Genomic DNA, 94,304 nt, shown 5'->3' on the forward strand with positions numbered 1-94,304 from the left:
ACCCCGGCCTCCGGGGAGCTCGCCAAGGGACAGAAGGCCACGCTGACCGTGGAGGTGTCCAGCGCCGGGGTGGCGGCGGGCACGTTCCGCACGGGCACGCTGCTGGTGAAGTCGGCCAGCGGGCGGCAGCCGACCATCGAGGTCAAGGTGACCGTCGTGGTGCCCAAGCTCCAGGTCGCCGTGGACGTCGGCGCGACCAAGAAGGCCGTGGACTCCGCCGGCGACGCCTGGACGCCCGACCGCAAGTACACCCAGGGCGGCCACGGCTACGTGGCCACCAAGAGCAAGACGGTGAAGACGTCGAAGAGCGTCTCCGGCACCGCCGACCAGACGCTGTTCCAGACGGCCAGGGAGGGCATGCTGGAGTACCGCTTCGACAACGTGCCGAACGGGACGTACACCGTCGAGCTGGACTTCGCCGACCTGTCGCGCACCCAGATGGGCAAGCGGGTCTTCGACGTGCTGGTCGAGGGCGAGCTCGCGATCCCGGCGCTGGACCTCGCGCTGGAGGCGGGCACGTACACGGCGGTGAGCAGGCAGTACACGGTGAAGGTGACCGACGGTCAGCTCAACGTGCGGTTCGCGACGCGGCAGGGCTCGCCGATCGTCAACGCGCTGCGCATCTCGGAGCGTCCTGACCGGGCGACGCCCTAACGGCACCCCGGCGGCTCCGCCCCGCCCCGCCCCGCCGCGCGCGGCGGGGCGGGGCGGCCGCGACCCGATGCTCCTGGTGACGCCGGTTGACCGGCCGCGGGCGCTCCTGATGACGCCGGGCGCCGGCCGCCGTCCGGCGCTTTCGTTGACGCCGCCCCGGGCTACCCGCCCGGGGCGGCGTATGTTACTGCTTGGTACATGAGACGCGTGCGGATCCGGCGCGACCTTCACGTGCCGATGCCCGACGGCGTGACGCTGCTCGCCGACCACTACGCCCCTCCGCACGGACGGCCGGGCCCCGTGGTGCTCATGCGCTCGCCGTACGGGCGGCGCGGCCTGCTCGGCTGGTACTTCGGGCGCGGCTTCGCCCGGCAGGGCCTGCACGTCGTCATCCAGAGCTGCCGCGGCGGCTTCGGCTCGGGCGGCCTGCTCGACCCGCTCGGCGACGAGCACGAGGACGGCCTGGCCACCGTCGCCTGGCTGCGCGAGCAGCCGTTCTACGGCGGCTCGTTCGCCATGTTCGGCCCCTCCTACCTCGGCTACGCGCAGTGGGCCGTCGCGCCCTTCGCCGGGCCCGAGCTGAAGGCGATGGCCACCCAGATCACCGCCTCCCAGTTCAGGGACGCCGCGTACGTCGGCGGCGCGTTCGCTCTGGAGTCGGCGCTGAGCTGGACCACGCTCACCGACGGCATGTCGCGCAGGTTCGGCGGCGCGTCGATACTGACCGCGCCCCGCCTGACCCGCAGGGCGGTGCTGTCGGGGCGGCCGGTGGCGGAGCTCGACCTGGTCTCGGCGGGCCGTCCGCTGCGCTTCTACCGGGACCTGCTCGCCCACCACGAGAACCCCGCGGTCCCGTACTGGCACAAGCGGGACTTCTCCGCCAAGGTGGGCGAGGTGGACGCGGCGGTGACGATGCTCGGCGGCTGGTACGACGTGTTCCTGCCGTGGCAGCTCAAGGACTACGCGGCGCTGCGGGCGGCGGGGCGGCGGCCGTACCTGACGATCGGGCCCTGGTACCACATCGACGCCCGGCACGGCCGCGCCACCATGGAGGAGGCGTCGGCCTGGTTCCGCGCCCACCTGCTCGGCGACTCCTCGCTGCTGCGGCCCGACCCGGTGCGCATCCACGTGACGGGGGCGGGCGAGTGGCGCGACTACCCCGGCTGGCCGGTGCCCGGCATGCGGGAGGCGCGCTGGCATCTCCAGCACGGCTTCGGCCTCGGGCCCGACGGGCCGCTGGAGGGCGGGCCCGACCGCTTCCGCTACCACCCGGCGTACCCGACGCCGCGCATCGGCGGTCCCGTGCTGCTCGGCGACTCCAGGCCGCGCGACCAGCGGCGGCTGGAGCAGCGGCGCGACGTGCTGGTCTACAGCTCCCCCGCGCTCGACCGGCCGCTGGAGGCGATCGGGCCGGTGCGCGCCGAGCTTTACGTGCGCTCCAGCACGCCGCACGTGGACGTGGTGGTGCGGGTGTGCGACGTGCATCCCGACGGGCGCTCGTACAACGTGTGCGAGGGCGTCAGGCGGCTCGGGCCCCGAGACGGGGACTTCGACGGGAACTTCGACGGGGACTTCGACGGCGACGGCGTACGGCGGGTCGAGGTGGAGCTGTGGCCGATCGGGCACCGGTTCCGGCGCGAGCACCGGATCAGGGTGCACGTGGCGGCCGGGGCGTATCCGACGATCGCCCGCAACCCGGGCACCGGCGAACCGCTCGGTTCCCCCGGCGGAGAAGGCAGGATGGTGCCCGTGGACGTCGAAGTGTTCCATTCGCCCGAGCGGCCCTCGGCCGTGGTGCTGCCGCTGTGCGCGCCTCGCGGTTGATGTCGCTGGTCCTGCTGCTGCAGGCCAGGGGCGGGATGACGGCGGCCGAGCTGGCCGACGAGCTGGAGGTCTCCGAGCGTACGGTGCACCGCGACATGCTGGCGCTGTCGGAGGCGGGCGTGCCCGTCTACGCCGACCGGGGCCGCGGCGGCGGCTACCGGCTGCTCGACGGGTACCGCACCCGGCTGACCGGGCTGGACAGGGCCGAGGCCGAGGCGCTGTTCCTGTCGGGCGTGCCGGCCGCGCTGCGCGAGATGGGCCTGCAGGACGTGGCGGCGGCGGCCCGGCTGAAGGCCGCCGCCGCCCTCGCCCCCGCGCTGCGCGACGCGCCGGCGACCGCCGCCCAGCGCTTCCACCTGGACGCACCCGGCTGGTTCGCGGGCGACGACCCGCCGCCCGCCGCGCTGGCGCCGCTGGCCAGGGCGGTGTGGCGGGACCGGCGGGTCTCGGCGGTCTACAAGGACGTGCTGCGGGTGCTGGAGCCGTACGGGCTGGTGCTCAAGGCGGGGGTCTGGTACCTCGCGGCGCGGCACCGGGGCAGGTTCCTGATCTTCCGGGTGCACCGGTTCGGCGAGATCTCGGTGCTGGAGGAGACGTTCGACCGGGACCAGGACTTCGACCTGGCGGCCTTCTGGGCGGAGCAGGCGGCGGCGTTCGCCAGGTCGCTGCTGCGGGAGGAGATCACGCTGCGGCTGACCGAGCGGGGTGTGCGCATGCTGCGGCACGTGGCCGACCCGGCGGCGGTGCCGGACGCGATGGCCTCGCTGCAGGAGGACGGGACGGTGCGGCTGGCGGTGGAGTCGCTGCCGGTGGCCTTCTCGCAGGTGCTGCGGTTCGGGCCGGAGGCAGAGGTGCTCGCCCCGCCGCGGCTGCGGGCGATGGTGGCCGACGCCGCCGCCCGGATGACCCGCCTCTACGACGGTCCTGACTCTTCACCCTGACCTGACCGCACTTCCTGGGTTAATGGGATGACCGTTCGTCGCGGCCAACCGACCGCTCGGCGACAATGTGCGGCGCTCTCCGCCTCGCCAGAGTTAGGGTTCTGAGCGGCCTGACCGAATGTCCGTCTCAGATATCGAGATATCAACTCGGCATTTAGGCCAAACCGTAACATAGCGTTCATTGGGTTTAATCCCCTCGAAAAGCTAACCTCCCTCCGTTGACTTCAATGTCACGAGCCTGGTCACCGCCAGCGCGCTTGATCAACTCATCGGAGGGCCAGATGACTACCGGGGAACCCGGGCAGCCACGTAGCGATCGCAGTCCATGGAACTGGCTGCTGATCGTGCCCATCGTGCTGCCGTTGCTGACATTCCTGTACAACTACGACGAGCCGCGGCTGTTCGGCTTTCCGTTGTTCTACTGGCTGCAGCTCGCCTTCATCATCGTCGGCGTGGCCACCACCACTCTCGTTTACAGGATGACCAAGTGAGCGCTCACACGACCGAGCTGGTCATCTTCGTTCTGCTGTTCCTCATCGTCAGCGGCATGGGCTTCGTGGCCGCCCGCTGGCGCCGCCCGAACGACCTCGCCAGCCTCAACGAGTGGGGCCTCGGCGGGCGCAGCTTCGGCTCCTGGATCACCTGGTTCCTCGTCGGTGGCGACCTCTACACCGCCTACACCTTCGTCGCGGTGCCCGCGCTGGTCTTCAGCTCCGGCGCGCTCGGCTTCTACGCGCTGCCGTACACGGTGGTCGTCTACCCGCTGGTGTTCCTGGTGCTGGCCCGCATGTGGTCGGTCTCGCACGTGCACGGGTTCGTCACCCCTGCCGACTTCGTGCGCGCCCGCTTCGGCTCGCCCACGCTCGCGCTGGCCGTCGCCATCACCGGCCTGATCGCCACGATGCCGTACATCGCGCTGCAGCTCGTCGGCATCGAGGCCGTGCTGAAGACGATGGGCATCACCGGGCACCTGCCGATCATCATCGCCTTCGCCATCCTGGCCGCCTACACCTACCAGTCCGGCCTGCGGGCGCCCGCGCTGATCGCGTTCGTCAAGGACTCGCTCATCTACATCGTGATCCTGGCCGCGGTCATCTACATCCCCGCGAAGCTCGGCGGCTGGGACTCGATCTTCGACGCGGCCAAGGCCAAGTTCGACGCCACCCCGGCTCCTGGCGACGGCTTCGTCCTGAACGCCAACAACCAGCTCCAGTACGTGACGCTGGCCTTCGGCTCGGCGCTGGCGCTGTTCCTCTACCCGCACAGCCTCACCGGCGTGCTCGCCTCCAAGAACCGCAACGTCATCAAGCGGAACATGTCGGCGCTGCCCGCCTACAGCTTCGTGCTGGGCCTGATCGCGCTGCTCGGCTTCATGGCCATCGCGGCCGGCACCAAGCCGGTCACCACCGACGGCAAGGCCGACGCCAACACGATTGTGCCGCAGCTGTTCGACCAGATGTTCCCCGACTGGTTCGCGGGCGTCGCCTACGCCGCCGTCGGCATCGGCGCGCTCGTGCCGGCCGCCATCATGTCGATCGCGGCGGCGAACCTGTTCACCCGCAACATCTACCGCGAGTACATCAACAAGAACGCCACCGACGCGCAGGAGGCGAACGTCTCCAAGATCGTCTCGCTGCTGGTCAAGATCGGCGCGGTGCTGTGCATCCTGCTGCTCGACCCGCAGTTCTCGATCGACCTGCAGCTCATCGGCGGCGTCATTATCCTGCAGACGCTGCCGTCGGTGGCGCTCGGCCTCTACACCCGCTGGTTCCACAAGGGCGGGCTCATCGCGGGCTGGGCGGCCGGCCTGGCCGCGGGCATGTGGATGCTGTACCTCATCCCCAACCCCGCCAACGGCAAGGCGCACTTCGGCGGCTCGGCGTTCCCGCTGTCGAACTTCGGCTTCGACACCTCGATGACGATCTACGCCGGGTTCCTGGCGCTGATCGTCAACCTGGTGGTGGCGGTGGTGGCCACGGCGATCCTGAAGGCCGCCAAGGTCGCCGACGGCGACGACGCCACCAAGCAGGACGACTACTTCGCCGACGAGGGCGACCCCAAGGTCAAGGACCTCGACCTGACCGGGTCTCACTGACCTCGGCGGACGACCCGTCCGGCGTCTCTTCGCGGCCCGCTCCCCGACCTGGGAGCGGGCCGCTCGCCGTTCTCGGCGCGCCCTTGACCCGCTTCCCGATCTGACGGAGGCGGGCCGCTCGCCGTTCTCCCCGCCTGGCCGGCGGGTGGGCGATCCGCTCGTCTCCGGTCAGTCCGCCGTGAGGTAGGCGGGATCGGCGACCTCCAGCTTGGCGCGTACGGCGGCCTCCAGGGCGGTGAGCAGGCGCTCGTCGTCCGGCAGACGGCCCGCGCGGATGGCGGCGGCCAGCTCGGCCTCGTCCGCGACGCCCAGGCCGGCCAGCCTGGCCGCGTGCTCACGGGCCTGGGCAGGACCCAGCTCGACCTCCCGCTCGACCATGGCCAGCACGTTCACGGCCACCCGCGTGTGGAAACGGACCGGGCCCTCGACGGCCGGGAGCACGTCGCTCTGAAGGAGTTCGCGGACGGCGGCCACGAGCTGCGCCGCGCTGGGAACGTCGTGCGGTTCGGTGCCTGTCACACCGTCCTGCCTGACACGCCCACGCCCCGATCCCAACATCCCGCCGCAGCCCGCCCCTCCCCGGCTCGGACGGACGCAAGCTCCGCCGCAGGGCAGTGGACGCTCACCACAGGTGCCGCTGAAAGAGGCCGGACACCGGCCACGCAGCGGTCTTGAGAGCGGGACCGCTGGTGGGACCGCGCGGAGAGCCCAGCGCCGGTCTGGGAGGTGGGGGCGCCGTCCGAAGAGTTCAGGTGGCGGCCGGCGAGGGGGCCGTGCCGGGTTGGGCGAGGGCGGCGCCGCAGGCACGCGGGAGGGGCGGCGCCGCAGCGCACGGGGTCGGCGATGGGCCGCGACGCAAGCGCGCGGGGGCGGGGTGAGCAGCGACGCAAGCGCGCAGGCTCGGCGCTGGATGGCTGGAGGCGTGCGGAATCGGCGGCGGGCGGCGCTGCAGGCGTGCGCGGAGGGTGGGCGGGGTCGGTGGTCGTGGGGCGCATCGGGAATGTGGGCTTTATCGGGATCCGATCATGTCGGGGTTAGTCTGCGGCCATGCAGACACAGTCCCCCCTCGCCCCGCCCCACCTGCTCACTCCCCGGCTGATCCGGGCCGAGGTCTTCGTCGTGCTGTCGGTGTCGCTCGGGGCCAGCGCGCTGGTGGCGTTCGTACGGCTGATCGGGGCGCTCACCGCGCCGCGCGAGCTGAAGGGGCAGCAGGCCGTGCTCGTCGGGTCGATGGCCCCCGGGCGACCGTGGCTGGACCTGACGTTGCAGCTGGTGCAGATCGCCGTGGCGGTGGCGCCGGTGGGACTGGTGGCATACCTGATGGTGCGCTCGGGCGAGTCGCTGCGCACGATCGGCGCGGACTTCCGCAGGCCGGGCGGCGACCTGCTGCGCGGCGCGGCGCTCGCGGCCGCGATCGGCGGTTCGGGCCTGGCGTTCTACCTCGCGGTGTGGGCGGCAGGGGTGAACCTGACCGTGGTGCCGGGCGCGCTGCCCGAGGTGTGGTGGCAGGTGCCGGTGCTGCTGCTGGCGGCGGCGCAGAACGGGGTGCTCGAGGAGGTCATCGTCGCCGGCTACCTGCTGCACCGGCTGGGCCAGGCCGGGTGGGGGCCATGGAAGGCGGTCGTGGTGTCGTCGCTGCTGCGCGGGTCGTACCACCTGTATCAGGGGTTCGGAGGGTTCGTCGGGAACGTGGTGATGGGACTGGTGTTCGGGCGGCTCTACCAGCGGTGGGGCCGCTCGATGCCGCTGATCGTCGCGCACACGCTGATCGACGCCGTCGCCTTCGTCGGGTACGCCTTCCTGCACGGCAAGGTGAGCTGGCTGCCCTGAGACCGCTGACCAGAATGACGTTCTGTTGTCGGGTCGGTTCATGACCACCTGGTGCCGACGGACACCCCCGGCTACACGATCGTGCGCGAGACGCCCGTGCTGGGGCTCGGCGGGTCGCATTGCGAGGTGCGCTACGAGAACGTCCGCGTGCCCGCTCAGAACCTGCTCGGGCCGCGCGGGCAGGGCTTCGTCATCGCGCAGAAGCGGCTCGGCCCGGGGCGGATCTTCCACTGCATGCGCTGGCTCGGGCAGGCGCAGCGGGCCTTCGACCTGATGTGCCGCAGGCTGCACGAGCGCCGCGCGTTCGGCGAGCCGCCGGCGGCCGAACAGCTCATGCGGCAGCACGTGTTCGGCTCCTACGCCGAGATCCAGTCGGCGCGGCTGCTCACGCCGCACGCCGCCGAGGCGATCGACGCGGGCTCGCAGGCGCGGGTGGAGATCGGCACGATCAAGGTGGTGGGCGCGCGGATGCTGCACAACGTCATCGACCGGGCCATCCAGGTGTACGGCGCGGCGGGGCTCATACCGGACACGCCGCTGGAGCGGATGTACCGGCACGCGCGGGCCGGTCGCATCTACGACGGTCCCGACGAGGTGCACATCGACTCGGTGGGGCGGCGCATTCCGGGCGTGTACGCGGCGGGCGGCACCTGGGGCTGACGCGGGTGATGCGGGTGTGGGGCCGGGGCTTGAGGTGGAGGCTGGGTTGATCCGCGCCTGCGAGGAGGCGGGCGGGCAGCCGGTGGACCGGGAGCCGCTGCGCTGGTGGGAGACGTTCGGGGTGCTGAAGTGGGGCGTCATCTGCGTCATGCTGACGATGCGGCGCCTCCGGGGCGGCGCGCGCTCGGTGGAGCCGGCGGCGATCGGGCGGCGGGTCTGCGAGACCGAGTGGGACCTGCTGCGGCTGCTCCGCGACCGGTGACCAGGTCGTGTACGCGCTCATCCGCCGAGCAGGGGTCTCCTGCGGGCCGGGAGCAGGGCGGAGAGCACGAGGAAGGCGCCGGTGAGCGCGTACAGGCCGGTCATCCCGGCGAGGGTGCCCGGCGGCTCGCCCGGCTCGGCCCACGGGACCGGACCGGACGTCCACGGCAGGCCGCCCGCCCGCGCCCACGGCAGCGTGGCCGCCAGATCGACGGCGGAGCCGAGGTCGAGCGCGAACAGCACACCGGCCGCCGTCAGCGGCACGCCGCAGGCCAGGGCGGCGACCGGCCACACCGTCAGGAGCCTGACCAGGACGGCGACGCCCGCCACGTACGCCAGCGCGGACGGAGCGGGGGCGAAGGCCACGGTGCCGCCGCGCAGCGCCCTCGCGGCGGCGTCGGTGAGGTAGTAGACGGGGATCGCGGCGACCAGGCCCGCGACGGCCGCCAGGAGCTGCCCGCCTCGCTTCACCTGCCACCCCTCCTCGTCCGGTCGTGGAAACCTTAGCCGGGGCGGGGCCTTTCGCGCTGCCTGCCTGCGAAAACAGCCGGCTTCTCATCAACGGCCCGCCCGTCGCGCCCGGCCTCGGCGGGGGTCGTGCGGGGTCGCGGCTCTCCGGCGGCGGATGCGGGGGCGGTGCGCCAGGTGCCCTGCGTGCGCGCACAGGCGCCGGGAGGGGTCCCGGGCCGTGTGCCGCACAATGGGGCTCTCCACGGCTCCGGCCGTCCCGTCCGACCGCCGTTCGCGTGGCCAGAGGAATGTGGCCAGAGGAAAGATCCCCCGATGAACTTGCCGGTGCTGGCCGACTGGCTGACCTTGATCTTCGCGCCGATCGTCATCGTCTGCGCCTTCCTCATCTGGCGGGCGCAGCGGTCCGTCCGGGGCGTCGAGGGCGCGGTTTCCGCTCTGGGGCCGGCTGGCTCAGGTCGCCATGGTGGTCTGCGTCGCGCTTTTGGCGATCGTCAGGATCGCATGGGGTTCCTGAGCGGAGTCCCGGCCGGCTCCCAGGGCGGTGACCCGCTCACCGGGCGAGGCGGAGCAGCAGGTCCTTGACCTCGGTGGCCGCGTACCGCTCCCTGGCCTGCGCGGGGTCGGAGCAGAGCAGGACGGGCGCGTCGGCGGGATCGGCCGGCAGCAGCCCGTGCGAGCCGCGTACGGCGCGCGCGCCCGCGTCCAGCCCGACCACGCTCATGAGGTAGCGCAGCCCCAGCTTCTTGCGCAGCAGCGCGAGACCGGCGCGCCGCTTGGCGGCTCCCGGCGCGGCGGGGTCGAAGAACAGCTCGGCCGGGTCGTAGCCGGGCTTGCGGTGGATCTCGACCAGGCGGGCGAAGTCGGGGGCGCGGGCGTCGTCCAGCCAGTAGTAGTACGTGAACCAGGCGTCCGGCTCGGCGAGCAGCACCAGTTCGCCGGAGCGGGGGTGGGCGAGGTCGTGGGCGGCCTTGCCGTCCTCGTCGAGCACGGTGCCGACGCCGGGCAGGGCGGCGCAGAGCTTGGCCACGGCGGGCACGTCGGCGGGGTCGCGGACGTAGACGTGCGCGATCTGGTGGTCGGCGACGGCGAACGCCCTGGACGTCCACGGGTCGAGGTACTCCATGCCGTCCTGGGTGTGGACGCGCAGCAGCTCTTCGGAGCGCAGCATGCGGTTGACGTGCACGGGGCGGCCGACGCCGGTGATGCCGTACTCCGACAGCGCCACCACGGTCCGGTCGCCTGCGACGTCCAGCAGCGGCGCGAGCTCGGCGTCCAGCTCGGCGGCGGCAGCGGCGGCGCGCGGGTCATCGGGGCCGTAGCGCTGCAGGTCGTAGTCGAGGTGCGGCAGGTAGGCGAGGGTGAGGTCCGGGTCGTACGCGGTCATGATGTGCCGGGTGGCGCGGGCGATCCAGCGGGAGGAGGCGATGCCGGCGCCCGGCCCCCAGTAGCTGAACAGCGGGAACGTGCCCAGCCGGGCGGTCAGCTCGTCGTGCAGTTCCGGCGGGTCGGTGTAGCAGTCGGGTTCCTTGCGGCCGTCGGCGTAGTAGATGGGCCTGGGCGTGACGGTCCAGTCGACGTCGGCGCCCATGGCGTACCACCAGCAGACGTTGGCCACCGTGTAGCCGGGGCGTTCGCGCCGTGCGGCCTGCCACAGCTTCTCCCCTTCGACCAGGGCGTTGTGCTGCCGCCAGAGGAACACCTCGCCGAGGTCGCGGAAGTACCAGCCGTTGCCGACGATGCCGTGTCCCGACGGAGGCAGGCCGGTGAGGAACGTGGACTGCACGCTGCACGTGACGGCGGGCAGCACGGTGCCGAGCCCCGCCTGGAAGCCGCGCTCGCCGATCGCGCGCAGCCGGGGCATGTGGGCGAGCAGCCGCGGGGTCAGCCCCACCACGTCGAGGACCAGCAGCTTGGTCATGCCGTCACTCCCGCCTTCCGCAGCTCGGTACGTGCGAACTCCAGCTCGGCCGCGATGCCCGCGGCCAGCTCCGCGGGGGTGCGCGGGCGCAGCGCGGCGGGCAGCACGCTCCAGGTGTAGGTCTCGACGTCGTAGTGGTCGCACAGCGGCTCGGGCCCGCCGGCCAGCTCGGCGACCGCGTCGCGCAGCACGGGGGCGGTGGTGGCCAGCGGCGCGGCGGGGGCGGCGTGCAGCGGCACGTGGTAGTGGACCCGCCAGGTGCCGGGCAGGCGGCGGTCGAGCGCCTCGTCCAGGTCGTCGGCGCGCTCACCGGTCCTCGTACGCGTCTGGTGGAGGAAGCGCGGCTCGGCGTACTCGCGCAGCGCCTCGGGCTCGGCGGTCTCCAGGGCGGCGGAGAGCTGCACCTTCACGATGGGCAGCCCGGCGGCGGCCAGCGCCTTGAGCGCGGCGGCGGGCTGCTCCCAGGCGCAGGCGAGGTGGGCGAGGTCGAGGCAGACGCCGAGCCGTTCGGTGTCGGCGTGCGCCAGGTGGGCGACGGCCTGCTCGGTGGTCTCCACGACGCAGCCGGGCTCCGGCTCGAACGCGACCCTGATCGTCCGCCCGGTCGCCGCCTCGACCTCCGCCAGCCCGGCGGCCAGCTCGTCCAGGTGGCGGGCGGCGGCATCGGCCATGGCGGCGTCCCAGGGCTCGCGCCAGCCGAGCGGCAGCGTGGAGATCGAGCCGCGCGCGGCGTCGTCCGGCAGCAGCCCCGCCAGGACGCGGGCGAGATCCAGCGTGTACGTCAGCCGCTCCCGCTCGGTCCAGTCCGGCCGGTAGACGGCGTGCTTGACGACCGGGTCGTGGAAGGCCGCGTACGGGAAGCCGTTGAGCGTCACCACCTCCAGGCCGCGCGCGTCCAGCTCCCTGCGCAGCCGCCCGAGCGCGGACGGGTCGGCGGCCAGCGTCCCGGCGACGGGAGCGGCCAGCCACAGGCCGAGGCCGAGCACGTCGGTGCCGAGGCGGTCGCGGACGGGGGCGGCGTACGCGTCGAGCTGGGCCACGATGCCGTCGAGGTCCTCGGCGGGGTGCACGTTGGTGCAGTAGCCAAGGTGCAGCGGCGTGCCCGACGGATGCAGGAGCCGCATCACTCGCCGCCGCGCTTGATCGAGCTGCCCGCGAACGTCGGCTCGTCCGCGCCGGCGACCGCCGACAGGTCGAGCCGCCCCGACTGGCCGTAGAACTCGACGGGGTTGCGCCAGAACACCTTGTCCACGTCGTCCTCGTCGAACCCGGCCTTCAGCATCGCCTCGGCCGTCTCCAGCGTCAGCAGCGGGTCGGAGACGCCCCAGTCGGCGGCCGAGTTGACCAGCATGCGCTCCAGGCCGTACCGGCGCAGGATCTCCACCATGCGCGGCGGCGACATCTTCGTCTCCGGGTAGATCGAGAACGCCGCCCAGCAGCCCGAGCCGTGCACCAGCTCGATCGTCACCTCGTTGAGGTGGTCGATCACGACCCGCTCGGGCGCGATGCCGGATGCCGCGACCACCTCCAGCGTGCGCCTGGTGCCGCGGGCCTTGTCGCGGTGCGGGGTGTGCACGAGCGCGGGCAGCGCGTGCTCGACGGCCAGGGCGAGCTGGCGTTCGAACGCGTCGTCCTCCTCCGGCGTCATCGAGTCGTAGCCGATCTCGCCGACCGCGACCACCCGGTCCTTGTCGAGGTAGCGGGGCAGCAGGTCCAGGACGGGACGGCAGCGCGGGTCGTTGGCCTCCTTGGGGTTGAGCGCGATCGTGGCGTGGTGCACGACCCCGAACTGCGCCGCCCGGTACGGCTCCCAGCCCAGCAGCGAGTCGAAGTAGTCGGTGAACGAGCCGGGGTTGGTGCGCGGCTGGCCGAGCCAGAACGCCGGCTCGACCACGGCGCGCACGCCCGCGGCGGACATCCTGGCGTAGTCGTCGGTGGTGCGCGAGGTCATGTGGATGTGGGGGTCGAAGATGCGCATCAGGTCTCCTCGCTGGTGAGGCGGCTCAGGAGGGCGGCGGCGTCGGCGGGCATGGGACGTCCGGCCGCGGCGCGCTCCTCGGCGAACGCGGCCAGCATCTCCGCCAGCTCGGCGTCCGCCCGTTCGCCGAGGCCGTGCACCGCGTCCAGCGGCACGCCCATGAACACGCACTTCAGCACCGCCTGCCGCCAGGCCGGCGGGTCCAGGTGGCGGGCGTAGGGGCCGAGCGCGGCGGCCAGCAGGCGGGCGTCGTTCGTCCGGATGGCGTCGAGCAGCAGCGGCACCGCCTGCGCGCCTATGGGCAGCAGCGGCAGCGCCTTCAGCACGGCGCGCTTCTCGTCGGCGTCGCCGTACTGGTAGAAGGCCGTGACGTCCCCGGCCACCCGGTCGGGCGGCAGCGCGGCCAGCAGCAGCGCCCTGGCCGCCTCGTCGGCCGTCCAGCCGGGGGCGTCGGGCAGCTCCGCCCGCCCGGCCTTGCGTCCCGCCGACGAGAACGGCCGCACGGCCGACTCCGGGCGTTCCGCGGCCTTCGCCAGCGCCTCCTCCAGCCAGGGCCATCCGGGGGTGCCGGTCAGCGCCTTGCGCAGTGCGTCGATGGTGGTCACGCGCCGCCTCCCTCCGTCGTGGGCACGCGCCCCTCGCCTGCTCCGGTACGTACGAGGCGGCGCGATGCTTCCTCGGCGCGGCGCAGGAAGGCGAGTGAGCGGGCCGCCACGTCCGGGGCGGCGTGCGAGTGCCTGGGCAGCTCGACGGCGACCAGGCCCCGGTAGCCGGAGTCGGACAGCGCCCGCAGCACCGGCGGGAAGTCGATCTCGCCCTCCCCGAACTCCAGGTGCTCGTGCGTCCCGCGCCGCATGTCGTCGATCTGGACGTTCACCACGTGCCCCGCCACGGCCGTCACGCAGTCGGGCACCGGGTCGGGCTCGTTGCAGCGGCAGTGCCCGATGTCGAGCGTCAGGCCGAACCCCTCCGGCTCGCCCAGGGCCTTCCGCAGCCTGCGCCAGCCCGCGATCGTGTCGACCAGCATGCCGGGCTCGGGCTCGAACCCCAGCGGCATCCCGCCGGCGTGCTCCAGCACCTGCGCGCATCCGGCCACCAGCCGTTCCCAGGCCGCTGCGGGCGGTACGCGGGCCGGGCGCACCCCCGACCAGAACGACACCGCCTCCGCCCCCAGGTCGGCTCCCACGGCGACGGCGCGGCGCAGGAAGCCGACCCGCTCGGCGCGGTCGTCGTCGAGCAGGGTGGGCGCGTGCTTGCGGCGCGGGTCGAGCAGGTAGCGGGCGCCGGTCTCGATCACCACGGCCAGGCCCAGCGTGCGGAGCCGGTCTGCGACCTCGGCCACCCTGCGGGCGAGGCCGGGGGCGAACGGGTCGAGGTGGTGGTGGTCGAGGGTGAGCGCGACGCCGCTGTAGCCGAGGCCGGCGATGATGTCCAGCGCGTCGGTCAGGCGGTGATTGGCGAAGCCGTTGGTGCCGTAACCGAACCTGATCATGTGGGCGACACCTTCCTGGCCAGGCGGCGGGCGAGCGGCACCGCCGCGGCGAGCGTGACTCCGGCGAGCGGCCTGCCCGCCCTGGCGGCCAGCGCGCCCTGGAGCGCGGGCAGGCTGACGATCCCGGCCGTCACGGCGTCCCTGACCCTGCTCGCGGAGGGGTCCGAGACGGCTCGCGCTTGGGGGCGGCCGAACTGCGCGGCGTACCAGAGCGCCAGCGCCCCCTGCGCGGGCGCCGCCGGTCCGCCGGCCGTTCGGACCTGTCCGGAGGGAACGGCGGCGGTCGTGGCCAGCGCCAGGGTGGCGGCCAGCGTGGCGGCGGGGCGGGCCGAGGTGGTCCCGGCCGTCTCGCCCCGCGACAGATCGGTCAGCAGGTACGTGTGCGCCGCCACGGTCAGCGCCGCGGGAACCGCCGCACCCGACGAACGGCCCGGTCCGGCTGGTGCGGGGCGCGGGGCGGCGGGCGAGGGTGCCGACGTGGTGCCCAGCAGCACGTTCAGGCCGCGGCAGAGCGCCATCACCAGCGGTCCGGCCCGGGTGTTCTTGGCCACCAGATCGTACGCCCACACCGCCCCCGCCAGCGGCGCGGCGACCGCGAGTGCGCGCCGCCCGCCGGTGAGCCCCGCGACGGCGAGGCCCGCGGCCGTGAGCCCGGCCGCCACCGCCAGCGCCTCCCCCGGCCGCACCCGCCCGGACGGGATCGGCCGCTCCGGCCGCTCGGCCGCATCGAGGTGCCGGTCGGCCCAGTCGTTGGCCGCCATCCCCGCCCAGTACAGGAAGACCGACGAGCAGACCAGCCCGGCCGTCCCGGGCCCCAGCGCCTTCCCCGCGGCGGCTCCGGCGATCACGTCGCCGGGCACCGACAGCGCGGCCGGGGCCCGCACGAGGTCGATCAGGTCCCGAAGTCTCACATCCGCGCTCCTTTCGCCGGCGACCCTGCTCTCGACCGGCTCACCCGCCGAGGTCCCCATGCGGGGTGGAGGTGCCCCGGGCCGCCGCGCACGAGCCGCGGGCGGGTGACCGCGCCCCGATGCGTGGGCGGGACGGACGGCGCGTGGGCGGGCAGGAGGACGGGTTTCGAGAGGACGGACGGACAGGAGGTCACCGAGCGGGCTCCAGGGTGTCGATGAAGGCGCACAGGGCCTGCCACTGCTCGGCGAGCCCGTGCGGGACCTCGCCCAGGGGGTCTTTGAAGAAGAAGGCCAGCTCGGGCAGCGGCCCCACGCGGCCGAGCCGGTGCGCGGCGGCGGTGAGGCGGGCCAGGTCGAGGATGAGCGGCGCGGCGAGCGCGGAGTCGCAGCCGTGCCAGGTGAACTCCATCCGCATCGCGGTCCCGAGGAAGCCTTCGAACGTGACGAGGTCCCACGCGGTCTTGAAGTCGCCCAGGTCCTCCAGGTAGTCGATGCGGGTCTCCCCCTGGGGCGCGTAGCCGAGGGTCTCGGCGAGGACGCGCTGCTTGCTCGCGGCCTTGGCGGCGTTGGCGCCGGGGCGGGCGAGGTTGGCGCCGTCGCCGCCGCCGAGCAGGTTGACGCCCGACCAGGTGCGGACCTTCAGGTTGCGCTGGGCGAACATCGGGGCCAGCACGGACTTCACCAGCGTCTCGCCGGTCTTGCCGTCGTGCCCGCCGTAGGGCAGGGAACGCTCGCGGGCGAGCGCGTCGAGCGCGGGCAGGCGGGCGCCGGTGGAGGGGGTGAAGTCGACGTACGGGCAGCCGGCGTGGAAGGCGGCGTAGGCGGCGAGCGCGCTGGGCGGCAGGACGTTGCCGGGACGGTCGAGCGCGGCGCGCAGCGCGGGCAGCTCGGCGTGGGCGGGATGCGGCGGCGGGGCGGGCTCGGTGGTGGAGACGTTGATGACGACGACGCGTTCGAGGTCGTGGCGGCGGCGGAAGGCGTCGAGGTCGGCGCTGATGGCGGCGGCGGTCTCGGCCTGGCGGGCGGCGGAAGGTAACGGGCGTAAGCGCTGGTCGATGGCCGTCAGCTCCGCCTGCACGGCCGACGCGACGGCCGCCGGCACGACCCCGGCCGCGGCCAGCTCGGCGGCTTTCTTGTCGAGCGGCACCGAGGTGACGTCGTGTCCGCCGAACACCAGGTCGCCGATCCCCGGCCGGACGCGGTCGCGCAGCGCGGGCGACTCGAGGACGCATCCGGTGGGGCCGGTCAGGCCCGACCTGACGGCCAGGGCACCGATCATGCTGGTGACGGCGACCGAACCACGGGCTCCGATCAGCCATGCTCCCGTTCTCATGCGCTCTCCTCCGGCGGGCGGTCGGCTGGGCGTGGAGATGATCGGGCTTTCGTGTTGAGAATGCGCTCGAATGCGCCGTCGATCAAGCAGGAACCGACGCCTGTTCACATTCACCCGCCGATGCTCTCCCTAATATGGCGAGTTGCACTATGAGGGGTCGGCTGGGCTAAAGTGCGAAGCGCACGAGAAGCGGAGGGGAACGATGGCGCGACGTCCCGACCTGGTCGGCCTGACCGTGCTCGCCATGCTGTCGGTACGCCCGGCCCACCCCTACGAGCTGCACCGCTTCATCGTCGACACGCACAAGGACTACGTGACCGGCCTGCCCAGAAGTCTCTACCACGCGGTCGAGAAGCTGGCCGGCCAGGAGCTGATCGTCCCCGTCGAGACGAGCAGGCAGGGCCGCCGTCCCGAACGCACCATCTACGAGATCACCGACGAGGGCCGCCGCGAGCTGGCCACCCGGCTGCGCGCCCTCCTGGAGAGCCCGCAGGGCGAGCGCCGCACGTTCACCGCCGCCGTCTCCCTCATGGGGGTGCTGCCGGTGCCCGACGCGCTGCAGTCGCTGCGCACCAGGGCGGCCTCCCTGGAGGGCGAGCTGGCCGGGCTCAACGCCCACCTCGAGGCGCTGCGCACCTCCGGGCTGCCGGAGGTGCTGACGGTGGAGCTCGACTACGAGCGCACGCTCAGCGAGGCCGAGCTCGGCTGGATCAGGGGGCTCATCGCCCGCCTGGAGTCGGGCGAGCTCACCTGGTCGGGCACCGTCAACCAGGGCCTGCTCGCCGAGGTGCTCGACGAGCAGGAGAGCGAGTCATGAAACGCGGCCGCCGGGGTGCGCCGGCGCTCGCCGAGGCGGCCGCGATCCTGGAGGCGCCGGTCGCCGCGGTCTGGGACGCGCTGGCCGGCGAGCTGCTGCCCGACGGGCGGCGCTCCGGCCGGTTCACCGTCGAGGACGCCCCAGGACACACCTCCACCGTCGAGATCTCCGGGCGCACGATCGCGTTCCAGGGCGGCTGGTGGTACCGGGGCGAGTGGAGCGTCGAGCCGCACCCGCAGGGCGCGCTGCTCGTCCACCGCGTCTTCAACGTGGCGCGGACGGCGCGCTGGGCGGTGCCGCTGGCCAACCGCATGTTCGCCGGGTTCGCGGCGGAGACGCGCCGGGCGTTCGAGGCCAGGCTGGCGGCCGTCGCCGGAAGGCTGGGGTGTGCCACCCGGCCGGTCGAGGCCGCCCCCTAGCCGAGCGCGTGGTCGAGGTTGAAGGCCGCGCTGATGAGCGCGAGATGCGTGATGGCCTGCGGGAAGTTGCCGAGCTGCTCGCCGTTGTGCCCGATCTCCTCGGCGAAGAGCCCGAGGTGGTTGGCGTAGGTGAGCATCTTCTCGAACGCCAGCCTCGCCTCGTCCAGGCGGCCCGCACGGGCCAGCGCCTCGACGTACCAGAAGGAGCAGATCGAGAAGGTGCCCTCGGGCCCCTCCAGCCCGTCCGGGCTGACCTCGGGGTCGTAGCGGTAGACCAGCGAGTCGGAGACCAGCCCCGCGCCGAGCGCGTCGAGCGTGGACAGCCACTTGGGATCGGTCGGCGAGACGAACTTGGCCAGCGGCATCATCAGGATCGAGGCGTCCAGCACGTCCTCGTCGAAGTGCTGCACGAACGCGCCGAGATCGGGCCGCCAGCCGTGCCGCATGATGTCGCGGTAGATGTTGTCGCGGGCGTGCCGCCAGCGGGGCATGTCGGCGGGCAGGCCGCGCTGGGTGGCCATGCGCATCGCGCGCTCGATCGCCACCCAGCACATCAGCCGCGAGTAGACGAAGTTCTTGCGCCCGCCGCGGGTCTCCCAGATGCCCTCGTCCGGCTGGTTCCAGTTGTCGCAGACCCAGTCGACCAGCGTGCACACCTCCTCCCAGCGGTCGCTGGAGATCGGCGCGCCCCACTTGTTGTAGAGGTAGACGGAGTCGATGAGCGCCCCGTAGATGTCGAGCTGGAGCTGGTCGGCGGCGGCGTTGCCGATGCGCACGGGGGCCGAGCCGCGGTGGCCCTCCAGGTGGTGCAGCTCCTGCTCGGGCAGGTCGCAGCGGCCGTCGATGCCGTACATGATCTGCAAGGGGCCGTCGCGGCCGCCGCGGCCGAGCGAGACGTGGTCGGACAGGAAGCTCATGAACGCGTCGGCCTCCTCGGTGAAGCCGAGCCTGAGCAGCGCGTAGACGCAGAACGCGGCGTCGCGGATCCAGACGTAGCGGTAGTCCCAGTTGCGGCCGCCGCCGATGCGCTCCGGCAGGCTGGTGGTGGGCGCGGCGACGATGCCGCCGGTCGGCGCGTACGTGAGCAGCTTGAGCGTCAGCGCCGAGCGGTGCACGACCTCGCGCCAGCGGCCCCGGTAGCGGGAGGCCGACAGCCAGCGCCGCCAGAAGCGCACGGTGGCGGTGAACTCCGCCTCCGCCTCCTCGGTCGGGCAGCCGCGCGGCGCGATGCCGGGCGCCATGTTGTCGAGGGCGAATACGGCGTGCTCGCCCTCGTTCAGCTCGAAGGTCGTCCAGGCGTCGCGCTCGTCGGTCTGCAGCGGCACGCTGGAGGTCAGCGCGAGCGCCAGCGCCGGCGAGGCGAAGGTGACGGTGCCCGCCTCGCGGGTGACGACGTGGGGCTGCCTGGCGTAGTCGAAGCGGGGCGCCACGCGGGCGTGGAACGGGATGCGGCCGCGTACGCAGGAGACACGGCGGATCAGCCGGTGCCGGTCGGCCTCGCTGGGGTCGGTGGCGATGGGCATGAAGTCCTGGATCTCGCCCACCCCGTCGTCGGCGAAGAACCGGGTGATCAGCACGTTGGTGTCGGGGAAGTAGAACTGCTTGGTCGTCGCGGGCACGTCGGCGTGCAGCTCGAAGGAGCCGCCCTTGCCGGCGTCGAGCAGGGCGGCGAAGACGCTGGGGGCGTCGAATCGCGGGCAGCAGTACCAGTCGATCGTGCCGTCGGTGCCGACGAGCGCGACCGTGCACAGGTCGCCGATCAGCCCGTGCTCGCCGATCGGCAGGTATCGGGAGTCACCACCGGGTGCCTGCATGTCACCAACGTACGCCGACGCCCGTTTTGTCGGGTTCTGTGCCGTGTCAGAGCCGCGTCAAAGGCCCCGAGATCTTCGTCAGCGCGCCGGCGGGGTTTGGCGATCTTCTGCTCGGTCAGGTGCCGGACGCCCGCCGATCCTCCCGGCCCTCGGCGGGCACGAAGGACGATGGCATCCGAGTTCGAACTGCGCTGTCCCATCACGGCCGACCTCGGCCTGATCAGGGACCTGGTCCGCCTGCACGGCCGCTGCTGCGGCCTTCCCGAGCGGCGCCTTGACGACCTCGTGCTGGCGACCAATGAGGCCGTCACCAACGTGCTCGACCACGGCGGCGCCTCCGGCGTGCTGACCGCGCGCGGCCTCGCCGACGGGGTCATGGTGCAGGTGCTGGACGTCGCCGGGCTGCTCACCGGCGGCCACCTCGCCGCCGCCGCGCTCGACCGGACCGCCTCGCGCGGCTACGGACTGTGGGTGATCCGGCATCTGTGCGACGCGGTGACGGTGGAGCAGACCGGCGCGGGCTCACTGCTCAGCATGTGGGTCTGCCACGCCCCGGAGCGTCCGGCCGGCGACGGCTCCCGGCGGCAGCGCATAGGGGGCTGATCTTCGCGGGGTCCCGGGTTACGTTCGGAGCATGCGTCAAACAGGCACGGGCCCCGGCCCCATCACCCCTGACGGATCCCCTGTCGAGTTCTACACCCTCGTCGGCGCCGGCTCGGAACCCGACCATGTCGCCGAGGTGACCCCGCACGGCGGCACGGTCCTGGAGCTGGGCTGCGGCGTCGGGCGGGTGACACATCCGCTCATCGAGCGCGGCTTCACGGTGGTCGCCGTGGACGAGTCGCCGGACATGCTGGCGTACGTGCGGGGCGCGCGTACCGTCCTGTCCCGCATCCAGGACCTGCACCTGGACGAGCGCTTCGACACCGTCATGCTGGCCTCGCAGCTCGTCAACACCCCCGACGACGCCGAGCGGCGCGAGCTGCTCGACGCCTGCGTCCGGCACGTCAAGCCGGGCGGGTCGGTGCTCATCCAATGGATGCCGGCCACGTCGCAGGACCGCTGGCAGGTGGGCAGGAGCCGCTCGGAGGGCGACATCACGATCAAGATGGCGTCGTACGAGCCGGTCCGGCCCGGCGTGGCGGCGGTGACGATGGAGTACGGCTACGTCAAGGACGGCACCAGGAAGGTCTGGACGCAGTCCTTCGAGTCGCTGCGGCTGACCGACGACGAGCTCGCCGCGCAGCTCGCGGCGGCCGGGCTGCGCCTGGACCGGTTCCTCACCGAGGACCACACGTGGGCGGTCGCCAGGCCGGCCTGACCCGGGCGGGCGCCTTTACAGTGTAGATCTCAGCATGGCGCCGATCTTCCCCGATTTACTGGAAAATGCTGGGACTGTTGGTAAAGTCGCGCCATGAGTGACCGGCTGGACGATCTCGAACGGCGGATCGACGAGCTGCGTGCGGCCGTGCGCAAGGCGATGCGCGCCAGGGACGGCGCCACCGCGCGCGTGCTGCGGGCCGAGCTGCGCAGCGCCGAGCGCGCCTGGGACGCCCTGGTGTGCGGCACCGAGCCGGTCAAGGAGGAGCCGCCGCGCCTGGTCACCGTGCGCGAGCAGGTGCACCAGGGGCTGCGGCTGCTCGGCGCGCCCGCCCAGCCCCGGCTGATCGTGGCCGTCAGCGACGCGTTCTTCGGCGGCACCATCCGCAGCGGCCAGCTCACCAGCCTGCGCAGGGACGAGGAGCGCTCGTTCCGGTCCTCGCCGTACGGCCGGCCGTACTACCTGTGCGCGGCGCTCACCGACCGCCTCTCCCCCGCCCGCGGCCTGCTCACGCTGAGCACCTGGCCGCTGGAGCGGCGCGTGGTCGGCCCGCTCAGCCCCCGCGTCGACTTCCTGACCTGCGCCATCGCGGTGGCCCGCGAGCACGCGGCGCGGGAGCGGGAGGGGCGTGAGCCGCTGGATGAGCGGGCGAGCCGCTTATTGCTGCGCATGGCCAGGAACATCCCCGGCGCCACGGACGGCACGCTGGGCCCGCCCGACCCCGAGCGGGTGACCCGCGCGGCCCAGGCCGAGCTGCGCGTCCACGTCGATCGCGACACGCGGGACCGCGCTGAGCTGGCCGAACGCGCCGCCGCGCAGCTCGGTGACGCCGCCCGGCTGTTCGGCGCCGCTACGCTGAGCACGATCAAGAAGGAGAACGCCAAGTGAGCGGCTTGAAGCGCGAGGGCGACCACGTGCACCGCCTGGAGGCGCTGCGGGGCACCACGCCGCCGCGGCCGCACGACGCCCGCGCCATCGCGGCCCTGGCCGCCAACCCCGGCTGTGCCCGCCGGGCCCTGCTCGACGGCGCCGGCATCGACAAGGACGCCGCCGCCCGCCACCTCGGCTTCCCCGCCCCGTTCGGGCAGTCGCCGTTCGCGATCACGCGCGGCAACATGTTCGAGGCGCAGGTGAAGGCCGACGGGTGCGCGGAGCTGCTGCGGATGCTGCGCGAGCTGCTCGGGCTGCCCATCGCGGAGGTCGCCTACCACGACGTGGAGAACGTCGGCGCCCACCTGCGCCACGCCCACACCAGGGCGCTGATCGACCGGGCGGCCCGCGACGAGCACGACGCGGGCACGCTGTACGACCATCCGCTGCTCACGCTGGAGATCGCCGGGCACACCGCCTACCTGGAGCCCGACGTGGTGGCCTTCCAGCTCGGCGGGCGCTTCCACATCGTGGAGATCAAGTCGTTCGCGGTGATCGACGGTCAGGCCGACCCGTCGGCGGTCGCGGCGGCCGCCCGGCAGGCCGCGGTCTACGTGCTGGCGCTGCGCACGCTGCTGGAGGAGCTGGGCCACGACCCGCTCAAGGTCTCCCACGACGTGGTGCTGGTCTGCCCGGAGAACTTCGCCAACCGTCCGGTCGCGTCGCTGGTCGACGTACGCAAGCAGCTCGCGGTGCTGCGCCGCCAGCTCACCAGGATGACCACGCTCGACCGGCTGCTCGCCGACCTGCCCGACGACCTCAGCTTCGACCTGCGTCCCGACGAGGACGGCCGGCCCACCAGGCCGGTGGCCGAGCTGGCCGACGCGCTGCGCAGGACGACCGCCCGCTACGCGCCCGACTGCCTGTCCACCTGCGACCTGTGCTTCTTCTGCCGCGACGAGGCCCGCCAGGAGGGCGCGTCCGACCTGCTCGGCCGCCAGGTGCGCGACGAGCTGGGCGGGGTCGCCTCGGTCTCCGAGGCGCTCGGCCTGGCCGACGGCACGCTCGACCCGGCCGAGGGGCAGGAGGAGATCGCCCGCCTGCTCCGCAACGCCGAACGCCTGCGAAGAGAGTGCCTCGCATGAACCCGCGACCGATCCCGCCGCCGGCCCCGCCGCTGCGCCCGGCGCCCCAGGGGGAGGGCCAGGCATGAGCCTGCTGACCTCGCTCGCCCGGCTGCGCGCCCTCGACGAGGGCATCGCCCAGCCCGTCGCGACCGTCAGGCACTGCCACCTGTCCGAGCGGCCCATGGTGTTCATCCCGCTGAAGCTGTCGGGCGAGGCCGCCGCGCCGCTTGCCGCGATGCTCGGCACCGACCGCGACCGGCCGCACCTGCTCGTGGTGACCCAGCCGCGCAACCGCGACCTGCGCTTCGCGTGGGCGGCGCAGGTGGCCGACGTGCTGCTGCCGTACATCGAAGGCTTCCTGCACGACACCGAGACGGTCGAGCGCAGGAACGCCGACCCCTACGAGCGTGCGCTGGACGCCCCGCAGCTCATCGTGCCGAATCTGGGCGGCGTGGCGTTCACCCGGCTGCTCGGCCGCTCGACCCGGTTCCGCCGCCCCGACGGGCCCTACCCGGTGCCGGAGTCGGTGCCGCTGCTCGGGCGGTGGCTGACCTATCTCGGGGAGCGGGCCGCGTACCCGGGGTCGTCGCTGATGCTGGCCGCGACGCAGGAGCTGGGCCGCCACTGGGCCAGCGGGCAGAGCGCGCTGGAGGACGCCAACCTGGCCTCGCTCATCGGCTGGATCACCACCGGGCCCAGCGACGAGGCCGAGGACCCGCTGATCTGGCCGCCCGCGGGGCCCGCCACCGATCCGGGGTTCGACGCCGAGGTGCTCGCCCCGGCGATGGAGAGCGGGTCGCCCGAGCGCATCACCGAGGCGCTGCGCACCCAGCTCGAACCCACCTGGCGGCTGATGTGGCAGGCGATCGACCTGCTGGCCGGGCTGCCCGAGGGCGCGAGCGTGGCGCAGCGGTGGGAGCAGGACCGCGGCTCGTTCAGCGGCATGGCGGAGAGCATCGCCGAGGGCGCGCCGCCGCAGCCCCGCCGCGACGGCGCGGTGGCCGCCGCGGCCCGGCTGGCCCGCATGGAGCGCGCGCAGGCCGCCTACGAGGTGCAGCGCGCCTACGACGACCCGCTGGTCATGGCCGAGTACCGCCTGACCGGTGAGGCGTTCGCCGGCGAGGTCGTCGAGACGGTGCCGGACAACACCGAGGGCGAGGGCCGTTCGCGCAAGCTCCGGCCGCTCGTGGTGATCAAGACGGACGATCCGGTACGCCTGGCGCCCGGCACCTCGCTCGGCACCCCGCAGCGCCGCGGCCAGGGCGCCGAGCTGGTGGAGGCGGCCGAGGGCCTGGTCACCCTGAAGATCACCAAGGGCATGGGCCGGGGCAAGACGCCCGCGCCCGGAGCGGTGCCCGAGGTCGGCGAGCGGGTCTGCTACACCTCGCTCACCGACGACTTCCAGGGCTCGCCCGCCCTGCCCGAGGCCGAGGCCACGCCGTGGACGCACGGCGGCCCGCCGCAGGAGTACGTGCCCGACGACGAGGACGCTCTGGAGGACTGGTCGTGACCGACAGCCCCGAGCAGGTCATCAGGAACGTCCTGGCCGACCTGCCCAGGCACCGCGGCGTGGTGGTCGACTCGCCGCCCGGCGCGGGCAAGTCGACCCTCGTCGTACGCGCCGCCGCGCACATCGCCGCGACCGGCGAGCCGCTGATGATCGTCGCCCAGACCAACGAGCAGGTCGACGACCTGGTGGCCAGGATCTGCGACAAGCATCCGCACCTGACCGTGGGGCGGCTGTCGGCGAGCGGGTACGTGCCGCCGCTGCGCATGCTGGAGCTGCCCGGCGTCCGCGTCGGCACCCGCATCCAGGACCTCGGCGACCCCGACATCGTCATCGCCACCGCCGACAAGTGGGCGTGGATCGGCGACCGGGTGTGGCCGTGGGCGATCGTGGACGAGGCGTACCAGATGCGCTCGGACAAGCTGCTGCGCATCGCGGGGCTGTTCGAGCGGGCGCTGTTCGTGGGCGATCCCGGGCAGCTCGACCCGTTCTCGATCGTGGACGGCGACCGCTGGTCCGGCCTGTCGTGGGACCCGCTGCAGAGCGCGGTCGCGGTGCTGCTGCGGCACAATCCCGACCTGCCCGTGCACCGGCTGCCGGTGTCGTGGCGGCTGCCCGCGTCGGCGGCGCCGGTGGTGTCGCAGGCGTTCTATCCGTTCACCGGGTTCCGCTCGGGCACCTCGGAGGGCGAGCGGTGGCTCGAGCTGTCCACCGGCGGCATGGGCACCGTGCACGACCGGGCGCTCGAGGAGGCCGCCAGGTCCGGGTGGGCGCTGCTGGAGCTGCCCAACCGCCACACCGTGCGCACCGACGGCGAGGCCGTGCAGGCGGTGGCGATGCTGGCCGAGCGGCTGCTGCAGCGCGGCGCGGTGGCGGGCTCGGAGCAGGGCGAACGGCCCGTGACGGCCGACAGGATCGCGGTCGGCGCGGCGCACCGGGACCAGGTGGCCGCCATCCGCGCCGCGGGCCTGCCGCCCGAGATCACCGTCGACACCGCCAACCGGCTACAGGGCCGCGAGTACGACGTCACGATCGTGCTGCACCCGCTGTCGGGCCGCCGCGACGCCACGGCGTTCCACCTGGAGTCGGGGCGGCTGTGCGTGCTGACGTCCCGGCACCGGCACGCCTGCGTGGTGGTCGCCAGGGCGGGCATCGCCGAGCTGCTGGACGCGCACCCGTCGGCCGAGCCGGTGCAGCTCGGGGTGCCGGTGAAGTTCCCCGACGGCTGGGAGGCCAACCAGGCGGTGCTCGAGCACCTGGCCGAGCACCGCGTGTGAGGCCGGGACGTCCATCGCAGGCGGCATGGTGGCGGCGCCGGGTCGGAGAGGCCGGTCATAGGCGGCGGCGCCAGACGTCGACGATGAGGACCGGGCGCATGCCCGCCGACTCGTACAGGTCCAGGGCCGGCGTGGTGTTGTTGGAGTCGACGTGCAGGAGCGTCCCCTTGCGCCCGCGGGCGGCGTCGGCGGCGAACGCGTGCCGCAGCAGGAACCGGCCGAGCCCCCGGCCCCGGTATTCGGGCAGCACGGCCAGCGTGGCGACGTAGCCGCACTGCTCGTCGGCCACGAACTGGTCGTTGCCGACGACCACCGCCGCCGGGTCGCCGTTCACCCTGGCCAGCGTCAGCTGCGCCCAGTCGGTCGCGGACATGGCCTGGCGGCGCTGGTACCACTCCTCGTACGGGACCGCGACGAAGCCGAAGTGCTCCGCGAACGCCACCTGGTGCACCTGGTGGGCCTGGCGCCGCACCTCCTCGCTCTCCCCCGTGTGCAGGGTGACGCCGCCGGGCACCTCCGGGGCCTCGACCGGGCCGTCGTGGTCGATGCGCATGCGGTGGAAGCAGGTGCCGGGCTCGAAGCCGAACCTGCCGAGCGTCTCCTGCTTCTCGCGGTCGGCGCGGTAGACGCCGGAGTGCAGGGTGACGCTCTCGTGCCCGCACGCGGCCCCGAGCTCGGCGGCGCGGTCGAGCACCAGCCGCCACAGCTCGTCCGCCAGGTCCTGGACGCCGGGGCGGACGATGACGTCCACGTCCACCAGGTCGCTGTCGCCGTTGCGGTAGACCCAGGCGTGCCCGTCGAGCCGTCCGTCGGGGGCGTAGGCGTTCCAGCCGTCCCTGGCGGGGTGGAAGCCGGGCTCGTTCAGGTCGTCCACGATGTCGGCGAGCGTGGTGTCCGGCTCGCCGATGACCTCTGTGTTGCGCGCCGAGACAAGCTCGAAGATGGCGGGGGCGTCGTCCGCCGTGGGCCGCCTGATGGTGTACATGCTCCGGATTGTCCCCAAACCCCGGCGAAACCGCCTCTCCTTTTCCGTACCGGCGGCGGGGGCGGGGGGCATGCGCCGTAGAATGAAGGCGCATACTTACCGGCCGACAAGTCGAAAAGGTGTGAAGTGCGCGAAGACACCCGAACCCGCATCCAGGAAGTCGCCCTCCGGCGCTTCACGGAGCAGGGATACGAAGCGACCTCGCTGCGGGAGATCGCCGAGGAGCTCGGGGTGACGAAGGCCGCACTTTACTACCATTTCAAGACCAAGGACGACATCGTGGCCAGCTTGGTCGAGAAGCGGCTGATCGAGCTGGAGAAACTGCTGGAGTGGGTGCGCAGCCGGCCGAAGACGCCGGAGACGCGCCGCGAGCTCGTCGAACGTTACGCCGCCGACCTCCGCGACTCCCGCCACCACGGCATCGCCCGGTTCCTGGAGCGCAACCAGACCGCGCTGCGCGACCACCCCACGCTCATCAAGATCCGCGAACGGATGATGGAGCTGATCTCCGAGCTCAGCGAGTCCGGCGCCACGCCCACCGAGCGCGTCAGCTATTCGCTGGCGCTCTTCGCCCTGCACGCGGGCAAGTGGCTGCTGAAAGAGGACGAGCTGCCGGAGGAGGAGATCCAGAAGGCGACGGTCGAGGTGGCGCTCCGGCTCCTGGACGCCTGACCGCGATTTCCGGCGCGATGCCCCCTATACGGACGAATGGGGCGGCATTTTCGGGGCAGTGACCCGTCACGCATCCAAAGGGGAGGAGACGTGGTGGAGGCTACGATAGCGCTCCGACTGCCCAGGGATGCGGCTAGCGTGCCGCTGATCAGGCAGCTGCTCGACGGCACGCTGCGGTCGCTCGGCGTCGAGCCGCAGGTGCGCGACGACATCGAGCTCATGCTCACAGAGGCGTGCTCCAACGTCATCAAGCACGCGGGGCCCAGCGACGATTACACGGTCAGCGCGTCCGTCCACGACCACCTGTGCGTCATCAAGGTCATCGACACCGGCGGCGGCTTCGACCCGCGCAGCCTGCTCGAACCCGAGCCGGGCGCCGAGCAGGGGCGCGGGATGCAGATCATGCGCGCGCTCGCCGACGACGTCCGCTTCACCAACCGCCGCGAGCACGGCGCGGTCGTCTGCCTGGAAAAGCGCCTGCGCTACGCCCCCGGCGCCGCCGGCCGCCACCTCATGGCCACCTGACCCCTCCCCCTGGCGGCCCCCTCCCCCTGGCCGACCGCTCACCGCCCTTGGGGTATCCGCTCCCCCACGCTGCTGCTCTCGGGACGCCCGCTCACTGCGCTCTCCGGTGCTTGCTCGCCCGCCGGACGGTCGTCACGACGGTCCTGCGCGCCCGGTTCTTGATCGTCGGCGTGGCGTCCGGCACGTTCCAGCCGGTCGTCGCTCCGGCCCGCCACGCGGTGCGCGTGGTCACCGGCCCGGCTGTTCGCGCGGCCCAGGCTGTCGCCGGCCCGGCCGTTCGCCTGCTTCAGCTCCAGCCCGCCCGTCTCCCCGCTGCGGGGCTCCGGTCTCACGCCTGGGCCTGCTCGCCCGACGTGCGGCTCCCGTCCCACGCCCGAGCCCGCCTGCCCGGCACGAGACTCCCGTCCGACGCCCGCTTGCCCCGCGGCGGGCCGCGCGTGCGGTTTCCGCTCCGCGAGGTCCGGGCTCGCGGCCGGGCGGGACGCCGGGCCGGCTTCCGCCGCCGAGCCGGCCCTGGCCGCTGCCGGGCGGGGCGATGTCGTGCGGGGGTTCTGGGTGGAGCGCTGGCCGGTGGGGAGGCGGAGGAGCCGGAGGAGGCGGGTCATGGCTTTTCGCCAGCGGATCATCGTGGCGGCCAGGCCGAGGAAGGTGAGCATCGAGGCCACCGCGATGAGCAGTACCGCCGAGACGATGAGGACCAGGACGACCATCAGGGTCCCGATCAAGCCGAGCACGGTCATCATTCGCCGGACAATGCCCGCCCACCAGCGGTTTATTCCAGGGATTTGGGATAGATCAAGGTTACTTCGCCCCGGCGTCGAGCTGGTCGAGCCGTCCGGGCATGAGGTCGAGCCGCCGCAGGATGACGCCTTCGCGCAGCGCCCACGGGCACACGTCGAGCCGTTCCACCTCGAAAATGTCCATCGCCGCGTCCGCCACCAGCGCCCCGGCGGCGAGCTGCGCGGCCCTCCCCGGCGACACCCCCGGCAGCCGGGCGCGCGCGGCCGACTCCATGGTGGTGAGCTTGGCCGCCCAGTCGGCCATGTCCTGGCGGGACAGGGAGCGGGCGACGTACGGGCCTTCGCTGGAGGGCGCCGCGCCGGCGATCCTGGCGAGCTGCTTGAAGGTCTTGGAGGTGGCGACCGCGCGGTCGGGACGGCCGTACCGCATGACGTCGCCGACCGTGCGGGCGATCTCGGCGCGTACGTGCTTGCGCAGGCCGCGCACCTCCTCGGGGGCCGGCGGGTCGGCGGTGAACCAGTCGCGGGTCAGCCGTCCGGCCCCGAGCGGCAGCGACACGGCGACGTCGGGCTCCTCGTCCACGCCCGCGGCGATCTCCAGCGAGCCGCCCCCGATGTCGAAGGCCAGCAGCCGCCCCGACGACCAGCCGAACCACCGCCGCACGGCGAGGAACGTCAGCCGCGCCTCGTCACGCCCGGACAGCACCGCGATGTGCACGCCGCAGCGCCGGTCGATCCGCGCGAGCACCTCCTCGCCGTTGGCGGCCTCGCGTACGGCGGAGGTGGCGAAGGCGAGCAGGTGCTCTACGCCCTTGTCCTCGGCGATGCGGACGGCCTCCTCGACGAAGTCGCCGAGCCGCTCGACGCCCTCCTTGCCGAGGTTCTGGTCCTGGTCGAGGTATTCGGTCAGGCGCAGCTCGGCCTTGTGGGAGAAGGCAGGCATGGGGCGCGCGCCGCGGTGGGCGTCGACGACCAGTAAATGGACGGTGTTCGAGCCGATGTCCAGCACGCCGAGTCGCATGGGAGAACACGCTACCGTTCTGCGGCTTTCGCAAGGTGATCGGGCTGAGCCTCCCGAAACGCCACCTTCGCGATGCGACCGGGTGCGGAGCTTCCCGGAACGTTGCTCTCGCGATGTGACCGGGTGCGGAGCCTCCCGGAACGTTGCTCTCGCGATGCGCCCGGCTGGAGCCCCCGCTGCACCCTGGGGGCACACTCCCGGGGCGGGGATCTCCCGGACCGACCGCGGCGCCCACCGCCGTCTCGCCCCGCCGCGTGATCGTGGGCACGCTCCAGGCACTACCCTTCCTTGGTGGCATGACACGTTTGGGGGACCTTTGACCGCTTGTTGTGGCCCGAGCAGGGAGAGCGCCGCCGGGCCGTCTCAGGAGGCCGCCGGGCCGTCTCAGGAGGCCGCCGGGCCGTCACACGAGGCCGTCCGGCTCGCCGCGCCCACGCCGGCGCGTAAGCGCAAGGCGACGACGCGCGGGATGGTGCGCATCCCCGGCGGGACGTTCCTCATGGGCGGCGACGACCCGGACGGCAGGCCGGAGGACGGCGAGGGGCCGGTGCGCGAGGTGCGCCTGGACCCGTTCCTCATCGACGCGGCATGCGTGACGAACGCGCAGTTCGCCACGTTCGTCAAGGAGACCGGTTACGTGACGGAGGCCGAGCGCATCGGCTGGTCGTTCGTGTTCTACCAGTTCGCCAGGGCCGGGGTGATGGACGCGACCGTGCCGGGCGCGCCCTGGTGGGTCGGCGTCGAGGGCGCCACGTGGCGCTCGCCCGAGGGGCCCGGCTCGTCGATCGGCGACCGGCAGAATCACCCGGTCGTGCACGTGTCGTGGAACGACGCCGCCGCGTACGCCGAATGGGCGGGCAAGCGGCTGCCCACCGAGGCCGAGTGGGAGATGGCGGCCAGGGGCGGCCTGGAGCGCAAGCGCTACCCGTGGGGCGACGAGCTGGCGCCGAACGGCCGGCAGCGCTGCAACATCTGGCAGGGCCCCTTCCCCACCGCGCCGAGCAAGGGGACGATGCCGGTCAAGTCGTTCCAGCCGAACGGCTACGGCCTCTACAACGTCGCCGGCAACGTGTGGGAGTGGACGGCCGACTGGTGGGGCACCGAGTGGGAGCCGTACGCGGAGAACCCGCTCGGCCCGGCGGACGGCACGGCGAAGGTGATCAGGGGCGGCTCGTACATGTGTCACGATTCCTACTGCAACCGTTACCGCGTGGCGGCGCGCACGTCGAACACGCCCGACTCGTCGACCGGGCACACCGGCTTCCGCTGCGCGGCCATAGTCTGAGCGTCATGTCACGAACCCTGCGACTGCTGATCACCGGCGGCGGCACCGGTGGTCACACCTACCCGGCCCTGACGACCCTGTCGGCCGTCCAGCGACGTCAGGTGCCGCACGACGTGCTCTGGGTGGGCACCGCCAACGGCCTGGAGGCCCGCATCACGGCCGAGCACGGCATCCCGTTCAAGGCGATCACCACGGGCAAGCTGCGCCGCCGGCCCAACCTCAAGGAGCTGGGCACCAACATCGCCGACATGTTCCGCATCCCGATCGGGGTGCTGCAGGCGGTGGGGCACGCCGCCCGGTACCTCCCCGACGTGGTGCTGTCGACGGGGGGTTACGTGGCGGTGCCGATCGGCGTGGCGGCCAAGCTGATCCGCAGGCCGCTGGTGATGCACGAGCAGACGACCGTGGTGGGGCTGGCCAACCGCATCCTGGCCAGGCTGGCGACGCGGATCGCGCTGTCGCACGAGTCGTCGCTCGACTACCTGCCCGCCAAGGCCCGCAAGAAGGCCGTGGTGACCGGCAACCCGATCAGGCCGGAGCTGCTGCAGGGCAACCGGGCGGCGGCGTACGACCTGTTCGGGCTGACGTTCGAGGTGCCGCTGATCTACGTGACGGGCGGCGCCCAGGGCAGCAAGCAGATCAACACGCTGATCATGGAGATCCTGCCGCGGCTGCTGCCGCACGCGCAGATCGTGCATCAGTGCGGCCCGGCGTGGATCGACCAGATGCGGGCCGTGGAGCTGCCGCCCGACCTGGCCGAGCGCTACCACCCGGTCCCGTACGTCGGCAGCGAGCTGGCCGACCTGTTCGCCGCCGCCGACGTGGTGATCTCGCGCAGCGGCGCGGGCACGGTGTCGGAGCTGACCGCCATCGGCAAGCCGTCGGTGCTGATCCCGCTCATCCCGACCGGCGGCGACGAGCAGCGCAAGAACGCCTCCTACCTGGCCTCGGCGGGGGCGGCGCGGGCGCTGCTGGAGCCGCATCCCACGGGCGAGATGCTGCTGGCCGAGCTGATGCCGCTGCTCGCCGATCCTGAGCTGCGGCACACGATGGGGCAGGCGGCGGCCAAGCTGGGCCGGCTCGACGCGGCCGAGGCGCTGTGCGACCTGCTGCTGGAGACCGCGAGCTACGGCATGCCGCAGGTCTACACCGGCGGCCGGTAGGTCCCGCTCTCCTGGCGGACGGTCGGGGCATCTCCGGCCCGCCGCCGTCAGGGCGCCTCGGAGGATCCAGGGTCCGACTCACGAGATCCAGGGTCCGACTCACGAGATCCAGGGTCCGACTCACGAGATCCGGGGGCCGGCTCAGGGGATCCGGGGTCCGGCTCGGCGGTTCCCGGGTCCAGGGAGCGGAACGCCTCGCGGGCGGAGCTGATGCTCCGCCTGAGCGCCTGTTCCAGCCGGTCCGCGTCCTGGGCCAGGCGCTCGATCTCCGGTACGGCGAGCCCGCCGGCGCCCGTCTCGGCGACCAGCTCCTCGTACTGGTGCATCCGCCCGCGCAGCTCCTCGATCTGCTGGTGCGCCAGGTACGCGCGCTCGGCCTCGCCGACGTTGGCGGCGTAGCGCTCCAGCGCCTCGACCCTGGCCAGCACCGCCGCCTCGCTGTCGTCGAGCGCGCGGGCCAGCGGCTCGGCCACGGCCTCCACCTCGGGGGTGAGCCCCTTGGACACGGTCTCCCTGTGCTTGGTGCGCAGCGCGGACAGCTTGGCGAGCAGCCGGGCGATCTCCCACTCCTGGGCGGGCAGCATCACGCCGTTGCGCACGTCGTCGAGCAGGCCCTCGGCGTTGACGCGGGAGCCGGTCACGGAGGCGATGGCGCGCTGGGCGCGTTCCAGCAGGCGGGCGGCCGACTCGTCGAGGTCGTCGGGGAGCACGTAGCGGCCCTCGTACCAGCGCAGCCGCTCGTAGAGCCCGCGCTCGTACTCGGTCACCTCGTCCTCGGACAGGTCGTCGCGGGTGAACACCACCATCAGCAAGGGAAGGCCGAGCACGAGGAGCAGCAGGAGGCTGACGCCGATGCGCAGCGCGCCGAAGCCGAGCAGCACGCACAGGAAGACAGCGGCACTGGCGGCCACTGCCCTGCGCACGCGCCTGCCGGAGCTGCTCGCCCTGGGCCGGGGCACCCAGCCGGCGCGCATCTTCAGCAGGACACGGCGGCCGTCCCTGAGCAGCCGGGCGTCGTTGGGCGGTATTTCCGGATCGATCACCATGTCCGCCACAGCCCGGATCCTAAGCGAAGTCAGTCGCCGAGGTGGCGGAAAGCCTCGTGCGCGGAGCTGACGCTGTCGCGCAGCGCCTGCTCCAGGCGGTCGGCGTCGTCGGAGAGCCGCTTCAGTTCGGGGATCTCGGCGCCGTCCGCGCCGGTCTCGGCCAGCAGCTCCTCGTAGCGGTGCAGCCTGGCCCCGAGCCGCTCGATCTGGCTGCGGGCGCGGTAGGCGCGTTCGGCGTCGGCGACGTGACCGGCGTAGCGTTCCAGCGCCTCCACGCGGGCGAGCACCGCCTTCTCGCTGCTGTCGAGCGCGCGGGCCAGCGGCTCGGCCACCGCCTCGACCTCGGGGGTGACGCCCTCGGCGATGATCGCCTGGTGCTCGGCGCGCAGCTCCGACAGCTTGGCCACCAGCCGGGCGATCTCCCACTCCTGGGCGGGCAGCATCACGCCGTTGCGCGCGCCGTCCAGCAGCCCTTCGGCGTGCACGCTGGACGACATGACCTGGTCGATGGCCGTCTGGGCGCGGGTGAGCAGCGCCCTGGCCTGCTCGTCGAGGCGGTCGCGCAGCACGTAGCGGCCCTCGTGGGCGCGGGCGATCTCGTAGACCTCGCGTTCCAGGGCCATGCGCCGCCGCGTCTGGGCGTCGGGCCGCGGCTTGAGCAGGACGGCGACCATGAGCAGCGCCGACGCCGTCATGATCACCACGAACGGGGTGTAGCGCTCGGCGTTGAACAGCACGAGCCCGTAGACGGCCGCCATCAGCGCGGTCACCGCTGCGGCGGCCCGTGCGGCGCCCGCCAGCGGCAGGCGGCCCATGGAGGGCGGCACCCACCCGGCCCGCATCCTGAGCAGGAGCTTGCGGTTGTCGCGGAGCACCGCGGCGACCTCGTCCGGCACGGACGGATCGACGATGACCTTCGCGTATCGTCCGGGCACGTCCTCGATCCTCCGCGCGTGTTCCTGTCCGGTCGTCAGCTCTCCAGGTGGCGGAACGCCTCGTGGGCGGACTTCACACTGCGGCGTAAGGTGCGTTCCAGCGCGTCGGCGTCCTGCGCCAGCCGGTCGATCTCGGGTACGGACAGCTTGTCGGCGCCCGACTCGGCGAGCAGCTCCTCGTAGCGCGGCAGCCGGGCGCGCAGCTCCTCGATCTGGCTGCGGGCGTGGTACGCGCGTTCGGCCTCGGCGACGTGGCCGGCGTAACGTTCCAGCGCCTCAACACGGGCCACCACGGCTGCCTCGCTGCCGGCCAGGGCGCGTTCGAGCGGCTCGATGACCTGCGCGACCTCGGGGGCGATGCCCCTGGCCAGCAGCTCGCGGTGCTCCATCCGCAGCGCCGACAGCTTGGCGAGCAGCCGGGCGATCTCCCACTCCTGGGCGGGCAGCATCACGCCGTTGCGCGCGCCGTCCAGCAGGCCCTCGGCGTTGACGTGGGAGCGCAGCACGGTGCCGATCGCGCGCTGCGCCCTGGCCAGGACGGCCGCGGCCTCCTCGTCGAAGTCCTCGGGGAGCAGGTAGCGGCCCTCGTACAGGCGGGCCTTCTCGTAGACGGCGCGCTCGTGCGGGCGGTCGTCCTCGGGGACCTCGCTCATGGAGGCGATCTTGATGAGGACGATGAAGACGTACGTGCCGAGCAGCACGAAGCCGGCGGCGGCGTACCGGGAGGCCAGCAGCACCGCCATGAGCGCGATGACCACCGGCGTGGCGGCCAGGAGCAGCGCGCTCGACGGGCTGCGGCGGCGGGCCGGGACCACCTCGGCGGGCGGCACCCATCCGGCTTTGATCCTGGACAGCAGCGGGGCGTTGGCGCGCAACGTCGTCGCGTCCTCCAGCCGGACGGCCGGATCCACTACCACACCCACGTTCTGCCCTGGCACCCTGGCGCCCCCAACGCTCGTGATATTGGGATATTACGTAGATTTCTGCCCAGGTGTCAGCCTCCGAAAGGTCAGTCCGGGGAACCACCAGTTGCGGTCACCGAGCACCTCCATCGCAGCGGGCACGAGCACCAGCCGCACCACTGTGGCGTCCACCAGCACCGCGACGGCCAGTCCCACGCCCATGATGCGCAGCGCGCGATCGTCGAACGCGCCGAACGCGGCGAACACGCAGATCATGATCGTGGCCACGGAGGTGATGACCCCGGCGGTCCTGGCGAGCCCGTCCGCGACCGCGCGGGTGTTGTCGCGGTCCTTCAGGTACTCCTCCCTGATCCTCGACAGCAAGAACACCTCGTAGTCCATGGACAGCCCGAACATGATCGTGAACAGCATCATCGGCACCCACGCGTCGATGGGTCCCGCGGTGCCCTGGCCGAGCACGTCCAGCTGGAACACCGCCACCACCACCCCGTAGGCGGCGCCGATGGACAGCAGGTTGACCACGATGGCCTTCAGCGGCAGGACCACGCTCCTGAACACGGGCACGAGCAGCGCGAAGGCGGCGAGCAGCACGGCGCACACCACCCAGGGCAGCCGGTCGGCGGTGTGGCGGGCGTAGTCGGCGGCGGCCGCGGTCGAGCCCGTCACCAGCACCTGCTCGGGCAGCTCGGCGCGGAGCCGGTGGATGAGGTCCTCGGTGCGCTCGTCCTGGGGGCCGGTCTCGGGGATCACGAGCGCGGCGCTCTCCCCCGCCGGGAGGGTGCGGGCGACGCCGGGTGTGCCGGCCGCCTGCCGGACGGCCGTGCGCAGCTCGGCCCCGCCTTCTGGTGTGGCGGGCGCGGCCAGGATGAGCGGCCCCGCCATGCCGGGGCCGAAGCCCTTGGCGAGCAGGTCGTGCGCCCGGCGCGTGGTGTCGGTGACCGGCCGGTTCTGCGCGTCGGACCAGCCGACGCGCAGGTGCGTGGCGGGCAGGGCCAGCGTGATGAGCGCGACCAGCGCCACGGCTCCCGCCGTCCAGGGGCGGCGCTGCACGACCTTGCTCCACCGGTACGACAGCGGCACTCCCCCGCTCCTGCGAGGCAGCGAGAACCTGTCGATGCCGGTGCCGATCAGCGCCAGCAGGGCGGGCAGCAGGGTGAGCGAGGCGAGCAGCACCATGAGCACGCCGCCCCCGCCCACCCGGCGGTTCTGCGCCCGGCGGCGATGGTGGCGAACAGCGCGATGAGCGCGGGCACCGGCCACAGGGCGATCGCGTAGCCGCGGGCGAAGATCACCGCCGCCGCTCCCGCGCACACGGCCAGCGCCAGGTCAGGACGCCTGGGCAGCGGCGCCAGGCCGAGCGCGGAGGCGGCGAGCAGGACGTGGCCGAGCAGGTCGAGCGGCCGGGCGTGCGGCTGGTTGGCGTACGCCATGACGGTGGAGGCGTGCACGCTCACCGCCATGACGAGCACGAGAGCGGTCGTCCGCATACCCGCACCGTAGTGCGGCGTCTCCGCCCCGCGCGATACCGCCGTGGCGGTACTCGCGCTACCGCGCAAGGGGTACGGTCACTCGCCCTGCAGGAGGGCGGCCTGCTGGATCTCCCACAGGGCGCTCTCCGGGATGCCGGCCTTGACCAGTTGCTCCCAGGTCGCCATCCGGTCGGCGGGGTCGTCGAGCAGGGTGCGCAGCAGGGGCCGCAGGACGGTGCGGTCGGCGCCCTCCTCGTACCACAGCGCGCCCAGGGCGCGGTAGAGCGCGGGCGAGCGGACGCCGGCGGTGCGCAGCAGCTCCTCGATGAGCGCCACCCGCTGGCCGAACGGCAGCGCCTCCCCCGCGCCCAGCGCGCGCAGCAGCAGGTCGAGCAGGCGCCGGTGCCGGGAGTCGTGGCCGGTGGCGATCGCGGTGATGACGTCGCCCATGCCGGCGGAGTCGGCGCCGCCTCCGAGCATGACGTCCTCGCGGCCGTCCACGACGACGCGGCGGGCGGCCAGAGTGGTGACGAGGCCGGTCCAGCCCTCCTGGCCGAGCTCCCCCTTCCACAGGTGGGTGAGCGTGGACCAGCGTTCGAGGTGGTCGGGGCCGCCCAGCAGGGCCGAGACCGCGACGGGCTGCTCGGATGCGCAGACGATGAGCAGGGCGAGGTTCGCCGAGTACGCGGCCAGGCGGCGGGTCATCGTGAGCCGGACCGGACGGAACTTGGTGAAGTGGCGGCGGGTCCGCTCGTGCAGGGCGCGGCGCAGCAGCCCGGTGAGCAGATCCACGCAGCGGGCGCGGACCGCGGACGGCACCTCGGCCAGCAGCTCCAGGATGAAGCCGATGGTGGGGGTGCGCTCGGCCAGGCAGGAGTGCGAGGTGACGGCGTACAGCAGGTCGTCGTCCACGGCCTGCACGAGGGCGAGCGGCTCGTCGCCGGCCAGGCGGCGGCGCCGGTCGAGGTCGCGCAGCGCGTACATGGTGATCCAGGCGACGAGGAACTCGCCGAAGGTGGCGTGCAGGAACGCGTGGCCGCGGCGGCGGACGAAGAAGAACCGCTCGGTGGCCTTGCGGGCCCAGCCGCCCGGCTCGACGTCGTCGTCCGGCTCGTCCTCGCCGCCGCGGCACAGGGCGGGCACGTCGCGTTCGAGCTGCTCGTCGGTGATGACCTGGCTGCCGCGCGCCAGCATGGACAGCGCGACCGCGCCGAGCAGCACCAGCTCCTGGTCGATGAGGACGCGGTGCGCGCCTCCTGTCTCGCGCTCGGTGTAGTCGCGCAGCAGCACCTCGTACAGGCGGGCGCGGCCGAGCGGCCCGTGGTCGCGCTGGAGCGCGTTGCCGCCGGCGTCGTAGAGCGCGAGCAGCAGCAGGAGCAGCGGCTGCCTGGCCATCTCGCCGTGGGCGAGCGCCGCCTCGGGCGGCAGCGGGGTGAGGTCGCGCCTGGCCAGCAGGGCGCGGTTGGCCTGGTCCCAGACGTCGAGCCACTGGCGTACCTGGTCGTCGTCGAACGGCCGCAGCTCCAGCGCGATCAGCCCGTCGGGGAAGCGGACGCGGTCGGCCACCACCGTCCTGCTGGTCACGATGACCGCGACCGGCCGCCCGGCCTCGGCCTCCCTGGCCTGGAACTCGCGTACCCGCTCCAGGTAGTCGTAGCGGGCGGCGGCGCCCGCGACCAGTTCGTCCATGCCGTCGAGCAGGATGACCGGCATGGCGCCGTCGGCGGCGGCGACGAGGTCGGCGTAGGCCACCTCCTCCCCCAGCGCCTCGGCCACGGCCTGCTCGATCTGCTCGGTGACGCTCGCCCGCGCCCGCACGCTGCCCAGTTCCACCCGGATCGGCAGGAACTCCGAGCGGGCCAGCCGGGCGGCCAGCACCTCGGTGAGCTTGGTCTTGCCTGAGCCGGGCTCGCCGAGCACGAGCAGCGGCACCTGGGTGGCGCGCAGCGAGGTGAGGTGGCCGACGAGGAACGCCTCGGTGTCGGCCAGCATCCGCTGGCCCTCCCACCAGCCGCGCAGCGCGGGCGTGGACTCCTGGGTCAGCTCGGCGACCCGGCAGCGGGGGCTCAGGTAGCCCTCGCCGAGCAGCGGCAGGTAGACGTCCTCCGGCAGCTTGCCGACTACGAGCAGCGGCTGGTCGAGCGCGTTGGCGGCCATCCTGACGCGGTGGATCATGGGGCGGTCGCCGGCGCGGGGCGGTGCCAGCTCGGCGAGCAGCCAGGCCACCCGCGACAGGGCGGTGGCGGGCGGCGGCGGTTCGGTGACGAGGCTGCGCACCCCGAACTCGTGGCTGTCGAGCGCCAGCGACCGGTAGTCCTCGTCGTAGATGCGCAGCGCGTGCGCGGGCGGCCCGTCGGCGAGCAGGCGCGGGAGCTGGAGCTGGTCGTCCACGGGCAGCTCGTCCCATAAGGACAGGCCGCTCACGTACGCGGCCAGGCACTCCGACATGCGCAGGTAGGCACGTTCCACGGCGGCGCGGGTGTCGGCGTACGGCACGTGCGGCTCGGGCGTGGGCAGGCGTTCCAGCAGCAGCTCGGCGACCAGCCGGGTGAAGCGCTCCGCCGCCGGCACCACCCGGGAGATCTGCTCGCCCCGGTCGAGCCGGTCGAGCGTGAACGGCAGCTTGGCCTCGCCGAGCGCCTCGAAGTAGGCGGACACGACGACGGCGGCGTGCGCGGCGGCCAGGCGGCGGGTGCGGGTGTGCCGGTCCACCCCGGCCCGCAGCTCGGGCAGGCGGCGTACGACGTCCTCGCCGTAGGCGACGATCGCATCGCGCAGGTCGCGCAGGCCGCCGGAGAGCTGCGGCCCGCCGGACAGCGCCCAGCCGGTGCGCTCGGCCGCCGAGGCCAGCCCGATGACCTTGACGAGCCTGGTGTCCTTGCATCCGAGGATCCTCAGGGCGTCGGCGTAGCTCGGGGTTTCGATCATGGCCTTCTCCCGGGGGACTGGGGATGTCCCATCATGCGTCGTCGGTCCCGAGCGCCGCAGGCGGTTCGCCAGGACGGTCGGGGTTCGCCCTGATCGTCACGTACCCTTCAGCGCGGTCTCGATCTCCGGCAGCGCCGCGGGATCCTCGATGGTGGACGGGGTGGTGTACGGGCGGCCGTCGGCGATGTCACGCATCGTGGCGCGCAGGATCTTGCCCGACCGGGTCTTCGGCAGCCGGGACACCACGACGGCGCGGCGGAAGGCGGCGACCGGGCCGATGCGCTCGCGTACGAGGGCGGTCAGCTCGCGCTCCACCTCCTGCGGGTCGCGGGACGTGCCCGCCTTGAGCACCACGAACCCCACGGGGAGCTGGCCCTTCAGCTCGTCGGCGACGCCGATCACGGCGCACTCGGCGACGTCGGGGTGCGCGGCGATGACCTCCTCCATCGCGCCGGTGGACAGGCGGTGCCCGGCGACGTTGATCACGTCGTCGATGCGGCCCATGACGTAGAGGTAGCCGTCGGCGTCGAAGTGGCCGCCGTCGCCGGTCAGGTAGTGGCCGGGATAGCGGTCGAGGTAGGAGCGGGTGAAGCGCTCGGGGTCGCGGTAGAGGGTGGGCAGCGCGCCGGGCGGGAGCGGCAGCTTGACGGTGACCGCGCCCTCGGCGCCGGGCGCGCAGTCGCGGCCCTCGCCGTCGAGGATGTGGACGTCCCAGCCGGGCACGGGCTTGGTCGGCGAGCCGGGTTTGACGGGCAGCCGCTCGATGCCGACGCAGTTCGCGGCGATGGGCCAGCCGGTCTCGGTCTGCCACCAGTGGTCGATGACGGGGATGCCGAGCAGGCCGGAGGCCCAGTGGTAGGTGTCGGGGTCGAGGCGCTCGCCGGCGAGGAAGAGGTACCGCAGCCCCGACAGATCATGCTTTTTCGCGTATTCGCCGGAAGGGTCCTCCTTCTTGATGGCGCGGATCGCGGTCGGCGCGGTGAACAGCGTGCGCACGCCGTGCGTGGCCACCACCCGCCAGAACGCGCCGGGGTCGGGGGTGCCGACGGGCTTGCCCTCGTACAGCACGGTGGTGCAGCCCGCCAGCAGCGGCCCGTAGACGATGTAGGAGTGGCCGACCACCCAGCCCACGTCGGAGGCGGCCCAGAAGACCTCGCCCGGCGCGGCGCCGTACACGTTCGACATGCTCCAGTGCAGCGCGACCGCGTGGCCGCCGTTGTCGCGCACGACGCCCTTGGGCGCGCCCGTGGTGCCGGAGGTGTAGAGGATGTAGAGCGGGTCGGTCGCGGCCACGCTCACGCACCCGGCGGGCTCGGCCGCCGCGACGGCCTGCGCCCAGTCGAGGTCGCGGCCCTCGGTGAGCTCGGCGCGGCACTGCGGCCGCTGCAGGATCACGCAGCGGTCAGGCCGGTGGCTCGCCTGCGCGAGCGCGTCGTCGAGCAGCGGCTTGTACGCCACCACCCGGCTCGGCTCGATCCCGCACGACGCCGACAGCACGACCTTGGGCCGCGCGTGGTCGATGCGCACCGCCAGCTCCCCGGCCGCGAACCCGCCGAACACCACCGAGTGCACCGCCCCGAGCCTGGCGCAGGCCAGCATCGCCACCACCGCCTCGGGCACCATGGGCATGTAGATGACCACGGTGTCGCCGGCGGTGACGCCGAGCCCGCGCAGCATGCCCGCGGTCCTCGCCGTCTCCTCCAGCAGTTCGGCGTAGGTGTAGGTGCGGGTGACGCCGGTGACCGGGCTGTCGTGGATCAGCGCCGCCTGCTCGCCCCGGCCGGCCGCGACGTGCCGGTCGAGCGCGTTGTGACAGGTGTTCAGCCGCCCGTCGGGGAACCAGCGTCCGCCGGCGTACACGGTGCTCGCCGCCGTGTCCCACTCGATGCCGCGGGCCGCCTCGCCCCAGAACGCCTCGGGCTCCTCGATGCTGCGCCGGTAGACCGCCTCGTAAGCACTCACTTGTCGATCAGAACAAGCGTGCGCCGATGGCGCAAGACGTGACGCGCGGGAGTTCGGGCGGCGATCGCCGTACGGTCGATGAGCGTCGCCGTACGGTCGGCCGGCGTCGCCGAGCGGCCGTACGGCGATCGCTCAGCGTGTCAGACGGAACGTCCCGTGGCGGCCGACAGGACCAGCCGGACGGCGAAGACGCGGTAGCCGGCCCGCTCGAACGCCCGCGCCATGGGCACGTTGCCCACGTCGGTGTCGGCCGCGATGCGCCGCACCCCGCGTCCGGCGTGGAAGCGGGTGATCTCGCCGAGCAGGTCGTCGACGTACCCCTGGCCGCGCCGTTCCGGCACGACCCCGAGGTAGCCGACCACGGGACCGGCGTCGTTGGCCGACGGCAGCGCGACCCCGACGAGGTCGCCGCCGTGGTCGTAGGCCAGCCGCCACCATGACCGGTCGCCGCGCATGGACGTGTAGTCGCGCACGTCCGCGCGCGCCTGCTCCTCCGGGTCCATGACGGCCAGCGCCTGGCGGGTGTGGAAGTCGAGCGTGCCCTCCGCCACCCGGCGGAACGCCGCCACGAACGCCTCGTCGTCGTCATCGGCGCGGAACACCAGCCGCCGTGACGGCTCCGGCACCGGGGCCTCGCCGTCGGTCCAGGCGTAGCGCAGGCGCTCCAGCTCCTCCGTCAGCCCGGCCTTGCCGGCCGCCTCCCATCGCCAGCCGACGGCGGCGCGCGTGCCCGGGTCGTCGCGCCAGCCCGGGGTGACGAACACGTGGTACTCGGGCACGGTCCCGTAGGCGTCGTGGGCGCGGCGCAGCAGCTCGGCGGCCAGGGCGCGGCGATCGGTGACGGACGGGTGGACGTACAGGCAGTCGAGCGCGAGCGGGCGGTCGCCGTCGGGGAAGCTCCACCAGACGGCGCGGGCCATGATCTCGCCGGTCTGCTCGTCCTCGGCGAGCCAGATGCGGTCGTAGCGGTAGCTGCCGGTGCCGAGGAACGTCAGCAGCCGATCCGGGTGGGCCCAGCTGATCGGCTCGTCGACGACGCAGCCGAGCAGGCGGTCTAGATCGTCTCGCCGGGCGGGACGGAAACGCATGCATCCTCCGAGAAGCAGAAGCGGGCGCGGAGCGCGCCCCTGGACGTGCGGAACATCTCAGCGCCTCCTTTCTTCCGGCTTTTCGGTGTCAGAGGGCACTTTAGCCCAGATCTCGCGCCAGGATGGGCGGGTGAGCTCCTACGACGACGACACACTGCCCCTGCAGCCTCCGATCCGGTTGCCCGCCGCGACCACGCTCGCCTCCGCCGTACGCTCGGCGCCTTCGTTCGAGGAGGTGAGCGAGCAGGCCGGGGAGCTGAAGCCGGACGCCGAGGACTCGGACGTGCTCGGCTTCTGGGCCGCGCACTGCCGCGAACGGCTGGCCGGCGACGAGGGCCTGCTGCTGGAGCTGATCAGGTTGTTCCTGTCCAGGGAGCCGGCCGCGAGCGCGCCTTCCGCCACGCTGACCGGGCTGGGCCTGGTGCGGCAGGAGGAGCCGTACACGCTGAGCTGGCTCGGCCTGTGGGTGGCGCGGCAGATCATCGCCGAGACCACCGGGCAGGAGATCCCCGTCATGGGCTCGCTGGCCGAGGCGGACGCGGCGGCGCTGCTGCACGGGCTGCGCTCGTACCCGGAGGCCGAGCGCACCGAGGAGCTGGCCGGCTGGCTCAAGGGCCGCGGACAGGCGGACGCGGCCGCCGAGATCGCCTCCGCGCTCGGCACGGTGAGCCCGCTGGCCCGCGCGGTCGGCGTGGAGGTGCTGTCCACGGCGCTCGGCGACGAGGGGCGGCTGGCGCTGACCCGGCTGCTCGACCAGCCGAAGCTCGGCGCGGTGATCGCGGCGAGGACCGGCCGCGACAACCGGCGTCCCGCGCCCGAGGAGATGTCCTGGGTGCTGGTGGACATGGCGGCGGCGCTGCTGGAGTTCGGCGGCGAGATCCGCGAGGTCATCGAGTCGATCTCGATGGGGATGGACGCCGACGAGCAGGCCGGCACGATCGCGATCCTCGCCTTCTGCGACCATCCGTGGACGGGACGGGTGCTACAGGTGCTGATCGACCACCATCCGGACGAGAAGGTCGTGTCGGCTGCCCGCAAGGCGCTGCGCCGCCTGCGCGGCCTCGCCGACGTCCGGCTCTGACCGCCGCTTCGCCATGTGGCCCGTTCTCCGCCGTGTGACCGGAGTGACATGCGGGACACGTGGGACGGCGCACGCGGCGATCACCGGTAGAGTCGGCTCGGTGACCAAGCATGCGATCTCCCCACAGACCGGCATCCTGGGTGACACGTTCGCCTGCGTGTGCGGCGCGCTGATGGCCGGCCGGATGACGGCCGAGGTGCACGCCGCCGAGAGCGGGCTGTGCTCGGCCTGCCTGGGCACGGCGGAGGAGGAGGTGGCGCCGGACCTGGTGCGTCCGTGCACCTCCTGCGCCGGCACCGGCCGTCGCAAGGAGCAGGTGACCTGGCAGCTCGCGCACGCCGAGGCCGAGCACCTGATCACGATGACCATCGTGCGCGGCGTCGTCGCGGGGTTCGACGGCCCGTTCCACCTGTCCGAGGTGGCCGACACGGTCAGGAACGGCCTCGGCCTGCCCGCGGGCCGGCTGCCGGTCGGCCCGCGCGTCCGCGACCTGCTGCTGCAGCTGCAGGCGGCGGGCGAGATCGCGATGGTGTCGGCGCCCGACGAGATGATCGGCACCGACATGGTCCTCTACCGCGACCCGCAGTGGCAGCGGGTCCGCACCGTCGGCCGCTGAACGTCCGGATTGCGGCCCCGGGCGGCTCGCCCGGGGCCGGATCATGTCAGCCGGTCAGACGGCGCACGTGCTGCTGGAGAGCACGTCGATGCCGAGGATCTTGCGGGGCTGGGAGTAGGTGACCGAAGCGCCGGGAGCGAGGCAGGCGACGCTGATCCCCTCGGCGGGGCGCAGCCGTACGGCGTTGAAACTGAGGTTCTGCGCTCGCGTGACGGACGCTTGGAGCGGGTGGAAGCCCGGATCGGCGGAGACGCAGACGGCGCGGTCGGGTTCGACCGCGGTCACGCACACCGTACCGGCGCTCGCTGCCGATCCCGCGGCCTGCGCGGGCCCGGCTGACAGGGCGGTCAGCGCCAGCGCGGCGGCGATCGCGGCGGCACCTCTGGCGAATGCGGACATCCTTTTCCCTTTCCCTGGACTGACTGGACCTTCTGCGGCGCTCCCCGCCGCACCCGCCAGGCGGCGGGCGGCCGAAGGGCGGGGAGAGGGAGGTCTCCCCGCCCGCTCAAATCTCCATCGGGAACGGTCTCTCGGCCAGGGTTGCGGCCGGGCATTGTGCGGTCATTACCCGGCGCATGCCGCCTCTTCGGCTCGCGCGATCAAGGCCGTGGCATCGTGACCGGGTGCCCGCCGCGCCACCCTTCCTGCGCGTCAGGCTCCCGCGGCGCGCGTACGGCGGGTCAGGCGGGGACGCGGCAGATGATCTCGCCGTGCAGGACGGAGAACCAGCCGTCCTCGGCCGCCGCCCACTCGCGCCAGCCCGCCGAGATGCGCCTCAGGTCGGCCTCGGTCGCGGCGCCGGTGGCCAGGGCCTGCTGGGCCATCGCGGAGGCGAGGATGCGGTCGGCCCACATGCCGCCCCACCACTCCCGGTCGCCCGGGGTGGCGAAGCACCAGGTGGACGAGGTGGCGGTGACGTCGCCGAAGCCGGCGGCGCGGGCCCACGACAGCATCCGCCGCCCGGCGTCCGGCTCGCCGCCGTTGCCGCGGGCGACCTTCTCGTACAGGGCCAGCCATTCGTCCAGCGCGGGCACCCGCGGCCACCAGGCGAAGGCGGCGTAGTCGCTGTCGCGGGCGGCGACGATGCCGCCGGGCTTGGTGACCCTGCCCATCTCGCGCAGCGCGCGTACGGGGTCGCCCACGTGCTGGAGCACCTGGTGGGCGTGCACGACGCAGAAGGAGCCGTCGGGGAACGGCAGGTCGTGCACGTCGGCCACGGCGAAGTCGACGTTCGTCAGCCCCCTGGCGGCGATCTCGGCCCTGGCCAGGGCCAGGGCGTCGTCGTTCACCTCCGAGGCCGTCACGTGCCCCACGCGGCCCGCCAGGTCGGCGGTGATGGTGCCGGGTCCGCTGCCCACGTCGAGCAGCCTCATGTGCGGTCGCAGGTGAGGCAGCAGGTAGGCGGCGGAGTTCTCGGCGGTGCGCCAGCGGTGCGAGCGCAGCACGGACTCGTGGTGGCCGTGGGTGTAGACGGCGTTCATCGGTGAACTCCTTCCAATCGCGGACTCCACCACCCTAGCCGCTGTCTCATCATTCAAGAGATATTGTCTCACATGACAAGACATCGATCAGCGTACGTAGACTTTTCCCGACGACGTACGAGAACTGCATGAAAGGCGGAGTCCGTGGCAGAGGTCCGGCCGATCACCCTCGTGGGCGACCCCGTCCTGCACAATCCCTGCGAGCCGGTCACCCGCTTCGACGACGAGCTGGCGGCGCTGGTGGAGGACATGTTCGCCAGCATGTACGCGGCCGAGGGCGTCGGCCTCGCCGCCAATCAGATCGGCGTGTCGCTGCGCGTCTTCGTCTACGACTGCCCCGACGCCGAGGGCAAGCAGCACAAGGGCGTGGTCGTCAACCCCGAACTCGAGCTGCCGAGCCTCGGCGAGCGGCACCTCGACGCGGGCGACGAGGGCTGCCTGTCGGTGCCCGGCCAGTACGCACCGCTCCCCCGCCCCGACCATGCCATCGTGCGCGGCTTCGACGTGACCGGCGCGCCCGTCACCGTCGAGGGCACCGGCCTGCTGGCGCGCTGCCTGCAGCACGAGACCGACCACCTCGACGGCCACCTCTACATCGACCGCCTGCCGGCCAAGCGGCGCAAGCAGGTGCTGAAGGCGTACCAGGAATCCATTAAAGCGGACAAAGCATCGCTATAGTGGAGGAATGACTGGCGAAGGGGTGCTGTCCAGCGGCCTGTCCATGGCCGAGCTGGGCCGGCGCATCCGCGACGAGCGGCGGGCGCGCGGGCTGTCCATCGAGCGGCTCGCCGAGCTGAGCGGCATCAGCAGGAGCATGGTCTCCGACGTCGAACGGGGCGCGAAGACTCCGACCGTGCTGGTGCTCGACCGGCTGGCCACGGCGCTGGGCACGTCCATCTCGCGGCTGCTCGACGAGCCCGCGCACGGCGGCGTGCGGGTGCTGCGGCACGCCGAGCAGCGGGTGCTGCGCGACCCGTCGGGCTGGGAGCGGCGGGTGCTGTCGCCGGTGCTCGGCGACGTGGAGTTCGAGTTCATGCGCACGACCATCGGGCCCGGCGTGGACGCGGGCGAGTTCGCGCCGCACGCGCCGGGGTCGCGCGAGTACCTCGCCGTCGAGCGCGGCGGGCTGCTGCTGACGATCGACGGGCGGCCGTACGAGCTGGGCGCGGGCGACTCCGCCTACTACCCGGGCGACTGCCGCCACGCCTTCGCCGGCGATCCCGGCAGCGGCTGCGTCTTCTACCTCGCCATGGAGCTGACGCCTGGTCTCTCGGGCGCGGCAGGACACCACGGAGCCGGGCGGCACGAGACGGGGAGGGAGCCGCACGATGGATGAGCCGCGTACATCCGGTGTCCGGGCCGATGAGCCGGGGACGGCCGGTGTCCGGGCCGATGAGCCGCCGACGTCCGGCATGCGGGCCGAGGTGCTGCGTACGGCCGGGATGCGGGCCGCCGGGCTGGTGGCGGGCCACCTGGACGGCCTCGCCGCGCGCCCGGTGTGGCGGCCGGTGCCCGATGACGAGCTGGCCTGGATCGCCGGGCAGGAGCTGCCGGAGACCGGCAGGCCGCTGGGCGCGCTGCTGGAGGACGCGCGCGAGCACATCCTGCCGTACCCGATGGGCAACGGCCACCCGCGCTTCTTCGGCTGGGTGAACTCGCCGCCGAACCCCGCCGGCGTGCTGGTCGAGCCGCTGGCCGCGGCGCTCAACCCGAGCTGCGCGGGCGGCGACCACGCGGGCCCGCACCTGGAGCGCACGGTCGTGCGCTGGCTCGCCGAGCTGGTCGGATTCCCGCACCCGCCCGGCGGCGGGCTGCTGACCAGCGGCGCGTCCATGGCGACGGTGATCTGCCTGTCGGCGGCCCGGCAGCGGGCGGCGCTGGCCGACGGCTGGGACGTCCGCCGCGACGGCCTGTCCGGGCGGGCGCCGATGGTCCTGTACGTCACCGAGGAGGGGCACAGCTGCCTGCGCAAGGCGGCCGAGCTGCTCGGCCTGGGCGCGCGCAACGTGCGCAAGGTGCCGGTGGACGGCGCGTACCGGATGGACCCGGCCGCGCTGCGGCGCATGATCGCCGAGGACCTCGACGCCGGGCTGCGGCCGTTCTGCGTGGCGGCCAGCGCGGGCACCGTGAACTCCGGCGCGGTGGACCCGCTCGGCGAGATCGCCGACGTGGCCGCCGCGTACGGAATCTGGTTCCACGTGGACGGGGCCTACGGGGCGCTCGGCGTGCTGGCCGACGACGCCGCACCGCACTACCGGGGGCTCGACCGGGCCGACTCGCTGGCGCTCGACCCGCACAAGTGGCTGGGCGTGCCGGTGGGCTGCGGGTGCGCGCTGCTGCGCGATCCCGGGGCGGCGCGGGCGGCGTTCAGCCTGGTGCCGTCGTACCTGGTGGACGAGAACGCGGGCGAGCTGGGCTGGTTCGCCGAGTACGGACCGGAGCAGACCCGCCCGTTCCGCGCGCTGAAGACCTGGGCGACCATGTCGCACCTGGGCCGGGCCGGCATCAAGCGGCTCGTGGAGCACACCTCCGGGCTGGCGCGCACGCTCGCCGCGATGGTCGAGCAGGCGCCCGACTTCGAGCTGCTCGCCCCCGTGACCACCTCGATCGCGGCCTTCCGTCACACGCCGCGCGATCGCGATCTCGACGCGCTCAACCGGGCGCTGCCGTACGCGGTGCAGGTGCGCGGCAACGCGTTCATCACCGGCACCCGGCTGGGCGGGCGGGACGCGCTGCGCGCCTGCTTCCTGCACCCGGACACCACGGAGGCGGACCTCGAAGTGCTGCTCGAGGAGATCAGGCTGGCCGCCAAGGTCCTGTAGACGAGCTGCGGGAGCTCTAGCGATCGCTCTTGGAGGCGCTGCGGGCGCGGGCTCTGGGCGGAGTAGCCTGGCGGCGTGGTCACCGTCGAGGACGTCCGCCGGTTCGCGCTCACGCTGCCGCGCACGAGCGAACATCTCATCCGCGACCGGATCAAGTTCCGGGTGGGCAGGATCGTTTACGTGGCGTTCTCGCGCGACGAGACGATCATGGGCTTCGGCTTTCCGAAGGAGGAGCGCGCGGCGCTGGTGGCCGCCGAGCCCGACAAGTTCCTCCTGCCCCGGGAGCCGGACATGCGCTTCAACTGGGTGGAGGCGCGCGTGGCCGCGCTCGATCCCGACGAGATGCGCGAGCTGGTGCTGGAGGCGTGGCGGATGTGCGTACCGAAGAAGGTCCGCCTCGAACAGGAACGCGCCGCCGCCCTCTCCGGCGGAACGAAGCCCTGACGGGGGCGGCGAGGCGGCGGTGCCAGCGCGTGAGCGAGACCCTGGCGACCGGCCACCCACCCGCCCCATAGGACAGGACGCCCGGCGGCGGGATCAGCGGGTGATCGAGCGGTAGAGGTCGCGGGTCAGCGTGGTGATGCGCTTGACCGAGGCGTTCCACGTGCCGCCGACCGGGTGGGCGGTGAGCACCGCCATCACGTACCGCTCGCCAGGGCCCACCAGCCCGGTCGTGTGCAGCACCGGCCGCCCGTAGTCGGGCACGCCCGAGCCCGTGGCCCGCTGCGCGACCCACGAGATGGACGCCCCCACGGCCCCGCCCGCGGCGGCGGTACCGGCGGCGTGGTTGGCGTTGCCCGTGCACGGCGCGGGCGGTCTGGTGCCGAAGCCCGACCAGCCCTGCTTGACGGCGTGCGGCTTGGGCACGCCGTCGGGGATGCCGAAGGTCTGGTCGAAGCCGTCGGTGCCGCACGGCGTGGCCTTGCGCAGGTGACCGAGGATGGTGTCCCTGACCCGGGGCTCGGCCTTGTCGAGCAGGTAGCGGTACGTGCGCACGATGTCGTACGCGCTGAGCGAGGTGTAGCCCCAGAACCCGGGCTTGGACGCGGGCGGCGGGGTGGTGTCGGCCAGGCCGAGCCTGCGGGCCTGCCGCACGATGATCTGCCCCTTGCCGAGCCGGTCCCAGAGCGCGGAGGCGGCGTCGTCGTCGCTGGACCGCAGCATGATCTTGAGCAGCTTGGCGTCGGCGGGGGGCACGGTCCTGCGCCCCTCCAGGTAGTCGATCGCGATGAGGATCTTGACGACGGAGGCGGAGCGGTACTTGCGGTGCGCGTTGCGCAGCGCGACGAACTTCCCTGCCTGACGGTCGAACACCACCCACGCCGCGGTGGTGCCCGCGGGGACTCGGGGCGCGGCGGCGGCCTTCGCGGGTGTCGCGATCGCGGCGGTGAGGGTGCCGGCGAGGAGCAGGGATCCCAGGACCTTGGTTCGCATCCGCCTATAACTACCAGATCTCCCCAGTACACCCTTGACCTGCCCAACTAAGCGGGTATAAACACAGATGAAACCAACACGAAACGGCGGTGAATCAACATCATGTACGCCGAGGAGCGGCAGCAGGAGATCCTGCGACGTGCGCGTGCCGCGGGCCGCGTCGACGTGGTGACGCTGGCCGCCGAGCTCGACGTGACCACAGAGACGATCCGCCGCGACCTGACGGCGCTGGAGCGTGCGGGCGTGCTGCGCCGCGTGCACGGGGGCGCGATCCCCGTCGAGCGGCTGGGGTTCGAGCCCGCGCTGGCCACCCGCGACGAGGTCATGACGGCCGAGAAGGAACGCATCGCCAAGGCCGCGCTGGCCGAGCTGCCCGAGGACGGATCGATCATCATCGACGCCGGCACCACCACGGGCCGCCTGGTGAAGGTGCTGCCGGCCGACCGGGAGCTGACGGTCGTGGTGAACTCGCCGCCGCTGGCCACCGCCCTGGCCGCGCGCGCCAACCTGCACGTGATCATGCTGGGCGGCCGGCTGCGCGGCAAGACGCTGGCCACCGTGGACGACTGGGCGCTGCGCCCGCTGGCCCACCTCAACGTCGACGTCGCGTTCATGGCGACCAACGGCTGCTCGCTGACCCGCGGCCTGACCACGCCCGACCCGGCCGAGGCGGCGATCAAGCGGGCCATGGTCAAGGCCGCGCAGCGCAGCGTGCTGCTGGCCGACCACACGAAGTTCGGCAACACCTACCTGGCGACGTTCGCCGAGCTGAGCGAGATCGACGTGGTGATCACCGACACCGGCCTCGACGTGGCCCAGGCCGCCGACGTGGCCGCCGCAGGACCGGAGGTGATCAGGGCGTGATCGTCACCCTGACGCTCAATCCCAGCCTCGACCGCACGATCGAGATCTCCTCGCTCGACCGGGGCACGGTCATCCGCGCCGCCACCGCCCACCTCGACCCCGGCGGCAAGGGGGTCAACGTCTCGCGCGCGCTGCTCGCCAACGCGGTGGCGAGCCGGGCGGTGGTGCCGTACGGCGGCGACGAGGGCAGGCAGCTCGTCCGCCTGCTGGCCGCCGAGGGGCTGGACATGGTGACCGTGCCGGTGTCCGGCGCGACCAGGTCGAACGTCACGCTGGCCGAGCCTGACGGCACCGTCACCAAGATCAACGAGCCCGGCACGGCGCTGTCGCCCGCCGAGCTCGACACGATCGCCGAGGCCGTGCTGGACGCGGCGCACTCCGGCGGCCAGGGCGCCGACTGGGTGGTCGCCTCCGGCAGCCTGCCGCCCGAGGTGCCGGCCGACGTCTACGCCACGCTGTGCCGCCGTTTCGCCGGGGCCGGCATCCACGTCGCGATCGACACCAGCGGGCCCGCGCTGTCGTACGCGCTCGATGCCGCTCCCGACCTGGTCAAGCCCAACCTGGAGGAGCTGTCGGCGGCCACCGGCATGCCGATCGGGAGCCTGGGCGACGTGGTCGCGGCGGCGGGCGAGCTGCGCGCGGCGGGAGCGCGTACAGTGCTTGCCAGCCTGGGCGCCGACGGCGCCGTCCTGGTCGAGGAGGCCGGCACCTGGTACGGCGAGGCCCCCGCCGCCGTGCCGCGCAGCTCGGTCGGCGCGGGCGACGCCATGCTCGCCGGTTTCCTCGCCGCGGGCGGCAGCGGCCCCGGCGCGCTCGCGCAGGCGCTCGCCTGGGGCGCCGCCGCCGTCCAGCAGCCCGGCAGCCGCATGCCGGGCCCCGCCCACATCGACATCGACGCCGTCACCGTGTGCCGGCCCGACCCCAAACGTCCGCTCTCCACCGCCGTACCCGCGGCACTCCCGCAACCCGGCTGATCTCCTGCTCATCCTCCAAAGGAGCACCTCCCATGGCCGACACCTACACACCCCCGGTCACCGGAACCGGGGTCAAGGCCACCATCCAGCGCATCGGCGGCCATCTGGCCGGCATGATCATGCCGAACATCGGCGCGTTCATCGCCTGGGGTCTCATCACCGCGCTGTTCATCCCGACCGGCTGGCTGCCGAACGAGTCGCTCGCCCAGATGGTCGACCCGATCATCCGCATCCTGCTTCCGGTCCTCATCGCCTATACCGGCGGGCGGATGGTGCACGATCAGCGCGGAGCCGTCGTGGGCGCGGTCGCGGTGATGGGCGTCGTGGTGGGCACGGACAAGCCGATGTTCCTCGGCGCCATGATCATCGGCCCGCTGGCCGCGCTGGTCCTGAAATATGTGGACAAGTTCACGGAGCAGCGGACCAAGGCCGGCTTCGAGATGCTGGTCGACAACTTCTCGGCAGGCATCGTCGGCGGCGCGATGGCCATCGTCGGCTACTACGCCATCGGCCCGGTCATGCAGACCGTCACCAGCGCGGCGGGCGACGCCGTCGAATGGCTGATCACCAACAACCTGCTGCCGATCGCGTCCGTGCTCATCGAGCCGGCCAAGGTGCTGTTCCTCAACAACGCCATCAACCACGGCGTGCTCAGCCCGCTCGGCGTCGCCGAGGCGGCGGAGAGCGGCAAGTCGATCCTGTTCATGCTGGAGTCGAACCCCGGACCCGGCCTCGGCCTGCTGCTGGCGTTCCTGCTCTTCGGCCCGCGCGCCATGCGGCCCACCACCCCCGCCGCGATGATCATCCACTTCTTCGGCGGCATCCACGAGATCTACTTCCCGTACGTGCTCATGAAGCCCCGCCTGATCCTGGCCGTCATCGCGGGCGGCGCGGCCGGCGTCTTCACCTTCATGATCACCGGCGCCGGGCTGGTCGCCACCCCGTCGCCCGGCAGCATCTTCGCCTACATCGCGGTCACTCCCAAGGGCGGCTGGCTCGGCTCCAGCCTGGGGATCCTCGTGGCGACCGGCGTCTCGTTCGTCATCGCCGCACTCCTGCTCGGCTTCGGCAGGGGCGAGAAGGCCCAGCCCGGCGCGGCGCAAGAGGCCGAAATCGTAGAAACCACTCAGAAGGAGAGCTGAGCCATGGCCGGCATCGACAGCAAGGACATCCGCAAGGTCATCGTGGCCTGCGACGCGGGCATGGGCAGCAGCGTGATGCTCGCCTCCCAGCTCAAGAAGCAGCTCAAGGACACGGGCGTGACCGTGGAGCACACCCCGGTCAACAACATCCCCGAGGACGCCGACGTGATCGTCTGCCACTCCGGCCTGGCGGCCCGTGCCAGGGCGGCCGCCCCGGGTAAGGTCCTCATCCCGTTCCAGATCTTCCTCGGCGACCCGGCGGTGACCAAGCTCGTGAACACCATCAAGAACGGCGGCACGGTCGATGCGTGACGGCCTGCTCGACCCGCGGGCCGTGCTGCTGCACGAGAGCGCCCCCGACCGCACCGCGGCCATCCGCCGGTGCGGGCGGGCGCTGGTCGAGGTGGGAGCGGTCGCCGAGTCGTACGTGGAGGCGATGCTCGAACGCGAGCGCTCGATCTCCACCTACGTCGGCGAGGGCGTCGCCATCCCCCACGGCACCAACGCCTCCAAGGAGGCCGTGAAGCGCGACGCGATCTGCGTGGTGCGCTTCCCCGACGGCGTCGACTGGGACGGCGAGCAGGTGACGCTCTGCGTCGGCATCGCGGCCAAGGACGACGGGCACGTGCCGCTGCTGGCGGCGCTCGCCGAGATCCTGCTCGACCCCGGCAGGGCGCGGACATTGCGGGAGGCCACCGAGGTCTCCCAGGTGATGAAGGAGCTGACATGAAGGTCGCGCGTTTCCACGCGCCAGGCGACATCCGGATCGAAGAGGCGCCCGAGCCGGTCGCCGGTCCGGGCGAACTGAAGATCCGGGTACGCAACTGCTCGACGTGCGGCACCGACGCCAAGATCTTCAAGTTCGGCCACCACCACATCGTGCCGCCGCGCGTGATGGGCCACGAGATCGCCGGCGAGGTCGTCGACACCGGCGCGCGCGTGCAGGTGATCGCCGCCATCCCGTGCGGTACCTGCGGCGAGTGCCGGCGCGGGCGGCTCACCGTCTGCCCGAACCAGGAGTCGATGGGCTACCACTACGACGGCGGCTTCGCCGAGTACATGATCGTCCCGGCCAAGGTGCTCGCCGTCGACGGCGTCAACGCCATCCCCGACGGGGTGGGCTTCGCCGAGGCGTCGGTCGCCGAGCCGCTGGCGTGCGTGATCAACGGCCAGACGCTGGCCCGCGTGGGGCCCGGCGACGACGTCGTGGTCATGGGCGCGGGGCCCATCGGCTGCCTGCACGTCCGCCTGGCGCGGGCGCGCGGCGCCAACCGGGTGTTCCTGGTGGACGTCAACGCCGAGCGCCTGGCCATGGCCGCCGAGCTCGTACGCCCCGACGCCGCCATCGACAGCGACCCCGTCGAGCAGGTGCTGAAGCTGACCGGCGGGCGCGGCGCGGACGTCGTCATCACCGCGGCCGCCTCGGGGGCCGCCCAGGAGCAGGCGGTGCGGATGGCGGCCAGGCAGGGCCGCATCAGCTTCTTCGGCGGGCTGCCCAAGGACAACCCGATCATCTCGCTCGACTCCAACCTCGTTCACTACCGCGAGCTGACCATCGTCGGCGCGAACGGCTCCAGCCCCGCCAACAACGCCCAGGCGTTGAAGCTGGTCGCCGAAGGGTCGGTGGTGGTGTCCGACCTGATCACGCACCGGCTGCCGCTGCCGCGGGTGCTGGACGGCATCGACCTGGTCAGCCGGGGCGAGGCCATCAAGGTCACCATCGAGCCCTAGGAGGTCCTGCCATGGCACAACGTACGGTGGTCGTCGCCTCGGCCAGCGGCCTGCACGCCCGCCCCGCCAAGCTGTTCGTGCAGGCGGCGGCCAAGGCGGGCGTGCCGGTGACGATCCGCGCCGGTGACAAGGCCGTACCGGCCAAGAGCATGCTGGGCGTGCTGTCGCTGGGGGCCGTGAAGGGCACGGAGGTCACGCTGGAGGCCGACGGGCCGGGCGCCGAGGAGGCGCTGGACGCGCTGGCGGCGCTGCTGGCGCGCGACCTCGACGCGGAAGAGGCCCCCGATGCGTGACGACACCGCCCCGCCCGTCCCCGCGTCACCGTCCCCCGATGCCGGGGAGGGGGAGTGGAAAGGGAGCGCGGGGCGGCTGGCCGGGCTCGGTGTGAGCCAGGGACGGGCGGCCGGGCCGGTGCTGCGGATGGCCGGCCCGCCCGCGCTGCCCGCGCCGCGCGCCGTCGGCGACCCCTCGGCGGAGGTGGCCGCGGTCGGCAAGGCGCTGGAGGCGGTGGCCCAGGACCTGAACAGGCGGGCGGCGGAGGCCGGCGGCGAGGCGTCCGAGATCCTCGAAGCGCTCGCCATGATCTGCGAGGACCCGATGCTGCGCGAGGACGCCGAGTCCAGGGCCGCCTCGGGCGTGGACGCCGCCCACGCGCTCGACGCCGCGTTCGCCCAGCACCGCGAGGCGCTGGCCGCGCTCGGCGGCTACCTGGCAGAACGCGCCGCCGACCTCGACGACCTCAAGCACCGCGCCGTCGCGTCGGTGCTCGGTCTGCCCATGCCGGGCCTGCCCGACCCCGGCCACCCGTACGTGCTGGCCGCCGACGACCTCTCCCCCGCCGACACGGCGGGGCTGGGCGACGACGTGCTGGCGCTGGTCACCGAGCGCGGCGGGCCCACCAGCCACACCGCGATCCTGGCCCGCGCCCGGGGTCTGCCCGCCGTGGTGGCCTGCAAGGGCGTCATGGACCTTCAGGACGGCACCGTCGTCGGCGTGGACGGCACCACCGGCGAGATCGCCGTCGGCCTCACCGAGGCGGAGGCGGCCGCGGTCACCGAGGCCGAACAGGCACGCAGGGCCAGGCTCGCCGCCGGTTCAGGGCCGGGCAAGACCGCCGACGGTCACCCGGTCAGGCTGCTGCTCAACATCGGCTCGGCCGCCGACCTGCGGCCGGACGCCGAGGGTGTCGGACTGTTCAGGACGGAGTTCCTGTTCCTCGACCGTAAGCAGGCGCCGTCGCATGAGGAGCAGGTGAGCGCGTACGCCGAGGTGTTCGCGGGGAGCGGCAGCGTCATCGTGCGCACGCTCGACGCGGGCACCGACAAGCCGCTGCCCTTCCTCGGCCTGCCGCGCGAGGAGAACCCGGCGCTCGGCGTACGCGGCCTGCGCGTGGACCGGCTGCTGCCCGACGTACTCGACACCCAGCTCGACGCCATCGCCGAGGCCGCCCGCCGCACCGGCACCGAACCCTGGGTGATGGCGCCCATGGTCACCACGGTCGCGGAGGCCGGCGCGTTCGCCCGCCGCGCCAGGGCCAAGGGCATCGCCAAGGTGGGCGTCATGATCGAGGTCCCGGCGGCGGCGCTGCGCGCACACCGCCTGCTGCAGGAGGTCGACTTCCTCAGCATCGGCACCAACGACCTCGCCCAGTACACCTTCGCCGCCGACCGCCAGCACTCCGCCCTCGCCGACATCCTCGACCCGCGCCAGCCCGCGCTGCTGGAGCTGATCGCGATGTGCGCGCGGGCCGGGCAGGAGGCGGGCAAGCCGGTGGGGGTGTGCGGGGAGGCCGCGGGCGACCCGCTCCTCGCGCCGCTGCTGGTGGGGCTGGGGGTGACCAGCCTGTCCATGGCGCCGGTGTGCGTCCCCGCCGTACGGGAGGCCCTGGCCGGCCTGACGCTCGCCGAATGCCGCGAACGCGCGCGAGCCGCCCTGGAATGACCTGACCGTCCCGCCCGGTCGGCTCAAACCTGGGAGCAGGGCGGTCCGGGCGGGACGGCTCACCGTGTGAGGCGCGGCGGTCGTGGACGTCGTGGGGGGGCACGGCCACCGAAGACCGGTCAATCGGCGGACCGCTCCTTGTGATTCATGTGCGTGAGGCGTTCGGTGGCGGCCATCCAGGCCGCGAACGCCACGCACCCGCCCTCGAACGCGACCAGCCGCCCGTCCCAGGCATCGCCCGGACGCCCGGTCTTGGCCGCCGAGCGCAGCAGCGCGAGCCCGCCGACCAGGTTGGCCAGCCCCCACACCAGGTTCACGCCCGGCCCGGAGCGCCGGCCGGCGAGCGGGGTGAGGTGGCGGCGTCCCGTGGCGGCCGTGGCCAGGTGGGGTGCGCTGTTGCTCACCAGCAGCCCCGCCACGAACGACCGGGCCGCAGGCGAGAACCTCACCTGCCCACCTTCCAGCCGTGCAGCTTCATCAGCCGGGCCGCCACCCTGGCGAACCGCTCACCGTCCAGCACCGCGCCCTCGCGCCTGATGTCGTCCTCGTCGAGCTCGAAGACCCGGTCGAGGCGGACGTAGGAGACGCGGTCGTCGTTCCCCCACCGTCCCAGCTCCAGCCACTCGGGGCCGTCGTCGCCCTTGCTGGACAGCATCATGCCGAGCAACCGCCGCCCGGCACGTCCCACGACCAGCAGCGGCCGGTCCTTGCCCCGGGACGGGTCCTCCTCGTACGGCACCCACGCCCACACGATCTCCCCCGGGTCGGCCAGGCCGTCGAGGTCGGGAGAGTACGCCAGAGTGGCGGCGCCGCGCACGTCGTAGACCTCACGTACGGCGCCCCGGGCGGGGCGGGGGTCCTCACCTAGATCACGCATTGGGGGAGCTTACGGCGCGCACCCTCCGAAAATCCACCCCGCCCGCCGCACGACCACGGCATCGCCCCGGAAGCTCGCGCCCTCTGCTCGCCTGCCCGCAGGAGACGCCACGCACCGGCCCGATGACGACACCTCCGAATGGACAGGGCCTCCTGCAAGAGCCGAACCGCAACAGGCGCCGGCACGTGGCTCCCGCGCGGACAGCAGCCGACACAGTCGCAGACGTGCGGCCGACCGCCGCCACGGAACGCAGCTGCGCCGAAGGCGACCACCGATGATGCTCGCGAGCCGGGACCGTCACGGTAGCCGGGCACCGAGCAGGCGGCGCACCGCCGTCGGTGTGTGGCCGACGTGGCGGCGGATGGTCCTGGTGAGGTGGGCCTGATCGGCGAAGCCCAGGTCGGCGGCCAGCTCGGCCAGGCTCGGCGCGCCGTCTTCGAGCCGGTCGAGCGCCCTTCCGACGCGCACTCGGTTGCGGTAGTGGGTGAGGGAGACGCCCAGCTCGCGGGTGAAGGCGCGGCTGAGCGTGTAGGGGGACACGCCGAGGTAGGCCGCCAGCGACGTGAGCGTGGCGGTCTCCGGGACGTCGGCGGCGAACGCCTCACGGGCGGCCCCAACGATGCCGACCGCGTCCATCCGCCCCGCAGCCCGGGACAAAGTCACCCCCGCGTCCATCCGCCCCGCTGCCCGGGACAAAGTCACCCCCGCGTCCTTCCGTCCAGCGACCCGAGACGCGGTCACCGCGTCCTCCCTCCTTGGCGCCTGCGACGGGGTCAGTGCTGCGTGCGTCCGCCCCGCCACCTGTGCAGAGATCATCGCCGGGGCTTCGCCGCGCGGACCGGCCTGCGCGCCCGGCCCTGCGGCGGTGCGCCGGGTAGGCGCCGCTGTGACGTGGGACGGAGCGCCATCACCAGCGGACGTGGCCGGGGCGAGGGCGGCGCGGAGGAGGAGCATCAGGGTCTCGGGCAGCTCGTACGCGATGTCGCCGTCGCGGGCCGCCCTGAGGACGCGGCGGTGGGCGAGGTCGAGGCGGGCGTCCACGTAGAACGCCGGCGCCGCGAAGGCTGGGCCGGAGTCGCCGGACGTACGGGCGCCGTCGTGGAGCGGCATCGCGCTGGTGAGCGTACGCCACAAACCGGGCGACAGGGACAGGGAGGTGCAGACGTCGCCGCCCGCCGGGTGGGCGAAGCGTTCCTCTTCGCCGGGCAGCCCGATGTAGGCCATCGTCGGGTCGCTGACGACGGCCCGCCCGCGCGTCATCCGCCGGAACACGCCCCGCCGCACCAGCACCACCCGATAGCGGTCGCTCACCTCGGGAGCCGACCACCGGCGGTGATCGTCGACGCAGGTCACGACGTCGAGCCGGAACCCGGGACCGGAGGCCAGAGACACTGACGAACGCACGCCGGAAACGTTAGCCACCGCCTCCGACAATTCCGCCCCGTCGCAGCCTCGGCGGCCGTGGACGTGATCGCCGGGCTCGTGCCAAACTGGGCGGCGACACATCGACAACAGCTTGTCAGCGCCTGGTCGGTCGGTGGAGTGCGCTGGCCTGCTCGCTCGGTCGCGAGCACGGCCGGTCGTGCCTCCAGGCGGGATCGCGGTCGTGTACGCGCCGAGCCGTACACGAAAGGAACCGCATGTCCACCGACCCGTTCGGACTCACCGGCGCCGACCACTACGTCCCCGATCCGGAGCGCGACACGGCGCTGCTGCTGGACGCCTTCTACCAGCACCTCGCCACTGCACTGCCCGAGTACGCGCCTCTCACCGCCGCCATGCGGGCGCGTCAGGACGAGCTCGAAGCGGCGAACGCGCATCTGATCGTCGATGAGCCTGCCCGCCACAACCTGCGCATGACCCTGGCTCTGGTGGCCGCGTACGAGGTCCTCTCGCCCAGGCTGGGCAGGGAAGAGGCGATCGCCGCCGTACGCGCGGCCTTCATCGAACCGCTCGGCGACTCCCTCAAGGAGGGCACCCGGGCGATGCTGGACGGCGCGCAGGACGCGTTCCAGGCCATGGTGGAGCTGAGCAAGTCGCGTGAGGAGCACGCGTTCGGCAAGGGGTTCGTCTTCGCCCGGCCGGTCGACGACGGCGAGCGCTACCACGTCGAGGTGCGCCGGTGCTTCTACCACGATGTCCTGCTCGCCAACGGGGCGCCGGAGCTGACTCCGGTCATGTGCGCGTTCGACGCGAACTGGATCGAGGCCATCGCGCCCGACCGGCACGGCTTCCGATTCGAGCGCCGCACCACCATCGGGACGGGCGGTACGCACTGCCCGTTCCACTTCGTCCGCACCCGCTGAGGCCACTGTCCGAGGGCCGCAAGGATGTTCAAGACCGGGCCGCCGCTCCCCCGGCACGCTGGGCTCCATGACAGCGAACATTTCGTCCATCGTGTTCGATTGCGCCGACCCGGTCGCCCTCGCCGGCTTCTACGCCAAGGCGACCGGCTGGAAGCAGACGGGCGACGCCGATTTCGCGTCGCTCGAGGGCGGCCCGGTCTCGGTGTCGTTCCAGCGGATCGACGGCTATCAAGGGCCGGGGTGGCCGGGTGGCGGCAAGCACGCGCACCTCGACCTCACCGTGCCCGATGTCGAGGCGGCCAAGAAGGAGCTGGTCGCGCTGGGTGCGACGGTGCCGGAGTTCCAGCCTGGCGGTGACGGCTGGACGGTGCTCGTCGATCCCGAGGGGCATCCGTTCTGCATCATGGCCGCCGGTTAGACGGCACGGCCGGGCCGCTGGGGGCGGTCCCTACCCGAGCCCAGCGGCCCGGCCACCGCGCGGGCGTTCGCCCCTGTCCCAGCCGCTCGGTCGCGCGGGTGCTCGCGTCGCCGGTCAACGGCCCCGCCGCGTGCGGGCATTCGCGTTCGCCGGACGGCCGGGCAGCCGCAGCGGCCGGCCCGGCCCGTCAGGTCAGCTTCGCGAAGAACGTCCTGATGTCGTCGGCGAGCAGGTCGGGAGCCTGGACGGCGGCGTAGTGGCCGCCGCGCTCGAACTCCGACCAGTGCACGACGTTGTGCACGCGCTCGGCGTACCGCCGCACGGTCGTGTCGCCGGGGAAGACCGCGATGCCGGTCGGCGTGGGATCGGGGGCGGCGGGCGGGGCCCAGTCGGGCAGGCTCTCTTTGTACAGGCGGCCTGCCGAGCCCGCCGTGCCGGTGAACCAGTAGAGGGCGACGTTGGTGAGGATGTCGCCCGGGTCGAGCCCGCCGACGTCCCGGCCCCGGGAGGCGGACGCGTCCAGGTTCCAGGCGAGCAGCCCGGCCGGTGAGTCGGTGAGCGCGTAGGAGAGGGTCTGCGGCCTGGTGCCCTGGATGGCGGCGCGTCGAGCGCGTCCGGCCAGCGGGTGCCGGCGAGGCGCTCGCGCAGGTCGTCGAGCTCGTCCTGGGCGATGTCGAGGACGTGGTCGTCGATGAGCGATGGCATGCGCGGCAGGCTAGGAGCCCTACAGGCCACATTCCGGCCGCAATGCCACGCTCGTTCGCCGGCTGCGCCGCCGGTAGCCGGTAGCCGCTCATCCGGCGGCGAGCGATCTCACGCGCGCACCTTGCTCTAGAATTTCGTTCTGTGTCGTCAGAGTCAGCGTTCTTCACGCTCAAGCGGGACGAGTACGTCCCCGCGCCGCACGCCCGTGGTCCCTGGTCCCCCGGCATGCTGCACGGCCGGTTGCTCGGCGGTCTGGCCGCACGCGCGATCGAGCAGCGGCACGCCCGGCCTGGCCTGCGCTTCGCCCGGCTGACCGTCGATCTGTTCCGCAACAGCCCGATGCTGCCGGTCACCGTCGAGACCTCCCTGGTCAGAGACGGCCGCAGGATCCGCGTGGCGGACGCGACGATCTCCACCGCCCAGGGTGTCATCGCGCGGGCGAGTGCGGTGCTGCTGCGGGAGGGCGAGCAGCCCGGCGGTGAGCGGTCGCTGGTCACGCCCGCCTGGGACGTGCCGCCGCCCGAAGGACCGCCGGTTGAGGCGAACGGGCCGTGGACGCCGCCGTTCGACCTGTGGCGGGTGACGCAGTGGGGCGCTCCGGGGCCGGGCCGGGTGTGGATGCGCGAGCGGTTCGCGCTGGTGGACGACGAACCGCTGACCCCGATCGTACGGGCCGCGCTGGCCGCCGACTTCGCCAGCCCGCTCAGCAACTCCCAGGCCGACGGCCTGCGGTTCATCAACGCCGACTACACGCTGACCCTGGCCAGGCCGCCCGAGGGCGACCTCATCGGCATGGAGAGCACCGGCCACGTCAGCGACGGCGGCGTCGCGACCGGTCAGGTGACCGTGCACGACGCCGCCGGGCCGTTCGGCTTCTGCGTGGTGACGGCCCTCGCCAACGGCTCCGCCATGACGAAGCCGCCCAGCGCCGGGTAGCGGGCTACGCCGGACGTTCCGTGCGGTCGCCGGACCAGTCGGTGTGGAAGGTGCCCTCCTTGTCCACCCGCCGGTAGGTGTGCGCGCCGAAGTAGTCGCGCAGTCCCTGCACCAGCGCCGCCGGGAGGCGGTCGCGGCGCAGCCCGTCGTAGTAGGCCAGGGCCGAGGAGAAGCCGGGCGTCGGCACGCCGATCTGCACCGCCGTGGTGATCACGCGCCGCCACGACTCCTGGGCCGCCTCGAGCGCCCCGGCGAAGCTCGGGTCGGCGAGCAGCGTCGGCACGTTCGGGTTCGCGTCGTACGCCGCCCTGATCCGGTCGAGGAACTTGGCCCTGATGATGCAGCCGCCACGCCAGATGGTGGCCATGGCGCCGAGGTCGAGGTCCCAGCCGTACTCCTTGGAGGCGGCGGCCATCTGGTCGAAGCCCTGGGCGTACGCGACGATCTTGGAGGCGTACAGCGCCTGGCGGACGTCCTCGATCAGCTCGCGCCCGCCGACGCCGGACAGGTTCGGACCGCGCAGGGAGCGGGCGGCGGCGCGCTGCTCGGGGTGGCCGGACAGGGCGCGGGCGAACGTGGCCTCCGCGATGCCGGTCACGGGCACGCCCAGGTCGAGCGCGCTCTGCACGGTCCAGCGGCCGGTGCCCTTCTGCTCGGCCTGGTCGACCACGATGTCCACGAACGACTTGCCGGTCTCGGCGTCGACCTGGTCGAGCACCTCGGCGGTGATCTCGATCAGGTACGAGTCGAGGTCGCCCCTGTTCCACTCCCTGAAGACCTCGGCGAGCTCGGCCGGGGTGGCGCCCAGGGCCTGGCGCAGCAGGTCGTAGGACTCGGCGATGAGCTGCATGTCGGAGTATTCGATGCCGTTGTGCACCATCTTCACGAAGTGCCCGGCGCCGTCGGGACCGACGTGCACGGCACACGGCACGCCGTCGACCTTGGCCGCGATGTCCTGCAGGATCGGGCCGAGCGCCTCCCAGGACTCCTTCGACCCGCCGGGCATGATGCTCGGGCCGTTCAGCGCGCCCTCCTCGCCGCCGGAGATGCCGGTGCCGACGAAGTGCAGGCCGCGCTCGCGCAGCGCGGCCTCGCGGCGGCGGGTGTCCTCGTAATGCGCGTTGCCGCCGTCGACGATCATGTCGCCCGGCTCCATCAGCTCGGCGAGCTGCTCGATCACCGCGTCGGTGCCGGCGCCGGCCTTCACCATGATGATCGCCCGGCGTGGCCGCTTCAGCGAGGCAACGAAGTCGGCCATCTCCTTCGCGGGCACGAACGCGCCCTCGTCACCGAACTCCTTCACGAGTTGCTCGGTGCGGCCGTAGGAACGGTTGTGCACGGCGACGGTGTAGCCGTGCCTCGCCAGGTTCCTGGCCAGGTTACGCCCCATGGTCGCCAGGCCGGTGACGCCGATGTCTGCCAAGTCCATTAGTCAGCTCCTCTGTGGGGAATACGCAACATCAAGCCCGGCGGTTCGCGGGGATATTCCCGTCAGTCGCTCTGGCGCACACCGAGCTCGTCGAGCCGGTCCAGCATGTCCGCCGGGTCGGCGTACACCCGGAAGGCCCCCGCACGCTCCAGCTCGTCCCTGCCATACCCGCCGGACAGCACCCCGATGCCGAGCGCCCCCGCCCGGCGGGCGGCGAGCAGGTCCCAGACGCTGTCGCCCACCACCATGGCGTGCGTGGGATCGACGCCGGCCAAGGCCGCGCCCGCGAGGAACAGGTCGGGGTCGGGCTTGGCCCTGCGCACCATGTCGCGGGTGACCATCGGCGTGTCATCAGGGAGCCCGAGCAGGCCCAGCGCGAGCCGGGCGGTGCGGGCGTAGCCGCTGGTGCAGATGGCCCACGGCACGCCCCGCTCGGTCAGCTCGCCCAGCAGCTCGACCGCGCCGGGCAGCGGCCTGACGGAGTGTGCCTGCTGCTCGTACGCCTCGGCGTGGTGGGTCTGCAGCTCGTCGATCTGCTCTCTGGACAGCTTGAGCCCGGTCTCGCGCAGCAGCGCGCTGACGAACAATCCGCCGCTCATGCCGATGCGCCGGTGGATCCGCCATACGGACAGGTCGATGCCCATCCCGGACAGCGCCTGCCGCCAGGCCACCACGTGCTGGTAGACGCTGTCGATCAGGGTGCCGTCGAGGTCGAACAGAAACGCCGGGGTGGGAGCCTGCGGGAAGTCACGCATGCGTCCATGACACCATGGCCGACATGCGGATCATCATCGCGGGTGGACACGGGAAGATCGCGCTGCGGCTGGCGGTCCGGCTCGCGCCGGAGTCTCAGGCGGTCGGCCTGGTACGCAACCCGGCGCACGTCGCCGACGTCGAGGCCGCCGGGGGCCAGGGCGTGGTGTGCGACCTGGAGCGCGCGGGCGTCGATGAGGTCACCGGGATCGTCGAGGGGGCCGACGCCGTGGTGTTCGCGGCCGGGGCCGGTCCGGGCAGCGGGGCGGCGCGCAAGGACACCGTCGATCGGGCCGCCTCCGTGCTGATGGCCGACGCCGCGGAACGGGCCGGGGTACGGCGCTTCGTCCAGATCTCCGCCATGGGTACGGGCAAGCCGCCCGCGCCGGGCAGCGACGAGGTGTGGGCCGCCTACATCAAGGCCAAGACCGAGGCCGAGGAGGACCTGCGCCGCCGCGACCTCGACTGGACGATCCTGCGGCCCGGCCGCCTCACCGACGAGCCGGGCACGGGCCGGGTGCTGCTGGCCCCCGAGGTGCCGCGGGGCGCGGTGCCGCGCGACGACGTGGCGGCCGTCATCGTCGCCCTGCTGGCGAGTCCGGGAACGGCCGGTCGCACGCTCGAACTCGTCTCCGGCGACACCCCCATCGGGGAGGCCGTCGCAGCCCTGTAAGCCGTCCGGCACGCCCCGGCTGGGGCGGCCGATGAACCGGGAGTCCCCCGGCGGTTGCGTGCTCAGCCGGGGAAGACGGCGGCCAGCTCGGGGATGCGGGCGCGGTAGCCGTCGAGCAGCTTGTGCGCCGTCGGCACCGAGTCGACCAGCGGGTGCAGCGCGAACGCGGCGACCGCGAGTCGCGACGACCCGGTGAGCGCGGCCTGGATGGCGGTCTGCTCCACCTCCTTGACCTGCTGCATGAGCCCGAGGAAGCGGCCGGGCAGCGGCCTGGTGGCCAGGGGACGGACGCCGGAGCCGTCCACCGCGCAGGGGATCTCGACGACGGCGTCGTCGGGCAGGCCCGGCACGGCCGAGCCGTTGCGCACGTTGAGGATCATCGTCGAGGGCTCTCCTCTGGAGATGGCGGCCATGAGGGCGAGCGCGATGCCCTCGTACCCGCCGGCCTCCAGGTCCTCGGCCGAGCGCTCGCCGGCGTCGGCGGCCTCGCGCGCCTCCGCCATGTACGACTCGTCGCGCTCCTTGCGGGCCAGCCGCCAGGCGTTCAGCGCGTCCTCCGGCCGCTCGCGCACGGCGGCGTAGAAGCGTTCCTGCTGCTCCAGCAGCGCCTCGCCGCGGGTGCGCCCGGCGCCGGCGGCCACCGCCTGCCGGGAGAAGTAGTAGTAGTACAGGTACTCGTTGGGCAGCGCGCCGAGCACCCGCACCCAGTCGGGGCCGAGCAGCCTGGCCTCCTCCACCCGGTGCAGCGCGGCGTCGTCGGCGAGCAGGTCGGGCAGCACGTCCCGGCCGTCGTGCTGGAGCCCGCGCAGCCAGCCGAGGTGGTTGAGGCCGACGTAGTCGGGCGAGACGCGGGCGGGGTCGAGCCCGAGCGCGCCGGTCGCCCGCCTGATGAGCCCGATGGGCGAGTCGCAGATGCCGATGACGCGGTCGCCGAGCACGCCGCGCATGGCCTCGGTGATCATGCCGGCCGGGTTGGTGAAGTTGATGACCCACGCCTTGGGCGCGCGGGCGGCGACGCGTTCGGCCACCCGTACGGCGACGGGCACGGTGCGCAGCCCGTACGCGATGCCGCCTGGGCCGGTGGTCTCCTGGCCGACCAGGCCGAGTTCGAGCGCCACCCGCTCGTCGGCGGTGCGCCCGGCCAGGCCGCCCACGCGGATGGCGGAGAAGACGAAGTCGGCTCCGGTGAGCGCCTCGTCGAGGTCGGTGGTGACGCGCACGCGAGGCGGGTCGTCGTGCCCCGCGGCCTGGCCGCGCAGCACGTGGGAGATCGCCTCAAGCCGTTCGGGCGAGACGTCGTAGAGCACCACCTCCTCCACCCGGGGCTTGGCGGTGTCGCGCAGCAGCGCGCCGTAGACGAGCGGGACGCGAAAGCCCCCGCCGCCGAGTACGGCCAGTCTCATCCTCAGCCTTTCACGTGAGCAGCACTTCGACGCCGGCGGCGGCGCAGGCGCGCAGCGTCGCCTCGTCGGCGCCTTCGTTCGTGACCAGCACATCGACGTCCTCAGGACCGCACACGCGCAGCGCGCCGGTGCCGGGGAACTTGTGCCGGTCCGCAAGCAGCACCACCTGCCCGGCGGCGGCGATCATGGCCCGTTTGAGCGGCACCTCGGCGAGCGTGGTGTCCACGAGCTGCCCGTCCGGACGTACGCCGCTCGCCCCGAGGAACACCCGGTCGGCGACGACCTGGGCGAGCGCCGCCTCGGTCAGCACGCCGACGAGCGAGTGGTAGGGCCGGCGCACCATGCCGCCGAGGAGCAGCAGCTCGACGGCGGGGTCGGAGCGCAGCACGTCGAGCACGGCCAGGCTGGAGGTGACCACGGTGACGCGGCGGCCGCGCAGCTTGCGCGCCAGCCGCATGGTGGTCGTGCCGATGTCGAGCAGGACGACGTCGCCGTCGCCGACCAGCTCGGCCGCGCGGGCGGCCACGGCCTCCTTGTCCTGCTCGTCGGTGGCCGCGACCTCGGAGAACGGCCGGTCGGCGTCGGCGTCGACGGTGGCCAGGGCGCCGCCCCTGACGCGCCGCAGGGTGCCGTCGCGGTCGAGCACCTCGAGGTCCCTGCGGATGGTGGACGGGCTCACGCCGAGCTGACTGGCGAGATCGCGCACGCTCGTGGCGCCCGAGTCGCGGACGCGGCGCATGATCTCGGCATGCCGGAGGCGCTGGAGCACGCCGGGAGTCTAACATTCAAAAACGCGCAGAAGTAAGCAACTTGCGCCAAACGAGTGCGCGAGCACTTGCAGAGTGCGAGCAAACGTGCAAGATTGCGCAGAACCTGGTGTGTCGAGGAGGACTTATTCCCGTGTCTGTCCAGGCGTACGACCCTCTTGCCGGTGAGCGCAGCCCCGATGCCCCGCAGTTCGATGTCTTCCTGGCGGGCACCGTCTTTCTCGACATCATCTTCACCGGCCTGCCCGCCATGCCCGCGGCGGGCACCGAGATCTGGGCCGAGGGCATGGGTTCGTGCCCCGGCGGCATCGCCAACCTGGCCATCGCGACGAGCCGGCTCGGGCTGCGCACGTCGCTGGCGGCCGCGTTCGGCGATGACGACTACGGCGACTTCTGCTGGCGCACCCTCGAGGAGCAGGAGTCGGTGGACCTGTCGCGCTCGCGCCGCTTCGAGCACTGGCACTCGCCGGTGACGGTGTCGATGGCCGTGCACCGCGACCGCAGCATGGTGACCCACGGGCATCCCGCGCCGATGCCGGCCAACGAGATGATCGGCAAGCCGCCGCGTTCGCGCGCGGTGATCGCGACGCTGTCGCCCGACGAGCCGCTCGGCTCGCCCGACGCGCCGTGCTCGTGGGCGGAGCTGGCCTCCCGCGACGGCGCGCTGATCTTCGCCGACGTGGGCTGGGACCCGTCGGGCGCCTGGTCGCGCTCGGTGCTCGACCAGCTCGAGTACTGCCACGCGTTCATGCCGAACGCGACCGAGGCGATGGCCTACACCGGTACGGAGACGCCGCGCGACGCGCTGTACGCGATCGCCGACAAGGTGCCCCTGGCCGTGGTGACCGACGGCGCCAACGGGGCGATGGCGATCGACTCCACGACGGGCGAGGAGGCGTTCGTGCCGGCGCCCCGGGTGACGGCGCTCGACCCGACCGGCGCGGGGGACGTGTTCGGCGCCGGACTCGTGCTCGGTACGCTGTGTCGCTGGCCGCTCGACGACCGGCTGGCGTTCGCCGAGCTGTGCGCCGGGCTCGCGGTGCAGCAGTTCGGCGGCTCGCTGGCCGCGCCGGGCTGGGGCGACATCGCCGACTGGTGGCACGAGGTGCGCGAGGCCGCCCCGCACGGCGGCGCGTACGGCAGCTCGCTGGCCCGCCGCTACGCCTTCCTCGACCGGCTGGTGCCCACCGACCCGGTGGGAGCGGTGCGCCGGGCCGCCGCCACCATCGCCCGGTACGCCGACGTGGGCATGGCACCCCCCGCTTCCGGGCAGCGGCCGGAAGCGCCGCGACCCTCGCCCGAGGGTGACGAACCGGACACGCCTCGCGCCCCTGTCCAGAAGGAGTAACGCATGACCGCCCCGACGCGACGACCGCGCGGTTCGAGAGCCTTCGCCCTGCTCGCCGCCGGCGCTCTGACCCTCACCGGGGTTCTGGCCGGGTGCGCGCCCGGCTCCTCCGCCCCTCCCGCCTCGTCGCCGCCGCAGCCGTCGGCCTCGGCGGTGCGCACCGACCCCGCCCAGCTGGGCCAGGTCACGCTGACCGTGTGGGACCAGGAGGTGCGCGGCGGCCAGGCGGCGCAGATGGAGCGGCTCAACAAGGCGTTCCAGGAGAAGTACCCCAACATCAAGCTCAACCGGGTCTCCCGCTCGTTCGACGACCTCAACACCACGCTGCGCCTGGCGCTGAGCGGCAACGAGCCGCCCGACGTGGTGGAGGCCAACAACGGCCGCTCGTCGATGGGCGCGTTCGTCAAGGCGGGGCAGCTGCTGCCGCTGGACGCCTACGCCGACGCCTACGGGTGGAAGCAGCGCTACCCTGAGTCGGTGCTGCGCTACTCGCGCTACACCGCCGACGGCAAGGTGTTCGGCGAGGGCAACCTGTACGGTCTGCCGCAGGTCGGCGAGGTCGTCGGCATCTTCTACAACAAGGCCAAGCTCGGCAAGCTGGGCCTGAAGCCGCCGGCGACGTGGGCCGAGTTCGAGTCGGCGCTGGAGACGGCGAAGGCGAAGGGCGAGGTGCCGCTGCAGTTCGGCAACCTCGACAAGTGGCCGGCGGTGCACGTGTTCGGCACCGTGCAGGGCCGCGAGGTGCCGAAGGAGCAGATCAGCACGCTGGCCTTCGGCAAGAAGGGCGCGTCCTGGACCTCGCCGGAGAACCTCAAGGCCGCCGAGCAGCTGGTGAGCTGGGTGGACAAGGGCTACTTCGCCAAGGGCTTCAACGGGCAGGGCTACGACGCCTCCTGGCAGGCGTTCGGCAAGGGCGAGGGCGTGTTCCTCATCGCCGGCACGTGGCTGCTCGCCGACCTGGACAAGGCGCTCGGCTCCGACCTGGGCTTCATGCTGCCGCCGGGCGCGACGGCCGACGCCCCGCCGGTGGCGACGGGCGGCACGGGGCTGCCGTTCGCGGTGACGTCCAAGAGCAGGAACCCGGACGCGGCGGCGGCGTACATCGACTTCATCACCAGCGCCGACGCCATGAAGGTGCTGACCGAGACCGGTAACCTGCCGGTCGCCGACACCTCCGCGCAGAGCGTGAAGGAGGGTCCGCAGCAGGACGTGTTCACCGCGTTCGGCACGGCCACCGAGAAGGACGGGCTGGTGCCCTACCTCGACTACGCCACCCCGACGTTCGCCGACACGCTGGGCGCGGCGCTGCAGGACCTCCTCGCCAAGAAGGCCACGCCGCAGGAGTTCCTGGAGAAGCTGGAGAAGGACTACACCTCGTTCGTCGAGAGCAACGGAGGATGACCCGACCGCCCGGGGAACCCCGCCGCGTCGCCTACCTCTACCTGCTGCCCGCCTTCGTGATCTATGCGGCGTTCCTGCTGTTCCCGATCGGGCGGGCCGTGCAGTTCTCCCTGTACGACTGGGACGGGCTGTCGGTCGGCACCTGGGCGGGGCTGGACAACTACCTCGCGATCGTGACCGACGAGGGGCTGCGCGCGGCGTTCGCGCACGCGCTGGTGCTCGTCGTCTTCTACGCGGTGTTCCCGCTGGTCATCGGTCTCGCGCTGGCCGCGATCCTGAACCACGCCAAGGTGCGCGGCCTCGGCTTCTTCCGCACGGTGGTGTTCCTTCCGCAGGTCATCGCGATGGTCGTGGTGGCGGTGGCCTGGCGGCGCGTGTACGCCCCCGACGGCTCGCTCAACTCCCTGCTCAGCGCGCTCGGGCTGGACTCGCTGACCCGCGGCTGGCTGGGCGACTACACGTTCGCGCTGCCCGCCGTGGGCGTGGTGGGCACCTGGTTCGAGACGGGCCTGGTGACGGTGCTGCTGCTGGCCGGGATGAGCCGGGTGCCGTCGGAGCTGTACGAGGCGGCCCGCCTCGACGGCGCGGGCGCGGTGCGCGAGTTCTTCGCGGTCACGCTGCCGTCGGTGCGCGCGGAGATCGCGGTGGCGCTGACGCTGACGGTGATCGCCGCGCTGCGCACCTTCGACCTGGTGTACGTCACCACCCGCGGCGGGCCCGGCGACTCCACCTCGGTGCCGTCGTACGAGGTCTACCACCGGGCCTTCGGCCTGGGGCAGGTCGGCTCGGCGGCGGCCATCGGGGTCACGCTGACCGTGCTGATCTTCATCGTGTCGTTCGGGGTCAACCGCTTCGCGGACAGGAGGCTGTCGTGATCTCGCGCGGTGAGCGGGTGGCGAACTACGTCATCCTGACGGTGTTCGCCGCGTTCGCGCTCTACCCGATCGTGGTGATCCTGTCGGCGGCGCTCGGCCCGGCCGACAGCGGCGGCACGTCCGGCCTGGGGAACTTCGCGGCGGCGTGGGAGATCGGCCGGTTCGACTCCTATCTGCGCACCAGCCTCGCGGTGTCGGCGTTCGTGGTGGTCGTCAGCGTGATTTTGTCGATCATGAGCGGGTACGCCTTCGGCACCATGCGTTTTCGCGGCCGTACGGTGCTGTTCTACCTGTTCATGCTGGGCATCATGATGCCGAGCGAGGCGGTGGCGGTGCCGCTCTACTTCGATCTGCGCTCGCTGGGGCTCATCGACACGTTCTGGTCGATCACGCTGCCGCAGGTCGCGCTGTCGGTGGCGTTCGGGACGTTCTGGATGCGCGCCTACTTCCTGACCTCCAGCCGGGCGATCGTGGAGGCGGCCCGCATCGACGGCGCGTCGAGCTGGCGCATCCTGTGGCAGGTGCTGCTGCCGCCCGCCAGGCCCGCGGTGGTCACGCTGACGCTGCTGGTGTTCATGTGGACGTGGAACGAGTTCCTCATCCCGCTGATCATGGTGACCAGCGAGTCGCTGCGCACCGCGCCGCTCGGCCTGGCGTTCTTCCAGGGGCAGTACACCTCCGGCTTCACGCTGCTCGCGGCCGGATCGGTCATCGTCGCCACGCCCGTCGTCGTCTTCTACCTGTTCCTCCAGCGCCACTTCGTCCGCGGACTGCTCCAGGGGGCGGTCCGCGAGTAACCCCCCGGAGGTTCGATGCCCATCACAAGATCCGTAGCGCGGCGGCGGACCGCGGTGACCGCGCCGCTGGCCGCGGCCGCGCTCGTCCTCGGCGTCACGCCCGCACTCCCGGCGTCGGCGGCCGCTCCCCCATCGGCTGTTCACGAGCGTCCAGGCAAGACGCCCGTCGATCTGGACGCGTTGTTCGTCGGCGCGCACCCCGACGACGAGTCGGGCACGCTGTCCACACTCGGCCAGTGGAACGAGGATCACGGCGTGCGCGCCGGCGTGGTGACCGTCACCAGGGGCGAGGGCGGCGGCAACGCGGTCGGGCCCGAGGAGGGCCCGGCGCTCGGCCTGCTGCGCGAGGCCGAGGAGCGCTCCGCCGTCGGCAAGGCGGGCGTGCGCGAGGTGTTCAACCTCGACGACGTCGACTTCTACTACACGGTGAGCGCGCCGCTGACCGACCAGGTGTGGGGCGGCGACACGCTGGAGAAGGTGGTCAGGGTCGTCCGCCAGACCCGGCCCGAGATCATCCTCACCATGGACCCGGCGCCGACGCCGGGCAACCACGGCAACCACCAGGAGGCGGCCAGGCTGGCGATCGCCGCCTTCTACGCGGCCGCCGACCCGAAGAGGTTCCCCGAGCAGATCACCAAGGAAGGGCTGAAGCCGTTCGCGCCCGCCCGGCTGCTCACCAGCGGGGCGCGCGGCACCGGCCAGCCCGGGGAGGCGTGCTCGTCGACGTACAAGCCGGCGAACCCGGCGCAGAACGTCTTCGGCGTCTGGAGCGGCCGCACCTCGGCGCGCCAGGGCAAGACGTGGGCGGCGATCGAGCGTGAGGCGCAGCGCCAGTACGCCTCGCAGGGCTGGGCCGGCTTCCCCGACGTGCCGTCCGACCCGCAGCAGCTCGGCTGCGACTTCTTCACCCAGGTGGACGCGCGGGTGCCGTTCCCCGAGCCGGGCAGCGCGGCCGCCGCGGCGCCTGCGAACATCCTGGACGGCGCGCTGACCAGGCCCAAGGGCGGCGTGCCGCTCGGCACGCGGTTCTTCCTGCGCACGAGCGACTTCGACGTGCGGCCGGGCGCCGCGTTCACGGTCGAGGCCGAGGTGAGCGCGCCGCAGCGGGACCGGCTCGGCCGCTCCACGGTGGCGCTGCGGGTGCCGGAGGGCTGGCAGGTCACCGGCTCGGGCGACCTCGGACGGGTGCGGGCCGGGCAGACGGCGAAGGCCACGTTCACGGTCACGCCGCCCGCGCAGGCCGAGCCGGGCCGGGTGCGCGTCGCGGCCACCCTCACCACCGAGAACGGCGGCGGCTACACCGACCGGCAGGTCGAGGTGAGCCCGCCCGTACGCGCCGCGCAGCAGCCGCTCCCCCAGGTCGCCCAGTACGAGGAGTGGACGGCCGAGGTCGGCGTGCCGCAGCTCGGCGGCATCGTCCAGCCGGTGCTCACGCTGCCGTCGGGCGGCAGCCGCGAGGTCGGCGTGGTCGTCACCAACGTCGGCTCCGAGACCCGCTCCGGCACCGTGCGCATCGACCTGCCCGGCGGATTCACCGCCGAGCGCACCGAGGCGCCGTTCGAGGACCTGGCGGCGGGCGAGTCGGTGACGGTGCCGTTCAAGGTGACCAACTCCGACCCGTCGCTGAAGACCTCCAACGAGGGCGGTGACTACGCGTACACGATCACCACGACGATCGACGGCGGCGGCTCGGCCGTCACCAGGCCCGCGCTCGAACTGGTCCCGGCCACCACGGTGCCGCAGGCCGAGACCGCGCCGGCCGTGGACGGCGCGGAGGGCGACGGCGAGTACACCGGTGACACGCTCGACATCTCCCGCCGGTGGGAGGGCAGCGAGTGCGCGTCGGCGGCCGACTGCTCGGGCACGGCCAAGCTCGCCTGGCACGACGACACGCTGTACGTGCTGGTGCACGTGAAGGACGACGTGCTCGGCACCGCGCTGGAGTCCTCCGACTGCAAGCGGCACTGGCGTACCGACGCGGTGGAGGTCACGCTCGACCCGCGCGGCGCGTCCGAGAACACCTCCACCACGTTCAAGACCGCGGTCCTGCCGGTCACCGCCGAGGGGCCGCCGTGCTTCCTGCGGGACGCCGACAACCGCCAGGGCCCCGGCGAGGAGACCGCGCCCGGCATGAAGGTGGCGTCCACGACCGGTGACGGCGAGTACACGGTGGAGATGTCGATCCCGATGGAGGTGCTGCCCGGCGCGGTCGATCCGGAGCACCTGGGGCTGAACATCCTCGTGTACGACTCCGACACCCAGGACAAGACCGGCCAGACCCGTATCGGCTGGTCGACGTGGGGCGGGGTGCAGGGCGACCCGTACCGGTGGGGCGTGGCCAGGCTGCCCGGCTACCAGCCGCCCGCCGACCGGCCTGTCACGCCGCCCGAGCCGGTGATCCCCGACACGGCGCTGTCCAGCCTGGACTCGCCGCAGACGCTGGAGCAGTCGGTGCGGGTGAACGTGCCGCCCGCGGGCGCGCCGGCCGCCGACCCTGCTGCGCGTGTGGTGTCCGCGTCGAGTGGGCGTGATTCCGTACGGGTGCGGCTGCAGGCCGGGGAGCCCGGCGAGGCGCACCTGTTCGTCCGCGACGCCGAGGGCACGGCCGGGAGCGAGGTCGTGAAGATCTCCCGCAAGGGGGTCACCACCGTCACCGTGCCGGTGACCCGCGTCCCGGGCGAGGGCGCGACCGTGCTGGCGGGCTGGGCGGCCCGCGACGGCGGCACGGCGGCGGCATCGGCCCCGCTGCGCTGAGCCCTGCTCAGGGGGACGCCGGCTCCTGTCGTCACTTTCTGTGATTGTCCGACTACAATCCGGGTAGATGTGCAGGAGCCAACGTCCCCCCCGTGCGGCGTTCCCCTCTCCGCCGCGCGCGCACGAAAGGGAGCCCCCATGCCCGGACTCGACCGGTGCGCGACCATGCCCGTCCATCGCCGCCTGCTCGCCTCATCGCCTCGCTACGCGCTCGCCCTCGCCGCCATCGAGAACGAGACGTTCGCCAGGAGGACCGCCAGGGCGCCCGGCAGGGAGGAGGTCGTCACCATCCCCGTGGTGGTGCACGTCGTCCACCACAGCCCTGAGCAGGACATCGGGCAGGAGCAGATCGACAGCCAGCTCGAGGTGCTCAACGCCGACTTCCGGCGGGCCAACCCCGACGTGAGCAAGGTGCCGCAGGTGTGGCGGGACCTCGTGGCCGACGCCCGGCTGGAGTTCCGCCTGGCCGAGACCGCCCCTGACGGCTCGCCCGCCACCGGCGTCGTGCGCGTCTCGACGGACGTCACCGGCTTCTCCACCGATGACCGGGTCAAGTTCACCGCCCGGGGCGGCTCCGACGCCTGGCCCGCCGACCGCTACCTCAACATCTGGGTGTGCGAGCTGGACGACGCGCTCGGCTACGCCGCCTTCCCCGGCGGGCCGCCCGAGCTCGACGGGATCGTCATCCGGCACTCCGCGTTCGGCACCACCGGCACGGCGGCGGCCCCGTACGACGGGGGCAGGACCGCCACCCACGAGGTCGGCCACTGGCTCAACCTGCGCCACATCTGGGGCGACGACGGCGACGGCTGCTCGGGCAGCGACTTCGTCGACGACACCCCCAACCAGGCCGGCCCCAACCACGGCGCGCCGTCCTTCCCCCAGGTGAGCTGCGGCAACGCGCCCCACGGGGACATGTTCATGAACTACATGGACTACGTCGAGGACGCGGCCATGTTCATGTTCACCAAGGGCCAGGCGGAGCGGATGGACTCGGCGCTGGCCGGGCCGCGTTCGTCCTTCCTGACGCCGCGGCTGCGGGAAAGCATGCGCGCCGCCGCCCCCAGCTGACGCAGGTGGCCGGCCCGCGTAGGTCATCCGCATGGCAAGTCGCCGGGCCCGGTCGTCAGTGCTGCTCACCCCGGCTGCGAACATGGGGAGCATGCGTGTTGTGGTGATCGGAAGCGGCATCGTGGGCGCCGGCGCGGCCTACCACCTGAGCCGCAGGGGCGCGGCGGTGACCGTCGTGGACGGCGGCTTCCCCGGTGAGGCGACGCAGGCGGGCGCCGGCATCGTCTGCCCGTGGGTCGACCACCCCGAGGACGACGACTGGTACCGCCTGACCCGCGAGGGCGCGCGCCACTACCCCGGCCTGGTCGAGGAGCTGGGCGAGGACATCGGTTACGCCAAGGTGGGCGCGCTGCTGGTGGCCGAGGACCCGGTCGATCTGGAGCCGGTGCGGGCGCTGCTGCGCCGCCGCCACGCGGGCGCGCCCGAGATGGGCGAGGTCGTGGACGTCCCGACCCCCGTCGAGCTGTTCCCGCCGCTGTCCGACACGCTGAGCGCGCTGCTGGTACCGGGCGCGGCCAGGGTGGACGGCCGCTCGGTACGCGACGCGCTGCTCGCGGCGGCCGTGGCCAGAGGCGCCGAGGTCCGTACGGGCACCGCCACCCTGACCCCCGGCGGTCAGGTCCTGCTGCACCCCACCGAGGATCAGCCCGGCGGGCCTCTCGCTTCTCCAGCCTCTTCCCGGGCCGTTTCTCCCGGGGACACGGCTGCTGTCTCCGGGGCCGCCGGTTCCGCTGCTGCCGGGACGGACGCATCCGAGACGGCGGCGCAGAAGGCGGCTCGCCCGGGGACGGAGGGCGCGGAAACGGACCGGCGGGGAGCCGCCCGGCCGGAGGCTGAGAGGCCGGCGGCAGGTGGGCGGGAAGCGGCCGAAGCCGCCGGCGGCGGTGACTCGTGGCGGCAGTCGGCGCCGGTCGCCTCCGCGCCTTCGATGCCCGGCGTCTGCAAGACACCGACGGGCGAGGGCGTGCCGATCGAGGCGGACAGGGTGATCGTGGCGGCCGGGGCGTGGACCGGTGAGGTGTGCCGGCCGCTGGGCGTCGAGCTGCCGGTCTTCCCGCGGCGCGGCCAGATCCTGCACGCCACGCTGGAGGGTGTGGACACCGCGTGGTGGCCGATCATCCTGCCCCGGCAGGGGCCGTACCTGCTGGGCTTCCCCGACTCGCGGGTGGTGATCGGCGCGACGGTGGAGGACGTCGGGTTCGCGCCGCGCGTCACGGTCGGCGGGCTCGACGAGGTGATCGAGGCGGGGCTCAGGGTGGCTCCGGGGCTGGCCGGTGCGACGGTGTCGGAGACCCGGGTCGGCCTGCGCCCGGTCTACGCTCCCGGTCCGGCGCTGATCGGGCCGGTGACCGATCGGGTGGTGGTGGCGACGGGGCTGAGCGCGTACGGGCTGACGGCCGGCCCGTTCGCCGGCGAGATCGCCGCCGCGCTGGTGCTCGGTGAGCGGCCGCCGATCGACATCACGCCGTACCTGCCACCGAGAAGCCCCTGACATCGGGCCCCAAAATCGGTCACTGAGCGCGATAAGCCACCCTGCCCGTCAAGTACGACAAGCAGCAACGTAAGATCGGATACCTCCCCACCGGTGACGTCGTGGGGAGGCCGCCTTGCCGCTGCTCGCACTGCTCCTGCTGCTGCTCGTGGTGCTCGCCGGCTGTGCGGACCCGAAGGCGGTCGCGCCCCCGTCTCCGTCCGCCAGTCCCCCGCCGTCCTCCGCGGCTCCCGCACCCAAGCCGCTGGCGCCCCGCCATCGCGGACGCGCGCCCGAGCAGGAGGTCCGGGTGCCGCACTCCGCCTCGGGCCGGTACGCCGTCGTCCCCGGGTCCGACCGGGCCAGGCGTGGACGGGGCGCGCTCGTGCGCTACCTGGTGGAGGTGGAGCGGGGGCTGCCGTTCGATCCCTTCGCGTTCGCCGCCGAGGTGCACCGCACGCTCAACGACGTCCGCGGCTGGGCCCGTTTCCAGCGCGTGGACCACGGCCCGGTACGGGTGCGCGTCGCGCTGTCCAGCCCGCGCATGACCATCCGCCAGTGCCTGCCGCTGCGCACCGGCGGCGAGCTGTCCTGCTGGAACGGCCGCCGCTCGGTCATCAACGCGCTGCGGTGGGCGAAGGGCGTCCCGCAGTACGGCGGCGACCTGGCCGCGTACCGGCGCTACCTGATCAACCACGAGGTCGGCCACGCGCTTGGCCACGGTCACCGGCGCTGTCCCGGCCCCGGCAGGCTCGCGCCGGTGATGGTCCAGCAGTCGAAGTCGCTCGGCCGCTGCCGCCCCAACCCCTGGCCGTACCCGCACGGCGACCACGACAAGCGCCGCTAGCTCCGCACCGGGGCCGGTGGCGCATGCCGGCGGGGCTGCCGAAGCCGCGTAGCGGGCCGGGCGATGGCGAGGGCAGCGCCCCGGAGGCCGCGCGGCGAGCGGGGCCTGGCGGGGGCGGTGAGCAGGCAACGCCGCGTGGCGGGCGGGGGCGGCGTTCCCTGGCGCCGAAGCTACCGATAGGTTTCCATCAACCGGACGAGTCGCCGCTTCGGTGACGGGGCCCGGCAACGCCGTACGCCGCCAGGAAGCGCGGGGGGCGCCGGCGGCGGCCGGTTCCCGGTCATCGCCGGTTGAGCGATCACGACCGTCTGACCTATCGCGATATATCGTAGAAGCGGAAACATCGGGGAGTCCCGCCGATCGGGACGCGAGAACTTTCCAGGGGAGTGTGAGCGATGGCAGGGATGCGGACGGCACGGCGGATCCTCGCGGGCGGCGCGGTCCTGGCCGCGGCCGGCTGGGCGCTGCGCGAGGTTCCCGCCGAGCTGGGCATGCGGCCGCTGGCGTCGGGGCCGGACCGGGCGGCGCGGATCCGGCGCTCGCCGCAGTTCAGGGACGGCGCGTTCGTCAACACGATGTCCGAGCCGGCGACCGTGCCGTCAGGGCCGCCCGTGAGCATGCTCGGCGAGCTCGCCACCGACCGCTCCCAGCGGCGCCCCGCAGGTCCCGTTCCGCTGCGCATCCCGCCGTCCGACGCGCCGCCCGCCGACGGCGTGCGCGCGATCTGGTACGGCCACGCCTCCACGCTGGTGGAGATCGAGGGCCGCCGGGTGCTGTTCGACCCGGTGTGGAGCCGCCGGGTCTCCCCCTCGCAGCTCGTCGGCCCGAAGCGGCACCACCCGGTGCCGGTGGAGCTGCACGAGCTGCCCGAGGTGGACGCGATCGCGATCTCCCACGACCACTACGACCACCTCGACATGGCGACCGTGCAGACGCTCAACCGCACGCAGAAGGCGCCGTTCATCGTGCCGCTCGGCATCGGGGCGCACCTGGAGCGGTGGGGCGTGGCGGCGTACCGGATCATCGAGCTGGACTGGGACGAGGAGACCGAGGTACGCGGGCTGCGCTTCGTCGCGACGGCGGCCCGCCACTTCTCCGGCCGGACCCTGACCCGCAACGACACGCTATGGGGCTCCTGGGTGGTGGCCGGTCCGACCAAACGGGTGTTCTACGCGGGCGACTCGGGCTACTTCGACGGCTACAAGGGCATCGGGAGCAAGCACGGCCCGTTCGACCTGACGCTGATGCCGATCGGCGCCTACAGCCCGGCCTGGCCGGACATCCACATGAACCCGGAGGAGGCCGTCAACGCCCACCTCGACCTGGGCGGCAAGCTGCTGCTGCCGGTGCACTGGGCGACGTTCACGCTCGCCCTGCACCCGTGGGCGGAGCCCGTCGACCGGCTGTGGCGCGAGGCCAAGGCGCGCGACGTGCGCATCGCGGTGCCGCGGCCGGGCGAGGCCGTGGACGTCTCGGCCGCGCCCACGGTCGAGGGCTGGTGGGAGATGCTCACCTGAGCACCCCGGCATAGGGTTCGGATGTGAGCAATCTGGAACGCGAGCCGCGCGAGATCCGCTGCGGCGCCGGTGCGGCCGATGAGCGCGAGGTGCTGACCGGGCGCGAGGTGCCGCTCGGCGGTCCCCGCGCGATGCTGGTCAGCAGGACCCTCCCCCACAAGCACCGCCGCATGATCGGCGCGTGGTGCTTCGTCGACGCCTACGGGCCGCAGGTCGCCACCATGCGGGTGCCGCCGCATCCGCACACCGGCCTGCAGACCGTGAGCTGGCTGGTCGAGGGCGAGGTGCTGCACCGCGACAGCATCGGCTCGCTGCAGGAGATCCGTCCCGGGCAGCTCAACCTCATGACGGCGGGGCGCGGCATCTCGCACTCCGAGGAGTCGCCGCAGACGACGCTGCACGGCGTGCAGCTGTGGGTGGCGCTGCCCGATGCGCACCGGCAGGTCGCGCCCGGCTTCGAGCACCACCCCGAGCTGCCCGGGCTGGCCGGGCCCGGCTTCCGCGCCCGCGTCATCATGGGCACGCTCGGCGGGGTGACCTCGCCCGCCACCGCCTACTCCCCGCTCGTCGGCGCCGAACTGGACGTCGAGGGGGAGGCCGAGGTGCCGGTCGAGCCGGGGTTCGAGCACGGGCTGCTGCTGTTCGACGGTGAGGTGGCCGGGGCCGAGCGCGGCGCGCTGGTGTACCTGCCGCCGGGCCGGACCTCCATCCGGCTCGCGGGGCGCGGGCGGGTGCTGCTCATCGGCGGCGAGCCGTTCGGCGAGGAGATCGTCATGTGGTGGAACTTCGTCGGCCGCTCCCACGAGGAGGTGGCCGCGTACCGGAAGGAGTGGATGGAGGGCGAGGGGTTCGGCGTCGTCGAAGGCTTCGACGGGGAGCCGCTGCCCGCGCCCGTCCTGCCCGGCACGCGGCTCAAGCCGCGCGGCCGCGTCCGCTGAGGACCCACCGCCGGGGTGCCCTGGGCGGACAGGTCCAGCGGGCCGTCCCCACCATCTCGGGCTGCGGGCCGCGCGGCCCCGCAGCCGTCAGGTGAGGCGTTGTGCCTTGCTGAGCAGGCGCTGCGCCACCACCACGAGTGCCAGGAACGCGCCGCTGACCACCTGCTGGAACGCCGACGTCAGGTTCCCCACCTGGTTGATGAGGCTCTGGATGACGCCGAGCAGCAGCACCCCGGCCACCGACCCGGTGATGCCGCCGGCGCCGCCGGTCAGCAGCGTGCCGCCGATCACCACGGCGGCGATGGCGTCGAGTTCGAGGCCGATGCCGAGGATGGTGACGCCGGAGGAGAGCCGGGCGGCGTTGAGCGCGCCGGCCAGCCCGGCCAGCAGGCCCGACATGACGTACACGTACACCTTGGTACGGGCGACGGGCACGCCCATCAGGGCCGCCGCCTGCTCGTTGCCGCCGATGGCGTAGACGTTCTGGCCGAATCCGGTGCGCTGCAGCAGCACCATGGCGAGCAGCGCGAGCAGGGCGGTGATGTAGACGGGCCAGGTCAGGCCGAGGATCCCGCCCTGGCCGAGCGCGGCGAACGCGGGGTCCTCGACGAGGTAGGTGGTGGCGCCCTCGTCGGAGATGGCCAGCATGAGCCCGCGCACGCCGAGCAGCCCGGCCAGGGTGACGATGAACGGCGCCATCCCCGTACGTGCGATGACCAGCCCTTGCAGCAGCCCGACGACCCCGCAGACGGCGAGCGGCAGCAGCAGCGCCACGAGCAGGCCGTACTGGGAGCCGTAGGCGGCGAGCACGCCGCCCAGGACGAACAGCGACCCGACGGACAGGTCGATGCCGCCGCTGATGATCACGAACGTCATCCCGATGGCGATGATCGCCAGGAACGACGAGGAGACGACGACGCTGGCGGCGTTGCCCGCCGTGGCGAAGGAGTCGAAGGCCAGGCTGCCCACGACGACCAGCAGGGCCAGCACCATGACGGCGCCGTGCTGCTGGATGAGCCGGCTCACCTGTTCGCGGTTCATCGGGTCCCCCGCTTCCTGGTGGCGTAGACGGCGGCCAGGATGATGACCGCCTGGACCATCTGGGTCCATGACTGCGGGAGGTTGTGCTTGATCAGCGTGGCCGACAGCAGCTGCATGAGCAGCGCGCCCATGACCGTGCTGAGCACCCTGATCCGCCCGCCGGTCAGCGGCGTGCCGCCCACGACGACGGCGGTGATCGCCGACAGCTCGATGAACAGGCCGAGCGAGGTGGGGTCGCTCGCCTGCAACCGGGCCGTGGCCAGCACGCCGGCCAGGGCGGCGAGCAGCCCGGAGATCACGTAGACGGTCAGCAGCACCCGCTTGACGGGCAGGCCGGACAGCTCGCTGGCCGAGCGGTTGCCGCCGATGGCGACGACCTGCCGGCCGAACGTCGTACGCCGCACCACGAACAGCACGATCACGGTGAGCGCCGCCGCGATGATCACGATCACCGGGATGCCGGCGACGGAGCTGCTGCCGAGCGCGATGAGACCGGGGTTGCGGAACTCGACGAGCTGCGGCACCAGCACGTTGGCCAGGCCGCGGATGCCGACCAGCAGCGCCAGCGTGGCCACGATGGGTTGCACGCCGACGTAGGCGACCAGCGCGCCGCCCGCCGCCCCCACGACGGCGCCGCCGATCACCGCCACGAGGACGGCGGGCAGCCAACCGTAGCCGAGGTAGAGCACGGTCAGCGCGGCGGCGAGCGCCATCACCGAGCCGACCGACAGGTCGATGCCCTGGGTGCCGATGACCAGCGCCATGCCCAGCGAGACGATCACGACGGGGGTGACCTGGACGAGCTGGGTGCGGAAGTTGGACGCGTCGAGGAAGTGCGGGGTGAACAGCACGTTGAACAGCAGCAGCACGAGGACGGCCGCGTACACGCCGTAGTCCTGCACCCACGCGTACACCTGGGGTTTGAGCACGGCGACCCGGGCGCTCCCCCTGGAGGTCAGCTCAGCCATCGCTCTGCTCCGCGATCGTCGCCATGATCTTCTCCTCGGTCACCTCGTCGCCGGACAGCTCGCCCACGACCGCGCCCTCGCGCAGCACGAGGATCCTGTCGGCGCCCTCGACCAGTTCCTCCAGGTCGGAGGAGATGAGCAGCACGCCCAGCCCTTCCTGGGCCAGCTCGTCGATCAGCGCCTGCACCTCGGCCTTGGCGCCGACGTCGATGCCGCGGGTCGGCTCGTCGAGCAGCAGCGCCTTGGGCCGGACGGCCAGCCAGCGGGCCAGCAGCACCTTCTGCTGGTTGCCGCCGGACAGCTCGGAGACGAGCTGGTGCGGTGATGCGGCCTTGATCCTCAGCCTCCGCATGAAGATCTCGACCACCCGGTCGATCTTCGCCTCCGACACCACCCCTGCCCTGCCGAGCGAGGGCAGGGCGGCGAGCGCGATGTTCTCGCGTACGGACAGCGTCGGGATGATGCCCTCGGCCTTGCGGTCCTCGGGCAGCAGGCTGACGCCGGCCTTGATGGCGGCGGCGGTGGAGCCGCCGCGCAGCGGCATCCCGGCCACCAGGACCTGCCCGCCGTCGAGCGGGAGCGCGCCGACGATGGCCTTGGCGGTCTCGGTACGGCCCGCGCCGAGCAGGCCGCCGAGCCCCACGACCTCGCCGGGCTCGACGCTGACGTTCACCCCGTCGAGGACGTGCTTGCGGGTGAGCCCGCGGGCCTCGACCACGGGCGTGCGCGTGCCGTCACCCTGCCGGTTCTCGCTGGAGCGGTCGCGGGAGAAGCGGGTCATGCCCCCGGAGCGGACCTCGTCGAGGTCGCGGCCCAGCATGAGGGAGATCAGCTTCAGCCGGTCGAGCTCGGCGAGCGGCCCGGTGTGCGCGAGGCGGCCGTCGCGCAGCACCGTGACCTGGTCGCACACGGCGTACAGCTCGTCGAGGCGGTGGCTGACGTACATGACGGCGATGCCGCTGTCGCGCAGCCGCCTGATGACGCCGAACAACGTCTCGACCTCGCGCGGCTCCAGCGATGACGTGGGCTCGTCCATGATGACGACGCGGGCGTCCACCGAGACGGCGCGGGCCAGCGCCACCATCTGCTGGGCGCCGACGCCGAGCGTGCGCAGCGGGCGGCGCACGTCGGTCTCGACGCCGTAGCCGGCCAGCACCCGCTCGGCCTCCTCGTACATGGCGGCCGTGTCGATGACGCCGAACCTGCCGCGCGGCTCGCGGCCGAGCAGCAGGTTGCGGGCCACCGACATCATGGGGACGAGGTTGACCTCCTGGTAGATGGTGGAGATGCCGGCCCGCTGCGCCTCCATGGGGGTGCCGAAGGAGGCGGGCTCGCCCTTGTAGAGCAGCCGGCCCTCGTCGGGGCGGTAGACGCCGGTGAAGACCTTGATCAGGGTGGATTTGCCGGCTCCGTTCTCGCCGACGAGGGCGTGCACCTCGCCCGGCCGCAGGGCGAGGGACACGCCGTCGAGCGCGAGGACGCCGGGGAAGCGTTTGCTGATCCCGCGCGCCTCGAGTACCGGTTCGTCGGTCTGCTCGGCCAAGTCAGTACGCCTCACCGAGGGAGTCCTTGGCGTTGGTGGTGTCGTAGTCGCGGTCGGAGATGATCACCTTGTCGGGGATCGGCTCGCCGTCGAGGAACTTCTGCGCGGTCTCGAAGGCGAGCGGCCCGAAGCGCGGGTTGGACTCGATGACGGCGTGCAGCCAGCCGTCGGCGATGGCCTGCACGGCGCTGCGGGTGCCGTCCACCGAGACGATCTTGATGTCGCCCGGTTCCTTGCCCGCGCCCTTGAGCGCCGTCACCGCGCCGAGCGCCATCTCGTCGTTCTCGGCGTAGATGCCGTTGATGTCGGGGTTGGACTGGATGAGCTGCTCGGTGACCTGCTGGCCCTTCTCACGGGCGAACTCGCCGGTCTGCTCGAACGCGATCGTGATGTCCGGCGCCTTCTCCTTGACGCGGTCCTTGAAGCCGTTGGTGCGCTCGGTGGTGACGTTGTTGCCGGGGGCGCCGAGCAGGATGGCCACCTTGCCCTTGCCGCCGAGCGCCTCGATCATCCGGTCGGCGGCGCGCTTGCCCTGCTCGTAGAAGTCGGAGCCGATGAACGTCAGGTAGTCGCTGCACGGCTTGGCGTTGATCTTGCGGTCGACCGTGATGATGGGGATCTTCTTGGCCGCCGCCTGCTGGAGCACCGGCTCCCAGCCGTCGGAGTTGAGCGGCGCGATGACGAGCAGCTGCACGCCCTGCGCGATGAGCTGCTGCACGTCGGTGATCTGCTTGGAGAACTGCGACTGGGCGTTGGTCACCTTGAGGTGGGTGATGCCGAGTTTGGCCGCCTCGTCCTTGATCGACTTGGTCTCCGCGATGCGGAACGGGTTGGCCTCCTTCTCCGACTGGGAGAAGCCCACCGTCGCCGTCTTGAGGTCGAACGTGGTGCCGCCGAACTGCTCCAGCGTGCAGGTGGGGCCGGCCGTGCCCGTGGGCGACTGGACGACCTGCCGGCCCGCCGTGCCGGTGGGGGCGGGTGCGCTCTGCGGCTCCTCCGCTTTCGCGCAGGCCGTCGCGGTGAGGAGGACGGCCAGAGCCAGCGCGGCCGTCCGGAGATGGGGGGTCATCGCGGTTCCCTTCTTATCAGGTCCTGCCGGTGCGCGCCCGGGCCCGTGCGACGGTGCCCGTCCGACGGTGCCCGTGCGACGGTGCCCGTCCGACGGGGTCCGGGCGCGCGGGGGGTTCAGCTGCAGGGCGGGTTGATCGCGCTCGTGAGCCGCTTGTGGGCGTCGTGGAGGCGCTTGACGTCGGGCTTGGTGACGGCCCGGTCGTACGTCATGAGGCCGTTGATCTCGGTCTCGACGTCCGTCGTCTGGGTGTAGATCGCGGCGCTGAGCTGCTCACAGGCGTGCAGCCGCTCCAGCTCCTCGATCATGCCCACGTACCGGTCGGTGAGGGCCTGCGGGTTCGGCTCGACCGCGTAGCCCCAGCCGCCGCCGGACCAGGTGTGGCCGACGACCGGCAGGCCCAGGCCGCCGTACTCGCCGAGCACGGTCGCGCGGGTGCCCTCCGGCTTTCCGGGGTTCCCGGGGCCCGGGTAGATGTGGAAGTCCTTGACGTCGCCGTTGCCGCCGTCCACGGCGCCGCAGCAGTTGACGCCGCTCATGTTGTTCACCAGGCGGGTTGGGTCCCAGCTCTTGACCAGGTCGGCGATGCGGGCCTGGTCGTACTGGCCCCAGCCCTCGTTGAACGGCACCCACATGATGATCGACGGGACGCTCCTGTGCTGGTCGATCATCCTGCGCAGCTCGGTCTCGAACTGCTGCCTGTCGTCGGTCTTGAAGGCCGACGGCATGTCCTGCCAGACCAGCAGGCCGAGCTTGTCGGCGTGGTAGTACCAGCGGTCGGGCTCGACCTTGACGTGCTTGCGGACGGCGTTGTAGCCGAGGGCCTTGGTCTGCTCCAGGTCGTAGCGCAGCGCCTGGTCGGTCGGCGCGGTGTAGATGCCGTCCGGCCAGAAGCCCTGGTCGAGCGGGCCGATCTGGAAGACCGGCTTGCCGTTGAGCAGCATGCGGTTGCCGGACAGGCTGATCTCGCGCATGCCGAAGTAGGACGTCACCTTGTCGTCCTTGAGGCGGACCTCCAGGTCGTACAGGTGCGGGTTCTCGGGCGACCACAGCTTGGGGTCGCGTACGGGGATGCGCAGCTTCTCGCCGACCTTGCCCCGTACGGTGCCGACGACACGGCGGCCGTCCTTGGCGATCACGGTGGCGGTGCCGGGGGTGCCGTGCACGGTGACGTACACGGCCTGGCCGGGCACGTCGGGGACGGTGTCCACGCGGTCGACGCGGGCCTTGCCGACCGGCTCGATCCAGACGGTCTGCCAGATGCCGGAGACCGGGGTGTACCAGATGTTGCCGGCTTCGAGCCGCTGCTTGCCGACGGGCTGCGAGCCCCGGTCGGTCGGGTCGTACACGCCGACGACCAGCTCCTGCTTGCCGGTGCGCTTGAGAGCGTCGGTGACGTCCACGCTGATGCGGTCGTAGCCGCCCTTGTGGGTGGCGACGCGCTTGCCGTTGACGTAGACGGTGGCGTCCCAGTCGACGGCGTCGAGGTGCAGCAGCAGCCGCTCGCCGCTCCAGGAGCGCGGCACCTCGAACGTGCGGCGGTACCACATGCGCTCCTCGTGCCGGCCGATGCCGGACAGCTGCGACTCGACGGGGAACGGCACGGTGATCCGCTCGGGCAGGGTGCGGCCGATCGGCGCGGCCTCGCCCTCCTTCGCCGGGGCGAACTGCCAGACGCCGTTGAGGCTGCGCCAGCGGTCGCGGGCGAGCTGCGGCCTGGGGTACTCGGGCAGCGGGTTGTTCTTGTCGACCTTGTCGGTCCAGCGGGTCTTGAGCACGTACGTGGAGAGGTTGACCACGCCGGCGTGGGCGTAGGCGGGCAGCGGGGTGCCGTCGGCGTAGGTGATGCCGCCTTCACCGTCGTACGAGGTGCGCACGGTGGTGCCGGCCTTGGCCGGGATCGGGTACTCGAGCGCCAGCTCCACGGTCTCCGGGCTCTTCTGGACGGCCGAGGTGACCGGCCAGGCGGCGTTGCCGACGGTCAGCTTGAGCTTGCCGGCCGCGTCGGCGGGCAGCGGGGCCAGGGGCTCCGAGTAGGTGAGCGTCACCGCGTCGCCGGCGGTGTTCACGCGGGCGTCGTACGGTCCGGCGGGCTGGAAGTCGGCCGGCACGGTGAACGCCTCGGTGGGCACGATCTGCTTCGGCTGGCTGGGGCTCTGCCAGCGCAGGCGCAGGTGGGCGCCGCCGTAGTGCTCGAAGTACTCGACCTTGATGTCGTACTTGCGGCCCGCTTCCAGGGCGATCGGGGTGCCGACCTGCTCGATGTCCCAGTCGTCCACCCAGTGGTCGATGATCAGCTGGTCGTCCACCCAGAGGCGGAACCCGTTGTCACCGATGATGGAGAACGTGTAGGTCTCGGAGTATTTCGGGGTGATCTGGCCGGTCCATCGGACGGTGACGTCGTCCTCTCTGCCGGTCAGGAGCTGGAACGTGGGGTTGAGGTCGGGAAGTTCCAGATTCGGGTCGATGATGCTCGCTTTGAGCTCGGCGAAGTCGAACTGCCCCGGCCCCGAGGCCAGGTAGTAGTCGCCGCGCAGCCCGTTCCGCTCGGGGAGGGCCGCCGTTCCTGCGGAGGCGGTTGCCGGTAGCTGCCATAACACGGCCGTCAGCACGGCCAGCAGCAACGCGAGGCGCTTGCGCACGGGGAGTGTCCTTTCGGAAGGCGCCGATCAGGTTCGGACAGCTTTTGACCCTGACAGGCACCAAAATAAGCACCGATGGACCAAGCCGGTCAAGATTTCCGATCAGATTCGTTCGCGTTCGGTCAGAGGTGAACTGATGTTGGCGGGTCGACTATGATCGGCTCGTGAGCGACACGCAGAGTGACGGACGCAGGCCCGTGTTCGCCGCCGAGCGCCGCCAGCGCATCCTCGAGCTGGTGCGCGCCAACGGCGCCGTGTCGCTGCGCGAGCTGGCCCAGGCGGTCCGCTCGTCCGAGGTCACCGTCCGCCGCGACCTGCGCGCCCTGGAGTCCGAGGGCCTGCTCAACCGCCACCACGGCGGAGCCACCCTGCCGGGCGAGCTGTCCCGCGAGACCGGCTACGCGCACAAGGTCTCGCTGGAGTCGGCGGAGAAGGCCGCGATCGCCGATCTCGCCGCCGCGCTGGTCGAGGACGGCGACGCCATCGTGATCGGGCCGGGCACCACCACGCAGGAGTTCGCCCGCCGCCTGACCAGGCACTCAGAGCTGGCCGTGGTGACAAACTCGCTGCTGGTCGCGCAGGTGCTGGCCGGCTCGCCGCGCATCGAGGTCATGATGACCGGCGGCACGCTGCGCGGCTCCATCCTCGCCCTGGTCGGCAGCGCGGCCGAGCACTCACTGGCCGGGCTGCGGGTCCGGCGGGCGTTCATCTCCGGCAACGGGCTCACCGCCGAGCGCGGGCTGTCCACGCCCAACATGCAGGTCGCGGGCGTCGACCGGGCGCTCGCCGCGGCCGCGGAAGAGGTCGTGGTGCTGGCCGATCACACCAAGATCGGTGTCGACACCATGGTCCAGACCGTCGCGCCCGACCGCATCGACCACCTGGTGACCGACGACGCCGCGCCCCGCGAGGTCCTCGACGACCTCAGCGCGCGCGGCGTGCGGCTGCACGTCGCCCAGTTCTGATCAGCCGGTTGTACGTCGCCCAGTTCTGATCAGCCGGTTGCACGTCGCCCGGCTCTGATCGGCCCGCGCCCGCACGCGGCCCGATTGTGAGCGGCGCGCCCCCGCCCCGCACGCGGCCCGATCCTGCGCGGCACACCCCCGACCCGCACGCGGCCCAATTCTGGGCGGCCTACCCGCGCACGTCGCCCGAGTCCGATCGGTGCGGTTTCTGATCGCCACACTGATCGAATGTGACAAGGCCGTTACTGTAATGTTTCCTTCCTCGATCACCATCGAGGCGGAGGCAACCGTGCTGCAGGTGGCTGGCGTTCTCAAGGCGTTCCAGGGTGTCACCGCCCTCGATCACGTCTCCCTGTCCGTACGCGCCGGCGAGGTGCACGCCCTCATCGGCGGCAACGGCGCGGGCAAGTCCACCCTGGTGAAGGTGCTCTCGGGCGTCTACCCGCCCGACGCCGGCGAGCTGCGCTTACTCGGCGAGCAGGTCCGCTTCGCCGGGACCGCCGACGCCAAGCGAGCCGGCATCGCCACCATCCACCAGGAGACCAACCTCGTCCCGACCATGAGCGTGGCCCGCAACCTGCTGCTCGGCCGTGAGCCGCGCGGGCGGCTCGGGCTGATCGACTCCGCGGCCGTGCACGCCAGAGCCGAGGAGCTGCTGGCCGCGTACGGGCTGGAGGTGGATGTACGCCGCCCGCTCGGCTCGCTCGGCGAGGGCGCGCGGCAGATCGTCGCGCTCGCGCGGGCCGCGTCCGCCGACGCCCGCCTGGTCATCATGGACGAGCCCACGACCGCGCTCGACCACGGCGAGCTGGAGGTGCTGTTCAGCGCGGTGACCCGGCTGCGCGAGCAGGGCCGTTCGGTCATCTACGTCACCCACCGGCTCGAGGAGCTGTACGGCATCTGCGACCGGGTCACGGTGCTGCGCGACGGCCGGGTCGTGCACACCGGGCCGCTGGCCGGGCTCGACCGGCTGCGGCTCGTCTCGCTCATGCTCGGCCGCCCCTTCCACCCCGCCGCGCCGTCCCTGCCCGCGGGCGAGCCCGACGTGCCCGCCGACGAACCCGTCCTGGAGGCCAAGGGCCTCACCCGGCACCACATGCTGGACGGTGTCTCGCTCGCCATGCGGGCTGGGGAGGTCGTCGGGCTCGGCGGTCTGCTCGGCGCCGGGCGCAGCGAGACGGCCCGCGCCATCGCCGGCGTGCTGCCGGTGGACGCCGGTCAGGTCACCGTCGCCGGTGCTCCCGTGCGCAAGTGGTCGATCAGGAGCGCCGTACGCGCCGGGATCGGGCTGGTGCCGGAGAACCGCAAGACCGAGGGCATCGTGCCCACCCTGTCCGTACGCGACAACATCGCCCTGGCCGCGCTCCCCCGCCTGTCGCGGGCCGGCATCGTATCCGACGCGCAGATCGACAACATCGTCGCCACCTTCATGCGGCGGCTCGGCATCAAGGCCGTCTCCCCCCGCCAGCCCGCCGGCGAACTGTCGGGCGGTAACCAGCAGAAGGTGCTGCTCGCCCGCTGGCTCGCCATGCACCCGAAGGTGCTGCTGCTCGATGAGCCGACCCGGGGGGTGGACGTCGCCACGAAAACGGAGATGCAGGCGCTGCTCGACGAGCTGGCCGTGGACGGGCTCGCGATCCTGCTCATCTCGTCCGATGTGAGCGAGCTGGTGGAGAATTGCGACAGCGTGGTGGTGCTGCGTGACGGCGCGATCACCGAACAGCTCACCGGCCCCGAGGTCACCGAAGACCGCCTGTTGGCCGCCCTCGCCAAGGACTGACCACCCCGGCCGCCAGGCGTCCCGCCCCCGGCACGGCACGTTCGCGGGCACACACAGGCTCGCCGCGCCAGGTGTCCGCCGGCCGCGGGGTCCGGCGCAGAGGCGTGCTCACGTTGTTGCGCGGCCCGGCGCAGCGGCGCGCTCCCGGTGTCGCGCCCCAGCACGACGATGACGGCAACAGACGCCGCCCAGCGCGACGGCACACCACCGCGAACCCGGCCCCGCGCAACGGTCCACGCAGCCACCCATGACCCGCCTCCACGGCGCACCACCGCAGACCGGCACCGCGCAACGGCCCTCTCCCACCCCACGCGGCTCAGCGCGACGGCGCACTCTCGTCCGGCATAACCCGGCACGACGGCGCGTTCCACGGACGCGACTCGGGGGGCGGCGCACTCTCCCCTTTGCGTCTCAGCACGACGCGAAGGTGTTCCGACGCAGCCCCGACCGGGTTGCGCGCGCCCGAAGGCGCGAGGCTGCGCGAAGCCGCGCGTTTCTGCGGGCCCGGGCGCGCCCGGCACTGCGGACGCGCCCGGCGCTGTGGACGCGCTCGGCACTGCGGACGCGCCCGGCACTGCGGACGCGCTCGGTGCGGTGGCGGGACGGCCGAAGCGGTCCGCGCCACGCGATCACGGACCTGCTCGCCACAGGACCACGTGGTCACCGGCCCTTTCGCGGCCGGACCACGCGGTCACAGAACGTCTCGCCGCCGCGTCACTGCTGGTCGCGGTCGCGGCCCTTGCGGACTCTCCGGACGACGAGGTGGCGGCCCAGCAGCACGGAGCCGGGGACGACCGCGAAGCCGAGGAGGCTGGTGCCGAGGCCGAGGCCGATGTCGGCGTCCAGGAGTCCCCTCTCGCCCCTGAGTACGGGCACGCCGAGCGACACGCTCACCGACACCGACAGGAGCGGACCCCGGCCGGCGGGCTGCTCCGGCTCGTTGGTCACGGGCGGTGGCGGCTCTTGGGTGTCAGGCGGGTTGGGTGCGGGCGGGTCGTCGTCGCGAGGCGGCGTCGGCCGGATGGTGGTCGGGTCCGCGGTGGGCTGACGGGTGGGCCGGCTCGTCCTGGTCGGCCTTCGGGTCGGCTCGCGGGTGGGCCGGCTCGTGGTGGGCCGCTGGCTCGGCCGGGTCGTCGGCCGGGTCGTCGGCTGGGTGGTGGGCCTGGTGGTGGGCGGGGTCGTGGGCCTGCTCACCACGGGCGGCCTGGTCACCGGGCGGACGGGGGACGTGACCGCCGGTGTCAGCGCGGTCGGCTCGCTCGCCGTGGGCGACGCCTCGGTGCGCGTCGGCTCGGGCGTGGGCGTCTCCCGGGTCGGCGACGGTGACGGCGAGGACGGGGCGGGCGTCGTCGGCGGGGGCAGCGCCACGGTGGCGGGCGGCGGTTCGGTCACGCTGCGCGGGTCGGGCGCGTCGCCCAGGATCGCGAACGTCGACACGACGGCCACGGCCGTCGCCACCACCAGGCCGCCGGTCATGGCGAGCTTCCCGGCCGGCGAGAGCGCGCTGTGGAAAAGGCTCGTCCCCGTGCCGGGCTCCGGGACGGCGGGCGGCTTCGGCAGCAGCCCGGCCAGCGGCACGACGAGCGCCGCCATCCTGGCACGGCCGCGCTCCTCCCACTCACTCCCGTACGCCGTCCGCGCCGTGTCCTCCAGCTCCTCCAGGAACGCCAGCGCCGACTCGGGACGCTGCGCCGGGTCCTTGGCCAGGCCGTGCTCGATCAGGGGGCGCAGCGGCGCCTCGATGTCGTCGATCGGCGGCGGCAGGTGCTGGTGCTGGTAGGCGAGGGCGGCGATGTTCTCGCCGTGGAAGGCGCGGTGGCCGGTCAGGCACTCGTAGAAGACGAGGGTGGCGGCGTAGACGTCGGTCGCGGGCCCGGCCGGCGCCTCGTCCCATTGCTCTGGGGCCATGTACGAGGGCGTGCCCGCCAGCACACCCGTCTCCCCGACCCGGGCGGCCACGCCGAAGTCGACGAGCTTGCTCTCACCCTCCTGGGTGATCATCACGTTCTCGGGCTTGAAGTCGCGGTGCACCACGCCGTGCCGGTGCGCCTCCGCCAGGCCGAGCAGCGAGCCCTTCAGCACCGACAGCGCCGCCTGCGGGCCTGTCGCACCCTCGTTGCTCAGCAGCCGCCGCAGGGTGACGCCGTCGACCAGCTCCATCACGATGACCGCGTCGTCGTCGCCCTCGACGTAGTCGAGCACGCGGGCCGTGTGCGGGCTGTCGATCTCCTGGATGAGCCGCGCCTCTTCCCTGAACCGCGCGACGAACGCCTCGTCCTCGCGCAGCTCACCGGAGAGGTGCTTGATCGCCACGTGTAAGCCGTCGGAGTCGCGGACGGCGAGCATCACCCGGCCGGTTCCGCCGTGCCCGAGTTCCCGGATCTCTGTGTAGCCGGGAACCTCCATGGAGACCTCCTGACCGGATAAAGATCCTTATATCAGGACGCTAACCCGATGTCACCACACGTGTCGACCCCCTCCACCGGAAGTGACGGCGACAGTGATCGGATCGGTATGGCCGCTAGGCGTGGGCCCTTCTGCGGCTCAGGAAGCGGATCGCCACGGTGATCGTCCAGGCGGCGGCGACGCCCAGCAGCAGGAGCAGGACGAAGACCAGCGTCGGGAGCCAGGGCCATCCCGGTCCGGTCAGCTTGACGTCGACCACCGGGTACTCCAGCGTCTTGGCGGCGAACCTCGCCGTCGCCACGTCGTACGTACGGGCGATGTCGCGCAGCACCGCGTCGAAGGCGAACTCCCCGGTCGTGTGGAGGTACTCCGGACGGAGATCGCCGACGCCCGGCACCTGGCGGCGCGCGGCGTCCAGGCCGGGCACGAGGAGCCGGTCGAGCCCGGTGGCCGCGGCGGCGAGGGTGGCGCGGGGGACGAACGTCAGGCCGTGCTCGGAGCGGACGGGGCCGTCGGCGACGGCGATGGTCCGCCCGACCACGGACTGCTCGGTGTAGGAGTTGAACACCGAGGCGAGCTCCAGCTCCCCGACGCCGTCGGTGAGCAGCACGCCGATGTCCGACGGGCCGGTCTGGTAGGAGGAGTTGAGCGGGGCGACGAGGTCGGCGAGTTCGAGGCTGCGTACGGGGATGCTCGCGGGCGCGCCGGGCGAGTAGTGCCGCCAGTGCACGGCGTCGGCCGCCTGGCGGGCCGCGGGAGCGTCGGCCAGGCGCTCGACGATGCGCAGGGCGGCGTCGATGCCGGACAGCACGCCCGCCGCGGTGATCACGTCGCCGTCGTCGACGTACCGCATGCCGCTTCGCCACTTCACGGCGGGGAAGTCGGCGCGCAGGCCGCGCATGCGCAGCCAGTGCGAGGTGGCGGGACGGCCGTCGAGCAGCCCGGTGCGGGCCAGCGCGCGGGCGCCGTTGCAGACGCTGACGGTCAGCGCGCCGGCGGCCGACTGCCGCCGCGCCCAGGCGTTGATGGAGGCCAGCTCGGCGGGCTCAGGCGTCTGCATCGCGGGGAAGATCACGGCGTCGAGGGTGTCGCCCTGGCCGGACATGAGCCGGTCGAGCTCGTCGAACGTCATGTCGGGGACGAGGTCCAGCCCGCCGGTCATGTGGATCAGCCGGGGGCCGGCGGAGACGACGTAGAGATTGAACCGGCCGGTGCGGGCCAGCACCTCGTACGGGCCGAGCAGGTCGGCGGCGTTGGTGCCGTTGCCGCCGGTGAGGAAGGCCACGGTGGGCTTGGCCGGGTCGTGGCTCTTGGCCGCGGGCGCGACCGAGACGGCGTCGGCGCGCGCCTCGTAGATGTCGCCGAACCTGCCGATCGTGCTGGCCGCCGAGACCGCGCCCGGGATGAGCAGCACGATCAGCACGGAAGCCGCGCCCTTGAACCACTTCCCCCGGACGGTGAAGCGGGGCAGGGCGGCGTACTCGTCGCGGCGCCTGAACACGGCGGCCGCCATGAGGATGTACATCGCCCAGTGGCCGATCATCGAGACCTGGGCGACGCCGAGCAGGCCCAACCAGAACAGGACTAACAGGACGAGGAAGGGCGCGAAAATGATCGCCACCATCTCGCCGATGGCCTGCTTGCGGTGGCGGCGGACGGCCATCCAGAGCGCCGGGACGACGGCCATCTCGGCGACCATGATGAGCAGCCGGACGTCGGCACGGGTGCTCGCGGGCAGCAGCGCGTTGCCCGCCATGCCGAGCAGCAGCATGCCGAGGTTGACCGCGATGACCAGCTCGGCGTAGTGCCAGAGGAGGCGGCCCGCCGTACGGAGCGCTCCCGTGCACGTCTCCTTCTCCGTCATCGCCCGGCCTCCGATGGCCCAGCCGCGCTCAGCCGCTGGTCGATGCCTGGATGGCGGGTTCTGCCCGCTGACGTTCCGCCCCGCATGATCGCCCCTTCCCACCGCGCATATGAGTCACCTCCGGATGGTGTTCGACCTGCGCTTCCAGGACAAGGACATAGACCGGACATCCACCGGACATTTCCCGATAGCGGTGGCGTGGGGCATCGGGCGCGGTTCCGGCGTTCTCGGTGGGGACGCGGGTGGGACGTCAGTGGAGCGACGGCGAGACTCAGACGGGCGCTGGTCGGCCGGAGGCTGGTCGGCCGGAGGCTGGTCGGCCGGAGGCTGGTCGGCCGGAGGCTGGTCGGCCGGAGGCTGGTCGGCCGGAGGCTGGTCGGCCGGAGGCTGGT

The 94,304-nt window shown here is 72.8% G+C and carries 88 protein-coding genes (1 of these 88 cut by a window edge); 50 read left to right on the plus strand and 38 right to left on the minus strand.

All coding sequences use genetic code 11. The annotated features are described in order from the left end of the window. From AB0K67_RS05005 to mctP, 5 genes are all read left to right on the plus strand, one after another. Nucleotides 1–654 carry the end of a S8 family serine peptidase gene (locus AB0K67_RS05005; RefSeq protein WP_364053019.1) on the plus strand. It extends 2,844 nt beyond the left edge of the window, so only the last 654 of its 3,498 coding nucleotides appear in the window; the start codon falls outside the window, past its left edge; its stop codon occupies nucleotides 652–654. A gap of 198 nt (nucleotides 655–852) precedes the next feature. Beyond that, the gene (locus AB0K67_RS05010) at nucleotides 853–2,478 is read left to right on the plus strand and encodes a CocE/NonD family hydrolase (RefSeq protein ID WP_364053022.1); all 1,626 of its coding nucleotides are present in this window, start codon (nucleotides 853–855) and stop codon (nucleotides 2,476–2,478) included. After that, nucleotides 2,460–3,419 (plus strand): WYL domain-containing protein, encoded by a 960-nt coding sequence (locus tag AB0K67_RS05015; protein WP_364053025.1) that lies wholly within the window; start codon nucleotides 2,460–2,462, stop codon nucleotides 3,417–3,419. The genes AB0K67_RS05010 and AB0K67_RS05015 overlap by 19 nt, the downstream gene beginning before the upstream one ends. Nucleotides 3,420–3,700: 281 nt before the next feature. Beyond that, nucleotides 3,701–3,910 carry a DUF3311 domain-containing protein gene (locus AB0K67_RS05020; RefSeq protein WP_364053028.1) on the plus strand — a complete coding sequence of 70 codons (210 nt, stop codon included), beginning with the start codon at nucleotides 3,701–3,703 and terminating at the stop codon, nucleotides 3,908–3,910. Next, nucleotides 3,907–5,514 (plus strand): monocarboxylate uptake permease MctP, encoded by a 1,608-nt coding sequence (gene mctP, locus AB0K67_RS05025; RefSeq protein WP_364053031.1) that lies wholly within the window; start codon nucleotides 3,907–3,909, stop codon nucleotides 5,512–5,514. Before AB0K67_RS05020 ends, mctP begins: the two co-directional genes overlap by 4 nt. A 168-nt stretch (nucleotides 5,515–5,682) precedes the next feature. Here the strand turns inward: mctP and AB0K67_RS05030 are convergent, their stop codons facing one another. Further along, the gene (locus AB0K67_RS05030) at nucleotides 5,683–6,033 is read right to left on the minus strand and encodes a DUF6285 domain-containing protein (protein ID WP_364053034.1); all 351 of its coding nucleotides are present in this window, start codon (nucleotides 6,031–6,033) and stop codon (nucleotides 5,683–5,685) included. A gap of 528 nt (nucleotides 6,034–6,561) precedes the next feature. Here AB0K67_RS05030 and AB0K67_RS05035 point away from each other — a divergent pair. The 3 genes from AB0K67_RS05035 to AB0K67_RS05045 are packed head-to-tail and all read left to right on the plus strand — an operon-like array spanning nucleotide 6,562 to nucleotide 8,266. Beyond that, complete coding sequence (locus AB0K67_RS05035; RefSeq protein ID WP_364053037.1) at nucleotides 6,562–7,344, plus strand: CPBP family intramembrane glutamic endopeptidase; 783 nt, start codon at nucleotides 6,562–6,564, stop codon at nucleotides 7,342–7,344. A 51-nt stretch (nucleotides 7,345–7,395) separates the two neighbouring features. Further along, nucleotides 7,396–8,004: an acyl-CoA dehydrogenase family protein gene (locus AB0K67_RS05040; RefSeq protein ID WP_364053040.1), complete on the plus strand. Its 609-nt coding sequence runs from the start codon at nucleotides 7,396–7,398 to the stop codon at nucleotides 8,002–8,004. A gap of 46 nt (nucleotides 8,005–8,050) precedes the next feature. Continuing rightward, nucleotides 8,051–8,266: a hypothetical protein gene (locus AB0K67_RS05045; RefSeq protein WP_364053043.1), complete on the plus strand. Its 216-nt coding sequence runs from the start codon at nucleotides 8,051–8,053 to the stop codon at nucleotides 8,264–8,266. A gap of 17 nt (nucleotides 8,267–8,283) precedes the next feature. On the opposite strand, the gene AB0K67_RS05050 is transcribed toward AB0K67_RS05045, so the two are convergent. The 8 genes from AB0K67_RS05050 to AB0K67_RS05085 all read right to left on the minus strand — a co-directional run bounded on the left by AB0K67_RS05050 (nucleotide 8,284) and on the right by AB0K67_RS05085 (nucleotide 16,368). Further along, entirely contained in the window at nucleotides 8,284–8,736 is a 453-nt protein-coding gene (locus AB0K67_RS05050; RefSeq protein WP_364053046.1) for a hypothetical protein, read from the minus strand. Between the two features lie 550 nt (nucleotides 8,737–9,286). Then, complete coding sequence (locus AB0K67_RS05055) at nucleotides 9,287–10,654, minus strand: nucleotide pyrophosphatase/phosphodiesterase family protein (protein ID WP_364053049.1); 1,368 nt, start codon at nucleotides 10,652–10,654, stop codon at nucleotides 9,287–9,289. After that, nucleotides 10,651–11,778 (minus strand): metabolite traffic protein EboE, encoded by a 1,128-nt coding sequence (gene eboE, locus AB0K67_RS05060; protein ID WP_364053052.1) that lies wholly within the window; start codon nucleotides 11,776–11,778, stop codon nucleotides 10,651–10,653. Before eboE ends, AB0K67_RS05055 begins: the two co-directional genes overlap by 4 nt. Further along, nucleotides 11,778–12,632, minus strand: a complete 855-nt coding sequence (locus AB0K67_RS05065) for a TatD family hydrolase (RefSeq protein WP_364053055.1) — start codon at nucleotides 12,630–12,632, stop codon at nucleotides 11,778–11,780. The genes eboE and AB0K67_RS05065 overlap by 1 nt, the downstream gene beginning before the upstream one ends. After that, entirely contained in the window at nucleotides 12,632–13,237 is a 606-nt protein-coding gene (locus AB0K67_RS05070; protein WP_364053058.1) for an EboA domain-containing protein, read from the minus strand. The genes AB0K67_RS05065 and AB0K67_RS05070 overlap by 1 nt, the downstream gene beginning before the upstream one ends. Beyond that, nucleotides 13,234–14,124, minus strand: coding sequence for a sugar phosphate isomerase/epimerase family protein (locus tag AB0K67_RS05075; RefSeq protein ID WP_364053061.1), 891 nt, complete (start codon nucleotides 14,122–14,124; stop codon nucleotides 13,234–13,236). Before AB0K67_RS05075 ends, AB0K67_RS05070 begins: the two co-directional genes overlap by 4 nt. Further along, the gene (locus tag AB0K67_RS05080) at nucleotides 14,121–15,035 is read right to left on the minus strand and encodes an SCO3242 family prenyltransferase (protein WP_364053064.1); all 915 of its coding nucleotides are present in this window, start codon (nucleotides 15,033–15,035) and stop codon (nucleotides 14,121–14,123) included. The genes AB0K67_RS05075 and AB0K67_RS05080 overlap by 4 nt, the downstream gene beginning before the upstream one ends. A gap of 190 nt (nucleotides 15,036–15,225) precedes the next feature. Beyond that, nucleotides 15,226–16,368 carry an inositol-3-phosphate synthase gene (locus AB0K67_RS05085; RefSeq protein ID WP_364053067.1) on the minus strand — a complete coding sequence of 381 codons (1,143 nt, stop codon included), beginning with the start codon at nucleotides 16,366–16,368 and terminating at the stop codon, nucleotides 15,226–15,228. Between the two features lie 202 nt (nucleotides 16,369–16,570). On the opposite strand from AB0K67_RS05085, the gene AB0K67_RS05090 reads away from it, so the two are divergent. Continuing rightward, the gene (locus AB0K67_RS05090) at nucleotides 16,571–17,185 is read left to right on the plus strand and encodes a PadR family transcriptional regulator (RefSeq protein WP_364053070.1); all 615 of its coding nucleotides are present in this window, start codon (nucleotides 16,571–16,573) and stop codon (nucleotides 17,183–17,185) included. Then, nucleotides 17,182–17,604 carry a hypothetical protein gene (locus tag AB0K67_RS05095; RefSeq protein WP_364053073.1) on the plus strand — a complete coding sequence of 141 codons (423 nt, stop codon included), beginning with the start codon at nucleotides 17,182–17,184 and terminating at the stop codon, nucleotides 17,602–17,604. The genes AB0K67_RS05090 and AB0K67_RS05095 overlap by 4 nt, the downstream gene beginning before the upstream one ends. Here the strand turns inward: AB0K67_RS05095 and AB0K67_RS05100 are convergent. Next, nucleotides 17,601–19,418, minus strand: a complete 1,818-nt coding sequence (locus AB0K67_RS05100; RefSeq protein WP_364053076.1) for a glycoside hydrolase family 15 protein — start codon at nucleotides 19,416–19,418, stop codon at nucleotides 17,601–17,603. The genes AB0K67_RS05095 and AB0K67_RS05100 overlap by 4 nt on opposite strands. A gap of 168 nt (nucleotides 19,419–19,586) precedes the next feature. On the opposite strand from AB0K67_RS05100, the gene AB0K67_RS05105 reads away from it, so the two are divergent. The 6 genes from AB0K67_RS05105 to AB0K67_RS05130 all read left to right on the plus strand — a co-directional run bounded on the left by AB0K67_RS05105 (nucleotide 19,587) and on the right by AB0K67_RS05130 (nucleotide 25,520). Continuing rightward, complete coding sequence (locus AB0K67_RS05105) at nucleotides 19,587–20,021, plus strand: ATP-binding protein (RefSeq protein WP_364053079.1); 435 nt, start codon at nucleotides 19,587–19,589, stop codon at nucleotides 20,019–20,021. A 31-nt stretch (nucleotides 20,022–20,052) separates the two neighbouring features. Further along, entirely contained in the window at nucleotides 20,053–20,739 is a 687-nt protein-coding gene (locus AB0K67_RS05110) for a class I SAM-dependent methyltransferase (RefSeq protein WP_364053082.1), read from the plus strand. Nucleotides 20,740–20,832: 93 nt separating this feature from the next. After that, a complete protein-coding gene (locus AB0K67_RS05115) occupies nucleotides 20,833–21,627 on the plus strand; it encodes a hypothetical protein (RefSeq protein ID WP_364053085.1) in 795 nt (264 codons plus the stop codon). Continuing rightward, nucleotides 21,624–22,754, plus strand: a complete 1,131-nt coding sequence (locus AB0K67_RS05120; protein WP_364053088.1) for a hypothetical protein — start codon at nucleotides 21,624–21,626, stop codon at nucleotides 22,752–22,754. Before AB0K67_RS05115 ends, AB0K67_RS05120 begins: the two co-directional genes overlap by 4 nt. 64 nt (nucleotides 22,755–22,818) lie before the next feature. Beyond that, on the plus strand, nucleotides 22,819–24,246 hold the full coding sequence (locus AB0K67_RS05125) for a hypothetical protein (protein WP_364053091.1): 1,428 nt from the start codon (nucleotides 22,819–22,821) through the stop codon (nucleotides 24,244–24,246). Further along, complete coding sequence (locus AB0K67_RS05130) at nucleotides 24,243–25,520, plus strand: AAA family ATPase (protein ID WP_364053094.1); 1,278 nt, start codon at nucleotides 24,243–24,245, stop codon at nucleotides 25,518–25,520. Before AB0K67_RS05125 ends, AB0K67_RS05130 begins: the two co-directional genes overlap by 4 nt. A 55-nt stretch (nucleotides 25,521–25,575) precedes the next feature. On the opposite strand, the gene AB0K67_RS05135 is transcribed toward AB0K67_RS05130, so the two are convergent. Next, complete coding sequence (locus AB0K67_RS05135; protein ID WP_364053097.1) at nucleotides 25,576–26,505, minus strand: GNAT family N-acetyltransferase; 930 nt, start codon at nucleotides 26,503–26,505, stop codon at nucleotides 25,576–25,578. A gap of 126 nt (nucleotides 26,506–26,631) precedes the next feature. Here AB0K67_RS05135 and AB0K67_RS05140 point away from each other — a divergent pair, with 126 nt between their 5' ends. Together AB0K67_RS05140 and AB0K67_RS05145 are read left to right on the plus strand one after the other, a co-directional pair. Further along, nucleotides 26,632–27,177: a helix-turn-helix domain-containing protein gene (locus AB0K67_RS05140; protein WP_364053100.1), complete on the plus strand. Its 546-nt coding sequence runs from the start codon at nucleotides 26,632–26,634 to the stop codon at nucleotides 27,175–27,177. A 36-nt stretch (nucleotides 27,178–27,213) separates the two neighbouring features. Next, entirely contained in the window at nucleotides 27,214–27,702 is a 489-nt protein-coding gene (locus tag AB0K67_RS05145; RefSeq protein WP_364053103.1) for an ATP-binding protein, read from the plus strand. Nucleotides 27,703–27,740: 38 nt separating this feature from the next. Here AB0K67_RS05145 and AB0K67_RS05150 read toward each other — a convergent pair whose 3' ends face one another. Both AB0K67_RS05150 and AB0K67_RS05155 read right to left on the minus strand, forming a co-directional pair. After that, complete coding sequence (locus AB0K67_RS05150; RefSeq protein WP_364053106.1) at nucleotides 27,741–28,427, minus strand: hypothetical protein; 687 nt, start codon at nucleotides 28,425–28,427, stop codon at nucleotides 27,741–27,743. Between the two features lie 76 nt (nucleotides 28,428–28,503). Then, on the minus strand, nucleotides 28,504–29,463 hold the full coding sequence (locus AB0K67_RS05155; protein WP_364053109.1) for a Ppx/GppA phosphatase family protein: 960 nt from the start codon (nucleotides 29,461–29,463) through the stop codon (nucleotides 28,504–28,506). Between the two features lie 469 nt (nucleotides 29,464–29,932). Here AB0K67_RS05155 and AB0K67_RS05160 point away from each other — a divergent pair, with 469 nt between their 5' ends. Together AB0K67_RS05160 and AB0K67_RS05165 are read left to right on the plus strand one after the other, a co-directional pair. After that, nucleotides 29,933–30,748 (plus strand): formylglycine-generating enzyme family protein, encoded by an 816-nt coding sequence (locus AB0K67_RS05160; protein ID WP_364053112.1) that lies wholly within the window; start codon nucleotides 29,933–29,935, stop codon nucleotides 30,746–30,748. A 5-nt stretch (nucleotides 30,749–30,753) separates the two neighbouring features. Continuing rightward, nucleotides 30,754–31,911: a UDP-N-acetylglucosamine--N-acetylmuramyl-(pentapeptide) pyrophosphoryl-undecaprenol N-acetylglucosamine transferase gene (locus AB0K67_RS05165; protein ID WP_364053115.1), complete on the plus strand. Its 1,158-nt coding sequence runs from the start codon at nucleotides 30,754–30,756 to the stop codon at nucleotides 31,909–31,911. Nucleotides 31,912–31,958: 47 nt separating this feature from the next. Here AB0K67_RS05165 and AB0K67_RS05170 read toward each other — a convergent pair whose 3' ends face one another. The 8 genes from AB0K67_RS05170 to AB0K67_RS05205 form a co-directional block, all read right to left on the minus strand. Further along, nucleotides 31,959–32,957, minus strand: coding sequence for a hypothetical protein (locus tag AB0K67_RS05170; RefSeq protein ID WP_364057443.1), 999 nt, complete (start codon nucleotides 32,955–32,957; stop codon nucleotides 31,959–31,961). Nucleotides 32,958–32,986: 29 nt separating this feature from the next. Continuing rightward, the gene (locus tag AB0K67_RS05175) at nucleotides 32,987–33,892 is read right to left on the minus strand and encodes a hypothetical protein (protein ID WP_364053118.1); all 906 of its coding nucleotides are present in this window, start codon (nucleotides 33,890–33,892) and stop codon (nucleotides 32,987–32,989) included. Between the two features lie 35 nt (nucleotides 33,893–33,927). Then, a complete protein-coding gene (locus AB0K67_RS05180) occupies nucleotides 33,928–34,815 on the minus strand; it encodes a hypothetical protein (protein WP_364053121.1) in 888 nt (295 codons plus the stop codon). 48 nt (nucleotides 34,816–34,863) lie between these two features. Continuing rightward, a complete protein-coding gene (locus tag AB0K67_RS05185; RefSeq protein WP_364053124.1) occupies nucleotides 34,864–36,012 on the minus strand; it encodes an MMPL family transporter in 1,149 nt (382 codons plus the stop codon). Continuing rightward, nucleotides 35,943–36,302: a hypothetical protein gene (locus tag AB0K67_RS05190; RefSeq protein WP_364053127.1), complete on the minus strand. Its 360-nt coding sequence runs from the start codon at nucleotides 36,300–36,302 to the stop codon at nucleotides 35,943–35,945. Before AB0K67_RS05190 ends, AB0K67_RS05185 begins: the two co-directional genes overlap by 70 nt. A gap of 78 nt (nucleotides 36,303–36,380) precedes the next feature. Continuing rightward, nucleotides 36,381–39,212: a hypothetical protein gene (locus tag AB0K67_RS05195; RefSeq protein ID WP_364053130.1), complete on the minus strand. Its 2,832-nt coding sequence runs from the start codon at nucleotides 39,210–39,212 to the stop codon at nucleotides 36,381–36,383. 96 nt (nucleotides 39,213–39,308) lie between these two features. After that, nucleotides 39,309–41,174, minus strand: coding sequence for a propionyl-CoA synthetase (locus tag AB0K67_RS05200; RefSeq protein ID WP_364053133.1), 1,866 nt, complete (start codon nucleotides 41,172–41,174; stop codon nucleotides 39,309–39,311). Between the two features lie 140 nt (nucleotides 41,175–41,314). Continuing rightward, nucleotides 41,315–42,262, minus strand: coding sequence for a GNAT family N-acetyltransferase (locus AB0K67_RS05205; RefSeq protein ID WP_364053136.1), 948 nt, complete (start codon nucleotides 42,260–42,262; stop codon nucleotides 41,315–41,317). A 130-nt stretch (nucleotides 42,263–42,392) separates the two neighbouring features. Between AB0K67_RS05205 and AB0K67_RS05210 the strand changes: the two genes are divergently transcribed. Then, nucleotides 42,393–43,343, plus strand: coding sequence for a hypothetical protein (locus tag AB0K67_RS05210; RefSeq protein WP_364053139.1), 951 nt, complete (start codon nucleotides 42,393–42,395; stop codon nucleotides 43,341–43,343). A gap of 100 nt (nucleotides 43,344–43,443) precedes the next feature. Then, nucleotides 43,444–43,959 carry a hypothetical protein gene (locus AB0K67_RS05215; protein WP_364053142.1) on the plus strand — a complete coding sequence of 172 codons (516 nt, stop codon included), beginning with the start codon at nucleotides 43,444–43,446 and terminating at the stop codon, nucleotides 43,957–43,959. A gap of 54 nt (nucleotides 43,960–44,013) precedes the next feature. Here the strand turns inward: AB0K67_RS05215 and AB0K67_RS05220 are convergent, their stop codons facing one another. After that, a complete protein-coding gene (locus tag AB0K67_RS05220; protein ID WP_364053145.1) occupies nucleotides 44,014–44,358 on the minus strand; it encodes a hypothetical protein in 345 nt (114 codons plus the stop codon). A 281-nt stretch (nucleotides 44,359–44,639) separates the two neighbouring features. Next, nucleotides 44,640–45,524: a class I SAM-dependent methyltransferase gene (locus AB0K67_RS05225; RefSeq protein WP_364053148.1), complete on the minus strand. Its 885-nt coding sequence runs from the start codon at nucleotides 45,522–45,524 to the stop codon at nucleotides 44,640–44,642. A 60-nt stretch (nucleotides 45,525–45,584) separates the two neighbouring features. Here AB0K67_RS05225 and def point away from each other — a divergent pair, with 60 nt between their 5' ends. The 4 genes from def (at nucleotide 45,585) to AB0K67_RS05245 (ending at nucleotide 48,706) form a co-directional block, all read left to right on the plus strand. Further along, on the plus strand, nucleotides 45,585–46,118 hold the full coding sequence (gene def / locus AB0K67_RS05230; RefSeq protein WP_364053151.1) for a peptide deformylase: 534 nt from the start codon (nucleotides 45,585–45,587) through the stop codon (nucleotides 46,116–46,118). A 7-nt stretch (nucleotides 46,119–46,125) separates the two neighbouring features. Next, entirely contained in the window at nucleotides 46,126–46,776 is a 651-nt protein-coding gene (locus tag AB0K67_RS05235) for a helix-turn-helix domain-containing protein (RefSeq protein ID WP_364053154.1), read from the plus strand. Then, the gene (locus tag AB0K67_RS05240) at nucleotides 46,769–48,262 is read left to right on the plus strand and encodes a pyridoxal-dependent decarboxylase (protein ID WP_364053157.1); all 1,494 of its coding nucleotides are present in this window, start codon (nucleotides 46,769–46,771) and stop codon (nucleotides 48,260–48,262) included. The genes AB0K67_RS05235 and AB0K67_RS05240 overlap by 8 nt, the downstream gene beginning before the upstream one ends. Nucleotides 48,263–48,337: 75 nt before the next feature. Then, on the plus strand, nucleotides 48,338–48,706 hold the full coding sequence (locus tag AB0K67_RS05245; protein ID WP_364053160.1) for an MmcQ/YjbR family DNA-binding protein: 369 nt from the start codon (nucleotides 48,338–48,340) through the stop codon (nucleotides 48,704–48,706). A gap of 93 nt (nucleotides 48,707–48,799) precedes the next feature. On the opposite strand, the gene AB0K67_RS05250 is transcribed toward AB0K67_RS05245, so the two are convergent. Beyond that, entirely contained in the window at nucleotides 48,800–49,696 is an 897-nt protein-coding gene (locus tag AB0K67_RS05250; RefSeq protein WP_364053163.1) for a hypothetical protein, read from the minus strand. A 102-nt stretch (nucleotides 49,697–49,798) separates the two neighbouring features. Here AB0K67_RS05250 and AB0K67_RS05255 point away from each other — a divergent pair, with 102 nt between their 5' ends. The 8 genes from AB0K67_RS05255 to ptsP are packed head-to-tail and all read left to right on the plus strand — an operon-like array spanning nucleotide 49,799 to nucleotide 56,348. Next, a complete protein-coding gene (locus tag AB0K67_RS05255) occupies nucleotides 49,799–50,560 on the plus strand; it encodes a DeoR/GlpR family DNA-binding transcription regulator (RefSeq protein ID WP_364053166.1) in 762 nt (253 codons plus the stop codon). Then, a complete protein-coding gene (pfkB, locus tag AB0K67_RS05260; protein WP_364053169.1) occupies nucleotides 50,557–51,534 on the plus strand; it encodes a 1-phosphofructokinase in 978 nt (325 codons plus the stop codon). Before AB0K67_RS05255 ends, pfkB begins: the two co-directional genes overlap by 4 nt. 32 nt (nucleotides 51,535–51,566) lie before the next feature. Then, the gene (locus AB0K67_RS05265; RefSeq protein ID WP_364053172.1) at nucleotides 51,567–52,676 is read left to right on the plus strand and encodes a PTS mannitol transporter subunit IICB; all 1,110 of its coding nucleotides are present in this window, start codon (nucleotides 51,567–51,569) and stop codon (nucleotides 52,674–52,676) included. Nucleotides 52,677–52,679: 3 nt separating this feature from the next. Further along, nucleotides 52,680–52,988: a PTS lactose transporter subunit IIB gene (locus tag AB0K67_RS05270; protein WP_364053175.1), complete on the plus strand. Its 309-nt coding sequence runs from the start codon at nucleotides 52,680–52,682 to the stop codon at nucleotides 52,986–52,988. Beyond that, nucleotides 52,981–53,406 (plus strand): PTS sugar transporter subunit IIA, encoded by a 426-nt coding sequence (locus tag AB0K67_RS05275; RefSeq protein WP_364053178.1) that lies wholly within the window; start codon nucleotides 52,981–52,983, stop codon nucleotides 53,404–53,406. The genes AB0K67_RS05270 and AB0K67_RS05275 overlap by 8 nt, the downstream gene beginning before the upstream one ends. Beyond that, a complete protein-coding gene (locus tag AB0K67_RS05280) occupies nucleotides 53,403–54,407 on the plus strand; it encodes a zinc-dependent dehydrogenase (RefSeq protein WP_364053181.1) in 1,005 nt (334 codons plus the stop codon). The genes AB0K67_RS05275 and AB0K67_RS05280 overlap by 4 nt, the downstream gene beginning before the upstream one ends. 11 nt (nucleotides 54,408–54,418) lie before the next feature. Beyond that, on the plus strand, nucleotides 54,419–54,700 hold the full coding sequence (locus AB0K67_RS05285; RefSeq protein ID WP_364053184.1) for an HPr family phosphocarrier protein: 282 nt from the start codon (nucleotides 54,419–54,421) through the stop codon (nucleotides 54,698–54,700). Then, nucleotides 54,693–56,348 (plus strand): phosphoenolpyruvate--protein phosphotransferase, encoded by a 1,656-nt coding sequence (gene ptsP / locus AB0K67_RS05290; RefSeq protein ID WP_364053187.1) that lies wholly within the window; start codon nucleotides 54,693–54,695, stop codon nucleotides 56,346–56,348. The genes AB0K67_RS05285 and ptsP overlap by 8 nt, the downstream gene beginning before the upstream one ends. 119 nt (nucleotides 56,349–56,467) lie before the next feature. Here ptsP and AB0K67_RS05295 read toward each other — a convergent pair whose 3' ends face one another. From AB0K67_RS05295 to AB0K67_RS05305, 3 genes are all read right to left on the minus strand, one after another. Beyond that, a complete protein-coding gene (locus tag AB0K67_RS05295; RefSeq protein WP_364053190.1) occupies nucleotides 56,468–56,797 on the minus strand; it encodes a hypothetical protein in 330 nt (109 codons plus the stop codon). After that, complete coding sequence (locus tag AB0K67_RS05300; protein WP_364053193.1) at nucleotides 56,794–57,225, minus strand: type II toxin-antitoxin system PemK/MazF family toxin; 432 nt, start codon at nucleotides 57,223–57,225, stop codon at nucleotides 56,794–56,796. The genes AB0K67_RS05295 and AB0K67_RS05300 overlap by 4 nt, the downstream gene beginning before the upstream one ends. A gap of 297 nt (nucleotides 57,226–57,522) precedes the next feature. Further along, complete coding sequence (locus AB0K67_RS05305; RefSeq protein ID WP_364053196.1) at nucleotides 57,523–58,629, minus strand: AraC family transcriptional regulator; 1,107 nt, start codon at nucleotides 58,627–58,629, stop codon at nucleotides 57,523–57,525. Nucleotides 58,630–58,865: 236 nt separating this feature from the next. On the opposite strand from AB0K67_RS05305, the gene AB0K67_RS05310 reads away from it, so the two are divergent. The 3 genes from AB0K67_RS05310 (at nucleotide 58,866) to AB0K67_RS05320 (ending at nucleotide 61,590) form a co-directional block, all read left to right on the plus strand. Continuing rightward, the gene (locus AB0K67_RS05310; RefSeq protein ID WP_364053199.1) at nucleotides 58,866–59,531 is read left to right on the plus strand and encodes an L-2-amino-thiazoline-4-carboxylic acid hydrolase; all 666 of its coding nucleotides are present in this window, start codon (nucleotides 58,866–58,868) and stop codon (nucleotides 59,529–59,531) included. 67 nt (nucleotides 59,532–59,598) lie between these two features. Beyond that, nucleotides 59,599–59,949: a VOC family protein gene (locus tag AB0K67_RS05315; RefSeq protein ID WP_364053202.1), complete on the plus strand. Its 351-nt coding sequence runs from the start codon at nucleotides 59,599–59,601 to the stop codon at nucleotides 59,947–59,949. An 846-nt stretch (nucleotides 59,950–60,795) separates the two neighbouring features. After that, nucleotides 60,796–61,590 carry a thioesterase family protein gene (locus AB0K67_RS05320; protein WP_364053205.1) on the plus strand — a complete coding sequence of 265 codons (795 nt, stop codon included), beginning with the start codon at nucleotides 60,796–60,798 and terminating at the stop codon, nucleotides 61,588–61,590. 4 nt (nucleotides 61,591–61,594) lie between these two features. Here AB0K67_RS05320 and gndA read toward each other — a convergent pair whose 3' ends face one another. Both gndA and AB0K67_RS05330 read right to left on the minus strand, forming a co-directional pair. Further along, the gene (gene gndA, locus AB0K67_RS05325) at nucleotides 61,595–63,019 is read right to left on the minus strand and encodes an NADP-dependent phosphogluconate dehydrogenase (protein WP_364053208.1); all 1,425 of its coding nucleotides are present in this window, start codon (nucleotides 63,017–63,019) and stop codon (nucleotides 61,595–61,597) included. A 62-nt stretch (nucleotides 63,020–63,081) separates the two neighbouring features. Beyond that, nucleotides 63,082–63,774 carry an HAD family hydrolase gene (locus AB0K67_RS05330; RefSeq protein WP_364053211.1) on the minus strand — a complete coding sequence of 231 codons (693 nt, stop codon included), beginning with the start codon at nucleotides 63,772–63,774 and terminating at the stop codon, nucleotides 63,082–63,084. 23 nt (nucleotides 63,775–63,797) lie between these two features. Here AB0K67_RS05330 and AB0K67_RS05335 point away from each other — a divergent pair, with 23 nt between their 5' ends. Continuing rightward, nucleotides 63,798–64,445 (plus strand): SDR family oxidoreductase, encoded by a 648-nt coding sequence (locus AB0K67_RS05335; RefSeq protein WP_364053214.1) that lies wholly within the window; start codon nucleotides 63,798–63,800, stop codon nucleotides 64,443–64,445. Between the two features lie 62 nt (nucleotides 64,446–64,507). Here the strand turns inward: AB0K67_RS05335 and AB0K67_RS05340 are convergent, their stop codons facing one another. Together AB0K67_RS05340 and AB0K67_RS05345 are read right to left on the minus strand one after the other, a co-directional pair. Continuing rightward, nucleotides 64,508–65,848 carry a 6-phospho-beta-glucosidase gene (locus AB0K67_RS05340; RefSeq protein ID WP_364053216.1) on the minus strand — a complete coding sequence of 447 codons (1,341 nt, stop codon included), beginning with the start codon at nucleotides 65,846–65,848 and terminating at the stop codon, nucleotides 64,508–64,510. A 10-nt stretch (nucleotides 65,849–65,858) separates the two neighbouring features. Beyond that, nucleotides 65,859–66,617 carry a DeoR/GlpR family DNA-binding transcription regulator gene (locus AB0K67_RS05345; protein ID WP_364053218.1) on the minus strand — a complete coding sequence of 253 codons (759 nt, stop codon included), beginning with the start codon at nucleotides 66,615–66,617 and terminating at the stop codon, nucleotides 65,859–65,861. 131 nt (nucleotides 66,618–66,748) lie between these two features. Here AB0K67_RS05345 and AB0K67_RS05350 point away from each other — a divergent pair, with 131 nt between their 5' ends. The 10 genes from AB0K67_RS05350 (at nucleotide 66,749) to AB0K67_RS05395 (ending at nucleotide 79,634) form a co-directional block, all read left to right on the plus strand. Then, a complete protein-coding gene (locus tag AB0K67_RS05350) occupies nucleotides 66,749–67,963 on the plus strand; it encodes a PfkB family carbohydrate kinase (RefSeq protein ID WP_364053221.1) in 1,215 nt (404 codons plus the stop codon). A 3-nt stretch (nucleotides 67,964–67,966) separates the two neighbouring features. Beyond that, nucleotides 67,967–69,364, plus strand: coding sequence for an extracellular solute-binding protein (locus AB0K67_RS05355; RefSeq protein ID WP_364053225.1), 1,398 nt, complete (start codon nucleotides 67,967–67,969; stop codon nucleotides 69,362–69,364). Then, a complete protein-coding gene (locus AB0K67_RS05360) occupies nucleotides 69,361–70,239 on the plus strand; it encodes a sugar ABC transporter permease (RefSeq protein ID WP_364053228.1) in 879 nt (292 codons plus the stop codon). The genes AB0K67_RS05355 and AB0K67_RS05360 overlap by 4 nt, the downstream gene beginning before the upstream one ends. Beyond that, on the plus strand, nucleotides 70,236–71,036 hold the full coding sequence (locus AB0K67_RS05365; RefSeq protein ID WP_364053231.1) for a carbohydrate ABC transporter permease: 801 nt from the start codon (nucleotides 70,236–70,238) through the stop codon (nucleotides 71,034–71,036). Before AB0K67_RS05360 ends, AB0K67_RS05365 begins: the two co-directional genes overlap by 4 nt. 15 nt (nucleotides 71,037–71,051) lie before the next feature. Next, entirely contained in the window at nucleotides 71,052–73,790 is a 2,739-nt protein-coding gene (locus AB0K67_RS05370; RefSeq protein ID WP_364053234.1) for a sugar-binding protein, read from the plus strand. A 138-nt stretch (nucleotides 73,791–73,928) separates the two neighbouring features. After that, complete coding sequence (locus AB0K67_RS05375; protein ID WP_364053237.1) at nucleotides 73,929–74,861, plus strand: zinc metalloprotease; 933 nt, start codon at nucleotides 73,929–73,931, stop codon at nucleotides 74,859–74,861. Nucleotides 74,862–74,952: 91 nt separating this feature from the next. Beyond that, nucleotides 74,953–76,353: an FAD-dependent oxidoreductase gene (locus AB0K67_RS05380; protein WP_364053240.1), complete on the plus strand. Its 1,401-nt coding sequence runs from the start codon at nucleotides 74,953–74,955 to the stop codon at nucleotides 76,351–76,353. A gap of 115 nt (nucleotides 76,354–76,468) precedes the next feature. Beyond that, entirely contained in the window at nucleotides 76,469–77,179 is a 711-nt protein-coding gene (locus AB0K67_RS05385; protein ID WP_364053243.1) for a DUF3152 domain-containing protein, read from the plus strand. A 395-nt stretch (nucleotides 77,180–77,574) separates the two neighbouring features. Continuing rightward, entirely contained in the window at nucleotides 77,575–78,696 is a 1,122-nt protein-coding gene (locus AB0K67_RS05390) for an MBL fold metallo-hydrolase (protein WP_364053246.1), read from the plus strand. 23 nt (nucleotides 78,697–78,719) lie between these two features. Then, nucleotides 78,720–79,634, plus strand: coding sequence for a pirin family protein (locus AB0K67_RS05395; protein WP_364053249.1), 915 nt, complete (start codon nucleotides 78,720–78,722; stop codon nucleotides 79,632–79,634). An 87-nt stretch (nucleotides 79,635–79,721) separates the two neighbouring features. On the opposite strand, the gene AB0K67_RS05400 is transcribed toward AB0K67_RS05395, so the two are convergent. From AB0K67_RS05400 to AB0K67_RS05420, 5 genes are all read right to left on the minus strand, one after another. Beyond that, nucleotides 79,722–80,675, minus strand: coding sequence for an ABC transporter permease (locus AB0K67_RS05400; RefSeq protein WP_364053252.1), 954 nt, complete (start codon nucleotides 80,673–80,675; stop codon nucleotides 79,722–79,724). Next, entirely contained in the window at nucleotides 80,672–81,643 is a 972-nt protein-coding gene (locus AB0K67_RS05405; RefSeq protein WP_364053255.1) for an ABC transporter permease, read from the minus strand. The genes AB0K67_RS05400 and AB0K67_RS05405 overlap by 4 nt, the downstream gene beginning before the upstream one ends. Next, a complete protein-coding gene (locus AB0K67_RS05410) occupies nucleotides 81,636–83,201 on the minus strand; it encodes a sugar ABC transporter ATP-binding protein (RefSeq protein WP_364053258.1) in 1,566 nt (521 codons plus the stop codon). Before AB0K67_RS05410 ends, AB0K67_RS05405 begins: the two co-directional genes overlap by 8 nt. Continuing rightward, the gene (locus tag AB0K67_RS05415) at nucleotides 83,188–84,255 is read right to left on the minus strand and encodes an ABC transporter substrate-binding protein (RefSeq protein ID WP_364053261.1); all 1,068 of its coding nucleotides are present in this window, start codon (nucleotides 84,253–84,255) and stop codon (nucleotides 83,188–83,190) included. The genes AB0K67_RS05410 and AB0K67_RS05415 overlap by 14 nt, the downstream gene beginning before the upstream one ends. Before the next feature lie 116 nt (nucleotides 84,256–84,371). Next, on the minus strand, nucleotides 84,372–86,897 hold the full coding sequence (locus AB0K67_RS05420) for a PA14 domain-containing protein (RefSeq protein WP_364053264.1): 2,526 nt from the start codon (nucleotides 86,895–86,897) through the stop codon (nucleotides 84,372–84,374). Nucleotides 86,898–87,061: 164 nt separating this feature from the next. On the opposite strand from AB0K67_RS05420, the gene AB0K67_RS05425 reads away from it, so the two are divergent. Then, nucleotides 87,062–87,862: a DeoR/GlpR family DNA-binding transcription regulator gene (locus AB0K67_RS05425; protein ID WP_364053267.1), complete on the plus strand. Its 801-nt coding sequence runs from the start codon at nucleotides 87,062–87,064 to the stop codon at nucleotides 87,860–87,862. Between the two features lie 289 nt (nucleotides 87,863–88,151). Next, nucleotides 88,152–89,642 carry a sugar ABC transporter ATP-binding protein gene (locus AB0K67_RS05430; protein WP_364053270.1) on the plus strand — a complete coding sequence of 497 codons (1,491 nt, stop codon included), beginning with the start codon at nucleotides 88,152–88,154 and terminating at the stop codon, nucleotides 89,640–89,642. Nucleotides 89,643–90,356: 714 nt separating this feature from the next. Here AB0K67_RS05430 and AB0K67_RS05435 read toward each other — a convergent pair. Beyond that, nucleotides 90,357–92,048: a serine/threonine-protein kinase gene (locus tag AB0K67_RS05435; RefSeq protein WP_364053273.1), complete on the minus strand. Its 1,692-nt coding sequence runs from the start codon at nucleotides 92,046–92,048 to the stop codon at nucleotides 90,357–90,359. 115 nt (nucleotides 92,049–92,163) lie between these two features. Continuing rightward, on the minus strand, nucleotides 92,164–93,912 hold the full coding sequence (locus AB0K67_RS05440; protein WP_364053276.1) for a DJ-1/PfpI family protein: 1,749 nt from the start codon (nucleotides 93,910–93,912) through the stop codon (nucleotides 92,164–92,166). Nucleotides 93,913–94,304: the final 392 nt, after the last annotated feature.

The sequence above is a fragment of the Nonomuraea sp. NPDC052634 genome, assembly GCF_040678535.1.
Lineage (GTDB): Bacteria > Actinomycetota > Actinomycetes > Streptosporangiales > Streptosporangiaceae > Nonomuraea > Nonomuraea fastidiosa.

What these genes read in the sequence shown, in the direction of transcription:
- AB0K67_RS05035 (WP_364053037.1), top strand. Translation starts at nt 6,562, where the DNA reads ATGCAGACACAGTCCCCCCTCGCCCCGCCCCACCTGCTCACTCCCCGG.
- AB0K67_RS05145 (WP_364053103.1), top strand. Translation starts at nt 27,214, where the DNA reads ATGGGGCGGCATTTTCGGGGCAGTGACCCGTCACGCATCCAAAGGGGA.
- AB0K67_RS05435 (WP_364053273.1), bottom strand. Translation starts at nt 92,048, where the DNA reads ATGGAGGTTCCCGGCTACACAGAGATCCGGGAACTCGGGCACGGCGGA.
- AB0K67_RS05335 (WP_364053214.1), top strand. Translation starts at nt 63,798, where the DNA reads ATGCGGATCATCATCGCGGGTGGACACGGGAAGATCGCGCTGCGGCTG.
- AB0K67_RS05240 (WP_364053157.1), top strand. Translation starts at nt 46,769, where the DNA reads ATGGATGAGCCGCGTACATCCGGTGTCCGGGCCGATGAGCCGGGGACG.
- AB0K67_RS05105 (WP_364053079.1), top strand. Translation starts at nt 19,587, where the DNA reads ATGGCATCCGAGTTCGAACTGCGCTGTCCCATCACGGCCGACCTCGGC.
- AB0K67_RS05170 (WP_364057443.1), bottom strand. Translation starts at nt 32,957, where the DNA reads ATGGTGATCGATCCGGAAATACCGCCCAACGACGCCCGGCTGCTCAGG.
- AB0K67_RS05055 (WP_364053049.1), bottom strand. Translation starts at nt 10,654, where the DNA reads ATGACCAAGCTGCTGGTCCTCGACGTGGTGGGGCTGACCCCGCGGCTG.
- AB0K67_RS05190 (WP_364053127.1), bottom strand. Translation starts at nt 36,302, where the DNA reads ATGCGGACGACCGCTCTCGTGCTCGTCATGGCGGTGAGCGTGCACGCC.
- AB0K67_RS05255 (WP_364053166.1), top strand. Translation starts at nt 49,799, where the DNA reads ATGTACGCCGAGGAGCGGCAGCAGGAGATCCTGCGACGTGCGCGTGCC.
- AB0K67_RS05205 (WP_364053136.1), bottom strand. Translation starts at nt 42,262, where the DNA reads ATGCGTTTCCGTCCCGCCCGGCGAGACGATCTAGACCGCCTGCTCGGC.
- AB0K67_RS05135 (WP_364053097.1), bottom strand. Translation starts at nt 26,505, where the DNA reads ATGTACACCATCAGGCGGCCCACGGCGGACGACGCCCCCGCCATCTTC.
- AB0K67_RS05360 (WP_364053228.1), top strand. Translation starts at nt 69,361, where the DNA reads ATGACCCGACCGCCCGGGGAACCCCGCCGCGTCGCCTACCTCTACCTG.
- AB0K67_RS05115 (WP_364053085.1), top strand. Translation starts at nt 20,833, where the DNA reads ATGAGTGACCGGCTGGACGATCTCGAACGGCGGATCGACGAGCTGCGT.
- AB0K67_RS05075 (WP_364053061.1), bottom strand. Translation starts at nt 14,124, where the DNA reads ATGATCAGGTTCGGTTACGGCACCAACGGCTTCGCCAATCACCGCCTG.
- AB0K67_RS05405 (WP_364053255.1), bottom strand. Translation starts at nt 81,643, where the DNA reads ATGGCTGAGCTGACCTCCAGGGGGAGCGCCCGGGTCGCCGTGCTCAAA.
- AB0K67_RS05390 (WP_364053246.1), top strand. Translation starts at nt 77,575, where the DNA reads ATGGCAGGGATGCGGACGGCACGGCGGATCCTCGCGGGCGGCGCGGTC.
- gndA (WP_364053208.1), bottom strand. Translation starts at nt 63,019, where the DNA reads ATGGACTTGGCAGACATCGGCGTCACCGGCCTGGCGACCATGGGGCGT.
- AB0K67_RS05440 (WP_364053276.1), bottom strand. Translation starts at nt 93,912, where the DNA reads ATGACGGAGAAGGAGACGTGCACGGGAGCGCTCCGTACGGCGGGCCGC.
- AB0K67_RS05110 (WP_364053082.1), top strand. Translation starts at nt 20,053, where the DNA reads ATGCGTCAAACAGGCACGGGCCCCGGCCCCATCACCCCTGACGGATCC.
- AB0K67_RS05400 (WP_364053252.1), bottom strand. Translation starts at nt 80,675, where the DNA reads ATGAACCGCGAACAGGTGAGCCGGCTCATCCAGCAGCACGGCGCCGTC.
- AB0K67_RS05090 (WP_364053070.1), top strand. Translation starts at nt 16,571, where the DNA reads ATGGCGCGACGTCCCGACCTGGTCGGCCTGACCGTGCTCGCCATGCTG.
- eboE (WP_364053052.1), bottom strand. Translation starts at nt 11,778, where the DNA reads ATGCGGCTCCTGCATCCGTCGGGCACGCCGCTGCACCTTGGCTACTGC.
- AB0K67_RS05085 (WP_364053067.1), bottom strand. Translation starts at nt 16,368, where the DNA reads ATGAGAACGGGAGCATGGCTGATCGGAGCCCGTGGTTCGGTCGCCGTC.
- AB0K67_RS05195 (WP_364053130.1), bottom strand. Translation starts at nt 39,212, where the DNA reads ATGATCGAAACCCCGAGCTACGCCGACGCCCTGAGGATCCTCGGATGC.
- AB0K67_RS05330 (WP_364053211.1), bottom strand. Translation starts at nt 63,774, where the DNA reads ATGCGTGACTTCCCGCAGGCTCCCACCCCGGCGTTTCTGTTCGACCTC.
- AB0K67_RS05370 (WP_364053234.1), top strand. Translation starts at nt 71,052, where the DNA reads ATGCCCATCACAAGATCCGTAGCGCGGCGGCGGACCGCGGTGACCGCG.
- AB0K67_RS05165 (WP_364053115.1), top strand. Translation starts at nt 30,754, where the DNA reads ATGTCACGAACCCTGCGACTGCTGATCACCGGCGGCGGCACCGGTGGT.
- AB0K67_RS05225 (WP_364053148.1), bottom strand. Translation starts at nt 45,524, where the DNA reads ATGTCTTGTCATGTGAGACAATATCTCTTGAATGATGAGACAGCGGCT.
- AB0K67_RS05300 (WP_364053193.1), bottom strand. Translation starts at nt 57,225, where the DNA reads ATGCGTGATCTAGGTGAGGACCCCCGCCCCGCCCGGGGCGCCGTACGT.
- AB0K67_RS05095 (WP_364053073.1), top strand. Translation starts at nt 17,182, where the DNA reads ATGAAACGCGGCCGCCGGGGTGCGCCGGCGCTCGCCGAGGCGGCCGCG.
- AB0K67_RS05160 (WP_364053112.1), top strand. Translation starts at nt 29,933, where the DNA reads ATGGTGCGCATCCCCGGCGGGACGTTCCTCATGGGCGGCGACGACCCG.
- AB0K67_RS05220 (WP_364053145.1), bottom strand. Translation starts at nt 44,358, where the DNA reads ATGTCCGCATTCGCCAGAGGTGCCGCCGCGATCGCCGCCGCGCTGGCG.
- AB0K67_RS05275 (WP_364053178.1), top strand. Translation starts at nt 52,981, where the DNA reads ATGCGTGACGGCCTGCTCGACCCGCGGGCCGTGCTGCTGCACGAGAGC.
- AB0K67_RS05280 (WP_364053181.1), top strand. Translation starts at nt 53,403, where the DNA reads ATGAAGGTCGCGCGTTTCCACGCGCCAGGCGACATCCGGATCGAAGAG.
- AB0K67_RS05285 (WP_364053184.1), top strand. Translation starts at nt 54,419, where the DNA reads ATGGCACAACGTACGGTGGTCGTCGCCTCGGCCAGCGGCCTGCACGCC.
- AB0K67_RS05235 (WP_364053154.1), top strand. Translation starts at nt 46,126, where the DNA reads ATGACTGGCGAAGGGGTGCTGTCCAGCGGCCTGTCCATGGCCGAGCTG.
- AB0K67_RS05315 (WP_364053202.1), top strand. Translation starts at nt 59,599, where the DNA reads ATGACAGCGAACATTTCGTCCATCGTGTTCGATTGCGCCGACCCGGTC.
- AB0K67_RS05415 (WP_364053261.1), bottom strand. Translation starts at nt 84,255, where the DNA reads ATGACCCCCCATCTCCGGACGGCCGCGCTGGCTCTGGCCGTCCTCCTC.
- AB0K67_RS05340 (WP_364053216.1), bottom strand. Translation starts at nt 65,848, where the DNA reads ATGAGACTGGCCGTACTCGGCGGCGGGGGCTTTCGCGTCCCGCTCGTC.
- AB0K67_RS05380 (WP_364053240.1), top strand. Translation starts at nt 74,953, where the DNA reads ATGCGTGTTGTGGTGATCGGAAGCGGCATCGTGGGCGCCGGCGCGGCC.
- AB0K67_RS05065 (WP_364053055.1), bottom strand. Translation starts at nt 12,632, where the DNA reads ATGCGCATCTTCGACCCCCACATCCACATGACCTCGCGCACCACCGAC.
- AB0K67_RS05155 (WP_364053109.1), bottom strand. Translation starts at nt 29,463, where the DNA reads ATGCGACTCGGCGTGCTGGACATCGGCTCGAACACCGTCCATTTACTG.
- AB0K67_RS05250 (WP_364053163.1), bottom strand. Translation starts at nt 49,696, where the DNA reads ATGCGAACCAAGGTCCTGGGATCCCTGCTCCTCGCCGGCACCCTCACC.
- AB0K67_RS05010 (WP_364053022.1), top strand. Translation starts at nt 853, where the DNA reads ATGAGACGCGTGCGGATCCGGCGCGACCTTCACGTGCCGATGCCCGAC.
- AB0K67_RS05265 (WP_364053172.1), top strand. Translation starts at nt 51,567, where the DNA reads ATGGCCGACACCTACACACCCCCGGTCACCGGAACCGGGGTCAAGGCC.
- AB0K67_RS05310 (WP_364053199.1), top strand. Translation starts at nt 58,866, where the DNA reads ATGTCCACCGACCCGTTCGGACTCACCGGCGCCGACCACTACGTCCCC.
- ptsP (WP_364053187.1), top strand. Translation starts at nt 54,693, where the DNA reads ATGCGTGACGACACCGCCCCGCCCGTCCCCGCGTCACCGTCCCCCGAT.
- AB0K67_RS05355 (WP_364053225.1), top strand. Translation starts at nt 67,967, where the DNA reads ATGACCGCCCCGACGCGACGACCGCGCGGTTCGAGAGCCTTCGCCCTG.
- AB0K67_RS05270 (WP_364053175.1), top strand. Translation starts at nt 52,680, where the DNA reads ATGGCCGGCATCGACAGCAAGGACATCCGCAAGGTCATCGTGGCCTGC.
- AB0K67_RS05020 (WP_364053028.1), top strand. Translation starts at nt 3,701, where the DNA reads ATGACTACCGGGGAACCCGGGCAGCCACGTAGCGATCGCAGTCCATGG.
- AB0K67_RS05375 (WP_364053237.1), top strand. Translation starts at nt 73,929, where the DNA reads ATGCCCGGACTCGACCGGTGCGCGACCATGCCCGTCCATCGCCGCCTG.
- AB0K67_RS05125 (WP_364053091.1), top strand. Translation starts at nt 22,819, where the DNA reads ATGAGCCTGCTGACCTCGCTCGCCCGGCTGCGCGCCCTCGACGAGGGC.
- AB0K67_RS05100 (WP_364053076.1), bottom strand. Translation starts at nt 19,418, where the DNA reads ATGCAGGCACCCGGTGGTGACTCCCGATACCTGCCGATCGGCGAGCAC.